Source organism: Streptomyces sp. NPDC060035 (assembly GCF_042736635.1).
Lineage (GTDB): Bacteria > Actinomycetota > Actinomycetes > Streptomycetales > Streptomycetaceae > Streptomyces.
In genome coordinates this window covers 259,283-374,068 of sequence record NZ_JBHWVO010000001.1, presented here as the reverse complement: position 1 = coordinate 374,068, position 114,786 = coordinate 259,283, and the positions used below count along the sequence as shown (strand labels likewise).

The window sequence follows — 114,786 nt, the reverse complement described above, 5'->3', positions numbered from 1 at the left end:
CGGGCGCGCAAGAGCTCCAGCATGCGGTCGGTCATGAGACCGAACCCTAACGATCACCCCGTCGACCCTCGTGTACCGGTGCGCAAGGCGGCAATGAACCAGGAGAAGACCGGTGCCAGGCTCGGCGGCACCGGCCACCGTACGGAGACCTCCCGGTCGAGGACCTTCCTGATGACAGCAAGGTCCGGTCCGAGATCGCGCAGGGTACGCACGAGATCGAGACGGGTTGCCGCTTCGAGGTCGTACAGCCGGTAGCCGGCCGGGACTTCGGCCGGTCGGCGGCACGATGCCCGCGTCGGAGCAGAAGCGAACGGTCTTCACCGTCAGCCCGGTTCGCCGGGCGAGGTCACCGATCGCGTGGAGCGCGTCACCGTTCATGTTCATGTCCTCACCTTGCTGTCTCCCCCCACGGGAGACGCAAGCGGGAATCTCCCGTCCCCGGTTGTTCCGCAACGGCGCGCCCCGGTGGTCCGGACCCCGGCTTCGGGCAGGGTGGCCCCTGTCGCGTTTGGATGCATCTGTCACCATGGGGAGCGGTCATGCAGGAGTGTCGGCCACTGCGCCCGACGCCGAGGTCCGTATCCGGTCGGCTCCGCAGGCGGTCCGCCGGTCCATTGCCGTGGCTGATCACCCTTGCTGTGGTCTTCGTCGTCGTTCAACTGGCCGTTGTCGTACCGGGGTCGGGACTGGCCTGGGACGAGACCGTCTATGTCAGCCAGGTCGGAGGCAACGCTCCTCCTGCGTTCTTCAGCGCGCCCCGTGCGCGCGGGATCTCCTACTTGGTGGCTCCGGCGGCCGCCCTCACCACCTCCACGACCGTGCTGCGGATCTACCTCGCCCTGCTCTCCGCCGCCGCGCTGGTCGTCGCCCTGTGGATCTGGCGGAAGGTGCTTCCCACGCCCGTACTCGTGTGCGCGGGCGCCTTGTTCGCCGGGTTGTGGCCCACTCTGTTCTACGGCTCGATGGCGATGCCGAATCTCTGGTGCGCCCTGGGAGCCCTGGCCGCTGCCGGCTGGGTCGTGAGAGCCGTGCACGGCGCCGGTGGCCGCGCGGAGCTCGTCGGGGCGGGGACCGCCGTAGCTCTGGTCGCGCTGATGCGCCCCGCCGACGGGGTCTGGCTGACGCTGCCGCTGGTCCTTGCGGCGGTGGTGGTGCCCGGTCGGCGGCGGCCCGACATGTGCGCCGCGCTCGTGGTCGGGTTACTGGTGGGCTGCGCACCCTGGGTAGTTGAGGCGTACGCACACTACGGAGGCGTGCGTGCCCGCCTGCACCGGGCCAGCGACATCCAGGGCGGCCTGGGCTGGAACCTGGCCGTCGACGACCAGGTGAGATCCCTGGAGGGGCGCACCCTCTGCCGCCCCTGCGGCATTCCGTTCGCACGCCCGGGAACGGCCGTGTGGTGGGCCGCAGTTCCTGTTCTCACCGTCTGGGGCACGGTGGTCGCTCGCCGCGCGGGCCGGGGCACTGTCGCCCTGGTGGCAACCGCGACCGCGGGGTCGGCGGCCGTGCCGTACCTGTTTCTTATCGAGTACGCCGCACCGCGGTTCCTCCTTCCGGCCTATGCGCTGCTGGCTGTGCCCGTGGCCGAATGCGTCATCCACCTGTTCACACGGGCGCGTGCGCGGGACCCGCGAAGGCGGGTGGGAGTCACGGTGCTGGCCCTGGTCCTCGCCGGTCACCTCGCCGTTCAGCTCCAGGTCCTCAGCAGGGTGGCGGCCAGCAGCCACTCCACGAGCGCCGACTACGCGGCCGTCGCCGGTGCGCTGAACCGGCTGGGGGTCCGTCCGCCGTGCGTGGTCAGCGGGGAACAGGCGGTCCCGATCGCGTACTACGCAGGCTGCTCCTCGCGTCAGACCAGCGGGCACGACGCGAGCATCGCCCCCGGGGCCATCCGGGCCGCCGCCCGCCGGATGCCGGTGGCCGTCCTCGTGACAGGCCGTACCGAGCCACCCGCCTACGCCCGCGGATGGCGCTCCGTCCCCCTGCCGCATACCCGTGGGGCCGGGCCGTACCGGGGCCTCCTGCCGTGGCTGGACACCCCTTCGGATGCGGCCGTCGCGGGGCCGTCGGGCTACGGGGCCGCACCCAGCCTCGACTCGATCCACCTGACCCCGAAGCGCACGACATCGTCGGCTTCGAACAGGTAGCTGCCGGCCGCGCCGACCTGGCCCCGGCGGCCGATCCCGGCGGCCAGCATGTCCTCGATCATGGCCTCGAACGGATCCTGGCCCTCGGACACGACGGAGGAGTAGTCGAAGGCGCCGTGCTCCGAGTCGATGTCGCGGAACCGCCGCCAGACCCGCTGCCCGCCGAAGCGGATGGGCTGCTCGTAGTCCACGAACCGCTTGCCCGGTGCCACGGCGAGCGCCTCGGCATGGTGCAGGAGCGTGAGGGTGTCCAGCGGGGCGCCCAGGAGAAGGACCCGGCCACCCAGGGTGACCAGCTTCGCCAACGGGCTGCCGGGTCCGTGCGGGTCGTCCCAGGGGTGGTCGGCCATCAACGCCGTTGCAGCGGCGCCGAGTGCGGCGAAGCTCGCGTCGGGGTGGCGGCTGCGGACGGCGCCCGGGCGGCGGCGCAGTGCCTCCGGCAGACGGCCGAAGCCGTGGTCCGCCTCGCTCAGTTCGGGGTCGTACGCGGGATGCTCCGCGCGAACCGCGTCCTGCCACGCCTGCGGCCAGTCGGTGAAACCGTAGGGCGGGGCGTCGTTCCAGCCACAGGTCACCATCAGGGTTCCGCGGTCCCCGACGACCTCGCCGAGTGCGTCGATGATCGACTGAGGGCCGCCTGCCACGTATCCGATGGCGGACATCCGCGTATGGAACATCACGATGTCGCCGTCGGTGAGGCCGAGCGCGGTCAGGTCCCCGACGAGCCGACCGCGGGTGACGGGGCCGTGTGTACGCCGGAGTGAGGCCAGGTCGTCCATGGACGCGAAGATATCCGTCGCCCGGGAAGGGCGGGGTGATACGCGCTAGGGTCGGCGTGTGACTGCCGGGTCGGCCATGGGCCATGTACGAGAGAGGCGCCCGGCCTTGGCATGACCGCGTGGCGGGCGCGAGCCCCGCCCCTCCTCCGTGTCGTCCGTCCGGCGCCCGCGCGCCACCGTCCCAACGGAACCGATGACCCGGAGTTGCCGCAGATGCTTAGCCAGCACACACCCGAGCAGGGTGTCACCACCGTCCAGCTGAACCACACCGCCGTGTACGCGACGGACCGGAGCCTGTCGGCCGAGTTCATGGCCGCGATCCTGGGCCTGGAGGTGGGCGCCCCGTTCGGCCCGTTCCTGCCCGTCGATCTCGGCAACGGCGTGACGCTCGACTACTACGAGAAGCGGGACGAGCCGGTCCAGGCACAGCACTATGCCTTCCTCGTGCCCGACGCGCAGTTCGACTCCATGATCGGCCGCCTCCAGACGCTCGACGTCACCTACTACGCGGATCCCAACCACACCGAACCCGGCCATATCAACCGGCTCTTCGGAGGTCGTGGTGCGTACTTCGACGACCCCGACGGCCACAACATGGAGATCATGACCCGGCCCTACGCCCGGCCGTAGGAGACCGCGGGCCATGTTCCGTCGCTCCGACGCAGGGCGGGGCCCGGTCGACCATGAAGCGGACCATCTCGCGTGACTCCCGGCGCAGGGCGGCTGCCCACGCGTCCTGTGCCGGGTGCGGGGCCGGATATGGCCGCCCTCGTGGGCGCGGTCCGCGAAGTCGGCAGATTCCCGGTCCACTTCGATGCCGGCCCTCTCCGCGAGTGCCGGCGCCGTGGCGGCAAAGCCGTCCGACAGGGCGAGCATGACGCCGTGGCTGTTTCTGCGGTGCCATTGCGGCCGGGCGTGGACGAACGCCGCGAAGCCGTCGGGGTCGATCCGGGATTCGTCGGCCTGTACGGCGTCGATGCCGGACGGCAGGTCCAGTTCGGCTTCGTGGACCGCGACATGACGCATGAACAGCCGGGAGGGCCCGTTCGACGGGTTCCACAGAGTCCCGTCGCCCATGTCGTAGGACTGGCTCACTGCGGAGCCTTCCTGCTTCTGCTGGTCCCGTGGACCGTAGTCGGCGGCACAGCGCGGCGAACCGTCAGGGAGTGACGAGCACCTTGAGCGACTCCCGCCGGTCCATGGCGCGGTAACCCTCGGCCACCTGGTCCAGGGACACCGTACGGTCGAAGACCCGCCCGGGGTCCACCGTGCCGTCCAGCACGGCGGGCAGCAGCTCGTCGATGTAGGCGCGCACCGGGGCCGGGCCGCCGGTGAGGGTGACGTTCGGGCCGAACAGGCTGCCGAAGCCGACCGCCGCGTCCTCGTACTGCGGTACGCCGACCCGGCTGATCACGCCGCCCGGCCGGACGGCGCCGACGGCCATGTCATAGGCGGGCATGTGGCCCACAGCCTCCAGCACCGTGTGGGTGCCCTGGCCTCGGGTCAGCTCGCGCACCTTCTCGATGCCCTCCTCACCGCGCTCGGCGACCACGTCCGTGGCGCCGAAGAAGCGGCCGAGGTCGGTGCGGTCCTTGTGCCGGCCCATCAGGATGATCCGCTCGGCACCCAGCTGCTTCGCGGACAGGACGGCCATCAGGCCGACCGCGCCGTCGCCGATCACCGTGACGGTGGTGCGCGGGTTGACGCGGGCCTGCTTGGCGGCGTGGTAGCCGGTGCCGTACACGTCCGCCAGAGTCAGCAGGGACGGCAGGAGCGGGGAGTCCTCGCCGACGGGCAGCCTGACCAGGGTGCCCTGGGCCTGCGGGACACGTACCGCCTCCGCCTGGGCGCCGCCGACGCCACCGGAAGCGAAGAACCCGCCGTGCGGGCAGGAGGTGTGCAGGCCCTCCTGGCACAGGTCACACGTGTTGTCCGCGTAGGCGAACGGTGCCACGACGAGGTCGCCGCGCCGGAGGCCGGAGACGTCCGCGCCCAGGTCCTCCACGACGCCGAGGAACTCGTGGCCCATCGGGGCCGGACCGTCGGAGGCGGTCATGGTGCGGAAGGGGTGCAGGTCGCTGCCGCAGACGCAGGACCGAACGATGCGTACGACCGCGTCGGTCGGCTGCTGGAGGGCCGGGTCCGGCGCGTTCTCCACGCGCACGTCACCGGCGCCGTACAGGAATGTTGCTCGCATGAGGGGGGTCTCTCTTTTCGCGTGATGCTCAAGGGGAGGGCACGAGATCCCGGGACAGGTGCCGGGCGCCGTCCGGTGTCAGCGGTTGCTGGTGCGCGAGCCGCCGTACTGCTCGTCGGTGACCTTCTCCAGCCACGTGGTCTCCGGACGGTCGTCCCCGAGGCCCTCCCACAGCGCCAGGTGCTCCATGAAACGGTCCGGGGTGGAGCCGTGCCAGTGCTCCTCACCGGGCGGGCAGGTCACGGTGTCCCCGGGGTGCGCCTCGATGACCGTGCCGTCCCGGGTACCGATCAGCGCGATCCCCGACACGATGTGCAGGGTCTGGCCGACGGCGTGGTGGTGCCAGGCTGTGTGGGCGCCGGGGGAGAAGCGGACCATGTTGGCACGCATCCGGGAAGGCTCCTGGCCGGTGTGAATGACGTCGAACCACACGTCGCCGGTGAACCATTCGGCCGGGGCCTTTGTGGTGGGCTGCTGCGTCACCATTTCCATGGGTGCCTTCTCCTTCGGAACGAGACTGCCGACCGATGCTGCCGGCCGTTCGACCAAGGTTTGCACGCGGCTGCGCGCTCGCAAAGGGGAGAGTTTCCTCCTGGGAGAGAAACATCCTGGGAAGAAACTCTCCCCCTCTCACAGCGGCCGACCGGTGCCAGACTGGAGCACATGACGTCCGACGCGCATCTGAACGAGCTGGGCGAGTTCCTCAAGGCCCGCCGCAGCGAGCTCAGCCCTCGCACCGTGGGTCTGCCCGAGAGCGGTGGCCCCCGCAGGGTCGCTGGACTGCGCAGGGAGGAGGTCGCCCAGCTGGCCTCGATCTCCACCGACTACTACACCCGTCTGGAGCAGGGGCGCATCCAGGCGTCCACCCCTGTGCTGGGCGCTCTCGCCCAGGCCCTGCATCTCGACGACGACCAGCGCGACTATCTCTTCGGCCTCGCAGGAAAGGAATCCTCGCGGCCGCGACGGCGTGCGCGACAGAAGGTGCAACCGCAACTGCGGCGGCTCCTGGACGACCTCAGTGCCACGCCGGCCATTGTCATGGGACGCCGTATGGACGTCATCGCATGGAATTCACTGGCCGCCACCCTGGTCACGGATTTCGGCAAGGTTCCGGAAAAGCAGCGGAACTACGTCCGGATTCTCTTTACGGATCCCGCCATGCGGACGCTGTACGCCGACTGGGAGACCGTGGCCCGCACCTGCGTCGCCCAGCTGCGTATGGAGGCCGCCAAGTATCCCGACGACCCCCGGCTCACCGCCCTCGTGGGGGAGCTCTCCGTCCAGGATCCGGACTTCCGGCAGTGGTGGGCCGCCCACCAGGTCGCCACCCTCAGCGTGGGCACCAAGGCGTTCCACCACCCGATCGCCGGTGAGCTGTCACTGGACTGGGACACGCTCACCGCCACCACCGACCCCGACCAGCAACTCGTCGTCTGGACCGCGGAGCCCGGCACACCCTCCCACGACGGACTGCGCATCCTCGCCTCCTGGGCCGCCGACCACCGGCCCGCCCCCGACACCGCCGGCTGAGGGCCGAGGCCCGGGAACGTGCCCGACCTCGTTCAAGCCGTCGGACGGGCCCACTGGGAATGCAGCCCGGCGAGGGCAAGATCGTCTCACTCGTCGTACCGGTGCTCTCGGGCCCGGTGAGACGGCGGGCAACATGCTCACCAGCCGGACGTACGGCGGGCTGGCAAAGCTCTTGGAGGCGCTCCGCGCGCACGACACCCGCATCGTCGAGCAGTTGGCGGAGCAGCAGGCCCCAAGCCATCCCCAAGAGCCGCGAGCTTGGAGATGAAGGCGAGGAGCCGGGCGCAGCGTGGGAGGGCGTGAGCGGCGCGGGCAAGGGGCTGCGCTGAAGTTCTCCACGCCCCGCGGCCCGCCGCGCCGACTGGGTTCAACCACCTGCGCGTCCTCAACCCCGAACACGAGCACTGGCGGCGGGGTGTGGAAGCCTCCGTCATCGACAACCGGCTCCACGGCGCCCTGCGGGTGCCGTTCACGTTCCGCGTCCCAGGACCGGGTCGCGGCGGTAGTAGCCGCAACCTGCGCACTGGAAGCGGATGAGGCAGGAGCTGCCGCCTGCTTTGGCGTTGCTGGGTTCGGTGCGGCCGCCGTAGTGAACTGCGACCGAGCACAGTTCGTAAGCGGCGTCGGAGCAGGGGCTGGGCCGGCCGTTGCTGCTCGCGGCGATCTCTCCAGGTGCGGATGGCCTGGGTGGTGGGGCGGAGACACCCGGCAATGCCGGCGGAGGCCACTGATGGGCGGTCTCCGTCGGCTTTCCCGCGTTCTGCCTTCGCCAGCTCGGCCAAACAGGGCCTCGTTGTGGCCGCTCAGGAAGAGTCGCTGGTCCGGTCGAAGCGGCGCGGGCCGCCGGGGCGCGGGTCTTTCCCGCTGGGAACCGGTTCTCAGTAGGCGACGACCGAGTTGTTCGCGACGTCCACCCGGTGGTTACCGCTTGCCAGTTCAGGAATGCTTCCCTCTTCGACTTCTGTCTCGAAGACCGACTGGCCTTCTCCGACTGAGACCACTGCCTTCACATCCTTCGAGGGTCGCGCCACCGCGACTATGCGGCCGATCTCGTCGTGAACGATGGAGACGCTCACCTTGGCCATTTCACCCACCGGCTCTCTTTCTAGAGCGACTCGACCTGTGCGAGGAGATGCACGTTGCAGGAGTTGAACGGCGCGTTGTTCCGCATGTAAACCTTGTAGGCTTTCGTTCCGTCGACATGCTCGAACGACTCGCCCTGCGTGAGAGTCGCATGCCCTACTGGGTAGGGAACTCCCGCTCCGGTCCCTGGAAATACGACGATACTGAACGCAACCGCCTGCTTGCTGTTGAACCCGTGAATGAACCAGTTGAAGGTTCCATTGGACGCTATCGAGGTCCACCCGATGTCAAAAACGGCCATGGCTCGACCTTCCGAAATCTCTCGCACCCGCAGCGGCCCCACCGCCGCACTGAGGTAGCGGTGAACTCGACTTCGTCAGCGAGAGGATGAATGGCTATGCATGCGCTGTAGCGGTGTTTCGGAGCAGACATCCACATGCCCGCATCCGTACCTCTTCACAGCCAGGCACTGTCGTGTTTCATCTCTCATCATCGCTCCCGTATGCGCGGCGCGCCACTGCGAGCGCGGGCTTCCAGTTCCGCCGCGGCCGACCGCGTGGCTGTTCGAAAGACATGCCTCGTCACGCTCATAGGGCCTGGTTCCGATGCCCAGTTGGGCAGCGGGCGGCGGGGCGGCGTGATGTCCAGAGATTGAGCAGCAGGTTGCACCCCGAGCCCCGCCGGAAGCGGGTGAAGCGCGATGGCGTGTTCATTCACAGCGAGATGACGGCACGCAGGCCATCGATGCCCGCTTATGAACGACGACTTCTACCGACGGGACGCCGACTGCGAGTCCTGAGACTGCATCAAACTCCATCCAAAGAGCTCGTGCATGGTTGGCGGTGGCGCGTCGAGTCGTTGATTGTTGATCACGTTCTTTATGGTGGGGGAACCGGGCGCGTGCAGCCATTGTCCGAATCCGGCGGATCACCGGGATGACCTCCGATACGTGATTGCTGAACTCAGCGCAGGGATCGGCCCGTTGTGCCACGAGTGACATCAGGCCGCACTGGCCTCGAGGGCCCCGTCACCGAGCCGCGGGCGCGACGCGAAGCACAAACTGGTCGTCATCGAACGCCTGCGGCAATCTCCGCCACGGCGCAACCCACGACGTGCCGGCCTGCTGGTTCGGCGTAGATCGCTCCACCACCACGCGTGCAATCGGTGAAGTGCGCCCCTGCCGGCGCAGCGGAGCTGCACCGGCGCGGCCGATCTGCGGCTGCGCTCGATCACCGAGATCAACGACCACCTCGGTGCGAGCGGCCGGACCGGGAACATCGACGGCACCGAGATTCGCGTCCGAGGCCCGCCGCCGGGCGGAGGGACCAGGAGAAGTGACTCTCCGGCAAGAACAAGCAGAACACCGTCAAGTCCATGGGTCCTCACGGATACCGAAGGACGTCTGCTGTTCTGCAGCGGGCTGAACCAGCCGGCTGCCGTGTGAACCGCTCCGCATCTCGCAGGTCACGGGGCGCCGGGCCGGGGCCGCCGGAGGGCCTGGGCCGACCGGGTGACTACGCGCTTGTGGTGCCGGGCTCGACGGGTTCGATCACATAGCGTGATCGAGAGTCTTGACCGTACGGCTCGGCCTCGGGGAGCCTGCCGGGCTTTGGAGGAGTGCAATGACCATGGCTGCCGCGCTGTCCGCGCTCACCGGCGGCTTCGCGCTCGAGCCCGATCACCACCGTGCCAGGTCGGTGGCTCCTGAGTGACCAAGGCTGGGTGCCCTTCCACAAGCCGAGGGCAGCCCACCGGGACGGCACGGATCTTCCGCACCCCCGGCCGGCGAACGTGCCGCACGCGGGCATGGAGAACGACCGGGCAGGGCCGTCGTCTAGCCGTGCCTGCTCGGTTCTCGTCTCGGAGTCCGTGCAACGACCGAGAGGAAATGAATGAAGCGAACGGATTCTCCTCGTCGTGAAGAGCGCGCCGAGGTGCAGCCGGTGAGGATCTGGCGAAATGCACTGTCGCGGCAGGACTGCCGCGCCGCCGCCGAGGCCATGGCTCGCTCGACAACCGTTGCAGGCGCTGTGCTACGCCGCAGCAGCGACATGATCGACCCGAGCATGCGCAGATGTTCGGAGCACCAGCTGGCGGCAGATCAGTCGATGCCTGTCATCACCGCCATGCGGACGGTCGCAGGGGAGGCCATTGAGGGTGCGGGATGGAGAGGGGCGGCGCTGGACGGCCCAAAGTTCTGCAGTTACTCCGAACGCGACTTCTTCCGGGCACACCGGGACCGTTCCGATGATCACCTGGATCCGGCTGTGGTGTGCAGTCGACGCCTGTCGATCGTCTGTCTTCTGAATGACGCAACGTCACACGACGGCCTGCCAACCTTCGACGGCGGAGCGCTGGTCATCTACGTTCCGCAGCCCGACGGCACAGTGGCACCCGAGAGCATCCGGCTGGAAGCCGGATCCATCGTCACCTTCCGCTCCGATCTGCTGCACGAGGTGCGCCCGGTACGGGCAGGCGTGCGGTACTCAGCGGTGGCTTGGCTCCATGACGTGGACGACAACGACGACAATGAGGAGCAGCGATGAACACCCTCCACGGTGAGTCGAACGACCGTCTGGAACTGCGTGTCACCACCGATCTTCTCGGCGAGTTCCGGCCGGAGCTGGCGGCGTTCTTCAGGCAGCTCGGCCTCGGTCACCTCCTCGACGAGGTACTGGTCCCGCTCGCGGCCAGGACCCGCATCAGGGCCGGTGTGGCTTTCGACGAGCGTCCGTGGCCGCCGTCCGGCATCGGGTCGCGGGCCCTGCGCGCCGTGGCGGTCGCGGTGGTCGGTGAGGACGGGCAGTCGCTGTTCACCCCGGTGTTCCTGTCCGCACGGCACGCCACCAACGTGGGGTTGGCGGCGGCTATGACAAAGCTCCTCTTCGAGGACCTTGCGGGCGAGGGTGTGGAGTGGGTGTCGTTGTTCGTCAACGAGCGATCGACAGTCGTCTCCGGCGAGCTCGCCGGCGTCGGCTTCGTGCCTCGGCAGGCCCAGGTCCTGACCGATGAGACCGAGTTCCGGGCGTACTCGGCAAGTCCGTCCGCAGCGCTGCAAGGACTCGGGCTGGACAACGTTCGCCTCGGTGACGTGCTGGCCCTCAACCTCGACCGGGCACAGATTTCCCGGCTTACGGGGTTCCATCTCGCGCTCGCCGCGGGGATTGCCGCCCACTGGGCCGGCGACACACGGTGGGCAGACGTATTCCCCGGCTTCGACGAACTCCTGATGATGTCTCCGCCCAGCGGGATCACGGGGACTCCAGGCCCCAGCAAACGCGTTGAAGCCGTGCGCCGACGATGACTCCAACGATCGACATCTTCATCCGGTCCTACCACCGCGATCGGTACTGGCTGGCGCTCGCCCTCCGGTCCATCGCCGTGTTCGCGTCCGGTCATCGCCGGGTCGTCGTGGTCGTTCCCCGATCGAGTCTTGCGCGCATGGAGCGGTCGGCGATCGAGTCGGAAAGAGTCCACCTGTACACCTGCCGCGACTACGCCGACGACTATCTCGGACAGCAGATCACCAAGCTGAACGCAGACCTCTACACGAATGCCGGTTCGATCCTGCACCTCGACTCGGACCATGTCTTCGTCGCGCCGTGCAACCTGAAAGCCCGCCTGTTCGACCAGGGCAGAGCGCGCATGGCACTCGACTCCGGCAGCGACCGGCCGGAAACGGACGGCTGGCGGCAGTGCCCAACCGCCTTCCTGGGGGAGCCGGTCCGGCCGGACCTGACGGCGCCGCCACCCATGCTCGTCCCCCGCCGCGTGTACTCAGGGCTCCGCGCCTTCTGTCGGGACGCGCACCGCATGTCGATCAGCAGTTATGCGTTCGCCGCCGGAGCGGGCCGGTTCTGCGAGTTCGCGCTCCTGCGCGGCTTCGCCCTGACGCGGGAACCGGAACGGTACCTGTGGGTCGATGCCGCTCGGCACCCTCTGCTGCCGGAGTGCCGGAACTTCTGGAGCCGAGCGCAGACACCCACCTCGGTGGCCGGCAGCCTCCCCCCGGAATTGACCGCCCGCGCCTCGCCGGGAACTTCCACACAAGGGCGGTGAGGCAATCGTGCGGACGTCCGCACCCGTCTCCGTCATCGTCTCCACCTTCCAGGAGGGCGGCCTCCTCGCCGAGACGATCGCATCCGTGGAGAGCGCGGCCGTGCTGCCACGCGAGATCGTCGTCGTCGACGACGGCAGCACGGACCGCAGCTGCGAGCGGGAATGGCCGCCGCGGGTCCGCGTCCTGCGTGGGGACCACGTCGGAGTGGCCGCCGCCCGCAACCGAGGAGCGCAGGCGGCGAGCCAACCCATCGTCGTTTTCCTCGATGCTCACTGCACGGTCGACGGCCGGTGGCTGACACCGCTCGTCGATGCGCTCGAACACGTTCCCGACGCGCTGATCGGGCCCGCCGTGCGGGATTCCTCGGACACCCGCTTCGTAGGCTGCGGAGCCGAGATCGTCGACGCCCTGCTGACCTACCGGTGGCGACCGGCGACCGGAGCCGCACTCGACGAGGTCGGCCTTGTGCCAGGCGGATGCCTTGCAGTGGGACGCGACCAGTTCCTGGCATCGGGTGGCTTCGCAGCCTTCACCGGATTCGGACTCGAAGATGTGGAACTGGGACTGCGGTGGTGGCGCGCGGGATACCCCGTACTCGGCGCACCGGACTCCGTCGTCACCCACCGCTTCCGCACGCTCCCGCCCTACCGGCCGGAGGAGCAGGCGTGGCTCCAGAACATCCTCCGCACGGCACTCCTGCACCTTTCCGGCCCACAACTACAGGCTTCTGTCATGGCGTGCTCACGCTTCTCGACCTTCCCCGGTGCGATCTCCACCGTTCTCTCCGAGTCCTGGGTGCCAACCCATCAGCGGCTTCTCGCATCCGAGGTCCGTGCGACCATCGCCTACCTCGACCGGTGGGCACCCAGGGCCTTCGGCTCCTGACGTCCCCGAACCGGTTGGTTTCCGCGAGCACTCCCACCTCGCGGACTCCGGATCGACGCCTTGGGTAGGGGGCGGAGGGGGTCGCAGCAGGTGTGGCGGAGGGCGGCAGCGATGTCGGTCCGACCGTCCTGGCGGTAGACGCTGACGGCAAGGTTGCGCAGGGAAGCCATGGCGCGGGGCAGGGTGCCGGTGCGGACGGCACCGGAGCCCGTCACTCGCGCTGGTTCAAGGACCTGGTCAACAGGCGGTCGGCTTCCCGGGCAGCTTCCGGTTCGGCCTCGCGGACCTGTCTACAGACCGTCAACCAATCCGGCCAGCGCGGCCGCCAAGGCAGTGAGGCCCGGCCCTGCCGGACCACCCGGTTCGGTCATGTACTGGTCGCGGCGGATCTCGATCATGAGCGCGCTGACCCGGCGGTGCCTCCCGTAGTGCTTCAGCGGCACATAGGCACCGGGGAACGGGCTGTCGAGCCCCGTGCCCCCGAATTCGGCGAACGCCGCCTCGGCCCGGGCCAGCAGGTCGGGCGGTGTGTGAAAGCTGTCGGTGCCCAGGCAGATCGGCGGGCGCGGGCCGGTGCCGTGCAGTTCGTACGGGAGAGCGGTGCTCGGGTAGGAGTGGACGTCGATGATGACCGCGCGCCCCGTGGCGGCCAGCCGTTCGTCGACCGCCGCCGTCATCGCTTGTGCGTACGGATGGAAGTAGCGGTCGAGCAGCGGCTGCGGATCCGTGCCGGGCGCGCGGAGCCGTTGGCGGAAGGTGGTGTGGGTGTAGACCGCACCCATGCCGACGGCCAGCATCTCCTCCCGGTCGTCCGGGAACCGCTCGGGGTCGATGACCAGCCGGGACAGACCGTTGACGAACTGCCAGGGTGCCTGGGCGCAGGCGTCGCGGGCCCGGGCGGCGAGCGCGGCGGTGTGCGAGTCCGTGATGTGGTCGAGCTCCCGCTCCAGCGCTCCGTCGTCGAGCACGATTCCGTCGCGTACATGCTCCGGGACGGCACGGGACGAGTGGGGAACGTGCAGCAGCACCGGCGATCCGGCGGTGCCGGGGACGAGCTGGAACGGCTGGGGCTCAGGGCTCACGAGGACGGTCCTTCGGGGTGCATGGGGGACGGGCCTGGCGGGAGGAGGACCAGGCGGGAAGAGGTTCCGGACGAGGGCCACCCTGCGCTGCGCGCGGCCCTCCCCTCACCTGCCCGATTGTCCCCGGTGTCCCCACCGCCCGGATGCGACCACCGGATGGTGGTCGGAAAGGTTCGTGTACGGGTAGTCAGTGCCCCAACTGCTCACCCTCCAGAGCGCGCTGTCCTCCTCCACGACCTCGTTCGTCCACCCGGACGGCTTCCCGTGCTCGGCGTCGGTGCAGGAGGTGACCCGTGGCTACCGGCCTGCGGCTCACCTTCGTTCGCGCCGGAGGGGACTCAGGAACCGCTGCGGGGCCGGCGAGTTGTGGTTCGCTCGGATCGCTGACGCGGCAGACCTGGTTGTCTGTGATTCTGCACGCCCGGTGCTGATCGATGCGGTGAACCAGGTCTACCCGGTCACGGAGACCACAGACTGCATTGAGCCGACGCGGGGCACACATCCGATGGCGGCAGATCTTCCCGACGCTGACCTGGGAGAACTCGGTGAACAGGGCCGGGTGTTCGTCGCCGTGAGGGCCGCAGCTGTTCACGGCAGACGCAGCAGCGCCTGTTCGCTTGGTACATGGGCGTCACGGTGCTGTGTGTGCCTGCTGTACGCAAGGTGGTCGGCGACGCCTTGAGCATTTTCAGCGTTGCCTCTCCAGGGTGAGGACGGCCTTGGCGATTGACGTCATGTGGTTCGGGCTGATCCGGAATCTTCGGAAGATCCGCCAGGCCCTTCAGCAGTGCCATGCCTTGTTCGACGGGTGCGCGGGACGTGGCCAGTGCCCGGTTGGCGGTCCGCTGTGTAGGGGCAACTGCCCGCCGGGCGGCCGTCTGTGCGCGTGGCCCAGGGGTCGGCGTCCTGGTAGGCGCGGTCGGCCAGGACAGGGACACCTTGGCGTTCGCAGATCCGGGTGATCCGGATGATCCGGCCCCATCGGTGGCCACCCTGAAAACGCTCAGTGAAGGAGCCGTTCGAGGACATGACGGCTGGGACGCCGTATGTGTGGCGTCCGATCCCGTGCAGCATTTTGTAGGTTCCGGAGAGAATTGCGATGTTCCCGCCCTCTCGAGAAGCTCAGCTTCGCGTCGCGTACGGCCGACGATCAGAAACACCGCGATCTTCGATCGTCCGCAGAGCGCCACATGCAACGGGGCAGAATGGGTGCGTCGGTCCGCGTAGGTGTGGTCGAAGAGCCGGATTCTCGGGGTCCGCTCAGGTGGTGAGAACGGAGTCGTCCTGAGGACGTGCGCCGGGCAACTGGTGGCGTGCGGCGACAAGAGCTGCATCGATATCGCGTGTGCCGGTGGACACGCAGAGCGTATAGGCGATGTCACCCATCCGTTGCCGGACTTCCTCATTCCCATTTTCTGCGTGCAAAATGCGCAGGGTGTCGTACTGTTCGATGAGGTTCCGCAGCATTGCGGGGTGGGCCATCAGCACAGAAGTCTCCTTCTCACCGTCACTCACGTGAAGCGTTCGCCACCCCGACTACCCCGGACTCTCCTCGCTATTCCACCCGCGCTCCGGAGCGCGGGCAGGCTTGAGTACGGGTTGTCCCGTAAGACGTGCCTCCACCTCGAAGGATTTCAGCAAAGCCGCTCGCTTCGGCTGCGTCGATCTTTTGGCATCGACGAGCTCGGCTCCATGGAACTGGACGTTCAACGGCACGATCGTCGAGACCGGCACCGACTCCTTACCGGCTCGCCTCCATCCGGGCCCGAGCTGAGGAGACCGCCAAGGCCGGGTGACCGCCCGAGGTGCGACTCGACGGCCCTCCTCAGGGCAGCCCCGGAGGCAAATCAGCTGGCCGGGGCCAGCCCTGAGGACCGGTCACTTTCGCCAGAACAGGTGGTGCGCGACCCCGCTCGGGCTGGGAACGACCTCCAGGTGGAACCGGTCGAGCAGCTCATCGGGGGACTCCCAGAGTCGTACTCCGGATCCGAGCTTCACCGGCGAGACCGCCACGTGCATGGTGTCGACGAGGTCGGCGTCGAGGAACTGCCGGATAGTGGTAGCCCCACCGCCGAGTCGGACGTCCTTGCCCTGCGCCGCCTCCCGGGCCTGCTCGAGGACCGTGGCAGGGTCGCCTTTGACGAAATGGAACGTGGTGTCGGAAAGCGTGAGTGAAGGACGCTCGTGGTGGGTCAGGACGAATACCGGGGTGCGGAACGGGGGCTCGTCACCCCACCAGCCCTGCCACTCATGGTCGTGCCAGGGCCCGCGCTGGGGGCCGAACTTGTTGCGCCCCATGATCTCGGCGCCGATGTTGCGGGCGTAGTCCCGCGTGAAGTAGTCGTCCAGGCCCCGGCTTCCCCCGGGGGCGGTGCGCATGGGCCAGCTCGCCGTGGCGCCGGCCCAGGCGAACAGCCTCTCGGGCTCGACATGACCGAATGGCCTCTCGAGGGTCTGGTCCTCACCGGCACCGATCCCGTCACTCGAGACGCTGAAGTTCTGGACTCTCAGTAGCTGAGCCACGTGCTCCTCCTCCTGTGTTGCCGACAACGGTGGTGAGACTTGACGGGCCGCGAAAACTCATCGCTGAGTCCCCGAACGGTCAGAAGCGGGGCTACCGAGCCTTTCGCTGTCCACTCGGTCCTCGAGGAGGCTTGAAGGAGCGGTCACAGACGGCGGGCGGACCATGCAGCGCCGTCATTTCTCGGGTTCTGGCGCAACTCCGTCACGACGTTGCCGTGAGTCACGCTCAGAGGCCGACGGAAGGCGCAACCAGCCGACCAAAACGAAGGTTGGTTCCACGGACGTCAGGAGTAAACGATGGGGCAGCCGCGCCGGACCGAGTGCTGGGAAGCGCGCAGAAACAGTGCGACGTAGAAGGCGGTATCCAGGTCGTCGCTCCACCGTCCCGGTCGTGCAGCGGCCAGTTCCTTCGCTTCTCCGTCCCTGAACCACATGGTCAGGTCGAGGTTGTCACACATCGATGGGGTCTCAGCCGGTAGGTTGATGGCCGCCGCCAATCTCTCTGCGATGGCCAACACTTGAGGGGCGCCGGCGACCATGGTCGACGACTCCGAATAGCTGGTGTCGATGGGCAACCAGATCTCCTCGTCGAGCGACAGCGGCACCAGCACCGTCCAGCCGCAGACAGTCTCCACTTCCTCACGTGACAGGTGTGCCTGACACAGCGCGCCAAAACCGTCCATCGAGGGGACCAGCTTCTCCTCGAAGGCCTGCCCCGAACCGCGAACAAAGTCGGCCTCCTCGGGTACGGACTCGTACGGCGGAACACCTCGCTGCCTCAGCTCTTGGTTCAGCGCTGAGGCGACTTCCCCCCACCCGTCCTCGTCCTCACCGAACCATTCCTCCGCGCCGACACTGACCAGATATACGCCCATGGTCGGAACGTACAGCGCACCACTGACACCCTGGACGCCTGATGGGATTGTCGAACGGGTCGTCGACCTTCGGCTCGGTGACGGGCCGGGCTGCATCCGGCGTGAGGACCCGCAGGCATTCACGGTGGTCTGCGACACAACGCTCGGCGGCCTCGCTCAGGTTGGGCCGGTCCACCCATCACTATTCCGTGACGGCGCTGCCGGAGGGACGGGCTGCGTCCAGCCCGGGTAGCCGCCGGGCCGATCGCAGCACCACGTCACATCCGCCTCAGTGAGGTGTGTGTCCGGTGCGATCTCCGCTCCGACACCCGGCACCGCCGATGTAGTACGCGTTGAGGTAGTTCGGACCTGCACCCGGCAGCTGCGTGCGGCCGGGGCTGACGCAGAGATGGAAGTCGTTCGCGCTGCCGCCCCCTCTGACGTCGACATGGATACGCACCGTCGTCTCTCCGCAGTGGTTGTATGCGGCGAACCGAGACTCTCGGACGCTGTACCGGAAGAAGCCGCACGGTGCGGCAGAGCTCGCACCTGCCTGCCGTGCTTCCGGAGCACCGACGGATTCGGCGGAAGACGGACCCGCGGACATCACCATTGCAGTTGCGATGAGCGCGCTTGACGCTACAGCGAACGCGGCTCGAGGAGAATTGGTCAGGGAGAGCTTCACGAACATTCCTTACGGCGAGCCATAACGATGGACGACCAGCTGATTGACTTCGCCGGCTTCACGACACCGACTGCGCCGCGCCTCGCTGGCAGAAACACCTTAACTCCACGTATGTCCATCGTGGCTTTATGTCACTGAATCGAGTGGTGGGACCGGGTGCCGTGCCCAGGGTTGTCCCGTAACTGCTGTTCACGGTGAGATGATCTTGTGGTGGCCAGAGCAATCACGGCGTCGGAGCCGTCCTGGCAAGCCCCGTTCACCGGACTGAGCCCGCGGCGGTTCGGCAAGCTGATGACAGCGATGCGGCGTGAGGGTGCGGACCTGGTACCAAGGGCCGGTCGTGGAGCCTGACGCTGGAGGGCCGGATCCTGCTGGGCCGTGTCTCCTTGGCGAGTGGACCAGTTGGGGGCTGTCCACTGTGCGGGGCGACTTGATCGAGTCTTGATGCAGCTCATCCAGTTTGTAGCCGGGCTGTTCTCAGCCGAAGGGCGGGGCCACAATGATCACGTGGACGGACAGGACTCGGCTCAGCGGGCGGAAAACGACCGGATCATCGATCCGCTGAAGACGAACATGCCCAAGGCCGGGGACCTCAGCTTCGAGGCGATCCAGCAGCTGGGGAACCCGGTGCCGCTACTGGTGCAAAACGAGGGTAAGGATCATTTGCAGCTGTGGCTCGAGCCGTTCGGGCAGGACTACTGGCTGAAGCCCGGGGAAGCTGTGTACATCACCTCGTACGGGACGTGGAATGACCACCCGTTCGAGACGATCCACGAGACCGACTGTCTCACCGTCTGGGCCACGTCCTGGTTCGCGACGGTCTCTGACTGCGACGGCAACGAATTCCCCCCAGGCCGCAGGGAGCCCGCCTGAGTCGTCAGTGTCGGGTCCAGGCGAGGATCGCGGCAAGGTGGAGCGCGGCCTGGTAGGCGATAGCGTCGGCCCTCGCCGGGAAGGCGGGCAGGGCGCCCAGGGCTTCGGCGTATTCGGGTGGCGTCCGATGTGTGCTCAAGGGGAGGCCGACTTCGGCAGGATCAAGGCGGTTCGCCCAACCGTCATGCCATGGCAGGGAGCGGCTGCGTCCCGCCACGGTGCGAAACCGCCGCCCATCCTCCGCCTCAAGCCTTGCTTTACCTATCGAAAGTCGATAGATTTCCATCGCAACTCGATGGAGGAATGGGTCATGGGAAAGCTGACAGTGCGCGCGCTTCGCGCCGTGCTCGTGGTGGTGCTCGCCGGCACCGTGTTTGTCCAGGCGTTGATGGTGTGGGTGTTGGCCAGCGGGAGCGACCCGGAGGACGGGTCGCTCCCGCTGACCCCGCTGCGCGTGAGCATGATCCTGGGCATGGTGTCGGCCCAGGTCGCGCTGGTCTGCGTATGGCGGCTGGTGACGATGGTGCGACGCGGAACCGTGTTCTCCCACACCGCCTTCCGGCACGTGGACGTCATGATCGGCGCGATCGTGGCGGTTGCCCTCGTGTGGTTCGCGGTCACGGTCCTCAATGCGCCGGGCCAGCGGGCCGACCCGGGCGTCACCGTCATCATGGGCGGGATCGGCGTGGCCATCCTGGGGGTCGCGCTCATCGTGCTCGTGCTGCGGACGCTGCTCGCCCAGGCCGTCGCGCGCGATGTCGAAGCGGCGCGGATGCAGGCCGAGTTGGACGAGGTGATCTGATGCCGATCACCGTCGACATCGACGTGATGCTGGCCAGGCGGAAGATGTCCGTGGGCGAGCTCGCGGACCGTGTAGGGATCACGCCGGCCAACCTGGCGGTACTCAAGAACGGCCGCGCCAAGGCGGTGCGCTTTGCGACGCTTGCCGCGCTCTGCGAGGTGCTCAAGTGCCAGCCGGGCGACCTGCTGCGCTGGGAGGCCGAGGACGCCGCGGACGGATGACGCACACCAGGGCGGGCGTGAAAACGCCTGGTACCACCGGCCCGTGACGCGGCATGTGGACCGCACGGACGTGGATCGCCGATCACCCGCAACCTCGTCCCGACCCCGTTGGGTGGATTCCGGTCGACCTGCACCGCACCGTCCTGGGTGACGATCGCGACCTGCGAACGTGCCCCCACGCCGATCCATCGGCGCCCTTCGCCTCGCCGGGAAGAGCAGCATCGCCGCCGGCCTCCGGCGCAACGCCCGCGACGCCATGCCGACCGCTTGCCCTCCTCGGACTCGCATGATCACGAAGCGGACGTCACGCGGCTACGCCGAAGCCCTGCGGCAGGGCCGACCATCGACTCACGCCGGCCGATGAGTCGCCCTTGCCCGGGCGCTCAGGGGATGACCACAGGTACACACTTCCCCTTCGTGGCCCGGTAGTCCTGGCCCCAGTTCGGGTGGAGACTTTTGCTCTGCGGTCCCAAGGGCGCACCCGGAGCGCTCGCCGCTCCGGTCAGCGGAGGGTCGCGTACACGATGAGGTTGTCCACCGGGTGCCCCTCGGCGTCGAACGTGCCGTCGCACGTGATGAGCCGGAGCACGCGGTCGCTGGTCTCTCCGTAGACCTTCTCGGTGGGGAACGCGTTCTTGCTGACGGTCTCGGTGCCCGTGACCGTGAAGTGGGTCTGTTCACCGAGCCCGTTGAGGACGGCGATGTCCGCACCCTTGGCGATCTTCTTCAGGTCGTGGAAGACAGCCTTGCCGAACCGGGTGTCGTTGTGACCGATGACCACGGCGGCGCCCGGCTCGCCGGGAACGGCCCCGCCCGCGTACCAGCCCGCCGTCATGCCCTTGTCCGCGGGCGGAACCTCCACGGTGCCGTCCGCGTTGAGCCCCAGCCGCATCAGCTGACTCGTCACCCCGATCGAGGGAATGGTGACCTGCGCGGGAGCCGGTGCTTTCGGGGATTGCGTCGTCTTCGGTCGTTCCGCCGCCGCGGAGACCGACGTCGAGTCGGCGGGGGGCTGCGATGCGCCGGAGGACGAGCAGCCGGTGAGCGGGGCCAGGATCAGAACAGCGGCGGCAGAGGGTATGGCGGCTCGCCGGAATGCTTGCGCGGTACGGGACATGGTGGCTCCGGGCGTAGAGGCTCAGGTGGAACAGCGGGTGGCGCCGCCCCGTCACGCGGAGCGGCGCCACCCGGTGGCAGGTCAGCCGTTGCGGTGTGCGGCGGAGCGGCGGCGCAGCACGAACGTGCCGGCGCCGGCCAGCAGGACCGCCCCTGCCGCCGAGCCGTACAGCGCGGTGCTGCCGCCCGTCTCTGTGGCCGTACGCTCACCGGCGGCGACGCCGCCCCGCGGCGCCACCCTGGGTCCGGGCGCCTCGGCCGGAGTCGGCACCTCGGAGGGCTTGGCCTCTTCGGGCGCGGGGCTGGGTGTGGCGGTGCGCTCGGCGGCAGGTGCCACCGGCGTGGGAGTGGCATCGTCCGCGACGGCCACGGCGGACGGGACGATGACCGCGCCTGCCGCGACGGCGGTGAGCACTGCGGTGCGCAGGGTCGAACGAGGGGACATGTGAAGGACTCCGATTCCAGCTCGGCCTTGGTGGGGCCCACGCGCGAATGCGCATCGGGCGCCGGGCATGCCGACAGACTGGAGTGAAGTTATGAGGAAGCTGTCAGGACGCTGTGTTCATCGCATCAGGGCCGCACTCGTCGCATCAGGCCCGCGCTCCTCGCGGGCGACGACGGGCCTCATCGCAGCGCAGCCGATTCCCCTGCGTCGGGGACCGCCGGTGGCAGCCGCAGAGTGAAGACCGATCCCTCACCCACGGTGCTGACCACGTCGGCCGTCCCGCCATGCGCCTCGGCGAGCTTGCGGACGATGGCCAGGCCCAGTCCGCTGCCTCCGGTGCGTCGGCTGCGGGACTTCTCGGCGCGCCAGAAGCGGTCGAAGACGTAACGCAGATCCTCCGGCGGGATACCGCTGCCGGTGTCGGCGACCTCCAGGGCCACCCCTTCCCCGGACCCGGTGGCGTACGCGCGCAGCGTCACATGTCCGCCCGCCGGGGTGTGGCGTACGGCGTTGGAGACCAGGTTGCCCATGGCCTGACGCAGCCGTACCGGATCGGCGTTGAGCGCCGGAACGGGTGCCCCGGCAGCGGAGGCGGCCACCGTCAGGCCGACCTCCGCCGCGTCGGCCTGAGCCTGGTGGGCCGCCGCGACATGGGCGAGCAGTTCGTCGATCCGTACCGGCTCGGGGTGCAGGCGCAGTACCCCCGCATCCGCCGCCGACAGGTCCTGCAGGTCGTCGATGATGTGCTGCAGTTGCACCGCCTCCTCGAGGAGCGAGGAGATGAACGTGGCGTCGGGATCGGCGATCCCGTCCTGTGCGCCCTCCAGCCAGCCGCGGATATTGCTCAACGGGGTGCGCAGCTCGTGGGCGACGTCGCTGACCATCACCTTGCGCTGTTCCTCCAGCCGTGCGCGGTGCGCCGACATGTCGTTGAAGGCGGCGGCCAGCCGGCCGATCTCGTTGTCCGCGGTGACCACCACGGGCGCCGAGTCCTCGCCGTCGCGCATCCGTTGCGCGGCTCCTGTGAGCGCGTGCAGCGGGCGTACCAGCCGGGCCCCGGCGAGCACGGAAGCGCCCACGGTGAGCGCGAGCACGAGTGCGGCGACCCCCGTGATCCTTGCCGTGTTCGCCGGTGACAGGTCGAAACCGGGAACGGCGCCGCCGCCAGGGTCGCTGATGAACAGCAGTGCGGGCGGGGCGACATAGGAGCTGAGCTGTTCCCGGCGGGCGACGGCGACGCACGAGGCGATGGCCCGGTCGTTCTCACTGGTGAGGGCCGTGGGCGAGGGGGACGGAGTCGGAGTCGGAGCCGGCCGGACCTCCTGGGGGATGTGGCTCCGCACCGGCGACGGCTCGGCTGTTTCCGAGGCCGGGACGGGCTCGCCCTCCGTACCCCACGAGAGGTCGAGACCGAGCTGTACGGGCTCACGGCTCTGACGGCTCAGACAGGCGTTGGCCAGCCGGCTCAGAGCGCTGAGCGCCTCCACCTCGGTCGGGGTCGGGCTGTCCAGAGCTTCCGTCGTGCACCGGGTGCCCTGCAGGCGGTCGGGATCGTTGCCCACGACCTGGATACCGGGCCGCCCGCTCGGCCCCTCCACGACGTCCGAGGCGATGCCGGACCGATTGAGGCACCGTGTGATTTCTGCGGCGGTGCGTCGCAGCGACGCACGCTCGGTGTCGGGAAGACGGAACGGTCCCACGGCGCGGGGGTCGACACGGTCGCTGCGGGATCTTGCATCCACGTCGGTCGTCACGGATCCGGCCCCGGACGACAGGCCGGCGTCCACGGACATGGGGTCCACGACCGCCGATGCCTGGGGCGGCAGGGCCGGCGGGGGAGGGGAACCGACTGCGGAGTCGGCGAGGATCCCCCGGCTCTGCGTCGTCAGCGTGATCCGCCGGCCCGACTCGTCGGCCAGCTCGCGCACCGTCGGCCCGACGCCGTCCCAGGTGGGGTGCTCCGCCGCGTAACCGAGCAGGGTGTCGTGGATGCGGGTGTCGGCGGTGAGGTTCTGGCCCTGCTCCTGCTCGATCGCGCCGGATGTGGTCTGCACGGCCAGCCAGGCGGTCGCGGCGACCGAACAGGCCGCGACGAGTGCCGACACGGCCAGCAGGCGGCCCAGCAGGCTCTTGCGGAGCGGCAGCCGGTGCCGGTCGTTCTCACCGGGCCGGCGCACGCGAGGCTTCCTTCGCCGGGTCCGTCAGTTTGTAACCGACACCGAAGACGGTGAGCAGGCGGACCGGCCGCCGGGGTGCATGCTCGATCTTCTTCCGCAGGTTCATGATGTGCACATCGACGGTTCGGCTGCTGATATACCGGTCGAACCCGTGGAGTTCCGCCAGCAGTTGCTCCCGCGTGAAGACGCGGTCCGGTTCCGCGGCCATCGCCGCCAGCAGCCGGAACTCGCCCGGCGTGCACTCGATCTGCACGCCGTCGGCCGCCACTTCGTGACGTACGGGATCGACGGCCAGGGCCCCTACCCGCAGCACCCCGCTCTCGCCCGGACCGCCTCCGCCCGGAACCGCGCCCCGTCGGGTGCGTCGCAGCAGCGTACGCACCCGGGCCATCAACTCGCGCGGACTGTACGGCTTGGTCATGTAGTCGTCCGCGCCCAGGTCGAGCCCGAGCAGCAGATCGTCCTCCGTGGCCCGGGCGGTCAGCATGAGGACCGCCAACTCCCGTTCCTCTGCACGTAGTACGCGTATGACATCCAGTCCGTCGGCCTTCGGCATCATGACGTCGAGGACGAGCAGGTCCGGCGTGCCCTGCCGGACCTGCTCCAGCGCCGCGAGGCCGTCCGCCACCACCGTGACCGCGTGCCCTTCACGTTCGAGGTAGCGGCGTACGAGTTCGGCCTGCTTCGCGTCGTCTTCCGCGACTATCACGTTTGCGCACACGCGGTTGATCGTAGAGGAGCCCGGTATGCCGCTTGCGTTACTTTTCGAGCAGGTCGACGGCCTCCCGGAAATCGGTGAGCGCTTGGCCGTACTGTTTTCCCGCGACGAGCAGGGTCGATCGGTCCGTCAGCGCCCCGGCGAGCGGGGCGCGGCCCTGTTCCTCGTCCACATCGGCCAGTCGGCGGGTGAGGGCCAGCCCTTCGTCGAACAGGGGACGCAGAGGGTCGACGAACACATGGGTGCGTGACTCCCAGTACATGGACGAACGGATCGTCAACCGGCGTTGCATGACGACCAGTTCGGCGAGATGAGCACGGGGGTCGGACTGGGCCGCGGGTGTCAGGGCCGCGATGTCGGCCTCGAGCGCTTCGCGGCCGCCGAGGTAGGCCCGCCTGATGTCGGGCGACCATCTTTCGTTCAGCCCGAACGCCGGGGCGGGCTCACCGGGTACGGGTTCTTCGTCCGTCCGCCCGGACATGGTCAGCAGGACGAGCCACCAGGAGACGATGTTGCTCCAGCTCTGACGTTCTCCGCTCTCCGCCAGCTCGGTCAGGAGGCCGAGAGCCTCCTTCCGCGTGGCACGGGCTTCGCCGCGGCGTCCGTCCGCGTCGAGCATCTGGGCGAGCCGGATCAGCTCCCACGTCACGATGGCGAGGGAGGTGCGGCCCAGGTCCAGCTTTTCGCGGCCTGTCGACACGAGTTCCGTGAAGGCGTCGATGGCCGCGCCGTGCTGCCCCGAAGCGTCCAGTTCGGCCGCCCACGCGACCATCGACCAGAAGGACACGTCGGACGGATCGCCCTCCGCCCGCGAGGCCCCCACCATCTCCCCGTACAGTCGGGCCGATTCGCTGTGGCGTCCCTCCTCGGCCAGAGCGGCGGCCAGCGGACCGTGCGCGTACAGAGGGCTCGCCACATGGCCCGCCTCGAACGCCTCGCGTCCCGCACGTGCCATCTCCTCGCAGACGGCGAAGGCCTCCTTCCGTCGTCCGAGGATGTACAGCTCATGCCGGCATGCCTGCAGTGCACGCGTGAGCAATATGGTCCGATTCGGCTCCGCCCGGTCCATCCCCCGGGCGGCAGCGGCGGCCTCGGTCCCGAGCGCCAGTAGGGCCGCCGGGTCCTGCAGCTCCGGGTAGCCGTACGTCAGCAGTTTCGTGGCGAGGCGCGGCAGATAGACGGCCGGGCTCACCCGGGCGAGTACCCGGTACGCGTCGATCTCCTCGTCGATGTTGATCCTGCCTGATCCGAGCAGCAGCACCCGTGCGCGCAGCACGGCGTCGTGATCGACGTTCTCGGCGTGATTCATGAAGGTGATTCTGGGAGCTGCCCATGGTGCTCAACAAGGTTCCAGGACAGTGCTGTTCGTCCTACGAAAACACGGCCTGACCTGTCATGATGGGTGTGTCATCGCTCCGCGGGCGGCCAATGGCCAGGCAGCGGGACAGGTCGGCTGGACACTCCTTGCACGACGTCACGCAGCCATGGCCACGGAGGCCTTGCCGAGGGTGGCATCGTTCGCTGGGGCCGCGGACTGGGCGAAGACGACGACCCGCAGCAACGCGAACCGTCCGACTCCGGCCAGCGCGGAGGCCGACAGATAGACACCCTGCTCGACCAGCGCCGACGGCGCGGAGTGCACGGCGTGCAGAACGAGCAGCGCCCCTGTCGTGAACGCGTAGCTCACGGCTACCGTCAGCCCGGACTGCAGGTGAACACCCCAGCCCCTGCGGTCGCTCCGGAACGAGACCCGGCTGTGCAGCTCGGTCGCGATCACGGTCGAGACGACGGTGATCAGCGCGTTGGCGACCATCATGGGCATCGGCCCGCTGAGCAGCACGAGCGCCCCGCTGGAGGCGAGCCCCACACCGCCGCCGCAGACGACGAAACGCACGAAGGCCGCGACGAGCGAGCGGGCTGTGCGCGTAGGCCGATCGTCGAGTCGGGGCGAGGGGGCGGTCACGGGGAGCCTCCGGAGGGGTTCTGGGACGGTGTTTCGATTCCACCTCAGAACTTAGGGACAGCGCGTCATCCGAACGACCCGGGCAGTCCCCGACTTCGGTGGGGGGTATCCCCCAGTAGTCCCTGGGAGATACCCCCCAGTGGGTGTCGCGACGGTGGAACCGATCACTGGTCCCACGGTGCGGCGGCGGGGTGGACTTCCGGTCGAAACTCCCTTGTGCCGGGCCCGGTTGAACCACGGGCGGGCCCGGTCCGACAGCAGCTGTCCCGGTGGGGTTACCGATCGCTGTCGGCAGGGTTCGGTACGAGCACAGGGTGGCGGAAACAGTGCGACGGACCAGGCTGTTCCTCATCATCGGGATCCCGATCGCGCTGATCGTCGCACTGGGCGCATGGCTCTGGGGCGGTGTCTTCGGCACCGGCCATCCCCTCGGTGACGACCGTGCGTGCGCGGGCAGCGACGAACCACTCCAGCCGGCGCTCGACCTCCTGGGTCTCACCCTGCCGGAGGGCGCGGACGAGATCCGGTACCTGACCACCGCGCGGCCGGAGCACCCGGAACCACCCCGGCGGTGTCGTTCCGCGGCACCCGTACCAGCATGACCGAGTTCCTGCGCACCTACGGCCTGGTCACCGAGGACCTGGACAAGCTCAACGACGGCCGTTTCGCCATGGGTGACCTTAGCGACCACGACGGCTTCTGCGGCGAGGGACGACGAACCTGCTCAGCCGGTAGGTGGTCGGCTACGTCGAACGCCCGCACAGGGTGTCCACGCGAAGCATCGACAGGCCGCCCGTCCGCCCGTCCCGGACACGGTCAGAGTGTCGCGGGGACTTCACCGGCTGCCGGCAAACCGGCGGTGGGCTCCTCAGACCGTTGCCCCGGCAGCACCACCGGACGAAGCGCACGCGGCCCCGCGATGACGGAGTAGTCCTCGCCCAGGAAGCCCGGGGTCAGATCGCCGGGGTCGTTGCCGAGCGCCAGACTCACCGCCGCCCAGGGTGCGTTCAGGCCGCACTGGGACAGCTGGTGCAGTCCGCCTGCCGGTCGGGTGTTGACGTCCATCAGGACCGGCCGGCCCTCGTACGTCCGGAACTGAATGTTCGTCAGCCAGTGCAGCCCGAACGTCCGGGCGATCAGCCGAGCGGGCTCGATCCACGACGGGCGGAGCGTGAATCCGCGACGGCGCCCGTTCTTCGTACGGCCCACCGCCATCCGCACCCCGCCGTCCGGCCCGGTGAGACAGTCGACGGACACCTCGGGCTCGTCCAGGCGCGGCATGACGAGCCAGTCCACGGATCGCTCGCTGCTGCGCAGGGCGTCGACGATCAGATCCAGCGGTACGTACGGGCTCGGGAATCCGCCGAGGTGGAGCAGGGAGAACGGAGCCCGGGTGACGATACGGAAACCCACCCCGCCCGCACCGGCAGCCGGCTTGAAGCAGGCCTTGCCGCCGTCGGCCTCGATCGCGTCGACGGCCGCGAGAAGTTCTCCCTCGGTACGTACCCGCCACCATGGGGGAACGGGTATTCCGGATGGCGCGACCGTTTCGTACGCGGTCGCCTTGTCCTGGAAGAGAGCGGAGGCCTCGGCGGGCGGGGTGAGAAGCGTCGTGCCGAGTGCGGCGAACTCCGCACGGTGTGCCGCGATCGCCGCCTGGTGCAGGACGGGCACGAAGACGTCGATGGCACGCTTGGCGCACTGGTCCAGGGCGAACTCGACGTAGCCGGCAGGGGAGAGGCCCTCGGGTTCGGGCGCGGCCGTGTCGGCGGCGGCGAGAACCGGTGAGTCGGGATCCCCGTGGGTGGCATGAACCACGACCGGCCGTTCCTCCGGATTATCTCGGAGCTGATCGATGAAGAAGACGTTCTCCGCGTACGTGCGGTTGAGCCAGATACGTACGGGAGAGACCATTCAGGCCGCCTTCCAGGGGTCGCGGGCAGGGCGGCGCGATCGGCCGTACCCGGTCGGGGAGAGGGAGACACACGACACCACGGCTGACGAGGGGAAGTCGTCGGCGGAGGGTGTGTGCTGGGGCGATCATAGGGTGCGCCGACGCTCGCAACTGCTACGCGCGTGTTACGGGTTTACCACCCGGACGACGGCGCCGGTGCCGCCCGCGGCCTCCGCTCCGATCGCTGCCTGAAACGTCCCGGAAATCGCCTGGGATCCGTAGCTTTCTACGCTCGCTCAGAAGTGGTCGGAGCAGAAGGACGTCCGATGAAGGCCGGGACTGTCGGAGCAGAAGACCATCCGTTTGGGAACACCATTGCGTTCGGAACACCGTCCGTTCGGAACACCGTCCGTTCGGAACACCGTCCGATCGGAAGAACCGGAGGCGATCCGTGGCCGGCGCACCCCACCCCGTCCCAGCAACGTCCCTGTCCCCGTCCCGCGCGAACGGTCTGCACCCGGTCGCAGAACAAGGCGAGCACCACGGCCGGCTGCACCACCGCGTGATCCACGGCTACCGTCGCGCGTACCGGATGGCCGGGTCGGGCCCCGCGATCCTGCTCATCCACGGCATCGGCGACTCCTCCGCGACCTGGGCGGACCTGATCCCCGACCTGGCCCGCAACCACACAGTCATCGCCCCGGACCTCCTCGGCCACGGCGCCTCGGACAAGCCCAGGGCCGACTACTCGGTGGCCGCCTACGCGAACGGCATCAGGGACCTGCTGGGCGTCCTCGGCATCGAACGCGCCACCTTGGTCGGCCACTCGCTCGGCGGCGGTGTGGCCATGCAGTTCGCGTACCAGTACCCCGAGCGCACCGATCGCCTGATCCTGGTGAGTGCGGGCGGGGTGGGACGCGAGGTCAACCCGGTCCTGCGGGCGGTGTCCCTGCCGGGCGCCGACCTGATGCTGTCCACGCTGCGCCTGCCCGGCATGCGCAGCCAGGTCGGCCTCTTCACCCGGCTGATCAAACTGCTCGACACCGACCTGGGCCAGGACGCCGGAGAGCTGCTCCACCTCGTGGACGCCCTCCCCGACGCCACGTCCCGCAGCGCGTTCATCAGCACCTTGCGGGCGGTGGTCGACTGGCGGGGCCAGGTGGTCACCATGCTGGACCGCTGCTACCTGACCCAGGGCATGCCCACCCTCCTGCTGTGGGGATCCCGGGACAGCGTGGTCCCTGTCCAGCACGCCTACGGCGCCCATGCGGCCATGCCCGGCAGCCGCCTGGAGATCTTCGAGGGCGCGGGCCACTTCCCCTTCCACGCCGACCCGGTCCGCTTCCGCACCCTGGTCGAGGACTTCATGCGCACCACGGCCCCGGCCGACTGGAGCCAGGAACGCTGGCGCGAACTCCTGCGCAGCGGCCGTCCGGGCAGCCCGGAGGGCGCACCGGACCCGGCGTACGACCGTGCGGTGGACCGCAACCTGCGCGAGGCGAGCGAGCGGAGCGCTACCTGAGGCGGCTGGCGTTCGTGCGACTACCGGGTCGGGCCCGCACCTCCGACCCGGGCTACTGGAGGAAGCGGCGCGGATGGCAGAGGCTCGGATCCCGGAAGCAGCGCCGTACCCGTCCGATGCGGACTACTCGGCGGCCGAGTCGAGGCCTCGGAGATCCCCGACAGGCACAGGTTTGATCGGCAGGTGGGCGGAGAAGCGTCCGCCGAGCCCGATCGGCTGCTCGCGCGCCGATGCAAGGACCGCGCCGATACTGCCCTCGCAGTAGCGTCCCTGGCAGGGGCCCATGCCTGTGCGGCAGGAGAGCTTGACGGCGTTGATGTCGCTGACGAACGGTGACGATTCGAGGAAGTCGTCGATGGTGCCGCGCGTGACCATTTCGCAGCGGCAGATGGTGGTGTCCCGCATCGCGAGGTCGCCGAGTGCCTCGCGGACCGGTTCGAACATGCGTTGCACCACGGTGGAGAATCGTGTCGCGTGACGAATGCCGCGTTCCGCCTCGGCGAACGCCGCGGGGGGCACGGGGCGGCCGAGGTCGGCGGCGATCCCGAGACCCGCGAGCGCGCCCTCGGCGCAGGACCGGTCGGCGCCGGCGACGCCCGTGGGCTCGCCGGCGACGAACACTCCGGGGACGGATGTCTGCCGTCGTTCGTCGTGTGCGACCACCCAGCCGCCCCGTGGCGAGTCGAACGCGAGCTCGCATCCGATCTGGCGGGCGAGCTCCGTCGACGCGGAGAAGCCGTACCCGAGCACGAGATGCGATGCGGCGACCTCGCGGGGTGTGCCCTTCACCTCCCACCGCCGGTCGACCCGGGCGAGCTCGATACGGGAGACGCGTTCCGTGCCGTGGGCGGCCGTCACGATGGTCCGGGAGGAGACTCGGACGCCCTTGCGCACCAGTCGCGCCAGGATCGCGCCCGTCTCTGCGAGCATCCGCAGATGACCGGGTACGGCGCCGAGGGTGCGGAGCATGTCCATCGGCGTCGGGATGCTCTGCGCGAACGCGACCTCACGGACCGGAACGCCGTTGCGGACGAGCAGGTCGGCCACGAGCAGCAGCAGCGGATGCGCCCCGGCCAGCACAACGTCGCCGACGGGTGCGATCCTCTGTGCCTTGACGAGGGTCTGGACACCGCCGGCCGTCATGACGCCGGGCAGCGTCCAGCCGGGGAATGCGACGGGGAGGTCGTAGGCGCCGGTGGCGATCAGCAGCCGCCGCGCGCCGATCACGCGAGTGCCGTGTTCCGGGTGGTTGATCGCCACACACAGATCGCCCGGCTCTGCGTCGTCGTGCAGCACACCGATCGCCGACCAGCCGAACTCCGTCGTCAGTCGCGGGTCTTCCTCGAACCGCTGGATGAGCTCGGTGGCCCAGCCGTAGCCGGCGGTGGGATGCAGGACGCTTCCGGTGAAGGCTTCGGGCGGCTGACGGAAGATCTGCCCGCCCGCTCGCTGCTGCTCGTCGATGACGACGACCGACAGACCTTGATCGGCTGCGGTGAGAGCCGCCGACATGCCCGCCGGACCTGCGCCGATGATCGCGACATCGAACATCACAGCCTCCCTGACGTCTCGATGACCATGCCCTCGCGCGCGGGGACCAGGCAGGTGCGGGTCAGCGGCCGGCCGTCGACGGTGGCGGCACACTCGAAGCACGTCCCCATGTTGCACAGCGGCGCCCTGGGCGCTCCGTTGCGGTCTCGTTCGAACGCGACCCCTTCGGTGAGCATGGCGCCGGCCACCGTCTCGCCCGTACACACGCGAACCGGCTCGCCGTCCACACAGATCGTCACGGCGTCGCCGCGCTCCTGCGTGGTGCGACGCCAGGCGTCGTCCGTGGTCATGAGGTGCTCCCTTCCGCAAAGCGGGCCGGGTCGTATGGTGCGAGGTCGATATCGGGTGAGCGCCCTGCGATGAGGCCGGTCAGTACCCGGGCGAAGCTCGGCCCGAGAGTGAATGCCGATCCGCCGGTGGCGACGAACACCCCGGGCGCACCCTTGACCGCGCCGACGAGCGGAAGCTGGTCGGGTGCCACCGTGGTCGTGCCCACCCAGCTGCGCACGGCGGGGACCCTCTCCAGCGCGGGAACAGTCTTCACGGCCGCCCGCGCGTTGCCGGCGATCGACTGCGGGATCAGCTGGTGCTTGCGGTCGAACGCCGGGGCGCCGTGAGCATCCCTCATCAGTCGTGCCGGCCACCCGCCGCCGATGAGGACCGTGTTGTCGAGCGACTGCTTGAGCGACAGGCGTGCGCCTGTGTGCTGAACGAGATGGGGGATGAACTTGGGAATCTTCGAGGTGACGGTCATCGTGAGAGCGAGGGGGACGGTGGGGAGCTCGGAGTCGAAGACCCGGCCGAGCTCCGTCGTCCACACACCGGCGGCGAGCACGACTGCGGCGGTCCGGACGGTGCGGGCCCGGTCGACTCCCTCGCGGTCCGTCTCCCGGAGGGCGACATCCCATCCGGTCGGAACGCGATGCGCGCCGACCAGTCGGGAGCGTGTGATGACGGTCGCCCCGGCCGCGACGGCCGCGCGGCCGACCGCGGGAGCGGCGATGCGGGCGTCCGCCTTCCCTTCCAGAGGGCTGATGTTGGCTGCGACGATGTCCTGTGAGAGGTACGGTGCGACGCCGTCGAGCTCGGCGCGATCGAGCGTGCGCACATCGAGGCCCCAGGAGCGTTCCAGCTCTGCCTTGAACTCGAGCATCCTGACCTGGTCGGCGTTCTCGGCAACCATGAGCCCGCCTGTCTGGCGCACGCCGAGCGACTCCCCGATCTCGTCCTCCAGGCGCGCCCACATCGCGGCGGCGTCGAGGTGGAGCGGCATCGCCTCCGCGGCGACGCGTGCGGCCTCCACGCCGGCCTCGATCATCCGGTACTCGAGCTGGAAGTGCAGGCTCCCGGCGTTCTGGCCCGAAGCGTGCTGGTTCACCTGATCCTTGTCGACCAGGAGCACCTGCGCACCGTCGCGGGCGGCCATCCATGCCGTGAGGCAGCCGAGCAGCCCGCCGCCTACGACAACGACGTCGTACCGCTCAGTCATCGGCGAGGGGGAGCGTGTCGATGCCGAGCTCGTGCAGGGTCACCTCGACGCGGGCGACCTCGTCCGGTGTGAGCTCGAGCAGCGGCGCCCGCACGAATCCCGCGGGGATGCCACGCAGCCGCAGCGCGGTCTTGACGATCGCCTGCTGGTTGCCGAACTGCACGCCGTAGTCGGGACGGAACCACGCGTCCATGTACACGCGGTCCTTCTTGCCCAGCTGGATCGCGCGCTCCCGGTCCCCGGCGTCGACGGCGTTCAAGAAGTCGGCCTGGTCGCGGCCGAGGATGCCGCCCGTTCCCATCAGGCCGTCGCCGTGGCCGAGTATCGCGAGGTCGACGCCGAGCGCGTTGGTGGGCAGGCCGAAGTACCGCACCTCGCCCTCCAACGCGTACATCCCGGCGAGGAAGCTCGCGAAGTCTCCCGTCGAGTTCTTGATCGCGACGACGTTCTCGATCTGCGCGAGCTCGGTCAGCAGGTCCACGCCCATGTCCACGACGCAGCCGCGCGGCCAGTTGTACACGGTCATCGGGATGTCGGTGGCATCGCTCACCGCCCGGTAGAACGCGACGATCTCCTTCCCGTTGGGCACGATGTAGGGCGGCGGGGTGAGGAGGATGCCGTCGAGGCCCGCCGCCTCCGCCGCGCGGGCGTGGGCGATTGCCTCTCGCGGGGTGAACGCATTGCAGGCGCCGAGGACCGGGAAGGCGCCGCTCCGGTGTTCGGCGCCCGCCGCGAACAGCTCGGCGCGCTCCTTTGCGGACAGGGAGAACCACTCGCCGCTGGTGCCGGCGAGGATCGCGCCCTGGATGCCCTCGTCGACGAGCCAGGCGACCTGCACGTGCAGCGCGTCGATGTCGAGCGAGCCCTCGCGGGTGAACGGTGTGGTGATGGCGGGGATGTAGCCGCGCCACCCGACTGTGTTGCGATCCATGTGTGCTCCAGTGGCCCGTCGTCCGTTGGTGTTCTTGCTGAGGTGTGCTGGTCAGACCGCGGCCGGCGTGGGCTCGGGTCGCTTCAGTTCGACGCCGTCCGGGCCCTCGAAACGGCGGCCCCAACCCGTTGCGGCCGCCACGACCAGGACGACGGTGAGGACGAGTGGGTAGAGCATCGCGACGAAGATCTCCGTCGTGGCCAGGGCGGGAACGCCCTTGATCCCGGTCGTGAGCTGCGCGCCGATGAAGAGATAGGCGCTGAGGACGGGGACGATGGCGGCGATCCCCATCGCGAAGCAGTCCATGACGACCGCTCGGCGGTACGGGTGCAGGCCGACGCGGGCGCCGATCTTGTCGGCGACCGGGCCGAACGTGAGCATCGCGGCGGAGTTCACGCCGCCGAACAGCAGCGTGGTGACCGAGACGCCGATGCCGATCGCGAACTCCGCACCGCGCGGGGTGCGGGACAGGCGGCTGCCGGTGAGGGCGCTCACGAGCGAGTCGAGGATGCCCGCGTCGGTGAGTACGCCCATGATGCCGAACACGGCCACCACCAGAGCGATCACGCTCAGCATGTCGCCGATGCCTGAGACCAGGAATCCGGTCGGGGCCCCGTCGTGGACGCCGATGACGCCCTCAGGGGTCAGCAGACCCGAGGCGAGGCCGGTGACGATCCCGGTCGCCAGCCCGATCGTGACCGCCTTGAAGATGTCGCGGGTGAGCAGCGCCACGGTGAGCATGAGCGCGACGGGGATGAGCATCACGAGGGCGAGCGGGTCGGCGGCCTGTTCCAGCAGCTCCTGCGAGTGCGCAGAATCGCTCGAGTGGCCCGACGACCCCAGCACGAAGAACCCGACGGCCGCGAGCGCCGCAGCGGTGAAGGCGAAGCGAGCGCGGCTCCGTACGACACCGGCGATATCGGCGGTGCCGGCCTTCCGGCGGAACGTCTGCGTCGACGACGAGATGACGGTCGTGTCGGAGATCGGGGCGACGTTGTCTCCGAAGATCGCGCCGGAGATGACCGCGGCGGCGAGGAACGCCGGCTCGGCGCCGAGGAACACGCCGGCCGGGTAGAAGATCGGAAACGCCGTGAACATCGTCCCGATGGACGACGCCGTCGACATCGAGATGATGCACACCGCGACGAACGTGAACAAGGTGAAGGTGCCGCCGTCGACGCCGAGGTTCTCGGCGAGCCACACGAACCCGCCGGAGACGTTGGTCTCCTTGATCAGGGCGGACATCAGCCCCACGCAGAAGAGGATCATCACGATCGTGACCGCGGTGGACGATCCGATCCCCCTGGTCACGGCGGACCAGTACGCCGAATACGGCTTGGCGAACGGCGCGCCGACGAGCAGCGAGACGACACCTCCCGCAGCGAGGGCGGTCATGTCGAACGTCTTGAACACGACAAAGAAGACGACGCAGAACCCGAGGAACACGAGGACCGGCACGAACGCCAGTGCTTTTCCTCCGCGGAAGACCAGATGTCTGTCAGCGCTCATGGCGGTGAACCACTCTCCATAACATTGAGACTAACGCCGATGTGTACTTATTTACACGAGTACACAAAAGTGCACGATGCTGCGACTGTCAACCATTGACTCTTCTGCAGAAACGTGCCGACGCTTCCCAGGACCCGCGCGCCCAGGGTGTACACGAGTGCACAAGGGTGTACGGCTCGGATAGGCTGACCGCCGTGATGGGAGACCAACTACGCACGCTTCGGACGGAGGCGGGGCTCAGCCTGCGCGATCTCGCGGCGCAGACCGGCCTGTCGGCGACCCTGCTCAGCCAGGTGGAGCGGGGCATACGTGAGCCGAGTCTCAAAACGCTCCGGGCCTTGAGTACGGTCTTCGGCCCATCGGCCGCCACGCTGCTCCATGAGCAAGCCCCGCTCACGGCTCACCACAGCCGCCCCGACGAACGTTCCCGCCTGCTCATGCCGAAGGGCCTCGTCCAGTACGAACGCCTGACCCCGAGCAACGGCCAGCTCGAAGTCCTGCTCGGCACGCTCGAGCCGGGCCATGCCTCGAGCCATGAGCCGTGGAGCCATGTGGCGGTCGAGTGTGCCTACGTCATCACCGGCACGGTCACGGTACACGTCGCCGATCAGCGTTTCGAAGTGCAGGCGGGCGAGGCGCTGACCTTCGACGCCACACGGCCCCACCGCTACTCCAACAACGCAAGCGAGGTGGCGACCTACCTTGCGTCGGTGACGCCACCCACGCCCTAGCGAAAGACCGCAACGGCTCCAGGCCACATCGCCCGCCGAACCGGGCATCCGAGCGCCACAACATCAATGCCCGACGGAAGACCGCCTCACATCGACGGGCCAGAGATGCCCACCTGTGCGCACCGGCCTCGTCGTCCCGCACCGAAACGTCGCAGCCGGCCGTTGCTGCCCGGCAAGGAACAGGAATACGCCGCCCATCGCGCAGTCCGCTCACGCGTCGAGCACGCCTTCCGCAGGAACAGCGATCGGGACGCTGCCACTCACCGACAGGGTGTCCACCTCCTGGGTTACGCCTGGACGCACACCTTTCCCTCGGCCCATCAACCCGGGATGATCAAGGAATGGACAGCGAGAGTGCGGCGGACCGGCTGGTTCGGGCAGCAGAGGACGGCGATGCGAGCCAGGTGGCTCGACTCCTGGGCGAGGGTGTTCCGGTGGATGCCGCAAGGAAGGGTGGGCGCGGGCTCACGGCCCTGGACATCGCAGTGCAGCGGGGACACGCGGATGTGGTTCGCGTGCTCGTCGAGGCCGGCGCGGACCTGGGCCAGCCCGTGCACGACTACGGCGAGCACACGCCACTGACCATGGCCGCGTCGAACGGCCGTACGGACATTGTCGCCGCCCTGCTCGATGCCGGCGTCCACCCCGACACGCCGTCGCGGGACGGCAACGCCCTGATGTTCACCGTTACGTCCATCGCGGGCTCGGAGATCGTGGACCTGCTGTTGGACCACGGCGCCGACATCCATCTGCTGACGAAGGACAGGACGCCGCTCGAATGGGCATCTGCAGCCGGACGTCCGCAGATGGTGCAGCACCTGCTCGACCGCGGCGCCGTCCCCACGGCCAAGGCCGTGCGCGTCACGCGTACGTGGGGCAACAACAAGTTCCCTGAAACCTGGCCGGCGTTCGAGAGGGTCATCGAACTCCTGCGTGCAGCAGGCATCGATACCGGTACGGAACCGTAGGGTGCTCCAACGGCCCGCTGTGCAGCATGGAGATGCCGTCGTACGGGCATTGCGTTGTCGGCCGATCAGCCCTTGGCGTGCCGATGCCGACGCCCGGCACGGTGTCGGCGGAAGGTCCGAGCAGCCCATCGGGAGCACTCCGTACCGAGCCCCAGTGCCAGAACTCCCGTGAGTGGCACGGCGACGAGGGTCTGAGCGACGGCCGTCGCCGGCAGTCCGGCCCGGACGGCCCCGTAGCCGGCCCCTGCCAATCCGGCCGGCCCGGCCGTCAGTACCAGCCAGAGCCGAACCCCGGAGCCGGCGACCGGCTTACCGCCGGACGCCCACTGTTTGATGCCTCGCAGGAACCACAACAGGACCAGGGCGGTCACCTCCAGCGCTGTCAACACGACTGCCAGGACAACATCTGCTACCCACGTGAGCATGCCCTCCATGCTGTGCCAAGCCGACCGTCGCGGGCATGAGTACGGCTACTGAGATCCACCTGCCGTGGGCTGCTTCTCCAGGGGCAGGACTGGTGAGGCCTTGGGCGGGCCAGGCCACCGGCCCGTGCCCGTTTCATCGCCCTGAGCCGCAGGATGGGTAGTCGGGGGGAGGGCTACGGGCGACGGCGCCCCCATGCGGAGATCATCGGGGCGGTGGCCAGGTCGAGCCGCCCGGTGGCGACATTCGCCAAATGCCGGCACCGATCCCGATCCGGTCGACGTGCCGGAACGTCACCGGGTCGAACAGCTCTGCGAGGGCGCCGAAGCGGATACCCGCCTCCGTCTGCCTGTTGTCGAGCAGGTAGCCGCGGTCGGTGTCGTCCTCAGCCATCCGGCGATTCGGGCAGACGGGCCAGACCGGGCTCGGTCCGGCCATCGTCCCGGTGATCTCCGCGTGGGACCCACAGCAGGCACCCACCGGCACTCCCATGTCGTCGGCCCACCCGGGGAACAGCACACCGGTCGGGCGTCGGCTCAACTGTCGGCGAACCCGGAGCGGCCATAGACTTGATGGCCTGGTTCGGAGACGCGGGGACCGGGAGCTGGTCCGGGCCGCCGAGAGGATGGCTACCCCAGGAGGACGCGATGTCGCGGTACGCCAGGCCGGCCGGGGAATCAGCGGACTACCTCGCCGCCCGCGAAGACCTGCGCCTTGCCGAGATCGACCTCATGCGCCACGGCGAGAGGGTCGCCGCCCAGCGGCGGGCGCTGCCGCAGGGGCCGCCCGTCGACGACTACGTCTTCATCGAAGGCCCCGCCGACCTCGACGACGGCGACACACCGGTCCGTGAGGTCGCCCTGAGCGAGCTGTTCACCGCCCCCGGCCGCCCGCTGATCGTCTACCACCTCATGTACGGAAAGCTGCAGACCGAGCCCTGCCCCATGTGCACCCTGTGGATCGACGGCTTCAACGGCATTGCCCCACACATCGCCCGTAACGCCGACTTCGTGATTGCCGCAGCCGCCGACCCGCCCGCCCTGCGGCAGCACGCCCGCAACCGCGGCTGGCACCGGCTCCAGCTCCTGAGCTGCGGCGACAGCACGTTCAAGTACGACCTGGGCAGCGAGGACAAGGAAGGCGAACAGGACTCCACCGTCTCCGTGTTCACCCGCGACGGCGACGGCACGGTCCGCCATTTCTACTCCACCCACCCACGCATGGCCGACGATATCGACCAGCGGGGCATCGACCTCCTGGCCCCCGTGTGGCACATCCTCGACCTGACCCCGCAGGGCCGCGACGACTGGTACCCGAGCCTCGACTACTGACCGTTGCCGAAGGCTGAGCGTGAGTGAGTCCTGCTGCCGGGACCCATGCGCGGCCGCGTATGTCCCGGCTCCGTACAGCCGTCGTGCGGTGAGAGCGGCATGAGCGGCCAGTGGGCGTCCGCCTGAGCACCGGAGTGAGCGGAGCCCGTAAGCATCGTCCACTGCGCACGTGCGCTACGAGCTGAGGCGCGGACCGGCCCTGGTGCCGACGATGCACCTGGGCCGGTCACCTTTGTTGCGAGGCAGGAGGTCAGCCTGCCCAGACGTCGGCCTCGTCGGCCGGGACGGTCGTGGCGAGGTTCAGCTCCTTGCGGGCGGCAACCGTCTTGTTCGGGTCGATGCCGGTGAAGGCCGCATCGTAGGCGAGGTAGAAGGTATCGGTGTCGCCGGCCGACGCGGCCTTCTTCCATTGCCCGACGGCCTTCTCCAACTGCGCGCGAAGCTTGCCGGTCTCCGGCTGCTCGATGTCCCGCAGAGCCTCGACGTGAGCGTCGAGAGCGGCGGCAACCGCCTTGGCCTGCGTCTTGTATCCGGGGAGGTCGTCCTCGATCTCGTCCCCCTCGGGCTGGTTCATCCACAGGGCGTCGTAGACGGCGTTCGAACCCTTGAGGTAGGCGAGCTGGTCGGCGTTCAGGGGGGCGCTCTTCAGCGAGCCGGAAAGCTTGCCCGAATCCTTGGTGTAGGCACAGCTCACGGCGCGATCGCCCGTCGCCCAGCTCTCCTTGGTGGGGTGGTAGTAGAAGACGTCGACCCCTTGGGGCAGCGCCCAGTTGTCCGGGGTGAACTTCTGCGCCTCGACCGGGCATCGTTCGTCGGCGATCACGGCGACCGCGTCGTCACCCGGGAAGGCCTTCTCGTCGTCGATCGTGAACTCGCCGACGACCTGGCCCTCGTGCGGCTCCTTGCACGGCACGACCTCGATCGCGAATGCCTCGGTCTCGGTCGCCTTGCTGTTCGGGTTGTAGCAGTCGCCCGGGCTGAGCGAAAAGACCGACCGCTGGCGAGCAACCTTCTTCGCGCCGTCCTTGGCGCTGTCGATGGCATCGGAGCATCCCGTCGCACCGACCGCGAGAAGGGCGACGACAGCAGAAATACCGCGAAGGGAACGGGACGTGGCACCGAAAGACATGACGTGTGCATCCTCAAACGGAGAACTTACGAACAGGTGTGCGTATCGTATGGCACTTCTGTGGCTGACTTGTGCCTGAGGGCTTACCGACAGCTCAGATGATCTTCGGATCCAGGTGGTACGTCGCACCGGCCCGGAAAGCGTTCGTGGACCTGCCCTCGGTCTCCGGTACGTACTGGCCGGGAGCCAACGGCTCGATGCCGGCCCAGGTTATGTCAGCCCCAGCGACGGCCAGGGGTGCGCCCCGGTCGCCGTACCGGACGAAGTCGGGCAGCATCCGGATCGCAGAGGCCTCGTCCAGGTGCACACCCTGAGCTTGCAGGGATCCGTACCCACCGTACGGAGGAAGCGCTTCGCGCAGGGCGACACAGACGAAGTCCTCGAAGACCTTGGTCATGTCGAGGAGGAATCCTTCGATGTGCAGCGCGCCCGCGCTGTGCTCGGCCGAGGATCCCGTCAGGACGGCCCGGGCCAGATGCAAGGCGTGGTGGTAGCGGGAGTTGAGGCGGCTGGGGCGCCAGTCCGCCAGCCGTTGTCCGCGGACCAGAGGGTGACGCCGCCCAGCCGGGTCCGCTGGTGCAGCAGACGGCTGCGTACGCTGCGCGGCGCCCCCGGCAGGCGAAGGACGCGATCGACGGCGGAACGCAGTAGTCGCTTCTCAGCGACGTTCGTCGTGAAGTCGTCGTACGTGATCTCGACGGGCGGCGCGGCGCCGAACCTTCCCTGGCATCAACGGCGATGCCGAATGCGGTTGCCCGGGTGGCCCGGGCGCGGCCAGGAGTATCTGTCCTGCAGCCCGCCGGCGCCGATGTCAGTCACATCCGCTTCAATGCCTCCCATGAGTACCCAGGAAGAACTTCTGGCAGCTGTCCACGATCTGGTCCGGCCTCAGGCAGGTGATCTGCTGTGCGGTGAAGCCGACCACCCGGCAGGACACGTGTGTCTGGCGCCGTCGGACGTGACGGGACTCCGGGAACTCCAGGAAATGCTCAGCGGCAGGTACGGGGAGCCGCGCAACCTCGCCACGGGCGGGTACGCCGATCCGACCGTCACGTCGCGGACAGGGCTGGCGCTCCTGGCCCCGTTCGGCGACCGGGTCCTCGAAATGCGGGCCTGGGCCCAGGGCGGGCGGTGGATCGGCTGCGGCACCGCCCGTTTCGAGGACAGCGCACGACTCGTGGTGCTCGTTGCCGAACGGGAGGTCATGGCCGCCGGCATGTCCGACGGGACCTCCTGGGTGGAGGGAATCGTCGCTGTCACAGGATGGGACACGCCCCGGACGCGCACGGTCGACTGGGGAGGGGTCGAGGGGCTGCTCGGAACGGCGCTGCCCGGCGACTACAAGCAACTGGTCGAGATCTTCGGAGAAGGTGCCTTCGACGGCTACCTCCAGCTTCAGATACCCGGCGCCGCGGCCCGGAGCGGAGATCTCGTCCGGCATGCCGACTGGCTGGCGGAGTGGCAGCGGACGCGTCGCAGCGGACTGTGGGAGCCGTACGAGCTCTACCCCACCCCCGGCGGGCTGCTGCAGTGGGCCGCCACGGAGCAGGCCGACCAGTTCTTCTGGCTCACCGAAGGCTCCGACCCTGACAAGTGGCCCGTCCTCATCACGGAGGACATCCCCGACTCCTGGGTACGGTTCGACGGCACGGCTGCCGAGTTCATCTACCGGATGCTCACCGACCGCCGCCACCCCTTCTCCACCGCCCGTTACTTCGACACCCACTGGTTCCAGAGCTAGCGAGCGAGGACTGAAAGGGGCGTCGGCGCCCAAGGAAGCCAAGCTCAGCGCCCGGACCGCGAAGCGGACAGGCACCACCAAGAGAATCTCTGACCGAGGGAGCATTTCGTGCCCGGTGATCACCCCGTCGCACCCGGCAGGAAGCCGTCGAAGGGTCGTTCGGATCTCGACGACGTCAGGGCCTGGTGGCGAGCCCTCGGGGGTGAGGGTTTCGTGGCGCTTCCGCCGCCGACCCGGAGCCGCTACACGCAGAGCGACGGTCACGAGGACGCCGCTGAGCTGTTCGGGACGCGGGGACTCGGCGCCGGCACCTCCTTCGTCTACTGGCACTGGCAGTCCCAGCAGGCTTTCGACCGTTCCGGTGCCCTCATCGGCGAGTTGATGCTGCACTGGGGTGGTGACCACGCGGTCGTTGCCGCCCGACTGGGGGGCGGACCGACGGGATATCAGGTGATCGACGGCGGGCCGCAGGGTGCCTTCCGCCTCGACCGGGTCACTCAACGGGACAGTACAGGGATGCCAGGTCCCGAGGACCCGGCCGGGATCCGCCAGTTCCTCGAGGAGATCGACACCCCGGTCGGCCGCAGGCGGCTGCCTTACACCTACCGGCCGCTGGCCGGGAGCGAGGCCGGCTGGCTCCATGACCGACTGCGCGCCCCGATGGACCTGACCGCAGCAGGCCGGTTCGTCACATCCCTCGAGCGCCGGGACGCGCTCACGTACGACGAGGCGGTGCGGCTGCTGCCGGCCTGGCGGGAGGGCTACGCCGGGCGGCTCACCAAGTGGGCCGGCTGGTCGGCGCTGCTCCATGCGCTGCTGCGCCATGACCACGAGCAGGTCTGGGAGACGGTCGCCGCCGTCGGGCCCAAGGCGGCCGGCATCCTCGGCGAGGTGCCCTCCGAGCGCGGTCTGACCGTCGTACGCGCTCTGGCGCTCGCCGGTGAGCGCGCAGCGATTCCTGCCTGGCTGACGTTGCACCAGGCGATCCGCGAGCCCGACTGGGTGTCTGCCGCAGGTTCGCTCGCCGCGGAGATGACCGATCATGATGCGCCGGACGCGTCGGTGCGCGCGCTGTTCTCCGCGCTGAGCCGAGCGGTCACGGCTGCGTGGCTGCGGGGCTCGGGGGCGGCCTACCCGGCCGACCTGTCCTGTGCCGCGCTGGCGGCGGTCCGGTTCAGCACCGACGAGCGGCTTCCGCGCCGGCTCCGCGTGGTGGCCGCAGACACCGCGCGTGAGCGCGTCGCGGCACTGCGGGAGGAGGCCACTCGGCTCGGACCGGCGTACGCCGAGCTCACCGGGACCAGCGCGACGGACGCGCTGGCGGCCGCCGACCGGTTCGAGGCCGCCCGCGCCGAACTCCTGGCCGGGACCGGCCCCGACCTGACCGCCTACGAGGGCGCGTTGCGTGACGTCTGGCATCGCTACCGTATGCCGACCGATGTCGACATCGGCTGGCTGCGGGCCCAGGTGGCCGAACCCAGGACCGAGTTGCAAGGGCTCGGGTTCTGCCTCGAACTGCTCTACGCCCACGGAGCGGCTACCGACGCCGAGGTGGACGCGCTCCTGCCGCGATGGAAGAAGGTCCTCACCAAGCAGTACAGGACGACCTACACCGAATGGCGCCACCCGATGGTCACGTGGACGTGCATGGCGCTCGATCTCGGCCATCCGGTCGCTGCCGAGCTGCTGGCCTGGTGGACGAAACCCAAGCCGCTCTGGAAGAACGACCTGAGGCTGCTCACCCACCTCGGCGCACCGGACGAGTCCAAGGCCGTGGAGTTGTGGGAGTTCATCGCCTCGGGCGCCCACGACACGGGGCACCTGATGACCTGGGTGCTGATGCGCGCGCGGCTCGACGGTGTGCCCCCGCTGCAGGTCGCCGATCGACTGCTGTGCGAGTCGGGCCTGAGCGCATACGTGCTCCACCGGGTGCTGATCGGCGTGGCCGACCCGGCACAGCCGCTGTGGCACTACAGCGTGAACGCGCGCAGCTGGGACTGGTGGAGGCGTGCCCAGCAGGTCGCGGACGATGCCTCGTTGTCCGCGTCGGCTCGCGCGATCGGTCTCGATACGGCTCGTGGGCACTACCTGTTCCGCTACCCGGACCAGGTGCGCCCCGCACCCACGAAGGCCGACCTCGCGACGGCGCGGGCCTGGATCGACCAGCACAGCCAGTGACCGGAGTCAGAGGTTGGTCGGAACGATCAGCAAGTGACGAGGCCGAACTTCCCGGTTACCGACCGGGCAGGGGCACCGCGAGAAGTGTGGGCGTCCGAGGGTTGCGTTCTCGATGCGGGATGGCTTCGGCGTGTGCCGGCCGCCCCCTTGCGGGGCCCGCTCGCGTTATCGCCCGCCGCAGCCGCGATCGGCGGGCACGGGCAGTCCGCCGCCGCACAACACCTGTTTGGCTTCGGGCCCATCGCGACTTGCTCAGATCGTCCGCAACATAGTCCTCAGGGCAGCCTCGTCAGGTCGCGGAGGTGGCCGACCAGGGCATTGACGTCACGTTCGGCGGGTGGGCCCGCTGGGACCGCCGGGGCAGTGTTCGTTGAGGGCGTGTGGCAGGGGCGGCACAGGCCGTCGGGGAGCGCTTCGGGCGGTCCGGGGCGGCCGCATTCGGCGCATTCGACCAGCAGGCGGCGTACAGGGCTGCCGGTTGCGGCCGGGGCAGCGGCGCTGGGGAGTTGCGGCGGGAGCTTGTCGGTGAGGCGGCGGCGTACGAGGCCGATAGGGGAGCCGACCTGGGCTGGGAGCCCGGCCGTGAGGGCCTGGATGAGGTAGTCGGCGTCCACGCCGCGTGCGAACCATTCGGCGGCCAGGCTCTCCACGACGGTGCAGTCGGCGGCGGATAGGGCCAAGCGGGGATCCGTGCAACCGAGTTGAGCCAGGGCGAGGTACGCGGGGGAGGGATCGGCCGCGGGCGGTTCCGAGGTGCGTTGCTGGGGCACGGCCGGCACGGGAGCGGCCGGGGTGGGTTGCACTGCGGGTTTGGGTGCGGCGGCCGCCCGGGGCTGCGGTTCGCCGGCGGACACCGGGGGAGCCGGCGTCGACTGCGAGTTGGGGCAGGTGTCCGTGGCGGCCAGGAAGGCGTCCCACCACTCGTTGTCGCGGGCTGTGCGGGACCAGAAGGTGCGGGAGACCCAGCGGACCTGGTCGCCTTCGCCGGCCAGGCAGCGTACGCGCCGCAGGTGACCGGCCACCCCGAGGGCCTTCAGGGCGCTGGAGACGGCCATCTGCCCGTACAGGGGCAAGTGCTTGGCCAGCGACTTGATGTCCATCGCGGCGCCGTCGGGGAGATGGTCGATATAACCGGCGATGTGCCGCTCGCGTTCCGGCAGCAGTGCGAAGTCGTCGGCGCGGTGCTGGTGTTGGTCCGGTGCGGAACGCTTGCCGTAGCCGCGGCGCGCCTTCGGGTACGGGCGCGAGGATGCGGGTGCGCGCAGGGCAGGGCTAAGGTTCTGGATAGCCACGAGATCGGGTCCTAACGATCTTGGGGTGAGACCCCGGCCGGTGCGCTAACACCGCGTCGGGGTCGTTTCGTTGAGGGCACCGTAAGCAGCCGTGACGCCGCGCCGCAAGTCGGTCACGATTAGTCATACTTGCTGGCCGTGACGGGTTAGGGAGGGTGGGGGGTTTTCCCCAATCCCTTTATTTCCCCTACCGGTTGACCAAGAGCGCTCGAATCCCGGGGCTCGCATCCCGACCCCCGGATCCCGAAGCTCAAGCGTCGGGCCCGGCCCCTGATTCGTACCCACGAACGAGTGAACCGACCGGTCCCGGCGCTCGGAGCTCGGCAGTCGAGCCGCGAGCTTCGGGGCGGGCCACCGGCCCGTGCTCGGCTCACAAACCCCTGGCGCCGTCGATCCGTTCGCGGAGGAGGTCGGCGTGTCCGTTGTGCCGGGCGTACTCCTCAATCATGTGGATGAGCACCCAGCGCAGCGACACGGTTCCCCGCCACGCGTCGTCGCCCATGATGTCGAGGTGCGGCGCCTGCCTGGCAAAGCTCTCGGCGAACGCCGCCTCGGCCCGCCAGGCCTCCCACGCCGCCGCGACTGCCGCCGGGTCGGACACCGCGCCGTCGAAGTCCCGGTCGGGGTCGTCCTCCGAGGAGAAGAGGGGCGGAGCGTCCTGCCCGGCCAGCACCCGCCGGAACCAGCGGCGCTCCACATCGGCGAGGTGTCGGACCAGGCCGAGCAAGGAGAGGGTGGACGGCTCCACGGACCGCCGGGACAGTTCAGCTCCCAGGCCGGCGCATTTCAGCTCCAGAGTCGCGCGATGATCTCCGAGGAAGCCGAGGAGCATGCGGCGTTCGTCGCCGGTCGCAGGACCACTGAACCGGCGGTCGGGTACGCCGCCGACGAACACTTCAGCTCTTCTGCTTGAGATGGTCATGCCCGCAATCATTGACCCCGGCTGTGGTGACAGTCCCGCTTTTGCACGTCAGTTGGTGGCCTTGAGGGCTGCGTCCCAGGCGGGGCTGTCGACGTAATGGTTGTCGTACTGCTCGGAAGAGTCCTTGATCTCCTGGAAGCCGGCCTCCCCGCGCATGACCCGGCCAAGAAGGCGAAGGTAGTCGAAGCGGGGCATCCCAGGGGTGAAGACGAACAGGACGTCGGCCTCGGCGCCGGGGGCCGCGGCGAAGGCGTGCGGGGTGTGGGGTGGAACGAGGAGGAAGTCCCCCTTGTCCAGGACCTGGACCGTGTCGTCGACGAGCACCTGAAGTGACCCGTCCAGGACGAAGAACAGCTCCGAGGCCTTCGTGTGGAAGTGGGCGGGGGCACCGACCGCGCCCTTGGTGAAGGACGAGCGGTAGCTGGTGAGCGAGCTCCCGTCGGTTCCGTAATCGGCGAGCAGGGTCATCACGCTGCTCGGGTCGCTGGTGGTTTCGGCGGTTGCGGAACGAGTCAGTACCGGCTTCAGCGCGGCGGTGTTCATCAGGCACTCCCTGCTTGGTGACCGGGTCCCGGGCGTTCGCCCCAACCTCGTGATCTCCACACTAGGCAGCTGAATGACATGGCAACAGGTGCAATCAATCGCTGAAACCATGGGTCAATTTCGCGGCCGACCACCCCTCGGTGCCGGCCGGACAAGGGCCCACAACGACTCGGTCTCGGATCGGTCGGCGGTGGCGTGGAGCGAGCGGTTCCGTACGAAGGTGCGTCCATGACCACGGAGCCGGGTTCCGGCACCCCGATCCTGCCGGGGGTTGCGCACCATCCGTCGAGTTCCCCGGGCCGGGCAGGCGACGGGTTCGAGGGCGGGTGCCTGACTCTGCTGGCCTTGCTCGTCGAGATCTCCGTTGCCTTCCTGGCTGCCCTGTCGTTGGGAATGCGAGGCTGGGCCCAGTCGACGAGTGAGAAGGCGGGACCGTCGGGGCATGCCGGGCCACCCCCGATGGACTGGGTGCCGGTTCTCTGGCTCGGCGGGTTCACACTGGCGGTCCTCGTGGTCGCCGGGCTGTTCCTGCGCTTTGGGCATCCGTTCGCGGGGTCGTTCCAGTTGCTGATCGGAGCTGTCGTGCTGATGGCCACGATCGCCGTGGGGACGACCGAGTACGAGCGGGCCCATCCGGCGCCGCTGCCGCGGTGCCCGACGGCGGCCGGAGTGCCGTGCGCCCCGCAGGATCCCGGCGCCCCTCCTGCGAACGATCGAGGCTCCACGGGGCATCAGTGCCGCAGGGGTGGGAACAGCGACGAATGCGCCGGCAGCGGCCGTTGACCGGACAGCAGACAGCGGACGCGTATTCGTTTACGGCTCCCGATTCCTTCCGCCATTTCTGGCGCTGCCGGGCCTGCTACGGCTGTGTCGCGATCTGGATCAGGTTGCCGCAGGTGTCGTCGAAGACGGCGGTGGTGACAGGGCCCATTTCCAAGGGCTCCTGGGTGAAGTGGACGCCGAGGCCGCGCAGGCGCTCGTACTCCGCGTTCACGTCGTCGACGGCGAACTGGGCAAGCGGGATGCCGTCCTCGGTCAGCGTGTCGCGGTAGGTCTTGACGGCCGGGTGGCCGGCGGGCTCCAGGAGGAGTTCGGTGCCCCCGGGCTCGTCGGGCGAGACGACGGTCAGCCACCGGTCCTTCTCGCCCACCGGGACGTCGTGCTTCTTCACGAAGCCGAGGATCTCGGTGTAGAAGTGCAGGGCCTTGGCCTGGTCGTCGACGAAGACGCTGGTCAGATGGATCTTCATGGGGTGCTCTCCTGTGGTCCGGATGTGTCGGGCACGGGCCATCGCTCGGCGATCTGCCGCAGCGGGGCCGTGTTCAGGTCGTGGAACTTGTAGCGACCCTCGCGCCTGGTCTCGACGAGCCCGGCGGCCTCCAGCACGGCGAGGTGCTGGGAGACGGCCTGGCGCGATATGCCGAGCTGATGCTTCATGCTCAGTCGCGAGCAGATCTCGAACAGTGTCTGTCCGGACTTCTCTGTGAGCTCGTCGAGGATGGTGCGGCGGGTGGGGTCGGCCAAGGCTTTGAAGAGGTCGTCGGCCACGACCCCAGGATAGGCAATCCTTCACTTGCCTATCAAGTCGAGGCCCGCCGCGTCCCGACGCAGCTGGTCGAGGGCCTCGCCGGTCCTTCTGTGCCGTGCGGCATCGGGACCCTTGGAGTTCGGCTCGCCCATGCCCGCCGCCGGAGCCGGCCGGAAGGCCGTTCCGCAGGAGGTCTGCGCAAGGAGCGGGCCGGCCGGATGGGGCCGCTGCCGAGGCCGATCGCTCCCCCCATAGGGTTGCGCGCATGCTGGAGGGGATCGACGACACCGACTGGGCGGCGTTGGAACACGCGTACGGACCGGCGGACGATGTGCCCGGTCTGCTGCGGGCAGCCGGTTCGCAGGACGCGAGGGTTCGGGACGAGGCGTTGGACGAGTTGTTCTCGTCGCTCTGCCATCAGGGGTCGGTCTATTCGGCGACAGCCGCAGCCGTGCCGTTCATCTCCCGGCTCGCCCTGGACGGGCCCGGTGACCGACTGGCGCTGCTGTGGCTGCTGCACGGCGCGGCCAACGGGGCCGGCCCTGAATACCGGCAGGTGCGCCGGGCCGTGGCCGCGGCACTCCCGGACCTGTTGGGCCTGGCGGCGGACGAGGAGCCGGACGTACGGCGCGCGATGGTGTGGATCGTCACCGCCTGCGAAGAAGCCTCCCTGCCGCTGATCCCGCTGCTGCGGGCCCGGTTGGAGACGGAGACCGACGCCGAGGTACGGGCAGATCTCGTCACGGCGCTCGGCCTGCTCGACGTCTCACCGGACATCAGGAGGGCACGCAACCTGGCACTGCTGTCCGCGCCGGAGCCGCTCGTGCGCGGGGCGGCGGCGACGGATCTGCTGCGCACAGCCCCGCTGCCACTGCCTGTCGCGCTGGTGGAGTCGGCACTCGACGCCCGGGGGACGGAGTCCACCGACGACGCGTCACACCTGTGGCCCGTCTCCTACCGGCCACTCACGGACCGGCTGATGGACGACCCGGACGCGGCGTTGCGCGCCGTGGAGCGCGGGCTGCCGCTCGCCTGGGATCTCACCGAGACGTGGCGCGACCGCGAGAGGGACGTCCTGCCGTGGCTCGCGCCGGCAGCCGCGGACGCGGAGGACCTGTGCCGGGTGGCGCGGGTGGGTGCCGCGCTGGAGGGCGGTGCGCCGGCGCCGTGGCTGGCGCCCCACCTCAGATCCGAGGACCCTTCGATACGGGTGGCGGCGACCCATGCCGCGGTGCGCCTGCGCGTGCCTGACGCGCTCGATCTCGTCCTGCGCCTGATGGACGAGTTGCCGGAGGAGGCGGCCTCGCTCCAGCTCACCCCGCTCACCGCTCCCGGAACGATCGTGCCGGTGGTGGCGGAGGTGTTCGGCGCGGCGGCGGAGCCGGTGGCCCGGCGGGTCGCGGCCCGGCCGCGTGCCGAATGGCTGGACGTACTGCTGTACTTCCCCGCGCTCGCAGCCGGATGCGTGGACGCTCTGGTCCGCCTTCTGCCCGCTTCGGCCGGGGTGCTGGCAGCTTTGGGCCGGGCGGCCGGCCCGGCGGCGGTGCGGGCCCTGCGCGTACAGGCAGAGGCCGGGAATCTGACTGCAGCGACGGCACTGGCCCGGCTCACGGGTGAGGCCGAACTTGCTGTGAGCGCGGTGCGGGCACTCCCGGACTCCGTGGCGCGACGTACGGCGGCCGTCGACGTGGCAGGTGAACTCGGCCCGCCTGCGGCTGCGTTGTTGCCCCTGCTGGAGGAGCGGCTCGCCGCGCCGAGCCGAGAGAGCCGGGCGGACGCGGCCGCAGCGATCTGGCGTGTCACGGGCCGCACGCACGACACGGCCCCGGTGATCGCGGACCAGCTGGCGCGCCATGGTGATCTGCACGAGCCGTACCTCGGCGCGCTGCGCGCGCTGACGGCGATGCGCCTGCTTCCGGCGGCTGCCCGCCCCGCGGTCGAGCACATCGCCTCCTCCCCGCGCCGCGTCGTCTCCGGGTTCCTGTGCGACGGAACACCGCACCCGGATCTGGCGGCGAGGAGACTGGCTCGGGAACTGCTGGCGGCAACCGGCTGACCGTGTTGCAACGGCAGTGCTCAGGGGGCGGTATGTCGTAGCGGTGGTCCCTGGACGGCCGCGGTATGTCGTAGCGGTGGTCCCTGGACGGCGAAATCCAGTGGCTCGCATGCAGTGCCCACTGGCAGCCTTCGGCGGCATGGATGCGGACGTGTGGAACGAACAGGTGGCCCAGACCTACGACGAGTCATCGGCGCACATGTACACGCCCGAGGTTCTGGGTCCGACAGTTGACTTTCTCGAGCGCCGAGCCGGTCGTGGGCCGGCGCTGGAGTTCGCGGTGGGGACCGGGCGGGTTGCGCTTCCGTTGAGCGCGCGTGGCATTCGAGTGGCCGGGATCGAGAAGTCGGAGGCCATGGCTCGCGAGCTTGCCAGGAAGCCCGACGGCCGCCATGTGGCCGTGACCGTAGGCGATATGACGTCGTGTCAGGCGCCAGACGCGTTCAGCCTGGTCTACCTCGTCTACAACGCCATCACCTGCCTGCTCTCCCAGGACGAGCAGGTCGCCTGCTTCCGCAATGCCGCGAGGCATCTGGAGCCCGGCGGCCGGCTCGTGATCGAGGTCTTCGTCCCTGACCTCCAGCGTCTGCCGCCGGGCGAGACCGCCCGCCCGTTCCACGTCGGCGAGCATCACGTCGGCTTCGACACGTACGACGTGCTGAACCAGCACGTGGTCTCCCACCACTACACGATCGTCGACGGCCGGGGCTCCACCTTCCTCTCGCCCCACCGCTATGTGTGGCCCTCCGAACTCGACCTGATGGCCGAGCTCGCCGGCCTGGAGCTTTCCGAACGGTGGGCCGACTGGAACGAGGCACCTTTCGCCGCGTCCAGCCGGTCACACGTCTCCATGTGGCGGAAGCCGGGAGACCGTTCTGAATCTCGCTGACCTACGGCTGAGGGCTTGCCCGGCGCGACGGGTCGATGAGGCCCAGGACGGCAGGGTGTCAGGGCTTGCGGGCGAGGCCGCCGTGCTCGCCGATGGATTCCGGGGCGGGGGCGTTGGGATCCGGGCGCCAGAACGGGACCGAGACGACGCCCGGGTCCAGGAGTTCGAGGCCGTCGAAGAACGCCGCGATCTCGTCGACGGGACGCAGGAAGTACGGGACCGCGCCGGTTTCGTTGTAGGCGTCCTGGGCCTGTTCGTAGTCGGCGTCGGTGCCCCGTGAACCGTCGTTGATGGAGAGGTAGCTGCCGGACGGCAGTCCTTCCATCAGCCGGGTGACGACGGCGCGTGCCTGGTCGTAGTCTGCGACGTGGCCCAGGATGTTGCTGAGGATCAGGGCGGTGGGGCGGGTGAGGTCCAGTGTCTCGGCGGCGACCGCGAGGATGCGGTCGGGGTCGGTCAGTTCGGCGTCGATGTAGGCGGTCGCTCCCTCGGGGGTGGAGCTGAGCAGGGCGCGGGCGTGCGTGAGCACCATCGGGTCGTGGTCGACGTAGACGATCCTGGTCTCGGGGGCGAGCCGCTGGGCGACCTCGTGGGTGTTGTCCCCGGTCGGCAGGCCGGTACCGACGTCCAGGAACTGCCGGATGCCCGCCTCGGTGACCACATGGGTGATGTTGCGGCTCAGGAAGGCGCGGCTGCTGCGGGCGATCGTGACGATGCCCGGGAAGACGGCGCTGTACGCGTCACCGGCCGCCTCGTCGACGGGGTAGTTGTCCTTCCCGCCCAGCCAGTAGTTCCAGATCCGGGCCGAGTGCGGGATCGATGTGTCGATCGCCGGATGCGCCGCCGAGCCGGGCGTTGTCGCGTGGTCCGTCATGGGTACCGTCCGTCTTTCAACCGAGGCGTGAACACTTCAGTCAACGTACGCCTCAACCATGGCTATGCGTACACCAGTTCATGTCTTCGACGCTCTTCTGCCTCGCGCTCCGCAGGCCCTTGAGCAGCGCGGCGGACGGTGCGTTCGACGGGTGGGGACAGTGCTCCGGGCAGCCAGTGGGGTGAGGAGCCCGGGATTCGCCGCAGTGTGGGACCAGGGGTGAACGTCAGCCCTCGTTGTCGTGGTCGCCGGCCAAAACCTTCGACACGTACGTGGCGAGCTCCGACCTCATCCGCTCCGCCGTCATGAGCTCCTGGCCCGCCAGGTGTTCGACGAGGTCTGCGCGGGTCGCGGCCAGCAGGGCGTGGGCGGTGAAGTCGCCGGACGGGACCGAGGGGATCTGCCGCAGCGTGTCCTGAAGTGTGCGGTGCCACCATGTGTAGTGCTCCGCCCGGTAGGGACTGCCGCTGCACGCCTCCTCCAGGGCCAGGGCGAGGTGGCGGTTGTCGAGTTTGAAGCGGAGTACGGCGTCGAGCAGGGCCCGTACGCGCTCGTGGGGCGGGGCCGAAGGGCCGAGTGGGGGCGGGCCGGAATCCACGGCGTTGCGCAAGGGCTGGATGCGGGCCTCGTACAGGGCCTGGATGAGGCCCGTCCGATCGCCGAACCGGCGGAACAGCGTGCCCTTCCCGACGCCGGCAGCTGCCGCGACGTCGTCCATGGACACGCTGCGAGGGCGCTGGCTGCGCGCGAAGAGATCGTCGGCTGCGGCAAGGACTGCCTCGCGGTTGCGCAGGGCGTCGGCGCGCTCTTTGCGCTGGGTCATGGCCTCTCCGTTGCTAAACGGACTGGCAGTCCGTATGGTTCGAATCGTTAAGCGGACTCGTAGTCCATATTCTAGGGGTGGCCGTCCAATGAGCGAAGTCATGAGCCCGGAACATCTGTACCGCCACAGCCTGCGGCTTCTGCTGGACAAGGACATCGACGGGTGGGTCGCGCTGTGCGACGACGACGTGGTGGTCGAGTTCCCGTACGCGCCTGAGGGGTTCCCGCCGAGGCTGGAGGGCAAGGAGGCTGTCGCCGCGTACATGCGCGACTATCCCGACGTCATCGACCTGCAGGAGATTCCGCATCTGGAGATCCATCTGCTGCGCGATCCGGACACCCTCGTCGCCGAATGGCGTGGCGTGGGCCGCATGGTCGCCTCCGGCGCTCCGTACGAGATGCCGTACGTCGCCGTCGTCACGGTCAAGGGCGGCCGCATCACCCACTACCGCGACTACTGGAATCCCCTCGCGATCCCCGGCTCCCCGGACCACCTGAAGTTCCCCACGACGGGAGCGGGCGCGTGAGGGAAGAGGAAGAGGAGAAGACAGTGACTACTGGTGCATCAGTTCTGGTGACCGGAGCAACGGGCAATACGGGTAGCCGTGTTGCCGGCCGACTCTCCGGGCTCGGCCATACCGTCACCCTGGCCTCCCGTCGGCCCGCCGGGACGCACGGTGCGCACGACGTCCGGTTCGACTGGTACGACGCCGAGACCTACGGCCCCGCGCTGCGGGGGGTCGACCGCGCCTATCTCGTACCGCCGGTCGGAGATCCGGAGCCCGCCGCCGTCATGCTGCCCTTCCTGGAGCAGGCCCGTGCGGCCGGGGTGCGGCGGGTCGTGCTGCTCAGTTCCTCGGCCATCCCCGTGGGGGGACCCGGTGTCGGGCGGGTACACGGGTGGCTGGCCGACGGGCTGTTCGGTGAGTGGGCCGTGCTGCGGCCCAGTTGGTTCATGCAGAACTTCACCGGCCAGCATGCGCATGCCGAGAGCATCCGCAAGGAAGGTGCTGTGTCGAGTGCGACCGGGGACGGAAGAGTCGGCTTCGTGGATGCCGACGACATCGCGGAGGTTGCCGTGCGGGCCCTCGACGATGTCGTGGCGCCCGATACGGATCTGGTCATCACCGGTCCCGAGGCGCTGAGTTACGGCGAGGTCGCCGCGGTCCTGGCCGAGGTCACCGGGCGGCCCGTTGCGCACCGGCACCTCACGTACGAGCAGATGCGCGACCGCCTGGCGGCCGAGGGCATTCCCGAGGAGTTTGCCGTGATGCTCGCCGGTATGGACCTGGCCATCGCCGACGGCGCGGAGAACCGTGTCACCGGGACCGTCGAGCGGATGACCGGACGGCCTGCCCGCACGTTCCGGGCGCATGTGGAGAGCGTGCTCAGGTCGGAGCCGGTGCGCCGGTCGGTGGCGTAGGGCCGGTGGGGCAGCGGCGGACCGGTCGCCGTCCTGCCCCCGGCTGACCTCGCGGACGTCATTCCCTGGCTGTCGCCACCGTCACGGCCGGAACCCGCAGGGCAACGCGTCCGGGCAGGGCGGTCGCGATGAGCGCGAGCAGCCCGGCTCCGGCGACGACCGTGACGTAGAAGAGAGGGGTGACGGTCGGCGCCGCACGGCCCGTCATGCCGAGGCTGAACGCGGTCAGGACCGCCAGGGCGATGGAGCTGCCGAGTGCGGTGGCCAGGAGAAGGACGGACAGGGCCTCGATACGCAGCATGCGCAGCACCTGACGGCGTGTCGCCCCCACGAGCCGCAGCAGTGCGAACTCCCGGATGCGTTCGGAGACGGACATGGCCAGTGTGTTGACGACGGCGATGGCGGTGAAGGCCAGGACGAGTCCCATGGCGATGAGGTCGACCTCAGATGCGGACTGCCGGCCTTGCGCCCGCAGAGAGTCGGCGGCAGCCGGTGAGAGAGCTGTGAGGCCCGGGAACTGCCGCAGCGTGGACGTGACGTGTGCCTGCGTGCGGTCCGTGCTGACGAGGAGAGAGGCGGAGAGCGGGTTGTCGACGTGGCGTGCCACGAGGTCGTGCGCGAGGGTGAGGTCTCCGAAGCCGAGGCCTCTGGCGTAGACGGCGGCGACGGTGAGCGTGGCGGGCGTGCCGTCCCCGAGTGTGAGCTCCAGGGTGCTTCCCGGCTTCAAGTGGAGCTGCTCGGCCGCCAGTTCACTGACTGCGACGGTGTGCTGGGTGAGCCGCTCGAGAGAGCCGGCGGTGACGTCCGGGTCCCAGGTGCGGGTGAGGCCGGCCGGAGTGACGCCCTGGGCCGTGTACTTGTCCAGGCCGACCCGGACGGTCGTACGGACCACTTCGGTGACGACATCGTGGTGTGTACGCAGCCGGTGTGCCGCCTCGGCCGGAACACCCGGGCCGTGGGACGCGACAACCCAGTCGGCGCGGACGCCCTCGCGGGTCTCGGTGCGGGCGGCATTGCCGAGAGTGGGCTGCACGAAGAGCACCGTGCAGGTCATGCCGACGAGCAGAGTGAGCGGTGTGACGACGGCGGCCATACGGACGGCGTTGCCACGGAGGTTGGCGGTGGCGAGCCTGCCGCCGTGGCCGGTCAGGCGCAGTGGACCGGCGAGGACAAAGGCTGCCGCCCTGACCAGGAGAGGCCCGAGCAGGGCGACAGCGGTGGACAGCACGACGACCGCGAGGAACGTCACCGGCGTCGAGGCGGACTCGGTGTGCAGGATCCCGAGCAGAGCGACGAGAGCGCCGCCGCCGGTGAGCAGCAGAGAGCCGGCGAGGAGGCGGCCCCAGGTGGGCCGGGTGGGTTCGACCTGGGCCTCGGCGAGTGCCTCGGCCGGCCGGATCCGGGAAACCCGACGGGACGCGATCCGTGCGGCGGCCCAGGCACCGAACAGGGTTGTGGCGACGGCGGCGAGTACCGGAAACACACTGACGGTGTGCTCGAGTGTGGCGGGCACGGCGCCCAGGCTGACGAACCTGCTGTGCAGCCAACCGCCGAGGGGAAGTCCCACCACGGCTCCGGCCATGCCCGCGGCCGCTCCGACGATCAGGGCCTCGCGCCCGAGCAGCCTGCGGATCTGCCCGGAAGTGGCGGCGACGGCGCGGAGCAGGGCGAGTTCGCGGTGGCGCTGCTGGACGGTGAGCGCGAAGGTCCCGACGACCACGAGGACCGCCACGAGCAGCGAGGTGCCGGCCATCGCCCCACCCATGCTGACCAGCTTGATGCGCCCGGCCGCGGCATCCAGGAACTCCACCGGCCCCCGCGCGTCGCCGGTGCTGACCTGGGCGCCGGTACCACGCAGCGCCTCGGCCACGGCGCGTCCCAGTGTTCCCATATCGGTAACCGAGTCCGAGTCCGAGTCCGAGTCCGGGAGGATACCGAAGGCGGTGACCTGCCCCGGGCGGTCGGCGAGGCGGCGGGCCTCTTCGGCGGAGAAGAAGAGGGACGTCTGGTGCCGAACAGCCGTGGCGGGGGCGGCTACACCTGATACGCGGTAGGAGCGCGGGGCCCGCGTCGACTGGACGGTGAGGCGGTCCCCGGGTTCCAGGCGGGCGCGCTCGGCGAGGTAGCGGTCGATGACGATGTCGGTGGCGGCCCGGGGGGCGGTGCCCGCGGTGAGCCGGTACGGGGTCAGCTCGGCGGACGCCCAGTCGTGCCCGTATGCGGCTCGGTCGCCGGTGCCGCCCGGGGTAAGTGGCTGGGCCAGGAAGGTGAGTTCGGGGATCACGCGGCCGACGCCGGGGGTGGCGGCGAGGGTACGCCCGATGCCTTCCGGGAGCCAGGCGCGTTCGGCGACGGGTTTGGCCTTGTGCTTGACCTTGGTCTTGCCCTTCTTCTGCTCGACGGTGGTCCGGTGGACGTTCTGGTCGGCGGAGACCACGACCGGAGCGGCGGCATAGCGTTCGGTGCGGATGGAGCCGCGCAGTCCCGTCTCCAGGAGGGTTCCGCACGCGGTGATCATGGCTGCCGCGCACATGAGGGCGACGAAGGCACCGGCGAAGCCTGCCTTGCGCGCACGGACGGTCTTCAGGGCATAGCGCAGCATCATGAGGGGTCCGTGTCTCCGCTGTGGGGTACGTGGGTGTCTTCCGGGCCGGCCCCTGTGGTGCCGCCGTCATCCGTGGGCTCGGGAGCGGGGAAGGCGAGGAACCGGGTGAGCAGGGTGCGTGCGCCGGGCGGCGTCTCGGACTCGGGCCGCTTGTACCGATTGAGGAGAGCGATGTACTCCTCGAAGAACGTGTGGAGTTCGGGCAGCGTGAGCCGGACGGAGCCGCGCGAGTACGGGAACGCGTCCGCCCACGGGCCGTCGTCCGCGTCTCGCTGGAGACGCTCGAAGAGGTCCAGGTCGGCGGCGTACGCATGGTGGTTCAGCTCGTCCATGACGTGCCGCGTCTCAGGACTCTGACGGCTGCGCGGCGGGAAGCGGCGGTCGCCGGGAACCGCCCGCCACCAGCGCTCGCGGCGCCCGGATGCCGTCACCCCCGCCCCGTCCGTGGAGTCCGCCTCCTCGGCGAAGCCGTACCTGGCCAGCTCGCGCAAGTGGTAGCTGGTCGACCCGGTGTTCAGCCCAAGGGCCCGGGCGAGCGTCGCCGACGTGGCGGGACCGTGCAGGGTCAGGTGCTCGAGCACACGCTGACGGCGCGGCTGAGCGAGTGCCTTGAGCGCGGCGAGATCGCCGAGCTCGACAGGCGCTGAGGACGGACGTTCCGGCTCCGCGGGCCGGGGTGCACCGGGTTGCTGTGGCATGCGTACACAGTCGTCTGTGCACAGGTGTCTGTGCATTGCGGCGACCCGGCGTCCTCGGCGGGGGGTTATCCCTACCGGCAGGGCCGGGCGGGAGACGTAGGGCCGATGAGGGAGAGCAGACCGGTCTTCGGGACGAGGCGACGGCGGGACGGTCCGTCATAGCGTCAGGAGCATGAAAATCGCCATCTTAGGAACGGGCCATGTAGGGCGGGCGCTGGCCGTGGGCTGGGCCCGAGCGGGACACGACGTGGTTCTCGGGTCGAGGCGGCCGGACAAGGCGCAACTGGGTGCGGACCCGGCGTCGGAGGTGGGGGACGACATCCCGGTCGCGGACGTGAAGACGGCCGCGACGGGTGCGGAAGTGGTGGTCAACGCGACGCCGGGGACGGCGTCCGTGGCACTGCTCGCGGGAGTCGGCGCGCCGCCTTGGCCGGCAAGGTGCTTATTGATGTCGCGGTCGGATTCGGGGAGGACGGCTCGCTCTCCCACCTCGTGGAGAGCCTGGGCGAGGAGATCCAGCGGACGTGCTCGGGCAACGCGGCCCGGTAGTCGCCGCCGAGCAGCCGGATCGCGGCACGCTGCGTCCGTAGTTCCAGCACCTTCCTGTTCTCGGCACCGAGGGCATGTGCGGCCGGCTCGATGATCTCGCCCAGCACCTCAGCGGCCTGGGTGAACCGCTCCTCCTCCAGCAGCGCGTCGGAGTGCGCGTATGCTTCCGCGATCTCCTCCCTCAGTTGCTCCGGCACGACCACGGGACCCGGAAGCGCGGCGTTCGGATCGACCCTGCCTATGGGGCTGCCGGTCGCGGTCAGCTTGGTGACGTCCGTGCGCAGGATCGCCGCGATACCGAAGTCGAGGACCTTCACTGTCCCGTCCCGCGCGACCAGGATGTTCCCCGGCTTGAGGTCGCGGTGGATGACGGGCACGTCGTGGGCGTACGACAACACGGTGGCGACCTGGGCCGCGACAGCCACGGCCCAGCTGACGGGCAGCGGGCGATCGGGGTGGATGTACGCGGACAGCGGGATCCCGTCGACCAGCTCCATGACGAGAAAAAGCCGTTCGTACGTGGTGTCCGTGTCGTCGAGTACCGCGTCGAACACCTGGGGTACGCCGGGGTGCTGGATGCGCGCGGTGATGCGGGCCTCGCGCTTGAACCGCTTGGCGAACTCCTCGGCCAGCTGCGGTGAGCCGGCAACGGACTGTCGCCGGACCACTTTCACGGCGACGGGCCGGTCCAGCACGGCGTCGTAACCACGCCACACGTCGCCCATGCCACCGCTGTTGAGCTCCTCAACAAGCTCGTACCGTCCGGCGATCGGCTGCTCCGGCACCTTGCCCCCGTGTGTGCGTGTGCTGATGGCCGGCGCGTGTTGGTGCGCGGACCCGACATGGTGGGGCAAGTCTCTCCGGGCGGCGATCTCCCGTCCAGCGAAGCCCTGGGAGGCAGCGAGGGGGCGTCACTTTCCAGTCACCGGAGGAGGAGCGCCTTGTCGCGCGCAGCTTGGCCCAGACGTCGGGTCTTCCCGTTCATTGCGGACACGGCACCGGCAAATGGCTGGCCACGGAATGTGAGTTCGTTGATCGCTGTCTCTTTAAGCCTGTGAATGAGCACGCAACGTCTGATAGGCCAGGGCTGTGGCCGGTGACCCGGTCCGGGCTGGCATGAGCAGAGATTGCAGCCCCCGCCGACGGGGACGGTGATCGCCCCCGCCTTCCAGGAGGGAGAGCTCTTCAGACGCCCGTGCCGACGGGGCGTTCAGTGCCGCGGTGCCGAATTCAGGACATCGCGCTTGGCCAGCGTCTCCGCTCCGGCTCCCGTGAGCGTGACCTTGCCGGAGTGAACGGTGTCCAGTTGCTCCACCTGCCTGCCGTACCACTCAATGGCGGTCAGCGAGAACTCTGGTGTGGCCGTGCCTGGGGAGGCTGCGGAACCCGGGTGCCGGAACACCATGCCCAGCCGTGCGGTCCCCTCAACACAGCGGACGACGCAAACGGCCACGGCGTCCGCCGCGCAGGGAACGCCCGGTGTCACGGACTCGATGGATTCGATGCTCAGGGCTGCCTTCTCCGGCACGTTATCAAGCACGTCGGTGTGCCTCCTCTACGAAGTGCGCGATCTGCTCGGGGGTGAGCTTGGGAACATCGTATTCAAGGAGCGGATCGATGTCCCCGTTGCCGATCTTGCGTGGCACGTGGATGCCCATCTCGGAGAGGATCTCCCGGGCTACCGCCGAGGGCACTTGCACGGATGCGCGCGACGACAGTTCTGCCGGGCTCAGCTCGACCGGCCACTCGGCCTCCCGCGCGATGTACCCCTGGTGGACCGGGACCCCGTCCAGCGCGCCGCGCGGGTAGATCTCGACGATGGCGTCGCCGAACCGCTCGGCCTGCGTTGCGAACACGCTGGCGACGCCGGGATCGGACGAAGTGCCTCAACGACCTCCACATGGCGCCCCTCGACGTCGACGACATCCTCATGATCGGCGGTACAAGTCAGATCCCGAGCGTCCGGGCGGCTGTTGCCGAGGCGCTCCAGATGGAACCTGTGCCCACGGAGCTGTGTGATCCGATGACCGCCGTGGCGCGAGGGGCGTCCGTTGCTGCCGCAGTCCTTGCTGGTGAGACCGAGGGGGTGATCCAGGTCGCCACCAGCCATGCACTCGGCACGGTGGTGAAGGACTCGCAAGGGCGCAAGAAGTTCAGCCAGATCATCCCCAGGAACTCGCCGCTGCCCTGGAAGGAGCGAAAGAGCTACACACCCCAGCGAGACCACGCGCGGAAGCTGTCGGTCGAGATCTGGGAAGGGGACCCGGACAAGGAACTCACGCATCCGGACAACGTGCAGCTCACCGAACTCACCCTGACGTACCCCACCCCGCGTGTTCGTGATGAGTCCAGCTTCGACCTGGAGTACATGTACGACTCGAATGGTCTGTTGCACGTCAAGGCCGTGTTGGAGCATACGGGGGAGGTAGTGGTCGATGAGGAGGTGAAGAGCTTCGGTTCCGGCGGCCCCACGCCGGAGGTACGCAAGGAGCTCGACGACCTGTTGCACGCGAACCCGACTCCTATGGCACCGATGACAACGCCTTCGAGCGCCCGTCCAGTGCCCGCTCCTCCGGGTGGCAAGCCGGCCGTTGGAAAGAGCCCACACACTTTGGTCGTCGACGGTTCCAACCTCGCGTGGATCGGTCGTTCGCCGCGCCGGTCCGGAGTGTACGAGGAGGACGACAGGCCGAGCTTCGGTCAGCTCCAGGCCGCGTGTGCGGCACTGTCCAAGAAGTACCCCGCCGCGGAGATCCACGTCGTCGTCGACGCCAGTCTGCGGCACAAGGTTGCGGAGGGGGAGCGCGAAATGGTGACTGCCGCGATCGCCAAGGGCGACGTCATTCAGCCGCCCGCAGGAACCGAAGGAAAGGGGGACGCCCTCGTTGCAGCCATCGCAGATGAGTCGGACGCGATGATCGTCACCAACGACAACTTCGTCGAATTGCAAGGACGCTATCCCTGGCTCCGCGAAAAGGGACGTGTGCTGGGTGCCACGTACGCGAAGGACGTGTGGATCTTTACTGACCGCACGTGCGTCGCCCCGCGCGCCAGGGTGTAGACGCAGTCACAGGCCGTCGATCTCGCGGAGTGACCGGGTACCCGTGCAGTGGGGCGGCGCGGCCGGCAGGAACCTTCCATATTTTTGCGGTCGTTTCGCGCCCCTGGGGATGGGTGACCGCGGGTCCGACTGCGGTCACCCATCCCGCAACGCGTTTCCGTACTGGTGCCTTTCGGAAATCGGGCGGGTCCGAGGTTTGCGGGGCTGACTACAAACGCCACTCCTTGGCCAGCAGTTCGAGCAGTTCGGCCTGCCGCTTTTCCAGGTGCTCCGGAGTCCAGGTGTCCTGGCCCAACACCTGTGTGGTCAGGGGAAAGGTGACGACGCCCCGCCTTAGGTACCGCTCCTTCTTGTCCGTGAAGTCGAGGTTCTGGACCTGGGAGTTCTTCGTGCGGCTGAGCAGCACCAGATTGGCCAGCCTGTGCGTCCACTCCTTGCGCTCGTCCACCGTGAAATCGGCGCGCCACTGCGACTCGAGCCCCGGATTCTGAGGGAGCACGTGCTCGACGGTGATGCGCGGAGCGTCGTACGTCGTCACGATGTCGTCCTCGGCCACCAACTCGTCCAGCCGTAGGAGGATGTAGCGACGCGTCCTCAGCTCGTAGTACACATCGCCGTCGAGCCGGGTCAGAGTCTCGGTCCGCTCGGATTCGGTCAGCTGGAGGGACGGGGCCTCCAGGCCACGGCCTTTGGTCAGTTCCGTCAGCAGCTCGGCAAAACGGAGCACACGGGGAGTGGTGTAGACGCGCCGGACGAACATGCTTGCCGCGAGGCGCTCCAGCAACCGTAAGAACGAACCCAGCCACACGGGATCGTCGCCATGGGACCGAAGCGCCCACAATGCGGCCGGCCACCAGTCGTTGTTGTCCAGCTGCAGAAGTCTGCGGAACCACAGGTTGACCTGTGCCGACCCGTCTCCGGCCGCGTATGTCTTGTCGCGGATCACCGCGGACGCGTCGGCATAGGGAACAAGTACCTCGTCGACGAACTCCTTGGCCCGTCCTCCCTTGTAGTGAGCCAGGACCTGAGTCTGGAACTCCTTGAGCAGTTCCTGCCGTGCTCGCTCGCCGGAGAAGATCATGCGGATGTGGAGGAAGAGGTCAGAAAAGTCCTCGCGACCGAGGCTCTCCTCCGCGTCTTCCCACCGCCTGGCGTAGGTCTCCGAGACTTCCTCGTCGATCTCTCCGATGATCTGCGCCTTGAAGATGTCGGCAGGCGACAGGTCAAGGCCCCGGGAGTTCATGACGCTGAAGATTCGGTGGGCACTGTCCAGATCAGGGGTGCTTACCGCGACGAGGAAGGTCTGGACACCCATCAGTTTGCACAGAGCGAGACGCTGCTCGTCGCTCCAGGAACCCAGGGTGGTGTGCAGAACCCGCGTGTTGGCCTGGACAGCCCTCTGCGCGTCCGTCCTCAAGTTGTGCGGGTTCAGTTCCAGGAGGGTCCTGATGGAGCCGGAGGTCTGGATGTGCTGATGGAAGAAGTCGGCGTCACGTGGACGCAGGGTGAGCCGGGGTTTGGCTTTCAGCCCCAGAACCGTGTTCCCGGGCTCGGAGATCATCGCCACCAGGTTGGTCACCACATCGGGCTGCTGAGCCAGATCTCGCAGAACGGCGAGCAGGATAGTCAAGGTGGTCAGCCGCTGCTGGCCGTCGATGACGTCGGCCTCGGCGGCGCGACTGTCCTTGACGAGCACCAAGGAGCCGAGAAAGTAGGGCTCCCCGTTGCCCCGTAGGAGCGCTTCCTCAAGGTCGGCGAGGAGTTGCTGGGCCTGTTCGGTCTGCCACGCGTAGGGGCGCTGGTAGTCCGGAATCCGGAAGTCGTAGTCACTGCAGAAGACCTTGTGCAGCGGCACTTCGCGCGCTTCGAGCTGAGCCATAGTCAGCATGATTCCCTATTGGGGACCGACGCCGCAGCGATGTGCGGGGAGGCGATGCCGCGGGTGCCGCGCAGACCAGGGCAGGCGGTGCTGGTGTGCAGGTTGTCGGTCGTGACCGTGAGTTGGGCAGGTTGCCAAGGACTTCGAACTGACCGCGCCCGCGGTGCGGGACTGGGGCAAACAGGCCGAGGTCGACGCGGGTGGGCGTAGTGGGCCGACTGGCAGCAAGCGCGAGGGACTAGCGTATTGCGGCGGGAGGACCGCAGGCTGCGCGAGGACGTCGACATCCTCAAGCGGACCACAGTCTTCTTCGCGAAGAGGCCCGTGACGGTGCACCCGTTCATCGAGTTGGAGAAGGCAGGTCACAGCGTCATACGGGCCCGCGAGCGGATGAAGGTCTCCCGGCCGCCTTCCATGCCCGTCACTCCGGTCTGCCCGATCTCCGTACAGTGCGGGATGCACAGCTGACCCAGCAGGTTATCGAGGTCCAGGCAGAGGCGAAGACTGTGCCTCCGGTGCCCTCAGCGCGGGCGACGACCGGGAAGGGCGGTGCGGGAGTGCCCCGTGGCTTCTGTGGTGGACGTTGTGCAGGCTGCCCATCGTGGGAATCGCCGGTGTCCTCCGTTCCTACGGTTTCGGGTGCGCGTGGTGCGTGCCGCCGGTCTGCGGCGGGCTTCCAAGTGCGGCTGGACGTCCGGGTCAGACGGTGGAACGGATAGCGGCGATGTCGAACTGGAGGCGGAGCCTCTCGCTCACCATGGCCCCGCCCTCGGCCAGCCGGGCGTTGTAGGTCAGCCCCCAGTCGGACCGGTTGATGGTGGTGGTGCCGTCGAAGCCGACACGTTCGTACCCGAACGGGTCGGTGACATGACCGATGTAGGTGAGGTCCAGGACCACGGGGCGCGCAGTTCCCCTGATGTTGAGGTCGCCGGTCATGCGGTAGACATCCTTGCTCGCGAGGTGCACAGCGGTGCTGGTGAAGGTGATTCGCGGGTGCCTCGCGGCGTTCAGGAAGTCACGGCCGACCAGATGGGCGTCGCGTTGCTCCACGCCGGTGTCGACGCTGGCGGTGGCCAGTGCGATCTCTGCCCTGGAACGGGCCGGGTTCCGGCCGTCGAAATAGAGGCGGCTCTCGTACTCCGCGAAGGAGCCGCGCACCGTCGTCACCATCGCGTGCCGCACGGAGAACCCGATCCTGCTGTGCGCGGGGTCGATCATCCACTCTCCGGTGAGAGCCGCCAGGGCCGGATCCGGCACCACCGCAGCCGTGGGGGCCGATGAGGCCGATGGGGCAGCCGGTGCCGCTGTGCGTCGGGATGTGGAACTGCGGCTGAAGAGGTTCATGATCATCTAGTTACTCGGGGGTAAGCAGCACCCGCAAGGCCGGATGAGGAAACCCGACCATTCATGGGCAGACCTTCACACGGTGGAGTTGCGGTCAGCGGCATTCGCCCCACGGCGTACCCGCGTGCCGGTAGGTCATGGATGCCTTCCGGCATGCGAGCGCCGCACGCCGTGCGCGGTAGGCCCGGACCGGGCTCAGGGCGTCGTCGCCGGTTCCTCGCGGAGTGCGTCGACCACTGAGCGCTCCAGGGCCGCGGAGGCGTGAGTGAGGGTGCCGGTACGACCGGTGCGGTGTCCTGGCTTGTCGTACGCGTAGGTCATGGTGCGGTCGTCGACGGTCTCGGATGCTCCCCGCCGGCGACCGCTGGCAGCACCGCCACCGCTGCCAGGGCCCCGGCCGCGCCCGGCTGTCGGCCGATGTCACAAATCGAGTCGTCGGCTCGTCATCCAGGAGAACGGCATCCCACGACGGAGTGCGAGTAATGCCACTCCCTACAGAAACGGAGAAATCGTGTTCGCCGCCTACCTCACGGTCACCATCCTCGGCGCGGTCTTCAACGGCGCCGCCGCAGTCACCTACCTGATCGGCCACGAATACCCCAAGACCCAGGCGGACATGAAGGGCCTGCCCCGGAAGTGGGTACCGGTGCTGGGCATGCTGCTGGCGGCGGGCACCGTGGGGCTGCTGGCCGGGTTCGCCGTGCCGCTTCTGGGAACCCTCGCAGCCTCCGGCCTGGTGCTGTACTTCATCGGCGCAATCATCGCCCACCTGCGGGTGGGCTCCCGCAACGTCGTAGGCGGGATCGTGTTCCTCGCCACCGATGCGGCCGCCCTGGCTCTGGGCCTGCTCTACCACGGCCCTTGGTAACCCGGGGCTGAAAAAAGTCCGCGGCCCGTGACCACGGCGGCCGTCATGGTCCTCCCTGCCCCCGCTGACCCGCCGGATCACGCCCTCGAACTGCCGCCGGCGCGGTGCGGATCACGGGCCCAAGGTGTCGACCGCCAACCGGACCTCCTCCTGGCGTGTGTGAGGTGCCCATCGGAGGGGCACCTACCCGGGCGGTTGAACCGCCTGGCCTTCCGCCAGTACGGCGCCGCGCAGACACTCAACGGCCCGGTGGGTCACACCGAGGGTGCCGTAGATTTCCGCTGCGGCTCGGAAGGAGGTTGCGGCCTCGGCCGTGAAGCCCTGCTCGAGTGATGTGCGCGCCATCCCCCGCAGGTCGTTGGCCTGCCCGAGGCTGTCGCTGATCCGGCTGTGCCGGGCGTGTGCTTCCTCGTAGGCCCTGGCGGCGCCGAGGTAGTTCTCCGTGGAGAGATACACGTCGGCGAGACCCTGCATGGCGTTGGCCATGCCCAACTCATCGCCCAGGCTCGTGTAGAGGTCGAGAGCCTCTCGGTGCAGAGCGGTCGCCACGTCGTACTCCGCCAGGGCGTGATGGACCCACGCTCTGCTGAGCACCGTGTTACTCACCCCGCGGCGGATACCCATGGCGCGATAGGACGTCTCGGCCTCGCGGAAGCAGGCGGCTGCTTCGGTGGTGGAGCCCATGGCCAGGTGCAGGACGCCGAGGCAGCGAACCACGTTGGCCGCGCCCAGCTGGTTGCCCAGGGATGTGTACTCGCTCAGGACCTCGTCGTAGAGTGCCAAAGCTGCGGCGTTCTCACCTCTCAACCGGTGGATGTCGGCCAGACCCTGGTCCGCACGGACACGTCTTCCGTGGTGCGCGGACCGCACACAGAGCTCGCGGACGTCTCGGTACAGGTCGGCGGCCCGGCCGTACTCCCCTCGAGCGAGCAGAACGCCCGCGAGGCCCAGCGAAGCGTCGGCCTGTCCGACGGTCTCGTCCAACGAGGCATAGGTCTGCATGGCTTGCCTGTAGGAGACGACCGCTTCGTCGTAGCGGCCCTGCTGGCGCAGTACCGAGGCGAGACCCGAGATCGCCTGGGCACATCCCTTGCGGTCATCGAGCGCCTCGCCGATGGCACGGGCCCTTTCGTAGGAACCCATGGCTTCCGTGAACCGGCCCTGAAAGCTGAGGACGTCTCCAAGCCCACAGGCCGCCGTCGCATGCTCCGGTGAGTTCACATCGGTGGATTCGAGAGCGAGACGGAGCAGTTGGTCCGCGTCGCCGTATCGGCCGTCAAGGATGTCCCGCGCGGCTACCGCCAGAAGGAATTGTGCTCGTTCGGACCACGCTTCGGGGACTTCACGCGCCGTCGCGTGCAGTTCTTTCATATGGGTGTCGAGCCAGACTCTCGCGTTCTCGTCCGCCGACGCCTCTGCTCCCCCCGGACCGCTGGTGAGCTGTTCCTCAGCCGTCCGGAATCGAGCCAGCAGGTGTGCGCCGAGCCGTACAAGGCTGTGCTCCGCCTCGCCGGGTGAAGCATCGAGCAGCGCGATCTCGCGTGCGTGCTCCAGGCTCACGTCGTGGAATGCGTATCTGCCACCGTGGCGGACCAGGAGCTGTTCGACATCGGTCAGTTGCACTTCCGCCAGAAACGGCGGGATCTCCGCCATGGCGGCCACCGAGTCGGGGCCGAAGTCCGGTCCCGGGTGCCAGGCACAGTGATGGATCAAGGAGCGGAGGGCGGGTTCGAGCGCCCCGTAGGCGCTCATGAAGGCAGCATGTTCGGCTCTTTCGAGCTCGGGGAGGCGATGAGAGGGAGAGGACGCCGCCAAGGACGCGAGCACCGCTGCCGAGGAGGCTCCCCGGAGCAGTCGAGTACCGATGGCGCCCAGAGCCAGCGGGCTGCCGCCGGTGGCCTCTGCGAGGAGCATGAGGCCTTCCGCCTTCTCGGACACACCCATCCGATGCAGTACCTTGACGCAGTCCGCGGCCGGCAGCGGAGCCAGCCCGATGCGGAGGCCCGCCGCGACCCCGGTCAGTTCCTCGCGGCTGGCAACCATGACCGTGCCGACTGCGCCGGCCCCGGGCAGCAGAGGCCTTATCTGGTGGGCATCGCGGACATTGTCGAGAAGTACCAGCAGAGGGTGTTCCTCGAGGAACAAGCGCCACGCCTCCGACCGGGCGGTCGGGTCCTGCGGGATCTCGTCGGGACGGTGGCCCAGATGGCGCAGCTGTTCCTCAAGGACCTCGTACGGTGCACGCGGCTGCTCCCCGGGTGTCCAGCCACGCAGGTCGACCTCCAGGCATCCCGCAGGAAACAGGTGCGCCATCCGGGACGCCGTCGCCCGCAGCAGCTCGGATTTACCCTGGCCGCCCCGGCCGTGGACGATGCAGATGGCCGGCGGTCCGCTCGCCGCCTCGACCAGCGCGGAGATTTCCCCTTCGCGTCCGGTGAAGTAAGGAGTAGGTGCGAAGACGGTGCGGGTGGGACGACGCCTCCCAGGTGCCGTCGGCGCGGCGCCGGTGAACGCCCTGTTCCTGGAGAGCGGAATACGGTGGCCGTTGTCCCGCGTGCTCATACGAGGTTGCGGCACCGGGTACTCGTCCACGACCCGGCCGGCCAGTCGTGCGCGCAGCGCCTCGTACACGTCGGCCATGGTCAGGTCCGGCTGCAGTTCCCCGAGCCTTCCGTCGGGGAGCGGGCCGCTGACTCCTTCTCGCAGAATTCTCGTCAACTCGATGGTGAATACGCTGCCCTCCGGGAGGCAGAGCGAGCGCTGTGTCTCCGCTGCCGAGGTCAGTACGCAGGCACCGGAGACGGAGAAGTCGGCCGGAGCCGGCGAGTCACCCATGTGGAGAGCGCCGCCGCTGAAACAGGAGTCGACGATGACGACCTTGTGTCTGGCCCTGGCACGGGAGACGAGCCTGCGGATGTCGTCGTACGGGACGGAATGGTGGGTTCGCTGCGGATGGGAAGCGCTCGTGCTGAGGTAGAGACCCTCGCTGCGCGGGCCGAGGTGTCCATGGCCCGAGTAATAGAAGAGCAGCAGGTGTTGCGCAGCGTCACATGCCTCGTAGAGGGCGTCCAGCAGCTCCCCGGGACCTGCGTCGTCAGGGACGGTATGGCAGTGGCTTTCGGACAGTCCGCCTGTTCCCGGCGCGGTGAGTGACTCGGCGAGTGCGGGGACGTTGTGACGCACGCCGTCGAGCGCGCTGAAATGGGTGTACCGATGTACGCCGAAGAGGACCGCCCGGGACGCCTTCGCCTCGTCGGGCGTCACGTCCCCGGCTCTTCGTCGCTCGGCCCGTCCGATTCGAGACGGCGCAGGACGGCGGACAGTTCGGCGGGAGACAGATTGCCGATATCGACGGTCGTCGAGCCGTGGGTCAGGAGTCGAGCTCCGCCCACCGCTCGGTCGGGCTCTGTCGCCTTCCGCGTGGCTCGCCAGGTGGCGTAGGCGATGGCGAAGCTCGCCAGGTCTGTTCCATGCCCCAGAATGATGTCCAGGGCATCGAGGGTGCCCATGGCTCGAGCGGAACCACGGGCATCGTGGCAGATCGGCTCGGTCGGCAGGTCCGTCGTTCCAGGGTCCCGCCGCAACCAGCTGTGCAGATCCGCGACCGCGAAGTCGTCACCCTCGCCAAGAATTCGGATGCGCAATGTCCCACCGTCCTCTGCCTCAGCAACAGGATCTCAGCTTAAGCCAGTTGATCGGCGTGCCGACGGTTCAGGGACGGAGTGGTCCACCAGCACGGCGGGGGCGCTGTGCCCCCGCCGTGCCCTCAGGCTGTCGTCGTCGGTTCCTCGCGGAGTGCGTCGACCACGGCCCGCTCCAGGACCGCGGAGACATGGATCAGGGTGCCCTTCCTGCCCCGTTCCGTGTCCCTGGTGAGGTAGCTGCGCTCGCCCAGATACACCAGAGTGTTCCGGTCGAAGATCCAGGCGGTGCGCTCGTGCCGGGTGTTCTCACGTGCGACACCGATGCCACGGCGGCCGGCCGCGTCCACCGCTTCGGGGTCCTCGGTCACACCGGGGATACGGGCCGCGGCCTTGTAGAGGGCCGCAGCCGTCTTCGGCGGCATGACCGTCTCCCTGAGCAGCTCGCCGACACGGTCGAAGACGTCCTGGTCGGCGTTCCGGTCCTCCGGCGGGGTGTTGCTGATGTCCTGCGAGCGGGTGGTCTCGGTGCGGAGCCGGTCCAGCAGGACGTCGGGGTCGGTGGGCAGCGAGGCCAGCCAGGCGTACGTGGGCCGGTCCAGGCCCGCCGGGATGCCGACGGGGGATTCGCCGTCCGGTACTCCGACCTCGATCGGCCAGTACTGCGCGTTCTCGTGGATCAGGCCGACGTCGAGCACCGGGCCCGGCTTCTGCGTCATCCAGACCTTGCGTACGTGGGGCGGGCTCAGCTTCACCGGTCCGCCGAGCCCGCCATCGTTCTGCGTCTGCTTGCTCTTGACGTAGACGAACTGGTCTCCGGCAACCGGCAGTTCATCGCTCCTCGCGGCGACCGAGGCGATCCGGTCGAGCAGGACGGCCGCGTCGCGCGATGTCCCGGCCTCGGTGCGGGGGGCGGTGGCGGACGGTGCCTGCGCGCTGTCGCGGTCCGTCACGGCGAGGGTGGTGACCAGGATTCCGGTCAGGGCCATCGCGGCGGCGGGGAGCAGGACGGCGGGGCGCAGCAGTCGTTGGCGGGGGGCGGCGCGGCCGGTGTCCTGGTCGATCAGATGCATCAGGGTGTCCTTGTGGTGGAGATGGCGCCCCGGCGGCAGGTCCCGTTCCACCGGGACCGGCAGGAGCCGGGCCAGTTCCTCGCGCTCGGCCCGCTCGGGACCGGAAGGCGTGGGGTTCATCGGGCTTCCTCCTGGATGGGCAGGGCCACGAATGCGGCCTCGCTCTTTACCTCTCCGCGACCGGACAGCGGTTCCCGTCGCAACGTGCCCGGCCGTGCACCGAGTTGCTCGTCGGTGAGGCGGCGCAGTCGCGTACGGGCACGGGACAGGCGCGAACGTACGGTGCCGACCGGAACACCCAGGGCCTGCGCCGCCTGTACGTAGTCCAGCCCGGACCAGACGCAGAGTGCGAGCACCTCACGCTCCTGGCGGCGCAGCCGGCCCAGTGCCTGCTGTACGGCGGCGAGCTGCCGCGCGTCGTCGATGCGGCCGGCCGCCGTGTCGGCGAAGTCCGTCACCGGTTCGGGGTCCGGGCGCCGGGCCAGGAAGGCAAGCCGCCGACCGGTACCGCGGTTGGCGTTGCGCGCCTTGTTCGTGGCGATGCCGAGCAGCCACGGTCTCAGCGAGTCACCCTCGGGCTCCACGCTCTGTCCGGTGCGCCAGGCCGCCAGGAAGGTCTCGGACATCACTTCCTCGGCCGTCGACCAGTCACCCGTCAGCCGGTAGGCGTGGTTGTAGACCGTCCGCGCATGTTCCTCGTAGAGCTCGGCGAAGGCTTCGCGGTCGCCCGCTCTGATCCGTGCCCGTTGTTGTGCGCGCATGCGCTCCCGATCTCCCTGTCCGTTACACCTCACACCACCTACCTCTCCGGACGACGTTGTGGGTTCCCGTGAGCCGTGTCATATCTGCTGCCGGGGAGGGGTCTGTCCGCTTTCGACGGCACGGTCGCCCTCGTCCTGCCAGGCGCAGCCTGATCGCCGGCAGCGCGTCATATCCGGTGCCCGTCATCCGACTCGCGTGAAACGGCGGCGAAGACAGCCTCGTTCGGGCTGGTCCAGGACGGCGCCCCGGTGATCTAATCAGCGGCGACTTTGCCGGGTCGAACATACGTCCCCCTGATGGCCGGGGGTGCGACATCTTCGGGACGGCGGAGCGAAGTGCGCCCGTGTGGGGCACGGACGCACTCTCTCGTCCAGTGAACAAGGGGGATGAACAGCCGAATGAAGAGACGTTCTGGAATAGTAAGCGCCGCTGTCGTGTGCGCCCTGCTCGGTCTGCAGGCCGGTGCCGGCAGTGCGAGCGCCGTGGTGAACGGTGAGCAGCCGGTGGCTGTCGCGTCCACCGCCGACGCCGGTGGCACGACTGAGTTGCCCGACGTCAGCGCCGTCTCCGCCACCTCCGACGTCGGGACGCGGACAGCTGCCGTACGGGCCAGTGGCACCGCCCCCCGCCACGACTACAACGGCGACGGCCGCAGTGACATGGTCGCCTGGTACGACTACAGCGACGGCCACGACGCCATGCGCACCTTCCTCGCAGGTGCGGACGGCAAGTTCCCTGCCCCCGGCGTGGGCTGGGAAACGGCCGGCGACACCTTCTCGGCCGACCGTATGAAGCGTGTCACCGGTGATTTCAACGGTGACGGGACGGGTGACGTCGCCGCCTTCATCGGCTACGACGACGGACGGGTCACCCTCTTCACCTGGCTCGGAACAGGCAGCGGTACGTTCGCCGCTCCCTTCTCCTCCTGGACCGCGGCCCCCGGTAACTGGACCTTCGATGCCATGACCGCCCAGGCCGGTGACTTCGACGGCGACGGCCGCGACGACGTCGCTGTCTGGTACGACTACGGCAACGGCGACGACAAGCTCTTCACACTCCTTGCCGATGTCAACGGCGGTTTCGCCGGACACTTCTCGTCCTTCGCCCGCGTCGACGCAGACGGGTGGCACGTCGAGCGCATGAAGTTCGTCACCGGCGACTTCAACGGTGACGGTCGCGACGACCTCGGTGCCCTGTACGGCTACGACTCCGGCACCGTGACGCTGATGTCCTTCGCCGCCAAGCCCGACGGCGGATTCAACGAGCCCGTCCACGGCTGGGAGTCCACCGGCTGGCAGTTCGGCCGGGCGAGCGTGCATTCCGGTGACTTCGACGGCGACGGCCGCGACGAATTCGCCGCGTGGTACGACTACGGCGACGGTCACGACGCCCTGATCAGCTTCGACCTCGACGCCGAAGGCAAGTTCGGCAACCGTCGCGAGATACTGAACATCGTGGCGGGCTCGTACGACCGGAACCAGATGCACATCGTCACCGGCGACTACAACGGTGACGGTCGCGACGACCTCGCCACCCTCTACGGATACAGTGACGGACGGGTGAAGACCATTACCTTCACCGCCAAGGACGACGGCAACCTCAACGCTTCTCTGCACAGTTGGGAGGCTGCCACCGGCTGGACCTTCGACAGAGTCCACATGATCGAACGCTACAACAGCCACCCGCCATTGCCCATCTGCCCGACGGTCTACGGGCACGGCGGCTACCCCACCGACGCGAACCCTTGGGAACGGGACCAGGTTCGTCAGCCGAACCACCCGAAGGGTCTCGCGCAGCAGAAGAGCTGGGGAGCGGGCGGTGTGGAGGCCGACCTCCAGCTCACCAAGGACGGCACCAAGGGTGTGATGTGGCATAACAGCACGACCAGAGGCCTGACGGGCACAAGCGCCGATATTTCGGAACTCTGGTGGGCTACCGGCGCCGACCAGCTCAAGGGCCGCACGATCGACCGCGGTCCGTACACCGGTGAGACCGTGTACACCTTCCGCGAATGGCTCGACAGTGCCAAGAGCCAGCAGATGGCTGCTCTGGTGGAGCTCAAGGGCGCGAGCAGGCAGTCGCTGCTCAGCAGCAACTCGGCTATCCGCGACGCCGGGTGGAACGAAGTCATCGCGCCCATCTCGGAACGTGCCTCCGCGCAGAAGATCATGATCTACACGGGTGACACCGAGTTGAGACCCGAGCTCGAGAGGCGCATCGAGGCAGCAGGTCTCGGCGCCACGCTCACGGGTCACCCCAACTGGGTCGACACGGTCGACTGGGAGGAGCCTGCTCCGGCGGCCTCCGGCAACTACACCTCGTGGCAGGACAAATTGACCCGGTACGGCTCCCCGGTCACCTCGGTGCCGCTGGCCACCACATGGACGAAGGAGTTCGCGTCCTGGCTGAACGGAAAGTGCCTCTGACGCTCGGAGCGAGCGTGGGGGACGGCAGCGCTGCCGTCCCCCACGCGTCGGTGACGGCCGGGAAGCTGTCCGTTTCGAACATTCAGGGAAGAGCCTGGGAAGCCTGTGATCGTCAAAGGTCGAAGATCGGCGCGATTGACGCCCACCGCTTCACCCAACCTCCTTATAGTGGTCCCGCGTTGATCGTATGGCCGCAACGCGCGAAGCCGTCTCCCAGGAGTCCGTACGATGACGACCCCTCCTCAGTCCGCCGCGCCCGCATCCGGCGGTGGCTGCCCCGCGCACGCCGCCACCGCCCCCGTACCGCTCAGCGGGCCGGAGTTCCACACCGCGCCGCAGGCCCTCTACCGGACCATGCGGCACGAGTACGGGCCCGTGGTGCCGGTCGAGCTCCCCGGCGGCTTCCCGGCCTGGCTGATCGTCGGCTACCGGGAGCTCCACCAGGTCACCAGCGACGGTGAGTTGTTCCCGAGGGATGTCGGGCTGTGGAACCAGTGGGAGCACATTCCCGAGGACTGGCCGCTGCTTCCGATGGTCGGGCGGCCCATGCCGTCCATCTACTTCACCGCGGGCGCCGAACACCGGCGGCATGCCGAGATGGTGGTGCCCGCCCTCGAGAGCGCCGATCCGTTCGAGATCCGGGGGCACTGCGAACAGCTCGCCGACCGGCTCGTCGACGGCATCTGCAGCCGGGGAACGGCCGATCTCGTGGCCGAATTCGCCGAACCGCTGCCCGTTCTCGTCCTGGCCCGGCTCGTCGGCTTCCCCGACGCCGAAGGGGCGGACATCGCCCGGGTCCTGAAGGACCTGGCCGACGGGGGACCGGGCGCGCAGGAGGCGTACGGCCGGTTCGCCGAGCACATGCAGCGGCTCGTGGCGGCCAAGCGGGACGCGCCCGGGGACGACGTCACGTCCCGGATGCTCGCCGACCCCGAGCCCTTCACCGATCAGGAGTACGCGCTCGACCTCATGGCCATCACGGCCGCAGGCCACCTGACCACCGCCGACTGGATCAGCAACTCCCTGCGGCTGATGCTCACCGAGGACCAGTTCGCCGACTCGCTCTCCGGCGGCCGGCGCAGCGTCGGCGACGCCATGAACGAGGTCCTCTGGGAGGAGAGCCCGACCCAGATCCTCGCCGGCCGCTGGGCCGTCCGCGACACCCGGCTCGGCGGACGGACGATCCGGGCCGGGGACATGCTGCTGCTCGGGCTGGGGGCCGCCAATACCGACCCTCTCGTACGCCAGGACCTGGGGTCCGACGGCGGCGCGAGGCACAGCAGCAACAGCGCGCATCTGGCGTTCAGCCATGGTGAGTACCGCTGCCCCTTCCCCGCGCAGGAGATTGCCGAGACCATCGCCCGTACCGCCATCGAGGTCATCCTCGACCGGCTGCCCGATCTCGAACTCGCCGTCCCCGCAGAGGATCTCGTCCGGCGGCCGTCCGCCTTCCTGCGCGGGATGAACGCGCTCCCCGTCCGCTTCGCTCCCGTACGTTCACGTTCGACAGGAGACCTGCTGTGAACTGCCCTCACGCGACCGTGGTCATCGATCCCATGGTCCAGAACCTCGACGGTGAGACCGAGCAGCTGCGCCAAGCGGGCCCGCTCGCACGCATCGAGCTGCTGGGGGTCCCGGCGTGGACCGTCACCCGGCACGCCGAGGCGCGTCACCTGCTCGTCGATCCACGGCTGGTGAAGGACCTGGACGCCTGGGGGCTGTGGCGGAGCGGGGAGGTCACCCATGCCTGGCCGCTCATCGGAATGATCGATGCCGGGCGCTCGATGTTCACGGTCGACGGCGGGGAGCACCGGAGGCTGCGGACCAAGACCTCCCAGGCGCTCACCCCGCGCAGGCTCGAGGCGATCCGCCCCGCCATCGAGAAGTTCACCGAGGAGCTGCTGGACGCGCTCGCCGAGCAGGGCAAGGACGGTGTCGTCGACCTCAAGGCCGTCTTCGCCCAGCCGCTGCCGATGCGGGTCGTCGGACTGCTGATGGGGGTGGACGAGGCGCAGTTCCCCATGCTGACGAAGCAGTACAAGGCCTTCTTCTCCATGCTCACCCCGCAGGAGGAGCGCCTGGCACTGCTGCAGGAGCTGGACGTCTTCTACACCGACCTCGTACGGGAGAAGACGGCGCGGCCCACCGACGACCTCACCAGCGCCCTGATCCTGGCCGACGAGGGCGGCGAGCCGCTCACGGAGGAGGAGGTCGTCGGCAACCTCAAGGCCATGGTGGCCGCCGGGCACGAGACCACGATCGGGCTCATCCTCAACGCCGTACGCGCTCTGCTCGCCCACCCCGACCAGCTGAAGAGGGTGCTCGACGGAGAGATCCCGTGGGAGACGGTGGTCGAGGAGACGCTGCGCTGGGACACGCCCACCACGCATCTGCTGATGCGCTTCGCCACGGAGGACATCCAGGTCGGCGACCAGGTGATCGCCGAGGGGGAGGGCGTGGTCATCTCCTACCGGGTCATCGGACGCGATGCCGAACAGCACGGCGAGGACGCCGACTCCTTCGACATCACCCGCGCGACACCGATCCGGCACATGACCTTCGGTCACGGCCCCCACATCTGCCCCGGTGCCGCGCTGTCACGCGTGGAGGCAGCCATCGCTCTCCCCGCCCTCTTCGCGCGGTTCCCCGCGCTCAAGCCGGCGATACCGGACAGCGAGATCCGCAAGCTGCCGGTGATGACGCAGAACGACATGGAGGCCTTCCCCGTCCTGCTGCACGGCTGAGGCGAATTCGACGAGGAGAACGTGTGCAAGGGCGTGGATGCGTACGGGCGTTGCGTCACGCCCGTACGCGCGAGGGCGGCGTACGCAAGCCCGGACGCCGTCTCGGCTCCTGTTAGGCTTTTGATGGGTCATGAGTTCCAGTGGAAAGCCCCGGCTCGCTGGACGGCACCCCGCTCCGCTGCGGGTGCTCCGGGTGACGACCCGCCCCGCGCGGCATCGTGCGGGGAACAGCGGACCACCGGGGTCGGGCCCCCGGGGTCCAGGACCCCGGAAGGCGACAACGGCCATGCTCCCTCACCTCATTCACAGCGACGCCTGCGCGCGGTACGCGCCCGGCCACCACGTGCACTGGATCCACGCCAAGAAGTGCGTACAGGAACCCGGCCAGGCTGTGGAACTGCTCCTGACTGCGGGCGATGTCCGCGACGACGGCTGGCTGGTGCTGCGCGCCGCCTTCGAGCACCCCGGTGGCCTGCCCGAGGTGTGGATGCATGCCCCCGCCGATCTGCGGGAGTTGCTCACGGATCACCGCGGGCGCGTCTACTGGCTCCCGCGCTGGCACGCGCTGCGGTTCGTGGGCCTCGGCGGTGAGGCGACCGGGCTGGTGAATGTCGGAACCGAGGGCGGTCCGCTGTGTGAATCCGCCGCACCCGATCGGCAGCAGACCGGTCGCGGGAACTTCACCTACGGGCTGTAGCCAACTGGTCCACGGAATAGTCGCGTTCGGCCGGTTCCACCCCGATATGGGTGGGCCGGCCCGTTCGTGATCCCGGACACGGTCCGGGTTTTCGTTGAATGCGCGCTCAATCCGTTGACGCAAGACGTGTTCGATTCTACGGTCCCGTCCGGGCCGGCCGTCCGAAGTGACGAGCACCATTCGACCGGTCGAACAAATCGATGTCATGCACATGGCAACCTCTCCGTCCTCGTTGACGACTGCCGGGTACCTCCGACACGACCGAAGAAGGTCTCCTGATGAGCCGCATCCCGAGAAGAATTCCGCGAAGGACCCTCGCCGCCCTGCCCGCCGCACTTCTGCTGGCGCTCGTGCCGACGAGCGCGTCCGCGTACCCCAACCCCGGTGCCGTCAACGGCGACATCGTCGTCCATGACCCCACCATGATCCGGAGCACGTCCGGCCAGTACCTGCTCTACTCCACCGGCGAAGGCCTCCAGCTCCGCACCTCCACCGACCGCACCTCCTTCGGGCGATCGGGCAACGCCTTCACGACGAAGCCGAGCTGGTGGAAGAACTACTCCTCCGCGTCCGACCCCTGGGCCCCGGACATCTCCTACCGCGGCGGCACGTACCTGATGTACTACGCCGTTTCGTCCTTCGGGTCGAACACGTCGGCGATCGGCCTCGCGGCCTCCACCACCGGCCAGGCGGGCAGCTGGAGCGACTACGGGATCGTCTACACCTCGAACTCGTCGAGCGACTACAACGCCATCGACCCCAACCTCTTCGTGGACGACGACGGCAAGTGGTGGATGTCCTTCGGGTCCTGGTGGACCGGCATCAAGATGATCCGCATCGACCCGTCGACCGGAAAGCAGTACGCCGGAGACACCGCGCGCCACTCGCTCGCCTCCCGCCCCACCGGGACCAAGGCCGTCGAGGCGCCCTCGATCGTGAAGCGCAACGGCTACTACTACCTCTTCGCCTCGTACGACACCTGCTGTGCGGGCACCAGCTCCACGTACAAGATCAAGGTGGGCAGGGCGACCGGTGTCACCGGGCCCTACAAGGACCGCAACGGCGTCAGCATGCTCAGCAACGGCGGCACCCCCGTCATGGAGTCCCACGGCCGCTACATCGGCCCCGGCGGCCAGTCGATCCTCGCCGACTCCGACGGCGACCTGCTCGTCTACCACTACTACGACGGCCAGGACAACGGCACTCCGAAGCTCGGCGTCAACCTACTGAACTGGAGCAGCGGATGGCCCGTCGCCTACTGACCCTGCTGAGCACCCTCCTGCTGGCGCTCGCGCTGGGGCAGCCGGCCTCCGTACAGGCCGAGCCGGCCCGGTCGCCGTCCGCGCGGGCCGCCGAGGGGCGTCCGTACACCAACCCGATCAAGGCGCAGAAGGGAGCCGACCCCTGGATCTCGTACCACGACGGCAACTACTACCTGGTGTCGACCAGTTGGACCGACGTCATCACCATGCGCAAGTCACCGACCCTGGTTGGGCTCGCGACGGCGCCGAGCGTGCAGGTCTGGCAGGGCGACGCCACCTCGCGCTGCTGCAACATCTGGGCACCCGAGCTGCACTACTCGGGCGGCCGCTGGTACCTCTACTTCGTCGCCGGGCAGAACATCGCCGACTACAACCCCACGCAGCGGGTGCATGTGCTGGAGAGCGCGGGTACGGACCCGACGGGCCCCTACACGTACAGGAACCAGCTCGGCAGCACCTGGATGCTGGACCCGAGCGTGCTCACCCTCAACGGCTCGATGTACCTGCTGGGCAGTGCGAGCGGCGGCGGTACACAGAACCTGGTGATCGCGCCGATGTCGAACCCGTACACACTCAGTGGATCGTTCTCGACGATCTCCACGCCGACGTACGACTGGGAGAAGTCGGGCGGCACGGTGAACGAAGGTGCCGAGGTGCTGCAGCGGGGCGGCAAGACGTTCATCGTCTACTCCGCCAGCGGCTGCTGGACCCCCGACTACAAGCTGGGGCAGCTCACCCTGACCGGTTCCAACCCGCTGTCCGCTTCCTCCTGGACGAAGAAGTCCACCCCTGTCTTCCAGCGGAACAACGCGGCAGGGGTGTACGGGCCGGGGCACAACGGCTTCTTCACCTCGCCCGACGGCACGGAGAGCTGGATCGTCTACCACGCCAACGACTCGGCGTCCGACGGCTGCGACAACGGGCGTACGACGCGGGCACAGAAGTTCACCTGGAACAGTGACGGGACACCGAACCTCGGCACGCCCGTCGCCCTCGGCACGACACTGGCCGGGCCCTCCGGCGAGAGCTCGGCCACGCCGTCCGCGTACACGGTGGTCAACAGGGCCACCGGGAAGTGCCTGGACGTGAACGGTTCGTCGACGGCCGACGGAGCGAATGTCCAGCAGTGGACGTGCAACGGCGGCGCACAGCAGAAATGGCGCATCGAGGACCAGGGCGACGACACGAGCCGCCTGGTGAACGTGGCTTCGGGCAAGGTGCTCGACACGGCGGACTGTTCCGCTGCCGATGGCGCCGACCTGCGGCAGTGGTCCTGGCTGAACAACACCTGCCAGCGCTTCGGCCTCGTCACCACCGCGGCCGGCGGCTGGGTGCGCATCGTCAACCGGGCGAGCGGGAAGGTCGCCGATGTGGCCGACTGCTCGGCCGCCGACGGTGCGGACGTACGTCAGTGGTCCTGGCTGAACAACACCTGCCAGCAGTGGAAGCTCACCCCGGCAGCCTGAGGGGGACGGGTCCGGGCCCCGGCCCGGACCCCTAGGCTGCGGTCGTATGGCCCCTCTCCTGACGCTCGCCCCGCACCGTTCCACCACGGCCGGGCTCCTGGCAGGGGCGGCGCGCGACCGCGGGCTGGAGGTCGTGATCCTGTCCCGAGCCGGGATCCCGGACCGGCTGCGGGGGAGCGGAGGAGCGCACTACTACGGCGGCCCGCACTTCGCCTCGGATGTTGCCGGCCCCTTGGGGGTGGCACTGCTGGAGCCGGCCGAGGGCTGGCTGGACGCTCTGCCGTACGCATGCACCGGGCGCGAGATCAAGCGCGTCCGGCTGTCGGAGGCCCGCCGCGAAAAAGGCCCCGTCTTCGTGAAGCCGCCCACCGACAAGTCCTTTCCGGCCGCGGTGTACGAGGACGGCAGCGCACTCCTGGTGCCCTCGCTGCAGAAGGACCCCCTGGTACAGGTCAGCGACGTGGTGACCTGGGCGACGGAGTTCAGGCTCTTTCTGCTCGACGGGGAGGTACGGACCGGCTCCCAGTACGCCACCTTCGGCCGGCTGGATGCCGCGCCGCTCGAGGGGCACCAGGACGAGGCCGGGGTCCGGGACTTCGCGCGACGGCTGACCGAGGCATGCGGGGCCACGTTGCCCAGCGGGGTGGTGGTCGACGTCGGGCGGATGTGGGGGCCGGGGGGCCGGGACACCGAGCGGTGGGCGGTGGTCGAGGCCAATATGGCCTGGTTCAGCAACGTGTACGCGGCCGATCCGGTCGGGGCGCTCGATGTGGTGCTCCGGGCCGCGGGGCCCCGTGGGCAGGTCCGGGCACAGGACGCGAGGTTCTGCAGGCCATGAGGCAGGGCGCCGGCCGCGGAGTCCGGTACCGCCACGAGTCCTGGGGTCGCGGCAACCTTTCGGGTCGCGGCGGCGACTACCTCCCGGAACCCTCACCTCTTCCCCACTGAACGGATCAGGCCATGGCAGCGAATCGACATGCCGTGCCCCGCCGAGGACGGCGCAGCGTACTCGTGGCAGCGGCAGCGGCGACAGCGCTGGCGGCAGTCGTCCCCGTGCAGGCGTACGGAGCGGCGTCCGGCGCGGCAGCGGCGCCCGGTGCTGTTGCGGCGACCACCCTCACCGTCGCCAAGGACGGCACCGGCCGGTACACCACCGTGCAGGCCGCCGTGAACGCGATACCGGCGGGCAACACCGCACGTGTGATCGTCTCCATCAAGCCCGGCACCTACCGTGAGACGGTGAAGATCCCCGCCACCAAGCAGAACGTCACGCTTCAGGGCAGCGGATCCGGCCGCGGCGACACCGTGATCGTCTACAACAACGCCTCGGGCACCCGGAAGCCCGACGGCTCGGGCACCTACGGGACGAGCGGCAGTGCCACCGTCGCCGCCGAGGGAAACGGCTTCCAGGCCCGTAACCTCACCGTCTCCAACGACTTCGACGAGGCCGCGCACCAGGACATGAGCGCACGTCAGGCCGTCGCCCTGCGTACCGCCGCCGACAAGGTCGTCCTCGACTCCGTCGTCGTCACCGGGGACCAGGACACCCTGTTGCTCGACACCGCGGCAAAGGCCGAGCTCGGCCGCGTGTACATGGCCAACTCCTCGGTCATCGGCAACGTCGACTTCATCTTCGGGCGCGCCAGCGCGGTGATCGACAGGTCGGTGATCACGCTGAGGAAGAGGTGGGACGGCAGCTCCGCCGGTTACATCGCCGCGCCCAGCACGGCCGCCGGCCGCAAGGGCTTCCTGATCACCGATTCGACCGTCGAGGGCGATGTCTCCGCATCGACCTTCCATCTCGGACGACCGTGGCATGCGGGCGGTGATGCCTCACTCGATCCCATGGCCACCTTCCGTGACACCGCACTCGGCGCAGCGATCAAGCCCGCCCCCTGGACCGATATGAGTGGCTTCTCGTGGAAGGACGACCGCTTCGCCGAGTACCGCAACACCGGGCCGGGCGCAGGAGCGGCGAGCAGCGACCGGCCGCAGCTTTCGGACTCCGGTGCCGCGGAGCAGGAGACCGCCGACTGGCTGGCCGGGTGGACACCGTCGGCATCCTGAGCCACGGTGTGCTGGACGAAGCTGGCGGATCCGGGTGATCGAAGCGCTTCGATTCCACTCTGGACAGTGCCTGTGAGCGAGTCTAGGCTCCACGGTGTCTATGCATGTCAGAGCGTAAAGGGGACAACGAGTAGGCGCTGTCGAAGCGCTTCACCGGTCTTCTTTCGGTCCTCATTTGTGATGGAGAGCTGAATGGTCACGCTTGCTGAGGTCGCCCAGCACGCCGGAGTCTCCGCGAGCACGGTGAGCTACGTCCTCAGTGGGAAGCGATCCATCTCCGCCTCCACCCGGGAGCGGGTGGAGCACAGCATCCAGCAGCTCGGCTACCACCCCAACGCGGGGGCGCGGGCCCTTGCCAGCAGCCGGTCCAACATCATCGCGCTCATGGTGCCGCTGCGCACCGACATGTATGTGCCGGTGATGATGGAAATCGCCATCGCGGTCGCCACGAGCGCACGGACCCACGGCTACGACGTCCTCCTCCTCACGGGGGAGGAAGGGCCCGCCGCCGTCCGGCGGATCGCTGGGAGTTCCCTCGCGGACGCGATGATTCTGATGGACGTCGAGCTCCACGACGAGCGGCTCCCGCTGCTGCGCGAGTCCGGGCGGACCGCAGTCCTCATCGGCCTGCCCGCCGACACCGCCGGGCTGACCTGTGTGGACCTCGACTTCGAGGCCACCGGGGCGCTGTGTGTGGAGCATCTCGCCGGTCTCGGGCACCGCGAGATCGCGGTGATCGGCGAAGCCGCCGCCGTCTACGAGCGGCACACCGGTTTCGCCGAGCGGACGGTGGACGGGATACGGGCCAAGGCGCAGAAGTCCGGGGCCAGGGTCCTGCACCGGCCCTGCGAGGGCGGGTACGCGGCGATGGCCGGCACGCTGTCCCGGATCTTCGACGAGCGGCCGGGCACGACAGGGTTCATCGTGCAGAACGAGGCCGCCGTCGAGCCGCTGCTCAACCTGCTCCAGCAGCAGGGCCGCGCCGTGCCGGAGGACGTGTCCGTCGTGGCCATCTGCCCGGAGCAGGTGGCCACGCAGGCCTCCGTGCGTCTCACCTCCGTCGCCATTCCCGCGCAGGAGATGGGGCGCCGTGCGGTGGAGCAGGTGGTGGCCAAGCTTGCTGGGCGCGGTACGGACGAAGTGGAGCTACTGGTACCGGAGTTGACGGTCCGGGCGAGTACCGGGCCGGCCCCGGCCTGAGCGGCGCCGGGCCGCCTCACCCCTTCGGGTGGGCGGTCTCCCGGTGCTCTGCGGTACGCACGGGGCCTGCGGCGGAATGGAGGCCGACGGTGCTGGGAAGGAACCTGGTTGCTCAAGATTCGACGTGATAGCTTCGCGATCAGTTGTGGATGATGATCCGGCTCGGCGGGGGATGGTCGGTGATGGCACACGTGCCGCAGAGGCCGGGGGAGGCCGATGCGTTTCTGATCAGGGCCCTGGTCGAGCAGTTATGTGAGCTGGACTTTGTGCGCGACCCTGACCAGTGCGTACTTTTCGTCGCCTATGTGAGTAAGCAACTCGGCGTGGAGATCACCTACCTGCGGAGGAACCCGCGGGTGGAAATGCTGTCCCTCGTCATGAATGTGGTGAAGCGCGTCAGAGGCCTCGACGCGCTCGTCGACGGAGTGAGCGTCATCGCCGGCCGCGACTACTCGACCGGTCTGGCCAGGCTGGTGGAAAGCGGCTTGCCGGACGGAGCGGTGGCGGACGCGTCGGCGGAGTTCGACGACATCGCGGTGGAGCGGATCCGGCGACTGCTCGCCGAGGTGCGGAGTACCGACGAGAGCCGCCTGCACGCAATCCTCGTCCACGAACTGGGCATCGTCGAACTTCCCTACGGGCAGTCCCCCTCCCAGCGTTTCGACTACCTGTGCGAGAGGAACGCCCAGGCCGACGGATTACCCCCGGCCTTGGTGCTGGTCGAGATCACGGCGCTGCAGGTGCAGCCCGCACTCCGCGAACAGCTCAGGGAGTGGTCGGACCGATGGGCCCGGGAGGCAGGCCCGGAGGTGGTGAACGCCTTGGCCGACCGCAGGCGCGCGATCGCGGCTCTGCCGGTGTCCGATCCGGATGTGGCACGTTGTCTCGTCGTGATGGTGGAGCCCGCCGACGACAGTTCGGCCGACATCTTCGTACGCCATTGGGTCAATCCGGCCCCGGGTTACTGGGAGCCTGTGGCCGGGCGCATCGAACGAGCGACCCTCGACACCCTGGCGCCCGCTGTCGGACGAGCGATCGGCCGCGGTGGCTCACACTGGGCGGGCCTCGCGGAGGACGAGAACAATCCTCCCGTGCAGGTCGAGTTCGTGCTGCCCTTCCAGTTCCTCAATCACGACATGGCGCGGCTCGAACTGGGTACGCGGACTCGTGTCCCGCTGCCGATCGGTCTTCGCTACCATATTCATCTTCGGAGCCTCGAACGTATGAGGGACCGTAACACCGAGGAGCACGGGCGCTGGCGGGCTCGTTGGAAGCAGCTCAAAGAGGCCGGTGTGGCCGAGGCTCACCGCTGGCACGGGGAGCAGGGCGGCCGCCTCGACATCTGGCGTGCCGACCTCGAGGCGAACCCAAGTCTGACCGCGGTCATACTCGACGTTCCCGCACTGCCCGACCGCGGTCTGGACGCACTCATCACGGCCATCGAACTGGGAGTGGGCCTTGCAGCCTGGGACCGCAGGCTTGAGAGCCCCGAGCTGTCGGGCGAGGTGCTGACTCTGCTGCTTGCCCACCCTCCGTCGCAACTGTCCGCGAAAATAAGTCAGTTGCGTAAAGACGCCGAGCGGCTGGGTCGCGACAGCCTGTCGCTGGGTAAGCACATTGCGTTCTTCTGGGACGACCCCAACCGCCTGGTCGACTGTGAGGAGTTGACAGCATGACCGAGCAGGACACGGCAGCGCAGGCTGTGACGCCGCCTTCCTGGAGGGTGTTCCACGCAACGGGGCAACCCCCTGCGGGGGAGCTGCCCGAGCTTCCGGCGCCGCCCCCCTGGAGAGTGTTCTCCGGAAGCCCGCTGCAGGGCGCACCGCCCGACGACGCCCAGTCGGCGCTGCGTCGGCTGGGTATCGTGCAGGAGGGTCCTCAGCTGCGCGACGAGGCGATCGACGCGGTCAACGCCGCGCTCCTGCTGCGACGTCCCCTGCTGATCACCGGACCGCCCGGTGTCGGCAAGTCGACCCTCGCCTATCTCATCGCACGGGAACTGGGCCTCGGCCGGGTGCTGCCGTGGAGCATCGTGAGCCGGTCGACCCTTCGCGGCGGCCTGTACGAGTACGACGCCATCGGACGGGCCCAGGCCATTGCCGCCTGGCGGGCGGGCGGCGACGGCGCGCCGGGCGAGGCGGGCAGCGCTCCCGACCTGGGGGACTTCCTGACGCTCGGCCCTCTGGGAACGGCGCTCCTCGCGTACGAACGGCCGCGCGTCCTGCTCGTCGACGAGCTGGACAAGAGTGATATCGACCTGCCCAACGACCTGCTCCACGTGCTGGAGAACGGCAGCTACGAGATCCCGGAACTGGTGCGCGCCGGTGCGGCCGACGTGTCCGTCTTCACCGACGATCCCCGCAGCCGGGCCGTCATCGAGTCCGGCCGCGTCGAGTGCTCCGAGTTCCCCGTCGTCGTGATCACGAGCAATGGCGAACGCGAGTTCCCGGCCGCTTTCCGGCGCCGCTGCCTGCCCCTGGAGATGCGCCCGCCCAGCCGCGAGCAGCTCGTCTCCATCGTCGTCAGCCATCTGCGCAGGCGGCCCGAAGACATCGAGGCGCTCGTGGACGACTTCGTCAGGCGTCTGGACGGCGGCGGCACCCAGTCGGTCGATCAGCTGCTCAACGCCGTGCAACTCACCACCGCTCACGGATTCCGGGCCGACAGCGACGGGCGTAAGCTCATTGAGATGCTTCTCCGCGACCTCTCGAAAGGCCGCTGATGCACGGCTCGCCACGGGAACGCGCCCCGGACTCGACGGCCACGTCGAGCGGTACCGCCACCCATGACACGGACGGCGACTCGAGTTGGCGGGACCTCGCAGACGGTGTCTGGCTGGCGGCTGCGTGGCGCAGGGCGGGCCGGGTCTCCCACGGGGATGCGGAGACCACCCCGGAGGGCTTATCCGCCGAGCCGGAATCGCTCACCGATGTCGATGCCCCTCCTTCGGACACCGGTATGCCGGAAGTCGTGCCTGCCGGGGCCACCGATGTCGACGCCCGTGACCTGGAGCTGCGCACCATCGAGGAGACCAGGGCCGGCCGGCCGGAGGGGCTGCTTCCGAAGTCCCCGCGGCCCGCACGGCGTGCGGTGCCACTCCGTCTGGCCAAGGCCCTGCGCGGGCTCGGCCGGCGTGTGCCGTCGCGTCACCTGAACCGGCTCGACGAGGCACGCACCGCCGAGAACGGTCTGGCCGACGGTCTGTGGATCCCCTATCTCGAACCGGTTCAGGAGCGCGCCTTCGACCTGATGCTCCTCGTGGATCGCGCGCCCACCATGCCCGTCTGGGGCGGCACCGTACGCCAGTTGGCCCAGGAGGCCGTGCACAGCGGCGCCTTCCGGGACGTCCGTACGGTCGAGGTGTCCCTGTCCGGCGGGGGAGCGCCCGTACTGCGCTGGCCGGGCAACCGGCACGCCGACCCCGCGGAGCTGCTCGACGGCCGCGGGGCGCGGCTCTTCCTCGTCATCACCGACGGGCTGGCGCCGGGCTGGGCGGAGCGTGGGGCCGACGAACTCATGGGAAGGCTCTCCGCGGCCGGCCCCACGGCGCTCGTCCATCTGCTGCCCCCCTATCTGCGGCACCGGTCCTCGGTCTACCCCTTCCGGGCGCGACTCGACGCCGCAGGATTCGGCGCGCTCAACCGGCACTTCCTCTGCCACCCTCCGCACGGCGGGCCCGAACAGAGCCGCGTCCTGCCCGAGACGGGCGACGGATCCGTAGCCGTACCCGTTCTGAGCCTCCGTCCCGGTTCGTTCCGGGCCTGGGCCGACCTCGTCACCGGCGAGCGCGGGGTGCGGCGGGCCCTGCCGGTGGTCCTGGCCGGTGCGATGGCCAAGGGCGTGTCCGCGCCCGGTCTGCGGACCCCCAGAATCGACGGCCCGCGCGCGGCGGCGGACGCCGTACGGAGATTCATCTCGCTGGCCAGTCCGCTCGCACAGCAGCTCGCCGTCCTGCTGGCCGTGGCACCGATGCGCTTCGACGTCATCGAGGAGCTGCGCGACCGGGCCTTCCCCGAGTCCGGCCCCGACCACCTGGCCGAGATCATGATGGGCGGCCTGATCGACTGGGACCGGGACGACGAGGACGGCCCCGACTTCGCCGACGGAGTACGCGAAGCACTGCTGGCCACCAGCAACCGAACCCAACTGGCCCGCGCCGTCGGCCTGCTGGCGGAGTCCCGGGCCAGTCAGGCGCAGGGCATCCGGCTCCGGGCGGCGCTGCGCGACCCCGCGCAGGCGGCGCTCCCGGACCGCGAAGGCGGTCAGGCATGGCTGCGCATCGAACTGGCCGTCCTGCGCGCTCTTGGAGGCCTGCCCTACCGGCGCCGGGCAGCGCGTCTGAACGTCGAGCTGCTGCACGGCGCGGGACCGGCAACGGAGGCGACGAGAGATGATAAAGAGGCATTTGATGTGAATGACAATGCCCCCGCCCCCCGGTCGCGTCCGACCGTTCCACCAGGAGGATCCGTGTCGCCCCAGACACCAGTAACCGTTGAAGAGGATGCCCGGAGGGCCGAGCAGGGTGGGGGAGCCTCGGCACCGGAGCTGCGCTTCGTGCGCACCGGCCAGCCCAAGATCATGGGCAATGTGCCGCCGAAGAACCCCAACTTCACCGGCCGCGAAAGTCTTTTGGCGGCAGTCGAAAGGCAGTTGCAGGAGGACGAGACCACTGCCGTTCTCCCGCACGCGCTGCACGGCACGGGCGGCGTCGGGAAGTCGCAGATCGCCGTGGAGTACGTGTACCGGCACAGCGGCGAGTTCAACGTCATCTGGTGGATCCCCGCGGAGCAGGAGAACCTGATCCTCGGCGCTCTGGCCGACCTGGCGCGCAGCCTCGGCCTGGAGGTGGGCCCGCAGGCCAACGCCGCGGTGCCCGCCGTGCGTGAGGCGCTCCGTACGGGTAAACCCTTCGACAACTGGCTGCTGGTCTTCGACAACGCCGAGAACATCGAGACGGTGCGGTCCTACTTCCCCAACGGCGGCCCGGGGAAGATCATCGTCACCTCGCGCAACCGCGAGTGGGAACGCGTCGCCACACCCCTCAGCGTCGACGTCTTCGACCGGGCCGAAAGCGTCGCACTCCTCCAGCGCCGCGCGCGCGGCATGAGTGCCGATGACGCGGGCACGCTCGCCGAGGCGCTGGGTGACCTGCCGCTCGCCGTCGAGCAGGCAGGCGCCTGGCACGCCGCGACCGGTATGCCGGTGGACGAGTACATCCGCCTGCTGGAGGAGCGCCGGCCCGAGATCCTCGAACTCGACCCCTCCCCCGACTATCCGCTGCCGGTCGCGGCCGTCTGGGACATCTCTCTGGGGCGCCTCTCGCAGGACAACCCTGCGGCACGCCAGATCCTGGAGATCTGCGCATGCATGGCACCGGAGCCCATCCCGCTCAATCTGTTCAGGGGCGGCCGCAACGTCCAGATCACTCCGGAGCTCGACCCGGTACTGCGCGACCCGCTGCTGCTCGCCCGTGCCACGCGTGACCTCAGCAAGCTGTCCCTGGTCAGGCTGGACCACAAGACCGCCAGCCTGCAGATGCACCGGCTGATGCAGAACGTGATCGTGGCCAGGATGGATCCGGAGGAGCGGGCCAGGATGACGCGGGCGGCCCACCTGCTGCTCACGACGGCCAAGCCCGGGGCGCCCGCCTCCCCCGACCAGTGGCCCGCCTATCAGGCGATCCTGCCGCACGTGATCGCCTCCGGAGCGGTGACGAGTTCCGATGCCTGGGTCCGTGACCTGGTGTACGACATGGTGTTCTTCCTCTACTACTGGGGCGCGCACGAGTCGGGCGCGGCCCAGGCCCGGCTGGCGTGGTCCGCCTGGCGCGCCGAATCCGGGGACGAGGATCTGCACGTCATCAGGATCACCAAGCTCCTCGGCTTCTACCTGAGGCTCCTCGGACGGCCCGACGAGGCGGTCGTGCACAACGAGCGGGCTCTGGCGATCTCGCGCGGTGCGCAGATCCCGGACGAGGAACTCATCGACTCCATGTGGCAGATGGCGGGCGCGCTACGACACCGGGGGGAGTTCGGGCAGGCGAGTGAGCTTGCGGAGGAGGCGTTCACCCGGGCCAGCGATCTGTTCGGCCCCGAGGACCCCACCACCTTGAGCGCGGCGCACGACTACTGCATCGCGCTGCGGTTGAACGGCCGGTTCGCCGGTGCGCGGGAGATCGACGAGGAGACGGTACGCCAGCGCGAGCTGCTGTACGGCCCGGCGAGCGGGCTCACTCTCAATACCTTGAACGGGCTGGCCATCGACGTACGCGAGGCCGGTGACTATCTGGGTGCGCGTGCGCTGCAGGAGTCCACCTACCTCTCCTATGTGACTCACTTCGGCGAGACGAATGCCGCCACCCTCCGTGCCTCTCTCAACCTTGCCGTGTGCCGGCGCAGGGCCGGTGTGGTCGAGGGGGGCTCCGCGCTCGCGGAGCAGATCCTCGAGCGGTTCACCACCCGCTACGGTCTCAACAACACGGATGCCATGGGCGCCGCTGTCCACGCCTTGGTGGAACGGCGACTGAACGCTGACCTCGCGGGCTCCCGCGACCTCGGTGAGCAGGCGCTCGCCGCCTATCGCAAGGTGCTCGGGGAGCAGCACCCCTACACACAGTTCGTCAAGGTGAATCTGGCGGCGACGCTGCGGGCGCAGGGGGACGTCGACAGGGCCGAAGCTCTGGATGTCCAGGCGGTGCAGTTCCTGGAGAGCACACTCGGCAGGACCCACGTCAGCACACTCACGGCCGCTTTGTGCCGGGCCAACAACCACTATGCCCGGCTCGACTTCGCGCAGGCCAAGGCCGCCGACCAGGACGTTCTCCCGACGCTCACCGAGGCCGCGGGCGCCGACCACCCGCTGACTCTCGCCTGCACGGCCAATCTCGCACTGGACCACCGCGGGCTCGGGGAGTCGGCGGAAGCCGACCGGCTCAACTCGGCAGCGATCGCAGGCCTTTCGCGGGCTCTCGGGGACAACCACCCCTGGCACACGGCCGCCAGGCTGCACCAGCGCATCGAATGCGACATCACGCCGCTGCCGATGTGAGGCAGCGCGGCTGAGAGAAGGCCGTCGGTCCGGACCACCGCCCAGGCGGTGGCGGGCCGGGCCGACGGCAACACGGCAACGGGGGCGGACACATGACCACGGTGGTCTTCACTCACGGCACAGGTGTGCGTGAACCACACCTCACCACCCTGCTCGCACAGGTCACGTCGGGGATGGCGGCAACAGCCCCCGATGCGCGCCTGATCGCCTACCGCTGGGGTGAGCGGCACGGCGCCCGGCTCGCCGCGGGCGGCGCGAGCATCCCGGAAGGCCCCGGCAGCGGGACGGGCCGGAGCGCCGAGTACCCCGACGAGCAGGGTGACGAGGTGGAGGAGTGGGCCCGGCTGTACGACGACCCGACGGCCGAACTCGCCACGGCAGCAGCCGGAGCCACCGCGCGCGTCACACCGCCCGGCGCGGCCTTTCCGGACGAGCGGCCCAGAGCCTTTCTGCTCGACCTGGCAGCGCACGGCGAGCCCTGGGCCGGCCTGCTCGGTCCAGGACTCCCGCAGGCGGCGGCCCGGCTTGCGCGCGACCCCCTGCTGGCGCCCGCGGCCGAGGCGCTGGACCCGGAGACGCTGGCGTGGGTGCTGGCGCGTGCGCTGGTCGCCGCAGTCATCGCCGGGGCTGTCGAGGACGACAGCCCCGTGCAGGGCGGCGGTGATGCCCGGGACGCTGCCGTCGCGGCAGTCGCCGAGCGCCTCGGTGCGGCTCCGGCAGGCACCGGCCGCGGCCCGCTGCTGCGTATGGCCGGGAAGCCGCTCGTACGTTTCGGCTCCCGCTACGCGGTGCGGCGCCGCCGCGCTCTCACGGACGCGGCGCACCCGGCCGCCGGTGACATTCTCAAATACCTGGCCCGTGGCGAGGACATGCGCCGAGGGCTGCGCGAGCTCGTCGCCCCGCTGGAGCCCCCCGTGGTCCTGCTCGGCCACAGTCTCGGCGGCATCATCTGTCTCGACACCCTGATAGCGGGCCCGCTACCCGGCGTCGAACTTCTGGTCACCGTCGGCTCGCAGGGTCCTTTCCTGTACGAGACGGGTGCGCTTCCCGCGCTCGCCCACCCGGATCCGCTCCCCGGCCATGTCCCGCCGTGGCTGAATCTCTACGACCGGCGCGATCTGCTCGGGTACGCGGCGGAACCGCTCTTCGCCGGCCGCGCCCACGACATCGCCACCGACAGCCGCCAGCCCTTTCCCGTGGCGCACAGTGCCTACTGGACCGATCCGGCCGTCTACCGCGCCATCGGGGAGCGCCTGCCGTGACACGGAGGCATGTGGAACCGGAGCGTGTCGTCGCCCTGGTCATCGGAATCGAACAGTATGGGGCCGGTGAGGACTGGAACCTCCCCGGACCGGTACGAGACGCGCTGCGGTTCCGCGACTGGCTGCTGGCCCGCGGTGTTCCCGACGCCAACATCCTGCTCCATCTCGCGCCGCTGCCCGGCACCGAGCCGGGAGTCCCGTACCGGCCGGCCGACCACGACACCCTGCGACGCGCGTTCGTCACCGATGTCCCTGCCCGCAGCGGTGACGCGCTGTGGGTGTGGTGGGGCGGACACGGAGTCCTGGACACGGACGAGCACCTGCGCCTCTACTGCGCCGACGCCACCGTTGCCGACCGGCGCAACATCGATGTCGAGTCCGCCCGCGGTGTGCTCAGGAGCGACGCGGTGACGGGTTTCGGACGCCAGATGTGGGTGATCGACGCATGCCGGACCTTTGACGAACGGCACAACTTCCCTCAGTCGCTGCCCGGTGAGCGGCTGCCCACCGGCCGGCGGGTCGAGGCGCACGAGCAGATCCTGATGTTCGCGGCCGGCCGCGGGCAGCGGGCGGCCAACGATCCGGAGCTCCGCCTCGGCGTGTTCTCGGACATCGTTCTGGACGCTCTGCGCACCGATCCGCTGCCCGATCCCGACGCTCTTTTCGAGGCCGTACGGGCGAGGATGAACGCGCTCCGGGCCGCAGGACGCACCGAACAGCTCCCCAGCCTGCTCCTGATCAGTCCGGAACGGACCGAGAGCATGCCGTCGGCCCCACCGGCCGTGTCCGGACCCGGTGCCACAACGGCAGGCCGGCTGCTGGCCCGGCTCATCGATGCCCTGCTGGCGTATCCGCTGATGAGCGACCGTGACGAACGCCAGGCGCTGGTCAACGAGTTGCCCGCGAAGGTTGTGGCACGGATGCCGAGGCACACGATGCCACGTACGGATGTGATCGGGATCGTCCGCACACTCAGAGCGCAGCCGGACAGACTGTGGGAGCTGTACGACGCGGTGACCCTGCTCGACGAGGAACCCGGCCGGGCAGCCGAACTGAAGTCGGCCGTGCAGGACTTCGTGGCGGGACCCGGGCCCGGAATGTGATCGGCTGGCGTGATCACGCGGGTTTCGGGAAGGGGTCTCAATCGTCATGATGGAGTAAACGGTGGCATCCTGTGCCACCGCTCGCGAAGGGGGAGCGCGCCTTGTACCAGCCGGTACCCGCCGACGGCACACCCGATCACCTCGAGTCGGACCTCATGGATCTGGCCTCCGTGCGCGTCGCCGATCTGCGACTGGTCCCGGACCCCGCGATGGGGCCACGACTGCTCGCAGAAATCCGCCGCGCGCGCAGCAACGCGATGGGCGGATCGGAACCAGGGCGGGCCGAATAGAGCCCTGCCGAGCACCATCCGTCCACGACAGGGAGCGATGTGTACGCCCCGATCCGTATGCCGGGCCCGTTGTTCGACGAGATCGCCGCAGGCGGCGGCTCGCCGGAGGCCGTCGCGTTCCTGGTCCAGGGCGAACGGACCCGCCGTCTTCTGCTGCTGCGTGAGCTCCTCGACCTGTTCGACGCGGACCCCGGCATCCTCGGCCCGCTGGACGCAGGGGCCGTCTGGCCCACCCTGGAGGCCGCCGCCGCGCTGGCACCCGATCCCGTCGAGGAGCTGCTGCTGAGCCCTCAGGTCGGCAGCTGGCTCGCCCACACGCTGCGCCGACTGCACGGAACGGCATCCGGGCCTCCGCTGTGGGCCGACGCCGGGCAGATCGCGGTGGTGGCCGCGACAGCGGCCGTTCACGCGGGCACGGACACCGAGCTGCTCCTGCCCGCCCGGGGGCGGGCCGTCAGCCTGCCCGCACTGGGCCTGATACGCCTGCCGGGCCCGGACCGCGACGATTTCCACGCGGTACGGACCGTGGTGTCCGGCGGGTCGCTCACGGTCGCCACCGATCACGGGCCGGACGTCGTCGTACACCCGCTCACGGATCCGGAATCGGCGCAGTGGCTGCCGGTGCACAGACTGGCCGCCGGTCCCGGAGCGCGTGCCGTACAGCTCGACGACCTCGACCCGTACCGCGATCTGGACGAGCCGATCGCCCCCGGCCGTCTCGACCCCGCAGAACTACGTGCCTGGCAGGGCCTGTTCCACGATGCCGTATCGATCCTGCGCCGGGGCGGCCGAGGTCCCGGCGGTCTGCGGCCCGAGGAGATCAGCCGGATCGTCCCCTGGCGTGCCAAGGACGGCGCTGCCGGGCTCCCGGTGCCGGCCGCCGGGCTCAGCGCCTCCACCGGTGACGCCTTCGCCTCCATGGTGATGGCCCGCCCCCAGGACGGCCTCTCCCTCGCGGAAACCCTCGTCCACGAGTTCCAGCACAGCAAACTCGGCGCGCTGCTCCATCTCTTCCCGCTGATGGAGGACGACCGGTCGGAGCTCTACTACGCGCCCTGGCGCGCCGATCCACGCCACCTGCCCGGCCTCCTCCACGGTGCCTACGCCTTCGTCGGCGTCACCGGTTTCTGGCGCGACCGGATCGGGGACACGACTGCCGACCCGGACGGACGGGCACCCTTCCTGTTCGCGCTGCGCCGCCTCCAGACCCGTATGGTGCTCCGCACCCTGGCCACGCGCGGACAGCTCACGGGCCCCGGACGGCGCCTCGTCACCAGGCTGTCCGAGACCGTCGACGGCTGGCTGAGAGACCCGCTGGAGCCCTCGACCGAGGACAGGGCCCGGGCCTCGGCGGTCAGCCACCGGGTGGAGTGGCGGCTGCGCAACCTGCGCTGCGGCGACGGCGAGCGGGACACCCTCGTCAAGGCGCTGCGCTCGGGTGCCGATCCGGCGCCGGGTGGTGAGCCGCTGGTCGCCCCGGACGCGGGTGGTGGGTACTGGCAGGACGACCGGGGCCGGCTGTACATGCGGCGGGAGCCCGGTTACGGGCCCACGCCGACGGCCGACGAGCTGCTGACCGCGGGAGACGCCGAGGCGGCCGGCGCGGCGTACACCCGACAGCTGTCCGGCCCCGGCCCGCTGGACCGGCACGCCCTGGCGGGCTGGCTGCTCGCGCACACCGAACTGCACCCGCGGGACAGACGCCTGCTCGCCCGCCCCGAGCGGTTCGCGGCGGTGCTGGAGGCCGGCCGGCCCGAACGCTGGGCGGACACCGCCCGATGGCTGGCGCGCACGGGGCAGGCACCGGCCTGATCCCGCTGAGCGCACCGGCGAGCCGGCCCCCCGCCAGGGGGACCGGCTCCTTGCCTCGGTGGATCAGCTGGAGGAGACGCCGAATCCATTGGTCACGAAGTCGAGACCGCCCGGCGACGACGTGATCTCGTAACCGAACTGGACGTCGCCGATGGTTTCGTTGCCCCACCAGCCCTTGGTGTCCTTGATCCACTTCAGGATCGGCAGGATGTTCACGGTTCCGGAGGCGGAGTCCGAGGTCCGCAGGAACGAGAAGACCTGGTTGGCGCCGTTGTCGCCCTTGTAGACGGCCCAGGTGTGGCCGCCCAGGGTCACGTTCCCCTGCGAGGTGCCGAGCGGGCCGACGGCACCGTTGTAGTTGACCCAGAGCATCACTTCGTAGTCGTAGTCGGTGTCCCAGATGTCGTACGACGTGTTGTAGGCGCCGGAGGACGGGACGGTGACGTTGTAGCTGCTGGTCAGCGACGAGAGTGAAGTGATCGACTTGTTCACGATCTTCTTGGCGTTGGGGTACGACTTGATGCCGCCGGTGTTCGGATGGTCGGCCCAGACACCCCAGTTGCTGGAGGAGTTGGCCCAGACCGTCTGCGCGCCCGCTCCGGAGCCCCAGATGTTGTTGTAGAGGATGTAGCCGTCGGACGTGGTGTAGTTGCCCCACTGGTCCGACGAGGACCAGATCGCGGCGTGGGCGGGTGCGGCGGCAAAGCCGATCAGGGCGGCCACCGCTGTCGCGGGGGCCAGCAGAAGCCTGGTGAGGGTGCGTCGTTGTGCCATGGTGTCCCTTCCATGGGTGGGGGGAATCGCTACCGCCTCCTCAGGGTGAGGACGCGGTCCACGCCGGCCGTCAGGTCCAGCGGAGCCTCGGGGTCGTCGGAGAAGGTTTCGGTGAGTACGAGCCCATGTCCCGGGCGTACGTCGACACGGGCGTCGCGGGTCGGGTGCAGGACCGCCGTCGCACCCAGGGCGGACCAGCTGAGGTCCAGCCCCGCTCCGAACCGGGTCCGGATGCCGCGGAGTTCGCCGGCCGGACAGGTCTCGGGAAGAGCGGGAAGAAGGACCAGGCGGCCGGGCGCCGACTGGACGAGCGACTCGATGACGGCAGCCGGCAGGGCATGCGCCGCATCCGCGTTGTAGACGTTGCGCGCCGGATAGTGCGCGCTCATCAGCGAGTCGTGGAAGAAGTCGCCCGCCAGCACCGCGTCCAGAGCGGCGGACACCCGGGACGGGTCCCGGAGCCGGGCCGCGATCAGCGCATGGTGCAGATGGCCGTGGGCGGAGTCGTTCTCCGAGCCCCGCAGTTCCAGGGCGCGGTGCGCGGCCGCTGCCTGTTGCGGGGTGTCGTACGGGTTGATCTCGTCCAGCGGCCACACCGGGTAGAGATGGCTGAGGTGACGGTGGTCGTACGTCTCCTCCAGACCCGGCCACGCCCACTCGGCGAGTGCCCCGTCCTCGTTCACCAGGTAGCCGGGGAGACGGGCGGCGAGCTCCCGCCAGCGGCCGGCGGAGGGGTGGTCGCAGGCGCGGTCGGCGGCCGTGGTCAGGGCGTGGCGGGCCGCGGCGATGTCCATGGTGGCGTTGACGGTGCCCCAACTCGCGTTCGCCGGGCGGTTCTCCGGGGAGTAGGACGGAACGATCGCGATGCTGCCGTCCGCGTCCTCGCGGGTCAGGAAGTCCTCGTAGAACAGCGCCGCTTCGACGAGAGCGGCGGTCAGACGGGGGTCCGTCGTGCCGGTCGTCACCTCGGCGTGTTCGAGCAGAGGCTGCAGCAGCCAGTCCGCTCCCGCCGTCCACAGATGCAGCGGATAGGCGCGCTGGAAGTGACGGGCGTGGCCCGACTCGCCGTCCGTATGGGACGGCGCGACGATGCCCCGGGCGCCGAAGATCGCACGCGCGTTGTCCTGCCAGTGGGCCAACTGTCCGTGAACCAGGGCGGCATGGGCCTCGGTGACCTCGGGCAGGGCGGCCGTGGCAGCCGAGGAGACCTGGAGGTTGAGGTTGGCGTTCGTGGTGAACGCCCCGGACCACGCGGTGTCCCAGTCGCCGGTCCACAGTCCGGTCAGGCGGGGCGGCAGCAGGCCCGAGGAGGAGAGCAGGTGGTAACGGCCCGCCGCGAAGAGGCGCTCCAGGAGCGCCGGACTCCTCGGGCTGCGGAGCAACTCGCTGCCGGGCAGCTCCCGGTCCTGAACCGCGTCCCGCAGCGAGAAGGACGTGCGTCCGAACGCCTCACGGTGCAACGGCTGATGACGGGCGAGCAGGGTGGCGTAGTCCTCGTGCGGCAGGGCCGCCCACAGGGCGCAGAGTTCCAGGTGGCCGACCCCGCGCCGGACCCGGGTCGTCAGCGTGAGGCTCCGCGCCCCCTCGACCCGGATGCCCTCGCCCGCGACGGACACCTTGCCGCCGTCCACCGTGGCCATGGTCACCCCCGTGAAGGTGACGTCGCTGCCCGGATAACCCACCCGCAACGCCAGCTTGGCGCCGTCCCCGGTCAGCACGGTCGAGCGGCCGACCGCCAGGTGCGCCGGAGCGCCCGGCAGGCCGTGGTCCAGGACGAGGTCGGCAGTCAGCCCGAGATCGGTGATGTGCTGGACGATCACGTCGTCGGCCCTCGACACGAAGACCCGGCTGCGCCAGGCCTCGTACGAAGCGGTGGCCTCACCCGTCGTGAAGTCGACCTCGCGCCGGTAGCCGGCGACGGCCTCGTGCAAGCCCCGGCTTCGGCGGACGCGGGTCTGGAACGCGGGATGGAAGGGCTGCACCCACACCAGCGGACGCCCCGCGCCGAACTCCTCGGCCGCCGCGGTGTCCCCGGAGAGCAGCGCGTCCTGGAGGCGGCCGAGCCGGTCCGCGAGCTCGGGCGGCCGTGCGTCCTCGCTGCCGTTGGGCCGGACCAGGGTGTGGTGGTTGACGATCACCCGGTCGTCCGCCGGATCGCCGTACACCATGGCCCCGTGATGCCCGTTGCCGCTGAGGAAGGCGTCCTCCCAGCGCGTGGCGGGGCTGGGCTCCCACGTACCGTCGATCATGCCGAGGCTTCTCTGAGGACGGCCACGCCGTAACGGCCCAGTTCCACCTTGCCATCGGTCTCTGCACCCGTGAGGAGATCGGTGTGCCGGCCGGGAACCATGACCGTCACCGCGGACCGCCCGTGGTGGAGCAGGAAGAGCAGGGAGCCGCGGCGCACCGCCTCCACCCCCGCAGGCAGCCCCTCCAGCACGGGGCGTGCGCCCGACTTCGCCGCCACCCGGCCCAGCAGTTCGCGCAGGGCCTCCGGCTCGGGCAGTGTCGACACGTACCAGGCCGTGCCCTTGCGGAGCACCGCGGGCAACCCGTCCAGTTCGCCGCCCCGGTAGGCGGAGACCGTCTCCGCCCTGCTGTCGGGCTCCAGCTCCTCCGACCACAGGCTGCCGCGGAAGCCGTCGCACTCCACCGATGCGCCCGCATCCAGCGGCCACCACTCGTGCACCGTGCGGATCCCGAGCAGCTCGCGCAGCCGGCTGTCCATGCCGCCCGGCCTGATCCGGTCGTCGGTGTCCGCGATTCCGGTGAAGAACCCGCAGACCAAGGTGCCGCCACCGCGCACGTACGAGACGAGGTTGTCGATCGCCGCATCGCTCAGCAGGTAGAGCTGCGGGACGACGACCATGCGGTAGGCGGTCAGGTTCGCCTCGGGGCGGGCGAACTCCGTCCTGGTCCCGTTCTCCCACAGTCCCCGGTGCCAGGCCTGCACCACATCCGGGTACGCCACGAGCGAGGACGGCCGGCCCTCCTGGGCGCTCGCCCACCACGCGTCCCAGTCGTGCAGGACCGCCACCTCGGCCGCCACGGGTTCGCTGCTCACCTCGGCACCGATCAGGGCCAGTTCGGCGCCGAGCTGCTTGATCTCCCGGAACACCCGCCCGTGTTCGCCCGCGTGGGTGAGCATCCCGGAGTGGAACTTCTCCGATCCCTGCCGGGACTGCCGCCACTGGAAGTAGCAGACGGCATCCGCGCCCCGGGCCACCGCCTGCAGCGACCAGAGCCGGTTGAGACCGGCCGGCTTGGGGTGGTTGACCCCGCGCCAGTTGACCGGGCCTGCCGCCTGCTCCATCAGCATCCACGGGCCCGCGGCCTGGGAGCGCGTCATGTCGGCGAGCATGGCGTTGTACTGGCCGCCCTGCGGGTCCTGGGGGTCCGGATAGATGTCCACGGAGACGACGTCTTCCTGCTCCGCCCACGCCCAGCCGTCCTGGCCCGACCACAGCGGCATGAAGTTGGTCGTCACCGGGATGTGCGGGCTGTGCCGGGCGACGATGTCCCGCTCGGCGATGTAACACTCCATCAGGGCGTCGGAGGTGAACCGTTTGAAGTCCAGAACCTGCGCCGGGTTCTTCATGTACTGGGCCCGGCGGGGCGGCAGGATCTCCGCCCAGCTGTCGTAGCGCTGGCTCCAGAAGGCCGTCCCCCACGCCTCGTTGAGCGCGTCGAGGTCGCTGTGGCGGGCGGACAGCCAGCGGCGGAAATGGGCAGCCGTCCCGTCGCACCAGCAGTGCGTGCAGTATTCGTTGTTGATGTGCCACACGGTGAGCGCCGGGTGATCCGCGTACCGTGCCGCGAGGTCCTCGGTGATCGCGGCGGCGTAGCGGCGGTAGACCGGCGAGCTGGGGCAGAAGTGCTGCCGCGAGCCGTACGAGACCAGCGTGCCGTCCTCGGCGCGCGGCAGCGTCTCCGGGTGCAGTGCGCCCATCCACGGCGGCGGCGACGCCGTCGGGGTGGCGAGCACGACACCGATGCCGTGCGCGTGCATCAGGTCCATCAGCCGGTCCAGCCAGCCGAACTCCCGTGCACCGGGGCGCGGTTCGATCTTCGCCCAGGAGAACACGCCGAGGGTGACGGAGTTGACCCCGGCCTCCTTCATCAGCCGGGCGTCGTCGGCCCACACCTCCTCGGGCCACTGCTCGGGGTTGTAGTCGCCTCCGAAGAGGATGCGGCCACGGGTGGCGTCGTGCAGGGACGGCATGGACTTCTCGTTCCTCATTCGGGGTCTGCGTACTGGATGCCGCGGCCGTTGGTGCCCAGGTAGACGCGGCCGTGGATGCGGGGATCACCGGTGATGACCTCGCCGGTCCACCCCCACTGGTGCGAGTCGTCGTTGATGCGGACCCAGGTCCTGCCCGCGTCGTCCGAGCGGAGCACCGCGACGCCGTCGTGCGTGGCGGACACCCGGCCGGTCTGGAAGACGGCGGGGTAAGGGGAACGGTGGCCCCGTCGCTTCGCGCCGGCGGCGGCCTTGCCGAAGCCGAGGGCGTGCGAGGCCTGGCAGCCGGCCACCGCGGTGAACGTCCACCCGCCGTCGGTCGAGCGCAGCAGCCCGTTGTCCTTGGCCGACAGCCACAGGTCGCCGGAGCGGCCGGGCGCGGCGGCGATACGGAACTGCACATCGCCCGAAGGGAGACCGGAAGCACCCTGGGTGAAGGTGACGCCCTTGTCCGTGGAGACGAACACGGCCCCGGTGTCCGTGTCGTAGACATAGAAGCGGGTGGGGTCGAGAGGGTCGGCGACCGGGGTGCCGCCCTTGGGGAACGTGGAGATCTCGGCCCAGGTCGTGCCACCGTCCGTGGAGCGGTGCGCGGCGTATTTCGTGCCGTCCCAGTGGACGAAGGACCACAGCAGTGTCGCCCCGTCGGCGGATACCGCCACCGGTCCGGGAGCGGACGCCGCGATCGCCGGCTGGGAGGCGAACGGCTGCCAGCTCGCGCCACCGTCGTGCGAGTACGCTCCTGCGGCGTCCGAGCCGGACGGCCAGCCCGTCCGTACGACGTACGAGGGATTGAGCGCGGCCAGGGCGAGGCCCGTCGCCGTCCCGAAGACCGGGTTCGACGCCATACCGCGCGACGGGGACGCGTTGAGGGAGTCGTGGTACATCACACCGATGTCACCGAGCCCGCTGAGCAGCCGGGCGCCCGACGGAGGCGCGATCAGCTGCCGCACCGCCGACTCCTCCAGACCTCGGATCTCCGGCGCCCAGTGCACCAGGTCGCGCGTCCCGAAGATCGTCGCGCCGGTGCCGTACACCAGGTGCTCCGAGTCGTACGGGTCGACGGCCACGGCCTGGATCCACCAGCCGAATTTCGGAGTCTCACCGCCCCACTTCAGATACGGCGTCTCCGACGCGTCGAGGACCGCCGTGTCCTTGAGCGAGGTCCAGCTCTCCCCGCCGTCCGTGGAGCGGAACAGGGTGTCCACCGGTCCCCAGCGGTTGTTCGTGGAGACGACGACCGTGCCGGGGCGGGTGGCGTCGACCGCGACCCCGCCGTAGCCGAACGCGTCTCCGGTGGCCGGCGCGACCGGGGTGACGTCCGTCCAGGCGCCGGTGACCGTGTCGAGCCGATGGACCGAGCCATCGGCCTGGTTGTTGGGGCCGGGTCCGTTCGCGTAACTCACGTACAGGGCCCGGGTGCCGGCGTCGTACGCGGCACGGATCGGTACCTTCGACGCGGCCGTATCGGCGGACGGCTGACCGGGGACGGGCTCCCAGCTGCCAGAGGCGTCCGTACGGTACAGAGCGGTGCCGCCGTCACCCCAGCCCGCGTACACCGTGCGGCCCGCCGCCACCAGCAGCGTGACGCCCTGGCCGCTCGCCGACGCGGTCGCCGGGAACGAGGTGTCGGCGGCCCAGGTCGCCCCGCGGTCCGTGGAGCGCAGCAGACCGTCGTGCCGTGTGCCGAGCCAGAGCGTCTCGCTGTCGCGCGGGTCGACCAGGAGCCGTTCACCCGCGCCCCGGCCGTCCTCGTTGGCGCCCAGCCGTACCGTGAGGTCCGTACGCGCCCAGCTGGCACCCCGGTTCTCGGATCTGAGCACCGCGCCCGGACCGGCCCACGACTGTGCGTACGTACCGAGTGCCAGATACAGCCGGTCCGGGTGGGCCGGGTCGACGGCCAGGGCCTCGACGCCCAGCAGATTCCAGTCGTCCCAGCCGAGGTGGTCCGTCAGAGCCGTCCAGCGCGCCCGGTCGTCGTCCCACCGGTAGGCGCCCCCGATGTCCGTACGGGCGTAGGCCAGGCCCCGGACGGCCGGGTGGAACAGGATGCCCGTCACGAAACCGGTCCCGCCGATCGCCGCCGTCCGCCAGCGGTGCGGCTGGGTCTTCCCGGGCCGCGCGACCGCCGCGGCCGGGGCGGCCAGGGGCAGCACGGCGGCGGTGGCGGCCACCGCGGCCGCACCGGCGAGCACGGTGCGGCGCCGGGGCGCGTTCTGTTGTGCGGGTTCGGGCTGCGGGACGGACGAAGCGCGCATGACGAACACACCTTCGGGTGGGTAGCAGGGGTGGGAGTGGTGGCGATCAGCCCTTGACGGCGCCGGTGAGCATGCCCTTCTGGAAGTGCTTCTGGACGAACGGCGACAGCACGGCCACCGGAATCAGCGCAAGGACCATCACCGCCATCTGCACCGCCAGGCTGTTGATCTGCCCGCTGCTCACCGCCGCGCCCATGGCGCCGGGCGGCACCTGGTGCTGGAGGACCAGTTGGCGCAAAATCATCTGCAGCGGGTACTTGTCGCTGTCCTGGATGTAGAGCATCGCGTTGAACCACTGGCTCCAGTAGCCCACCGCGTAGAACAGCGAGATCACCGCGATCACCGCACGGGACAGCGGCATGATGATCTGAAGCAGGATCCGCCACTCACCCGCGCCGTCGATGCGTGCCGCGTCGATCAGTTCGGGCGCGGTGTCCATGAAGAAGCCGCGCAGGACCAGGATGTTGAAGACGCTGATGGCGCTCGGCAGGATCATCGACCAGTAGCTGTTGCTGAGGCCGATTCCCGTGACCAGCAGATAGGTCGGGATGAGGCCCGCGCCGAAGAACATCGTCGCCATCATGGTCATCAACAGCGGCCGATGCGCGAAGGAGTCCTTGCGGCTCAGCCCGTAGGCGCACAGCACCGAGATCACCATGCTGAACACCGTGCCGACGACGGTCAGGCCGATACTCACCAGCGCGGCCCGAGTGACGGCGCCGCCGCTGAGAAGTTCCTTGTACGCGACGAACGTGACGCTCTGCGGCCAGACGACCAGTCCGCCCGCGTCGTTGATCGCCTTGGTGTCGGAGAGGCTGGTGACCACCACGACCCAGATGGGTATGAGGATCACCGCACAGATCGCGAAGAGTCCGACGCCCTTGAAGGCGAGGCCCGCCTTGGTGGGCTCCTCCTCCCACACCGGGCGCGGTTCGATGCGAAGGGCGCGCTGGAGCGGGGTCTCCACGGGTCCAGCTGCGGGCCGCGCCGGCGGGTTGCCGTTCTTTTCCATGTCCAGGAGAGTCGTCATTTCTTGGAGTACACCCCCTGCTCGCCCATCATGTGGGCGACCTTGTTGGCTCCCAGCACCATGGCGACGCTGAACAGTCCCTTGAAGATTCCGGCGGCGGCCGCATAGCCGAAGTCGCCGGTTTTGATGCCCGTCCACCAGATGTAGGTGTCGAGGATCTCGGACGCGCCCGCGCCCACCTGGTCGCGCTGGAGCAGGATCTGCTCGAAGTCGAGGTTCAGCGCACTACCGACCCGCAGCACGAGCAGCAGGGCGATGACCGGGCGCAGCGCGGGCAGGGTGATGTGCCACATGCGGCGCCAGCGGCCCGCACCGTCGACGGCCGCGGCCTCGTACAGGTCGGTGTTGACGGCGGCGAGCGCGGCGAGAAAGACGATCACACCCCAGCCCGCGTCCTTCCACACGGCCTGCGCGGTCACCAGGAACTTGAAGAAGCCCGGGTTGGTCATCAGGTCGAAGCCCTCGTGACCGTGTTCGCGCGCCCACTGCGCGACCAGCCCGGCCCCGCCGAACATCTGCTGGAAGACGGTGACGACCAGGACCCAGGAGAAGAAGTGCGGCAGATAGACGATCGCCTGGACCCAGGCCCGCAACCGGGTGCTCATGATCGTGTTGAGCAGCAGGGCGATGGCGATCGGGATGGGAAAGAAGAGGAGCAGCTGGGTCAGAAAGATGACCAGTGTGTTCAGCAGGACTTCCCAGAAGCGGTAGTCCTCGAAGATCCGGGTGAAGTTGTCGAAGCCGACGAAGGGGCTGCCGGTGATGCCCAGGTCGTACACGTCGTAGTCCTGGAAGGCCACGACGTTCCCGAACAGCGGGATGTAGTTGAAGATCAGCAGCAGCACCATGGCCGGCACCGTCATCAGGATCAGCGTGCGGTCCCGGCGGAAGCGCAGGCGCCAGGTGATGCCTCCCGGCGCGGCCGGTGCCTTCGTCTTCTGCCGTCCCTGCTTCGATGGCCGGGCGGGCGGCCCGCCCGCCCGCGACCGGCCGCGCGCGCCGTCGTTGTCGCCGTTGTCCTCGCCGGAGAGGGCGGTCGCCCGCCCCGCCGTGCGGTCCGCGTCGGTCGCCACCGTGGCCCGAGGCTTCACCCTGTGCTCCCCATGTCGTGCTCTCCACCCCGGCCGCCGGGCTCCTCGCGCCCGGCGGCCTGCTGTTCTGTCGTTGTGCGTACGTGCAGGTGTGGCGTACGCGTCAGACGCCGGAGCCGTTCTTGTCGAGAATGTCCTGGTACCAGTCGCGGAGCTTGTCGCCGCCGCTGTTCTTCCAGGTGGTCACCGCGGCGTCGATGTCGCTGACCTTCTTGCGGCCGCGCCGGATGTCCTTCTGCAGGTCGTCGAAGGGGGTGTACAGGGAGGCGTAGCGCTGCGGCTCGACGATCTGCATACCGAAGAAGAGCGGCTTCTTGACGTGCGGGGCCTGCCGGGCCATCCAGCCGGCGTAGTCCTGCACCAGCTGCGGCTCGTCGGGGAAGGCGACGGTGTGCGGCGGCGAGGCGAGGAAGAGGAAGGTGGAGGGCTGCGCCTCCTCGATGCCCTGCGGGGTGAAGGTCGGCACCCCGCCCTCGACCTTGTAGTGGGTGCCCTCGACACCGTAGTTCGTCAGCATGAACTCCTTGGTGCCGTACGGCGCCGCGGCGAAGTCGGCGATGCCGAGGAACTCCTCGATCTTCGCCTTGGGCAGGTCCTTGCTGAGGAAGGTGTAGATCGACGCCGGGTCGTCCTGCCACAGGACCGGCTTGCTGCCGTCCTCGCTGAAGAAGTCCAGTGCCTGCATGTCGAACTTCGGGTTGGCGGCGGCCTGCTCGGTGACCATGCCCTTCCAGCCGCCCGTGCCGTCGTTGTACATGAGGATGTGGCCGCTGGTGAAGCGGATCTTGGCGTCGGCGTCCTTGTTGGCCTCGGCGTCCGGGTGGACGTAACCGCCGTCGTGCAGCTTGCGGGCGAAGGCGAGTGCCTCGCGGTACTCCTGCGTCTCGATCTTGTGGACGAGCTTGCCGCCCTCCAGCTGCCAGTAGTGCGGGGCGTCGGGCAGCACGCCGAAGATCTTCTGGATGCAGGTCCAGAGGTCGTCGAACGCCCACACCTTGCTCTTGGGGGCGGTGTGCTCCTTGCCGAAGGCCAGCAGGTCGTCCGCGCTGGCCGGCACGGCGCCGGAGCCGATCAGGTCCTTGCGGTAGAAGATCGCGTTGCCGAGGATCGGGGAGGGCATCGGCAAGCCGCGGAGCTTGCCGCCGAAGACGGAGTACTGCCACGCGCCGGTCGGGATGTTGGCCAGGTTCGGGTACTTCTTGACGGCGTCGCCCGCCAGGTAGGGCCCCAGGTCGGCGAACTTCGCGGTGATCGCGTTCCGGATCTGCCCCTGCATGTTCCAGCCGGGGATGGTCATGACCTCCGGGATCTCGGAGCCGGCGAGGACCGCGCCGATCTTGTCCTGGTAGGTGTTGCCGTCCTGCGGGTCGAAGCTGAGCTTCGCGCCGACCGCCTTGTTCACCGCCGTGTAGTAGGGGTTGTCCTTCTTCGGGACGGTGCCCCACAGCGGGGTCATGATCCGGAACGACGACCCCTTGCCCGGAACGGACTTCACCGAGGCGGCCAGCGGGTCGGGCAGCTTGGTGAACCCCGGGCTGGAGCCGTTGACGCTCGCCACGTCGGGCTGGACCAGATTCGACGGGGCGTAGCTCGGCAGAACCTTCTTCAGTGCCTTGCCCGTCGTCGTGCCCTCCTTGCTCCCGGAACCGGAACCGCTGCCGCCGCACGCGGCGAGCAGTGGCGCTCCGCCGGCCACGGCCACTGCGGCGAAGGCACCCGATGCGAGGAAGCTTCTCCGGCTCGGGGCGGTGGAGGAGGGAGAGGAATTCGGCGTCATTGCGTCAACCCTTCGTGGTGCACCAGGACGATCCGGCGGTGGCGAGTGCCGTCCGGCTCCTGTGTCTGAGGTAGCGGGCGTTACCGGCCGAGCCGGCAGCACTGCACCGGCTGAGCGAAGCGGGTCAACCCAATGTGTCGTCGAAGCGCTTCGATGTTGCAGCGAGATTAAGTGAAGCCAACCGGCCGCACAAGAGTCGGATTCCAGATTCCTCGGACCTGTTTCCTAACTGTTTCCTGGTGGAACAGGGCCCGCGTACCCGTGGAGGTCGGGTTGCACCCTTGACACCTGCGGATTGTGCGCAGAGCATCGAAGCGCTTCGAAGATCCTTCGATACGCGCCTGCCCCACATACCTCCCACCTTTCCAAGGGGACCCGCACGTGACGGACCATCCGCTTCCCTTCCGCGACCCGCAGCTGACCTTCGCCCGGCGCACCGCCGATCTCCTCGGGCGGCTCACGCTCGACGAGCGGATCGCGATGCTGCACCAGTTCGCGCCCGCGGTGGAGCGCCTGGGTCTCGGGCCGTTCCGTACCGGACAAGAGGCTCTGCACGGAGTCGCCTGGATGGGCCCCGCCACGGTCTTCCCACAGGCCGTCGGGCTCGGCGCGACCTGGAACGACGAGCTGGTCCGGCGGGTCGGCGAGGCCGTCGGCAACGAGGTGCGGGCCAAGCGCGCCGAGGACGACCGGGTCGGGCTCAACGTCTGGGCCCCGACAGTGAATCTGCTGCGCCACCCGCTGTGGGGCCGCGGTGAGGAGGGATACGCCGAGGACCCGGCCCTCACCTCCGCGATCGCCGTCGCCTACACCCGGGGGCTGCGCGGCGACGATCCCCGCTACTGGCGCACGGCCCCCGTTCTGAAGCACTGGCTCGCGCACAACAACGAGACCGACCGCGACACCGCCTCCTCGTCGGTCAGGCCGCGCGTCCTGCACGAATACGATCTGCGGGCCTTCCGCGGTGCGGTCCGGGCCGGTGCGGTGGCCGGTGTCATGCCCGCCTACAACCTGGTCAACGGCCGCCCCAACCACGTCTCCCCGCTCCTCTCCCAGGAGCTGCGCAGCTGGACCGAACAGCCGCTCGTCGTCTGCTCGGACGCCGGAGCGCCCTCCAACCTGGTCGACTCCGAGCACTACTTCGACACGCACGAGGAAGCCACCGCTGCCTCCTTGAAGGCCGGCGTCGACAGTTTCACCGACCACGGCCAGGACTCCACCGTCATGACCGGACGCATCCGCGATGCCCTCGCCAAGGGCCTGCTCGACGAGGCGGACATCGACAACGCGGTCCGCCGGATGCTCGAACTGCGCTTCAGGCTCGGCGAGTTCGATCCCGAGCTCGATCCTTATGCGGACGTCACCGACTTCGACACGGCCGAGCACCGGGCGCTCGCCCTGGAGGCCGCGGAACAATCCGTCGTCCTGCTCCAGAACGACGGACTGCTGCCGCTCGAACCGCGTGACGGCCGGACCGTCGCCGTCGTCGGTCTGCTCGCGGACGCCTGCAAGCTCGACTGGTACAGCGGCACGCTCCTGCACCGCTCCACCCCGCTCGACGCACTCCGTGAGCGGTACGGCGCCGAGAACGTCCTCTTCGCCGAAGGCGCGGACCGGGTGCGGCTGAAGTGCGCAGAGGGCTGGCTGCAGGTGCCCGAGGCCGGTGCGACGACGGACGGCGAGGCCCGTGGCGCGGAGGGCGCCCTCGACCCCGCGCTCCTCGCCGGCCGTACCGACCTTCCCCCGCTGACCTGCGGCGGGACGGCCACCGAGCTCAACCTCGTGGACTGGGGCGACGGGGTCCTCACCCTCCGTACCGACGAAGGCCTGTATCTCTCCGTCGCGGACGACGGCTGCGTACGGGCATCCGCGGACGAGCCGGGAGGCTGGGTCGTCCAGGAGACGTTCCGCCTGGAAGCGGTGGAGGGGCATGACGGCGGACACCGCCTTCTGCACATCGGGACCGGTGGGTACGTCACTGTCGCCGCCGACGGCGCAAAGGTTGCCGAGTCCGGCGAAAAGATTTCCGCGGCCCGCGCCACGGTCTTCGAGACCGAGACCGTCGAACGCGGTGAGGACGCCGTGGCCCGTGTCGCCGCAGCCGCCGACACGGTGATCGTCATTGCCGGCAACGACCCCCACATCAACGGCCGCGAGACCGAGGACCGTACGACGCTCGCCCTCCCCGCCCAGCAGGACCGGCTGTGGCGCACGGCGCACGCCGCCAACCCGCGCACCGTCCTCGTCCTCACCTCCGCCTACCCGTACGCGGTCACCGAGGCGGCGGCCGAGCTTCCCGCCGTGCTCTGGACCGCGCACGGCGGCCAGGCCGCAGGCACCGCGCTCGCCCGGATCCTCGCCGGTGACGTGTCCCCGGCCGGACGGCTTCCGCAGACCTGGTACGCCGGTGACGCCGATCTCCCCGGTCTGCTCGACTACGACATCATCGGCTCGCGACAGACGTACCTCTACTTCGACGGCACCCCGCTCTACGCGTTCGGACACGGGCTCGCCTACACGGACTTCACCTACTCCGCCCTGAAGGCGGCGGTGCAGGGGGAGGACCTGCGGGTGTCGCTGACCGTCACCAACGACGGCGCCGTCGCCTCCGACGAGGTGGCCCAGCTCTACGTCCGGGCGGCGGGCTCCTCGGCGGACCTGCCGCTGCGCAAGCTGGTGGGCCACCGCCGGGTGCACCTCGCGCCGGCTGCTGCCGAACACGTCGAATTCCTCGTCCCCGTCGCGGAGCTGGGCCACTGGAGCGTGGCGCACGGCCGCTGGACCGTCGAGCCGGGCGCGTACGAGATCCTGGCCGGGGCGTCCAGCACCGACATCCGGCTCACCGCCACCGCGGTCGTCGACGGCGAGGCGTCCGGCCCGCGCCCCGTCGTGGAACGCGGACTGGAGGCCGCCGACTACGACGAGCAGCAGGGTACGGAGATCCTCGACCGTACGAAGGCGGCGGGCGACACCGTTGCGGCCGTCGAAGGCATCGGCCAACTCCTCTTCCGGGCCTGTGACTTCGGCGAAGGCGTGCGTGGGGTCACCGCGTCCGCCTCGGGTGCCGGATCCGTCACGGTGACGGCGGACGGGCGGACGGCGGAGATCGTGGTCCCCGCCACCACGGGACCGTACGACTACCGCACGGTCGAGGCCGCGCTCGACGTCCATGGAGTGCACGACGTGCGCGTCACCCTGCAGGGGTCCGTACGCCTCGCCGCCATCGGGTTCACCGCGTGACGCCCGTGCCGCACGCCCCCGTCCCCCGACCGTTTCCCTTTGCCACCGGCAAGGAGTCCTCATGAAGTTCACCGACGGCTTCTGGCTCATGCGTGAGGGCGTCCGCGCCTCCTACGCGACCGAGATCCGCGATCTGCGCGTCGAAGCCGACCAGTTCACCGCGTACGCCGCGGTCAAGCGGGTTGCCGCACGCGGCGACACGCTCAACACCCCGTTGATCACCGTCGACTGCTTCTCCCCGGCCGAGGGCGTCATCGGTGTTCGGATCACGCACCACGCCGGAAAGGCCCGGCGCGGGCCCGATTTCACCCTCCTGCCCGGCGACAGCACAGCGCCGGCCGCCCGCACCCGCCGGGACGGTGCGGTCACCGAACTCACCAGCGGACCACTGACGTTGCGCATGGACGGCGACGGTCCCTGGGGCATGACCTTCCTCGACGCCGAAGGGCGGCGCCTCACGGGCGTGGATCCCAAGGGCACGGCGTTCGCCACGACACCCGACGGTACCCACCACATGATCGCCCAACTCGCGCTGAGCGTCGGCGAGAACGTCTACGGTCTCGGCGAGCGCTTCACGCCGTACGTGAAGAACGGCCAGACCGTCGACATCTGGCAGGCCGACGGCGGCACCAGCAGCGATCTCGCGTACAAGAACATTCCGTTCTACCTCTCCTCGCGCGGCTACGGCGTCTTCGTCAACCACCCCGGCAAGGTCTCCTTCGAGATCGGCTCGGAGTCCGTCGGCCAGGTGCAGTTCAGCGTCGAGGACCAGTCGCTGGAGTACTACATCGTCGCGGGGCCGACCCCGAAGGAGGTCCTGGCCCGCTACACGGCGCTGACCGGCCGGCCCGCGCTGCCGCCGGCCTGGTCGTTCGGTCTCTGGCTCACGACCTCGTTCTGCACGTCGTACGACGAGGAGACCGTCACCTCCTTCGTCGACGGGATGGCCGAGCGCGACATCCCGCTCAGCGTCTTCCACTTCGACTGCTTCTGGATGCGCGAGTACCAGTGGTCGGACTTTCTGTGGGACCCCGAGGTCTTCCCCGACCCGGAGGGCATGCTGGCCCGGCTCAAGGAGCGCGGACTGCGGATCAGCATGTGGATCAACCCGTACATCGCCCAGAAGTCCGTGCTGTTCGCGGAGGGCGCCGAGCTCGGGTACCTCGTGCGGCGGGAGAACGGCGACATCTGGCAGTGGGACCTGTGGCAGCCCGGCATGGCGCTGGTCGACTTCACCGACCCCGCAGCCCGCGAGTGGTACAACAGCAAGCTGCGCGCGCTGCTCGACCAGGGTGTCGACTGCTTCAAGACGGACTTCGGCGAGCGCATACCGACCGACGTGGTCTGGCACGACGGCTCCGACCCCGAGCGGATGCACAACTACTACGCGCAGCTCTACAACCGCACCGTCTTCGAGCTCCTGGAGAAGGAGCGCGGAACGGGCGAGGCGGTGCTCTTCGCCCGCTCCGCGACGGCGGGCGGGCAGCAGTTCCCGGTGCACTGGGGCGGCGACTGCTTCGCCTCGTTCACCGCGATGGCCGAGTCGCTGCGGGGCGGTCTCTCGCTGAGCCTGTCCGGCTTCGGCTTCTGGAGCCATGACATCGGCGGCTTCGAGGGCACCCCCGACCCGGCGGTCTTCAAACGCTGGCTCGCCTTCGGCCTGTTGTCCTCGCACAGCCGTCTGCACGGCAACGTCTCCTACCGGGTGCCGTGGGCGTTCGGCGAGGAAGCGGTCGACGTGGCCCGGCAGTTCACTCTGCTCAAGCACCGCCTGATGCCCTACCTGTACGGCGTGGCGGCGGAGGCCCACCGTACGGGCATCCCGATGATGCGCCCCATGCTGGTGGAATTCCCGGGCGACCCGGCCTCCCGCACCCTGGACCGGCAGTACATGCTCGGCTCCGACCTGCTGGTCGCGCCCGTCTTCACCGAGGACGGGGAGGTCGAGTACTACGTCCCCGAGGGCACCTGGACGTCGCTGCTCACCGGTGAGCGGATCACCGGCCCTGCCTGGCGCCACGAGACCCACGGCTTCGACAGCCTGCCGCTGCTCGTCAGGGACGGCGCCGTGCTGCCCTGGGGCGCCGACGACCAGCGGCCGGACGGCGACTGGCTGGACGGCCTCACCCTGCGGGTGTTCGGTTCCGGCAGCGGCGAGAGCGAGGTCACGGTCCCGGACCTGTCCGGCGGCCGCGCGGCAGCCTTCCGCGTCGTACGGGACGGAGCCGCCGTGCATGTCGTGGCGGAGGGCACCGACCGTCCGTTCCGCGTGAGCGTGGAGGAATCCGGAGCCACGGGGGAGGGGGCCGGGGCCGTGTCGGTCACCTGATCCGCCGCTCACCCGCACGACGGCCCGCCGTCGGCCCCAGCCAGGGGCCGACGGCGGGCCCTTCTGCGTTACCAGGGGTACGGCAGTGAGTCATGTCACCCAGGGTGAACTTCTCGGCATACATTCCGCCGGACCGGACAGGTGTCCAGGCCGCTGGTGTGCCCCAACCGGGCCCACCGGCGCGGAACAGTGCTCGGCCGGACCGGTGCGGAGCAAGTCAGGCACGGAAGGCAGACCACTACATGGCGGCGCTCGAGACCATTCACATCGACGGAACCTGGCGGGCCGCCGGATCGGGCGCGACGCGCGAGATCCTCGACCCCGCCGACGCCACCGTGCTCGCGCTCGTCGCCGAGGCCGGCATCGAGGACACCGACGCGGCGATAGCCGCCGCGCGCCGTGCCTTCGACGACGGCCCCTGGCCGCACAGGCCCGTCGCCGAGCGCGCCGGGCTGCTGCGCAGGGTCGCGGACCTCCTCCAGCGGGACCGCGAGGAGATCGCGATCACCGAGAGCCGCGACACCGGCAAGACCCTGGAGGAGGGACGCGTCGACGTCGACGACGTGACCAACGCCTTCCGCTACTTCGCCGACCTCGTCATGAACGAGAGCGGCGGCCGGGTCGTCGACGCAGGCGACCCCGATGTGCACAGCATCGTCGTGCACGAGCCTGTCGGTGTCTGCGCCCTGATCGCCCCGTGGAACTACCCGCTGCTCCAGGCCAGCTGGAAGATCGCCCCGGCGCTCGCCGCCGGCAACACCTTCGTACTCAAGCCCAGCGAGGTCACCCCGCTCTCCACGGTCCACCTGATCCGGCTGCTCTCCGAGGCCGGGCTCCCCGACGGCGCCGCCAACCTCGTCACCGGCGCGGGCGACCCCGTCGGCGCCCGGCTCTCCGAGCACCCGGACGTCGATCTGGTCTCCTTCACCGGCGGTCTCGCCAGCGGTACGAAGGTCGCCCGGGCCGCAGCCCCCACGGTCAAGAAGGTCGCCCTGGAACTCGGCGGCAAGAACCCCAACGTCGTCTTCGCCGACGCGTGCGCCACCGACGAGGACTTCGACACCGCTGTCGACCAGGCGCTGAACGCCGCGTTCTTCCACAGCGGCCAGGTCTGCTCCGCCGGGGCCCGGCTCGTCATCGAGGAGTCCGTCCGCGAGCGCTTCGTCACCGAACTCGCCCGCCGCGCCGACGCAATCCGGCTCGGCCGGGGCACCGTCGACGGCGTCGAATGCGGCCCGCTCGTCTCTGCCCAGCAGCTCGCCAAGGTCGAGGCGTTCGTCGCCTCGGCCCGCGAGGAGGGCGCGATCGTCCGCTCGGGCGGTGCCCGCCCCGAACCCTCGGACATACGGCCCGCGAGCGGCTACTTCTACCGGCCGACCGTCCTGGACGGATGCCACCGGGAGATGCGGGTGGTCCGCGAGGAGACCTTCGGGCCGATCCTGACCGTCGAGACCTTCCGTACCGAGGAAGAGGCCATCCGGCTCGCCAACGACACGGACTACGGGCTCGCGGGCGCCGTCTGGACCACCGACGCGGGCCGTGCCCGGCGCGTCGCCGGACGGCTGCGGCACGGCACCGTCTGGATCAACGACTACCACCCGTACCTCCCGCAGGCGGAGTGGGGCGGCTTCGGCAAGTCCGGTACGGGCCGCGAGCTCGGCCCCACCGGGCTCGCGGAGTACCGCGAGTCCAAGCACATCTACCAGAACCTCAACCCGCGCCCGCAGCGCTGGTTCGCCGGCTGACCGGAGCCGCTGCCCCGGAGCGGCCGACCGGCGCGGCTCACCCGCTCCGCCGTCCCCCGCCCCGCTGTTCGCAGCAACACGCACACGCAAGCACCTTGCAGAAGGAGCAGTGACCGATGCCCCCGTCCCCCAGCACCGCACTCCCCGAACCTGTCGACTACGTGATCGTCGGAGGCGGCACCGCCGGCTCGGTCATCGCCTCCCGCCTCACCGAGGACCCCGACGTCACCGTCACGGTCATCGAGGGCGGCCCCACCGACATCGACCGCGACGACGTCCTCACCCTGCGCCGCTGGCTCGGACTCCTCGGTGGCGACCTCGACTACGACTACCCCACGACCGAACAGCCGCGCGGCAACTCCCACATCCGGCACAGCCGGGCCCGGGTCCTCGGCGGCTGCTCCTCGCACAACACGCTGATCAGCTTCAAGCCGCTGCCCGGCGACTGGGACGAGTGGGCCGAGGCGGGCGCCGAGGGCTGGGACGCGGCCTCCATGGACCCGTACTTCGCCCGGCTGCGCAACAACATCGTGCCCGTGGACGAGAAGGACCGTAACGCCATCGCCCGCGACTTCGTCGACGCGGCGCAGGCGGCGGCCGGGGTCCCGCGCCTCGAGAGCTTCAACAGGAAGCCGTTCCACGAAGGCGCCGGGTTCTTCGACCTCGCCTACCACCCGGAGAACAACAAGCGCTCCTCCGCCTCCGTCGCCTACCTCCACCCGCACATCGAGGCCGGTGACCGCCCCAACCTCGAGATCCTGCTGGAGACCTGGGCGTACAGGCTGGAGTTCGAGGGCAACCGCGCCACCGGCGTACACGTCCGCACCGAGGGCGGCGAGGAACTGCTGCTGCGCGCGGCCCGTGAAGTCATCGTCTGCGCGGGTGCGGTGGACACCCCGCGGCTGCTGATGCACTCCGGGATCGGTTCGGCGAAGGACCTGACGGCGCTCGGTATCCCCGTCGTCCACGACGCACCGGGAGTCGGCGAGAACCTGCTCGACCACCCCGAGTCCGTCATCGTCTGGGAGACCGACGGGCCCATCCCCGAGAACTCCGCCATGGACTCCGACGCGGGCCTCTTCGTACGCAGGGATCCCGGATCCCGGGGCCCCGACCTGATGTTCCACTTCTACCAGATCCCCTTCACCGACAACCCGGAACGCCTCGGCTACGAGAAGCCCGCGCACGGGGTGTCGATGACCCCGAACATCCCCAAGCCGCGCAGCCGAGGCCGCCTGTACCTCACCAGCGCCGACCCCGCGGTCAAACCCGCCCTGGACTTCCGCTACTTCACGGACGAGGACGACTACGACGGCCGCACCCTGGTCGACGGGATCAAGCTCGCCCGCGAGATAGCGAAGACCGAACCGCTGGCCCACTGGCTCACGCGCGAGGTGTGCCCCGGCCCCGATGTCACCTCCGACGAGGACATCAGCGAGTACGCCCGCAAGGTCGCGCACACCGTCTACCACCCGGCCGGCACCTGCCGGATGGGCGCCCCGGGCGACCCGGCGGCCGTCGTCGACCCGCAGCTGCGTATCCAGGGCCTGGACGGCATCCGCATCGCCGATGCGTCCGTCTTCCCGACCATGCCCGCCGTCAACCCCATGATCGGGGTCCTGATGGTGGGCGAGAAGTGCGCCGAGCTTCTCCGAGCGACCCCGACCACCGGAGGCGACGTCCGATGAGCGAATCCACCACACCTGTCTTCTCCGTCCGTGACCTCTGGAAGGTCTTCGGCCCCAAGGCCGACCGCATTCCGGGCAGTGAGTACGCAGATCTGCCCGCCGCCGAACTGCGCGAACGCACCGGCTGCACCGCCGCCGTACGCAACGTCTCCTTCGACGTCAACAAGGGCGAAGTCTTCGTCGTCATGGGCCTGTCGGGCTCAGGCAAGTCCACCCTCGTACGCTGTCTGACCCGGCTGATCGAGCCCACCAGCGGCACCGTCGCCATCGACGGCGAGGACGTCCTGGCCATGGACCGCACCCGGCTGCGTGAACTGCGCCGCCACCGAGCCGCCATGGTCTTCCAGCACTTCGGACTGCTGCCGCACCGCACCGTCCTGGACAACGTCGCCTACGGCCTGGAGATCCAGGGCCTCGGCAAGGCCGAACGACGGGCCAAGGCGGCCGAACTGGTGGACAAGGTCGGCCTGACAGGTCTTGAGGGCCGTCGCCCCGCCCAGCTCTCCGGCGGCCAGCAGCAGCGCGTCGGACTGGCCCGCGCGCTCGCCGTCGACCCGTCCGTCCTCCTGTTCGACGAACCGTTCAGCGCACTCGACCCGCTGATCCGCAGGGAGATGCAGGACGAAGTCGTCCGGCTGCACAAGGAGGAGGGCCGCACCATGGTCTTCATCACCCACGACCTGAGCGAGGCCCTGCGCCTGGGCACCCGCATCGCCCTGATGCGCGACGGCGGCATCGTGCAGCTCGGCACCCCCGAGGAGATCGTCGGGTCGCCCGCCGACGACTACGTCCGCGAGTTCGTGCGCGACGTACCGCGCGAGCAGGTCCTCACCGTCTCGACCGCCATGCGGCCCCCGGCCGCCGGAGAGGGC

Annotated in this window: 99 protein-coding genes, 6 pseudogenes and 1 riboswitch (2 of these 106 only partly in view); of the genes and pseudogenes, 48 read left to right on the top strand and 57 right to left on the bottom strand. The window is 69.3% G+C overall.

The genetic code is table 11. The features are described from left to right. Together ACFWBQ_RS01745 and ACFWBQ_RS01740 are read right to left on the bottom strand one after the other, a co-directional pair. Positions 1–35 carry the 5' portion of a hypothetical protein gene (locus ACFWBQ_RS01745; protein ID WP_385482802.1) on the bottom strand. Its footprint begins 1,432 nt before the window's first position, so only the first 35 of its 1,467 coding nucleotides appear in the window; it begins with the start codon at positions 33–35; its stop codon lies beyond the left edge, outside the window. A gap of 105 nt (positions 36–140) precedes the next feature. Continuing rightward, positions 141–378: pseudogene (locus ACFWBQ_RS01740) on the bottom strand (MerR family transcriptional regulator); the annotation flags it as partial. 161 nt (positions 379–539) lie between these two features. On the opposite strand from ACFWBQ_RS01740, the gene ACFWBQ_RS01735 reads away from it, so the two are divergent. After that, complete coding sequence (locus ACFWBQ_RS01735; protein WP_385482800.1) at positions 540–2,147, top strand: hypothetical protein; 1,608 nt, start codon at positions 540–542, stop codon at positions 2,145–2,147. Here the strand turns inward: ACFWBQ_RS01735 and aac(3) are convergent. Further along, positions 2,072–2,926, bottom strand: coding sequence for an aminoglycoside 3-N-acetyltransferase (aac(3), locus tag ACFWBQ_RS01730; protein WP_385482799.1), 855 nt, complete (start codon positions 2,924–2,926; stop codon positions 2,072–2,074). The two genes, ACFWBQ_RS01735 and aac(3), sit on opposite strands and share 76 nt — an antisense overlap. A 213-nt stretch (positions 2,927–3,139) precedes the next feature. On the opposite strand from aac(3), the gene ACFWBQ_RS01725 reads away from it, so the two are divergent. Further along, positions 3,140–3,556 carry a VOC family protein gene (locus tag ACFWBQ_RS01725; RefSeq protein WP_385482797.1) on the top strand — a complete coding sequence of 139 codons (417 nt, stop codon included), beginning with the start codon at positions 3,140–3,142 and terminating at the stop codon, positions 3,554–3,556. 207 nt (positions 3,557–3,763) lie between these two features. Here the strand turns inward: ACFWBQ_RS01725 and ACFWBQ_RS01720 are convergent. The 3 genes and pseudogenes from ACFWBQ_RS01720 to ACFWBQ_RS01710 all read right to left on the bottom strand — a co-directional run. After that, a pseudogene (locus tag ACFWBQ_RS01720) lies at positions 3,764–4,003 on the bottom strand (DUF6086 family protein); the annotation flags it as partial. Positions 4,004–4,085: 82 nt separating this feature from the next. Further along, positions 4,086–5,123 (bottom strand): alcohol dehydrogenase catalytic domain-containing protein, encoded by a 1,038-nt coding sequence (locus ACFWBQ_RS01715; protein WP_385482795.1) that lies wholly within the window; start codon positions 5,121–5,123, stop codon positions 4,086–4,088. A 78-nt stretch (positions 5,124–5,201) separates the two neighbouring features. Further along, positions 5,202–5,615, bottom strand: coding sequence for a cupin domain-containing protein (locus ACFWBQ_RS01710; protein WP_385482794.1), 414 nt, complete (start codon positions 5,613–5,615; stop codon positions 5,202–5,204). Between the two features lie 171 nt (positions 5,616–5,786). Between ACFWBQ_RS01710 and ACFWBQ_RS01705 the strand changes: the two genes are divergently transcribed. Then, positions 5,787–6,653, top strand: a complete 867-nt coding sequence (locus ACFWBQ_RS01705; RefSeq protein WP_385482792.1) for a helix-turn-helix domain-containing protein — start codon at positions 5,787–5,789, stop codon at positions 6,651–6,653. An 878-nt stretch (positions 6,654–7,531) separates the two neighbouring features. Here the strand turns inward: ACFWBQ_RS01705 and ACFWBQ_RS01700 are convergent. Continuing rightward, on the bottom strand, positions 7,532–7,747 hold the full coding sequence (locus ACFWBQ_RS01700; RefSeq protein WP_385482790.1) for a hypothetical protein: 216 nt from the start codon (positions 7,745–7,747) through the stop codon (positions 7,532–7,534). An 11-nt stretch (positions 7,748–7,758) separates the two neighbouring features. Then, positions 7,759–8,037: a hypothetical protein gene (locus tag ACFWBQ_RS01695; protein WP_385482788.1), complete on the bottom strand. Its 279-nt coding sequence runs from the start codon at positions 8,035–8,037 to the stop codon at positions 7,759–7,761. 1,591 nt (positions 8,038–9,628) lie between these two features. On the opposite strand from ACFWBQ_RS01695, the gene ACFWBQ_RS01690 reads away from it, so the two are divergent. From ACFWBQ_RS01690 to ACFWBQ_RS01675, 4 genes are read left to right on the top strand one after another with little or no spacing between them, the layout of a single operon-like run. After that, on the top strand, positions 9,629–10,282 hold the full coding sequence (locus ACFWBQ_RS01690) for a 2OG-Fe(II) oxygenase (protein WP_385482786.1): 654 nt from the start codon (positions 9,629–9,631) through the stop codon (positions 10,280–10,282). Next, a complete protein-coding gene (locus tag ACFWBQ_RS01685) occupies positions 10,279–11,040 on the top strand; it encodes a hypothetical protein (protein WP_385482784.1) in 762 nt (253 codons plus the stop codon). The genes ACFWBQ_RS01690 and ACFWBQ_RS01685 overlap by 4 nt, the downstream gene beginning before the upstream one ends. Continuing rightward, the gene (locus ACFWBQ_RS01680) at positions 11,037–11,795 is read left to right on the top strand and encodes a hypothetical protein (protein WP_385482782.1); all 759 of its coding nucleotides are present in this window, start codon (positions 11,037–11,039) and stop codon (positions 11,793–11,795) included. The genes ACFWBQ_RS01685 and ACFWBQ_RS01680 overlap by 4 nt, the downstream gene beginning before the upstream one ends. 7 nt (positions 11,796–11,802) lie before the next feature. Continuing rightward, positions 11,803–12,681 (top strand): glycosyltransferase family 2 protein, encoded by an 879-nt coding sequence (locus ACFWBQ_RS01675; protein WP_385482780.1) that lies wholly within the window; start codon positions 11,803–11,805, stop codon positions 12,679–12,681. Positions 12,682–12,971: 290 nt separating this feature from the next. Here the strand turns inward: ACFWBQ_RS01675 and ACFWBQ_RS01670 are convergent, their stop codons facing one another. The 6 genes and pseudogenes from ACFWBQ_RS01670 to ACFWBQ_RS01645 all read right to left on the bottom strand — a co-directional run bounded on the left by ACFWBQ_RS01670 (position 12,972) and on the right by ACFWBQ_RS01645 (position 17,747). Beyond that, positions 12,972–13,763: an N-formylglutamate amidohydrolase gene (locus ACFWBQ_RS01670; RefSeq protein ID WP_385482778.1), complete on the bottom strand. Its 792-nt coding sequence runs from the start codon at positions 13,761–13,763 to the stop codon at positions 12,972–12,974. Between the two features lie 688 nt (positions 13,764–14,451). Beyond that, positions 14,452–14,738 (bottom strand): annotated as a pseudogene (locus ACFWBQ_RS01665) (transposase family protein); the annotation flags it as partial. Between the two features lie 285 nt (positions 14,739–15,023). Then, complete coding sequence (locus ACFWBQ_RS01660) at positions 15,024–15,251, bottom strand: DUF5133 domain-containing protein (RefSeq protein WP_385482776.1); 228 nt, start codon at positions 15,249–15,251, stop codon at positions 15,024–15,026. A gap of 390 nt (positions 15,252–15,641) precedes the next feature. Next, a complete protein-coding gene (locus tag ACFWBQ_RS01655) occupies positions 15,642–16,286 on the bottom strand; it encodes a dihydrofolate reductase family protein (RefSeq protein WP_385482774.1) in 645 nt (214 codons plus the stop codon). Positions 16,287–16,570: 284 nt separating this feature from the next. Next, positions 16,571–17,161 (bottom strand): hypothetical protein, encoded by a 591-nt coding sequence (locus tag ACFWBQ_RS01650; protein ID WP_385482772.1) that lies wholly within the window; start codon positions 17,159–17,161, stop codon positions 16,571–16,573. A 268-nt stretch (positions 17,162–17,429) separates the two neighbouring features. Beyond that, positions 17,430–17,747 (bottom strand): DUF6355 family natural product biosynthesis protein, encoded by a 318-nt coding sequence (locus ACFWBQ_RS01645; RefSeq protein ID WP_385483146.1) that lies wholly within the window; start codon positions 17,745–17,747, stop codon positions 17,430–17,432. A 288-nt stretch (positions 17,748–18,035) separates the two neighbouring features. On the opposite strand from ACFWBQ_RS01645, the pseudogene ACFWBQ_RS01640 reads away from it, so the two are divergent. After that, positions 18,036–18,199 (top strand): annotated as a pseudogene (locus ACFWBQ_RS01640) (IS5/IS1182 family transposase); the annotation flags it as partial. 70 nt (positions 18,200–18,269) lie between these two features. Continuing rightward, the gene (locus tag ACFWBQ_RS01635; protein WP_385482770.1) at positions 18,270–18,698 is read left to right on the top strand and encodes a hypothetical protein; all 429 of its coding nucleotides are present in this window, start codon (positions 18,270–18,272) and stop codon (positions 18,696–18,698) included. A gap of 4 nt (positions 18,699–18,702) precedes the next feature. On the opposite strand, the gene ACFWBQ_RS01630 is transcribed toward ACFWBQ_RS01635, so the two are convergent. Continuing rightward, positions 18,703–18,837, bottom strand: coding sequence for a hypothetical protein (locus ACFWBQ_RS01630; protein WP_385482768.1), 135 nt, complete (start codon positions 18,835–18,837; stop codon positions 18,703–18,705). Positions 18,838–19,008: 171 nt separating this feature from the next. Between ACFWBQ_RS01630 and ACFWBQ_RS01625 the strand changes: the two genes are divergently transcribed. After that, positions 19,009–19,500, top strand: a complete 492-nt coding sequence (locus ACFWBQ_RS01625; RefSeq protein WP_385483144.1) for a DUF2975 domain-containing protein — start codon at positions 19,009–19,011, stop codon at positions 19,498–19,500. Further along, entirely contained in the window at positions 19,500–19,721 is a 222-nt protein-coding gene (locus tag ACFWBQ_RS01620; RefSeq protein ID WP_385482767.1) for a helix-turn-helix domain-containing protein, read from the top strand. The genes ACFWBQ_RS01625 and ACFWBQ_RS01620 overlap by 1 nt, the downstream gene beginning before the upstream one ends. A gap of 502 nt (positions 19,722–20,223) precedes the next feature. Here the strand turns inward: ACFWBQ_RS01620 and ACFWBQ_RS01615 are convergent. The 6 genes from ACFWBQ_RS01615 to ACFWBQ_RS01590 form a co-directional block, all read right to left on the bottom strand. Beyond that, positions 20,224–20,838, bottom strand: a complete 615-nt coding sequence (locus tag ACFWBQ_RS01615; protein WP_385482765.1) for a class F sortase — start codon at positions 20,836–20,838, stop codon at positions 20,224–20,226. A gap of 81 nt (positions 20,839–20,919) precedes the next feature. Beyond that, positions 20,920–21,282: an LPXTG cell wall anchor domain-containing protein gene (locus ACFWBQ_RS01610; RefSeq protein ID WP_385482763.1), complete on the bottom strand. Its 363-nt coding sequence runs from the start codon at positions 21,280–21,282 to the stop codon at positions 20,920–20,922. Positions 21,283–21,461: 179 nt separating this feature from the next. After that, complete coding sequence (locus tag ACFWBQ_RS01605) at positions 21,462–23,459, bottom strand: sensor histidine kinase (RefSeq protein ID WP_385482761.1); 1,998 nt, start codon at positions 23,457–23,459, stop codon at positions 21,462–21,464. After that, entirely contained in the window at positions 23,443–24,168 is a 726-nt protein-coding gene (locus ACFWBQ_RS01600) for a response regulator transcription factor (RefSeq protein WP_385483142.1), read from the bottom strand. Before ACFWBQ_RS01600 ends, ACFWBQ_RS01605 begins: the two co-directional genes overlap by 17 nt. Positions 24,169–24,217: 49 nt before the next feature. Further along, positions 24,218–25,486: a hypothetical protein gene (locus ACFWBQ_RS01595; protein ID WP_385482759.1), complete on the bottom strand. Its 1,269-nt coding sequence runs from the start codon at positions 25,484–25,486 to the stop codon at positions 24,218–24,220. A 165-nt stretch (positions 25,487–25,651) separates the two neighbouring features. Then, positions 25,652–26,140 carry a hypothetical protein gene (locus ACFWBQ_RS01590; RefSeq protein WP_385482757.1) on the bottom strand — a complete coding sequence of 163 codons (489 nt, stop codon included), beginning with the start codon at positions 26,138–26,140 and terminating at the stop codon, positions 25,652–25,654. 314 nt (positions 26,141–26,454) lie between these two features. Between ACFWBQ_RS01590 and ACFWBQ_RS01585 the strand changes: the two genes are divergently transcribed. Next, the gene (locus tag ACFWBQ_RS01585) at positions 26,455–26,742 is read left to right on the top strand and encodes a hypothetical protein (protein ID WP_385482755.1); all 288 of its coding nucleotides are present in this window, start codon (positions 26,455–26,457) and stop codon (positions 26,740–26,742) included. Between the two features lie 214 nt (positions 26,743–26,956). On the opposite strand, the gene ACFWBQ_RS01580 is transcribed toward ACFWBQ_RS01585, so the two are convergent. After that, on the bottom strand, positions 26,957–28,054 hold the full coding sequence (locus tag ACFWBQ_RS01580) for an ATP-grasp domain-containing protein (RefSeq protein ID WP_385482753.1): 1,098 nt from the start codon (positions 28,052–28,054) through the stop codon (positions 26,957–26,959). A 491-nt stretch (positions 28,055–28,545) separates the two neighbouring features. On the opposite strand from ACFWBQ_RS01580, the gene ACFWBQ_RS01575 reads away from it, so the two are divergent. Beyond that, positions 28,546–29,556 (top strand): alpha/beta fold hydrolase, encoded by a 1,011-nt coding sequence (locus ACFWBQ_RS01575; protein ID WP_385483140.1) that lies wholly within the window; start codon positions 28,546–28,548, stop codon positions 29,554–29,556. 123 nt (positions 29,557–29,679) lie between these two features. On the opposite strand, the gene ACFWBQ_RS01570 is transcribed toward ACFWBQ_RS01575, so the two are convergent. Genes ACFWBQ_RS01570 through ACFWBQ_RS01550 form a run of 5 tightly spaced genes read right to left on the bottom strand, consistent with a single transcriptional unit; the run spans position 29,680 to position 35,036 of the window. Next, the gene (locus ACFWBQ_RS01570; protein ID WP_385482751.1) at positions 29,680–31,107 is read right to left on the bottom strand and encodes an FAD-dependent oxidoreductase; all 1,428 of its coding nucleotides are present in this window, start codon (positions 31,105–31,107) and stop codon (positions 29,680–29,682) included. Then, on the bottom strand, positions 31,107–31,397 hold the full coding sequence (locus ACFWBQ_RS01565; RefSeq protein WP_385482749.1) for a (2Fe-2S)-binding protein: 291 nt from the start codon (positions 31,395–31,397) through the stop codon (positions 31,107–31,109). Before ACFWBQ_RS01565 ends, ACFWBQ_RS01570 begins: the two co-directional genes overlap by 1 nt. Next, positions 31,394–32,596, bottom strand: coding sequence for an NAD(P)/FAD-dependent oxidoreductase (locus ACFWBQ_RS01560; protein ID WP_385482748.1), 1,203 nt, complete (start codon positions 32,594–32,596; stop codon positions 31,394–31,396). Before ACFWBQ_RS01560 ends, ACFWBQ_RS01565 begins: the two co-directional genes overlap by 4 nt. Next, positions 32,589–33,527 (bottom strand): dihydrodipicolinate synthase family protein, encoded by a 939-nt coding sequence (locus ACFWBQ_RS01555; RefSeq protein WP_385482746.1) that lies wholly within the window; start codon positions 33,525–33,527, stop codon positions 32,589–32,591. The genes ACFWBQ_RS01560 and ACFWBQ_RS01555 overlap by 8 nt, the downstream gene beginning before the upstream one ends. Before the next feature lie 51 nt (positions 33,528–33,578). Continuing rightward, a complete protein-coding gene (locus ACFWBQ_RS01550) occupies positions 33,579–35,036 on the bottom strand; it encodes a Na+/H+ antiporter NhaC family protein (protein ID WP_385482744.1) in 1,458 nt (485 codons plus the stop codon). 197 nt (positions 35,037–35,233) lie between these two features. Here ACFWBQ_RS01550 and ACFWBQ_RS01545 point away from each other — a divergent pair, with 197 nt between their 5' ends. Both ACFWBQ_RS01545 and ACFWBQ_RS01540 read left to right on the top strand, forming a co-directional pair. Further along, on the top strand, positions 35,234–35,767 hold the full coding sequence (locus tag ACFWBQ_RS01545; protein ID WP_385483138.1) for a helix-turn-helix domain-containing protein: 534 nt from the start codon (positions 35,234–35,236) through the stop codon (positions 35,765–35,767). 341 nt (positions 35,768–36,108) lie between these two features. Next, the gene (locus ACFWBQ_RS01540) at positions 36,109–36,735 is read left to right on the top strand and encodes an ankyrin repeat domain-containing protein (RefSeq protein ID WP_385482742.1); all 627 of its coding nucleotides are present in this window, start codon (positions 36,109–36,111) and stop codon (positions 36,733–36,735) included. Between the two features lie 65 nt (positions 36,736–36,800). Here the strand turns inward: ACFWBQ_RS01540 and ACFWBQ_RS01535 are convergent, their stop codons facing one another. Then, entirely contained in the window at positions 36,801–37,160 is a 360-nt protein-coding gene (locus ACFWBQ_RS01535) for a DUF6234 family protein (RefSeq protein ID WP_385482740.1), read from the bottom strand. 173 nt (positions 37,161–37,333) lie between these two features. Next, positions 37,334–37,432: pseudogene (locus tag ACFWBQ_RS01530) on the bottom strand (SAM-dependent methyltransferase); the annotation flags it as partial. Positions 37,433–37,805: 373 nt separating this feature from the next. Here ACFWBQ_RS01530 and ACFWBQ_RS01525 point away from each other — a divergent pair. Next, positions 37,806–38,489, top strand: a complete 684-nt coding sequence (locus tag ACFWBQ_RS01525) for a DUF899 family protein (protein WP_385482738.1) — start codon at positions 37,806–37,808, stop codon at positions 38,487–38,489. 250 nt (positions 38,490–38,739) lie between these two features. Here ACFWBQ_RS01525 and ACFWBQ_RS01520 read toward each other — a convergent pair whose 3' ends face one another. Both ACFWBQ_RS01520 and ACFWBQ_RS01515 read right to left on the bottom strand, forming a co-directional pair. Beyond that, positions 38,740–39,618, bottom strand: coding sequence for a septum formation family protein (locus ACFWBQ_RS01520; RefSeq protein ID WP_385482736.1), 879 nt, complete (start codon positions 39,616–39,618; stop codon positions 38,740–38,742). A 94-nt stretch (positions 39,619–39,712) separates the two neighbouring features. Then, complete coding sequence (locus ACFWBQ_RS01515) at positions 39,713–40,099, bottom strand: hypothetical protein (RefSeq protein ID WP_385482734.1); 387 nt, start codon at positions 40,097–40,099, stop codon at positions 39,713–39,715. Between the two features lie 357 nt (positions 40,100–40,456). Here ACFWBQ_RS01515 and ACFWBQ_RS01510 point away from each other — a divergent pair, with 357 nt between their 5' ends. Next, positions 40,457–41,359 carry a hypothetical protein gene (locus ACFWBQ_RS01510; RefSeq protein WP_385482733.1) on the top strand — a complete coding sequence of 301 codons (903 nt, stop codon included), beginning with the start codon at positions 40,457–40,459 and terminating at the stop codon, positions 41,357–41,359. A gap of 108 nt (positions 41,360–41,467) precedes the next feature. Continuing rightward, positions 41,468–43,537 (top strand): hypothetical protein, encoded by a 2,070-nt coding sequence (locus ACFWBQ_RS01505; RefSeq protein WP_385482731.1) that lies wholly within the window; start codon positions 41,468–41,470, stop codon positions 43,535–43,537. Between the two features lie 275 nt (positions 43,538–43,812). On the opposite strand, the gene ACFWBQ_RS01500 is transcribed toward ACFWBQ_RS01505, so the two are convergent. The 3 genes from ACFWBQ_RS01500 to ACFWBQ_RS01490 form a co-directional block, all read right to left on the bottom strand. After that, positions 43,813–44,829 (bottom strand): MarR family transcriptional regulator, encoded by a 1,017-nt coding sequence (locus tag ACFWBQ_RS01500; RefSeq protein WP_385482729.1) that lies wholly within the window; start codon positions 44,827–44,829, stop codon positions 43,813–43,815. Between the two features lie 370 nt (positions 44,830–45,199). Beyond that, on the bottom strand, positions 45,200–45,751 hold the full coding sequence (locus tag ACFWBQ_RS01495; RefSeq protein ID WP_385482728.1) for a DinB family protein: 552 nt from the start codon (positions 45,749–45,751) through the stop codon (positions 45,200–45,202). A 48-nt stretch (positions 45,752–45,799) separates the two neighbouring features. Then, on the bottom strand, positions 45,800–46,294 hold the full coding sequence (locus tag ACFWBQ_RS01490; RefSeq protein ID WP_385482726.1) for a cupin domain-containing protein: 495 nt from the start codon (positions 46,292–46,294) through the stop codon (positions 45,800–45,802). 228 nt (positions 46,295–46,522) lie between these two features. Between ACFWBQ_RS01490 and ACFWBQ_RS01485 the strand changes: the two genes are divergently transcribed. Further along, positions 46,523–47,077: a DUF6234 family protein gene (locus tag ACFWBQ_RS01485; protein ID WP_385482724.1), complete on the top strand. Its 555-nt coding sequence runs from the start codon at positions 46,523–46,525 to the stop codon at positions 47,075–47,077. A gap of 76 nt (positions 47,078–47,153) precedes the next feature. Here the strand turns inward: ACFWBQ_RS01485 and ACFWBQ_RS01480 are convergent, their stop codons facing one another. Further along, positions 47,154–47,543, bottom strand: a complete 390-nt coding sequence (locus tag ACFWBQ_RS01480) for a VOC family protein (protein WP_385482722.1) — start codon at positions 47,541–47,543, stop codon at positions 47,154–47,156. Continuing rightward, a complete protein-coding gene (locus ACFWBQ_RS01475; RefSeq protein WP_385482721.1) occupies positions 47,540–47,842 on the bottom strand; it encodes an ArsR/SmtB family transcription factor in 303 nt (100 codons plus the stop codon). The genes ACFWBQ_RS01480 and ACFWBQ_RS01475 overlap by 4 nt, the downstream gene beginning before the upstream one ends. Positions 47,843–48,087: 245 nt before the next feature. On the opposite strand from ACFWBQ_RS01475, the gene ACFWBQ_RS01470 reads away from it, so the two are divergent. Beyond that, positions 48,088–49,878, top strand: coding sequence for a hypothetical protein (locus tag ACFWBQ_RS01470; protein WP_385482719.1), 1,791 nt, complete (start codon positions 48,088–48,090; stop codon positions 49,876–49,878). Positions 49,879–49,987: 109 nt separating this feature from the next. Next, the gene (locus ACFWBQ_RS01465) at positions 49,988–50,767 is read left to right on the top strand and encodes a class I SAM-dependent DNA methyltransferase (RefSeq protein WP_385482717.1); all 780 of its coding nucleotides are present in this window, start codon (positions 49,988–49,990) and stop codon (positions 50,765–50,767) included. Between the two features lie 58 nt (positions 50,768–50,825). Here ACFWBQ_RS01465 and ACFWBQ_RS01460 read toward each other — a convergent pair whose 3' ends face one another. Continuing rightward, positions 50,826–51,641, bottom strand: coding sequence for an SAM-dependent methyltransferase (locus ACFWBQ_RS01460; RefSeq protein WP_385482716.1), 816 nt, complete (start codon positions 51,639–51,641; stop codon positions 50,826–50,828). A gap of 226 nt (positions 51,642–51,867) precedes the next feature. Continuing rightward, a complete protein-coding gene (locus tag ACFWBQ_RS01455; protein WP_385482714.1) occupies positions 51,868–52,464 on the bottom strand; it encodes a TetR/AcrR family transcriptional regulator in 597 nt (198 codons plus the stop codon). A gap of 88 nt (positions 52,465–52,552) precedes the next feature. Here ACFWBQ_RS01455 and ACFWBQ_RS01450 point away from each other — a divergent pair, with 88 nt between their 5' ends. After that, positions 52,553–52,990 (top strand): nuclear transport factor 2 family protein, encoded by a 438-nt coding sequence (locus ACFWBQ_RS01450; protein WP_385482712.1) that lies wholly within the window; start codon positions 52,553–52,555, stop codon positions 52,988–52,990. A gap of 23 nt (positions 52,991–53,013) precedes the next feature. Next, entirely contained in the window at positions 53,014–53,886 is an 873-nt protein-coding gene (locus ACFWBQ_RS01445; protein ID WP_385482711.1) for an NAD(P)H-binding protein, read from the top strand. 58 nt (positions 53,887–53,944) lie between these two features. Here ACFWBQ_RS01445 and ACFWBQ_RS01440 read toward each other — a convergent pair whose 3' ends face one another. Continuing rightward, positions 53,945–56,491 carry an FtsX-like permease family protein gene (locus ACFWBQ_RS01440; RefSeq protein WP_385482709.1) on the bottom strand — a complete coding sequence of 849 codons (2,547 nt, stop codon included), beginning with the start codon at positions 56,489–56,491 and terminating at the stop codon, positions 53,945–53,947. After that, positions 56,488–57,189: an ArsR/SmtB family transcription factor gene (locus ACFWBQ_RS01435; protein WP_385482708.1), complete on the bottom strand. Its 702-nt coding sequence runs from the start codon at positions 57,187–57,189 to the stop codon at positions 56,488–56,490. The genes ACFWBQ_RS01440 and ACFWBQ_RS01435 overlap by 4 nt, the downstream gene beginning before the upstream one ends. Positions 57,190–57,361: 172 nt before the next feature. Here ACFWBQ_RS01435 and ACFWBQ_RS01430 point away from each other — a divergent pair. Then, a pseudogene (locus ACFWBQ_RS01430) lies at positions 57,362–57,544 on the top strand (NAD(P)-binding domain-containing protein); the annotation flags it as partial. Between the two features lie 13 nt (positions 57,545–57,557). Here the strand turns inward: ACFWBQ_RS01430 and ACFWBQ_RS01425 are convergent. The 3 genes from ACFWBQ_RS01425 to ACFWBQ_RS01415 all read right to left on the bottom strand — a co-directional run bounded on the left by ACFWBQ_RS01425 (position 57,558) and on the right by ACFWBQ_RS01415 (position 59,594). Continuing rightward, positions 57,558–58,523, bottom strand: a complete 966-nt coding sequence (locus ACFWBQ_RS01425; protein WP_385482706.1) for a serine/threonine-protein kinase — start codon at positions 58,521–58,523, stop codon at positions 57,558–57,560. 425 nt (positions 58,524–58,948) lie between these two features. Next, a complete protein-coding gene (locus ACFWBQ_RS01420; protein WP_385482705.1) occupies positions 58,949–59,278 on the bottom strand; it encodes a hypothetical protein in 330 nt (109 codons plus the stop codon). Then, entirely contained in the window at positions 59,271–59,594 is a 324-nt protein-coding gene (locus tag ACFWBQ_RS01415; RefSeq protein ID WP_385482703.1) for a hypothetical protein, read from the bottom strand. Before ACFWBQ_RS01415 ends, ACFWBQ_RS01420 begins: the two co-directional genes overlap by 8 nt. A 44-nt stretch (positions 59,595–59,638) precedes the next feature. Here ACFWBQ_RS01415 and ACFWBQ_RS01410 point away from each other — a divergent pair, with 44 nt between their 5' ends. Continuing rightward, positions 59,639–60,799 carry an Hsp70 family protein gene (locus ACFWBQ_RS01410; protein WP_385482701.1) on the top strand — a complete coding sequence of 387 codons (1,161 nt, stop codon included), beginning with the start codon at positions 59,639–59,641 and terminating at the stop codon, positions 60,797–60,799. A gap of 208 nt (positions 60,800–61,007) precedes the next feature. On the opposite strand, the gene ACFWBQ_RS01405 is transcribed toward ACFWBQ_RS01410, so the two are convergent. Further along, positions 61,008–62,678: a DUF262 domain-containing protein gene (locus ACFWBQ_RS01405; RefSeq protein ID WP_385482699.1), complete on the bottom strand. Its 1,671-nt coding sequence runs from the start codon at positions 62,676–62,678 to the stop codon at positions 61,008–61,010. A 246-nt stretch (positions 62,679–62,924) separates the two neighbouring features. On the opposite strand from ACFWBQ_RS01405, the gene ACFWBQ_RS01400 reads away from it, so the two are divergent. Then, on the top strand, positions 62,925–63,146 hold the full coding sequence (locus tag ACFWBQ_RS01400; protein WP_385482698.1) for a hypothetical protein: 222 nt from the start codon (positions 62,925–62,927) through the stop codon (positions 63,144–63,146). A gap of 231 nt (positions 63,147–63,377) precedes the next feature. Here the strand turns inward: ACFWBQ_RS01400 and ACFWBQ_RS01395 are convergent, their stop codons facing one another. Continuing rightward, positions 63,378–64,022 carry a YceI family protein gene (locus ACFWBQ_RS01395; protein ID WP_385482697.1) on the bottom strand — a complete coding sequence of 215 codons (645 nt, stop codon included), beginning with the start codon at positions 64,020–64,022 and terminating at the stop codon, positions 63,378–63,380. 195 nt (positions 64,023–64,217) lie between these two features. After that, positions 64,218–64,343, bottom strand: a complete 126-nt coding sequence (locus ACFWBQ_RS01390; RefSeq protein WP_385482695.1) for a hypothetical protein — start codon at positions 64,341–64,343, stop codon at positions 64,218–64,220. Between the two features lie 190 nt (positions 64,344–64,533). On the opposite strand from ACFWBQ_RS01390, the gene ACFWBQ_RS01385 reads away from it, so the two are divergent. Further along, the gene (locus tag ACFWBQ_RS01385; RefSeq protein ID WP_385482694.1) at positions 64,534–64,890 is read left to right on the top strand and encodes a DoxX family protein; all 357 of its coding nucleotides are present in this window, start codon (positions 64,534–64,536) and stop codon (positions 64,888–64,890) included. Between the two features lie 183 nt (positions 64,891–65,073). On the opposite strand, the gene ACFWBQ_RS01380 is transcribed toward ACFWBQ_RS01385, so the two are convergent. The 4 genes from ACFWBQ_RS01380 to ACFWBQ_RS01365 form a co-directional block, all read right to left on the bottom strand. Continuing rightward, a complete protein-coding gene (locus ACFWBQ_RS01380; RefSeq protein ID WP_385482692.1) occupies positions 65,074–68,154 on the bottom strand; it encodes a tetratricopeptide repeat protein in 3,081 nt (1,026 codons plus the stop codon). After that, complete coding sequence (locus tag ACFWBQ_RS01375) at positions 68,151–68,534, bottom strand: hypothetical protein (RefSeq protein WP_385482690.1); 384 nt, start codon at positions 68,532–68,534, stop codon at positions 68,151–68,153. Before ACFWBQ_RS01375 ends, ACFWBQ_RS01380 begins: the two co-directional genes overlap by 4 nt. A gap of 122 nt (positions 68,535–68,656) precedes the next feature. Then, the gene (locus tag ACFWBQ_RS01370; RefSeq protein ID WP_385482688.1) at positions 68,657–69,724 is read right to left on the bottom strand and encodes a CU044_5270 family protein; all 1,068 of its coding nucleotides are present in this window, start codon (positions 69,722–69,724) and stop codon (positions 68,657–68,659) included. Next, positions 69,721–70,365, bottom strand: coding sequence for an RNA polymerase sigma factor (locus tag ACFWBQ_RS01365; RefSeq protein WP_385482686.1), 645 nt, complete (start codon positions 70,363–70,365; stop codon positions 69,721–69,723). The genes ACFWBQ_RS01370 and ACFWBQ_RS01365 overlap by 4 nt, the downstream gene beginning before the upstream one ends. Positions 70,366–70,764: 399 nt before the next feature. Between ACFWBQ_RS01365 and ACFWBQ_RS01360 the strand changes: the two genes are divergently transcribed. From ACFWBQ_RS01360 to ACFWBQ_RS01285, 16 genes are all read left to right on the top strand, one after another. Then, positions 70,765–72,792 (top strand): FG-GAP-like repeat-containing protein, encoded by a 2,028-nt coding sequence (locus tag ACFWBQ_RS01360; protein ID WP_385482684.1) that lies wholly within the window; start codon positions 70,765–70,767, stop codon positions 72,790–72,792. 228 nt (positions 72,793–73,020) lie between these two features. Then, a complete protein-coding gene (locus tag ACFWBQ_RS01355; protein WP_385482682.1) occupies positions 73,021–74,316 on the top strand; it encodes a cytochrome P450 in 1,296 nt (431 codons plus the stop codon). Further along, a complete protein-coding gene (locus tag ACFWBQ_RS01350; RefSeq protein WP_385482680.1) occupies positions 74,313–75,536 on the top strand; it encodes a cytochrome P450 in 1,224 nt (407 codons plus the stop codon). The genes ACFWBQ_RS01355 and ACFWBQ_RS01350 overlap by 4 nt, the downstream gene beginning before the upstream one ends. A 126-nt stretch (positions 75,537–75,662) precedes the next feature. After that, positions 75,663–75,773: riboswitch (SAM riboswitch) on the top strand. Between the two features lie 49 nt (positions 75,774–75,822). Beyond that, entirely contained in the window at positions 75,823–76,233 is a 411-nt protein-coding gene (locus ACFWBQ_RS01345) for a hypothetical protein (RefSeq protein WP_385482678.1), read from the top strand. 278 nt (positions 76,234–76,511) lie between these two features. Continuing rightward, a complete protein-coding gene (locus ACFWBQ_RS01340) occupies positions 76,512–77,495 on the top strand; it encodes an arabinan endo-1,5-alpha-L-arabinosidase (RefSeq protein WP_385482677.1) in 984 nt (327 codons plus the stop codon). Continuing rightward, entirely contained in the window at positions 77,477–78,961 is a 1,485-nt protein-coding gene (locus tag ACFWBQ_RS01335; protein WP_385482675.1) for a family 43 glycosylhydrolase, read from the top strand. Before ACFWBQ_RS01340 ends, ACFWBQ_RS01335 begins: the two co-directional genes overlap by 19 nt. 46 nt (positions 78,962–79,007) lie before the next feature. Then, positions 79,008–79,799, top strand: a complete 792-nt coding sequence (locus ACFWBQ_RS01330) for an ATP-grasp domain-containing protein (RefSeq protein WP_385482673.1) — start codon at positions 79,008–79,010, stop codon at positions 79,797–79,799. Positions 79,800–79,921: 122 nt separating this feature from the next. Next, on the top strand, positions 79,922–81,028 hold the full coding sequence (locus ACFWBQ_RS01325; RefSeq protein ID WP_385482671.1) for a pectinesterase family protein: 1,107 nt from the start codon (positions 79,922–79,924) through the stop codon (positions 81,026–81,028). 192 nt (positions 81,029–81,220) lie between these two features. Then, complete coding sequence (locus ACFWBQ_RS01320) at positions 81,221–82,228, top strand: LacI family DNA-binding transcriptional regulator (RefSeq protein WP_385482670.1); 1,008 nt, start codon at positions 81,221–81,223, stop codon at positions 82,226–82,228. A 149-nt stretch (positions 82,229–82,377) separates the two neighbouring features. Further along, on the top strand, positions 82,378–83,904 hold the full coding sequence (locus tag ACFWBQ_RS01315; RefSeq protein WP_385482668.1) for a hypothetical protein: 1,527 nt from the start codon (positions 82,378–82,380) through the stop codon (positions 83,902–83,904). Continuing rightward, positions 83,901–84,950, top strand: coding sequence for an AAA family ATPase (locus ACFWBQ_RS01310; RefSeq protein WP_385482666.1), 1,050 nt, complete (start codon positions 83,901–83,903; stop codon positions 84,948–84,950). The genes ACFWBQ_RS01315 and ACFWBQ_RS01310 overlap by 4 nt, the downstream gene beginning before the upstream one ends. Then, entirely contained in the window at positions 84,950–89,275 is a 4,326-nt protein-coding gene (gene fxsT, locus ACFWBQ_RS01305; RefSeq protein WP_385482664.1) for an FxSxx-COOH system tetratricopeptide repeat protein, read from the top strand. The genes ACFWBQ_RS01310 and fxsT overlap by 1 nt, the downstream gene beginning before the upstream one ends. Before the next feature lie 92 nt (positions 89,276–89,367). Further along, positions 89,368–90,537: a hypothetical protein gene (locus ACFWBQ_RS01300; RefSeq protein WP_385482663.1), complete on the top strand. Its 1,170-nt coding sequence runs from the start codon at positions 89,368–89,370 to the stop codon at positions 90,535–90,537. Next, the gene (locus ACFWBQ_RS01295) at positions 90,534–91,640 is read left to right on the top strand and encodes a caspase family protein (protein WP_385482661.1); all 1,107 of its coding nucleotides are present in this window, start codon (positions 90,534–90,536) and stop codon (positions 91,638–91,640) included. The genes ACFWBQ_RS01300 and ACFWBQ_RS01295 overlap by 4 nt, the downstream gene beginning before the upstream one ends. A 101-nt stretch (positions 91,641–91,741) precedes the next feature. Then, positions 91,742–91,930, top strand: coding sequence for an aldo/keto reductase (locus ACFWBQ_RS01290; RefSeq protein ID WP_385482660.1), 189 nt, complete (start codon positions 91,742–91,744; stop codon positions 91,928–91,930). A 39-nt stretch (positions 91,931–91,969) separates the two neighbouring features. Further along, a complete protein-coding gene (locus tag ACFWBQ_RS01285) occupies positions 91,970–93,742 on the top strand; it encodes an HEXXH motif domain-containing protein (RefSeq protein WP_385482658.1) in 1,773 nt (590 codons plus the stop codon). A 63-nt stretch (positions 93,743–93,805) separates the two neighbouring features. On the opposite strand, the gene ACFWBQ_RS01280 is transcribed toward ACFWBQ_RS01285, so the two are convergent. The 7 genes from ACFWBQ_RS01280 to ACFWBQ_RS01250 all read right to left on the bottom strand — a co-directional run bounded on the left by ACFWBQ_RS01280 (position 93,806) and on the right by ACFWBQ_RS01250 (position 104,912). Further along, positions 93,806–94,516 carry a hypothetical protein gene (locus tag ACFWBQ_RS01280; protein ID WP_385482656.1) on the bottom strand — a complete coding sequence of 237 codons (711 nt, stop codon included), beginning with the start codon at positions 94,514–94,516 and terminating at the stop codon, positions 93,806–93,808. A 29-nt stretch (positions 94,517–94,545) separates the two neighbouring features. Continuing rightward, the gene (locus tag ACFWBQ_RS01275) at positions 94,546–96,765 is read right to left on the bottom strand and encodes a glycoside hydrolase N-terminal domain-containing protein (protein ID WP_385482654.1); all 2,220 of its coding nucleotides are present in this window, start codon (positions 96,763–96,765) and stop codon (positions 94,546–94,548) included. Next, positions 96,762–98,738, bottom strand: coding sequence for a beta-galactosidase (locus ACFWBQ_RS01270; protein ID WP_385483136.1), 1,977 nt, complete (start codon positions 98,736–98,738; stop codon positions 96,762–96,764). Before ACFWBQ_RS01270 ends, ACFWBQ_RS01275 begins: the two co-directional genes overlap by 4 nt. A 14-nt stretch (positions 98,739–98,752) precedes the next feature. Further along, positions 98,753–101,014: a 1,4-beta-glucanase gene (locus tag ACFWBQ_RS01265; protein WP_385482652.1), complete on the bottom strand. Its 2,262-nt coding sequence runs from the start codon at positions 101,012–101,014 to the stop codon at positions 98,753–98,755. Positions 101,015–101,060: 46 nt separating this feature from the next. Beyond that, positions 101,061–102,044, bottom strand: coding sequence for a carbohydrate ABC transporter permease (locus tag ACFWBQ_RS01260; protein ID WP_385482650.1), 984 nt, complete (start codon positions 102,042–102,044; stop codon positions 101,061–101,063). Then, on the bottom strand, positions 102,041–103,135 hold the full coding sequence (locus ACFWBQ_RS01255; RefSeq protein WP_385482648.1) for an ABC transporter permease: 1,095 nt from the start codon (positions 103,133–103,135) through the stop codon (positions 102,041–102,043). The genes ACFWBQ_RS01260 and ACFWBQ_RS01255 overlap by 4 nt, the downstream gene beginning before the upstream one ends. Before the next feature lie 103 nt (positions 103,136–103,238). Further along, complete coding sequence (locus ACFWBQ_RS01250) at positions 103,239–104,912, bottom strand: extracellular solute-binding protein (protein ID WP_385482647.1); 1,674 nt, start codon at positions 104,910–104,912, stop codon at positions 103,239–103,241. Between the two features lie 381 nt (positions 104,913–105,293). Here ACFWBQ_RS01250 and ACFWBQ_RS01245 point away from each other — a divergent pair, with 381 nt between their 5' ends. The 5 genes from ACFWBQ_RS01245 to ACFWBQ_RS01225 all read left to right on the top strand — a co-directional run. Further along, positions 105,294–108,152 (top strand): glycoside hydrolase family 3 C-terminal domain-containing protein, encoded by a 2,859-nt coding sequence (locus ACFWBQ_RS01245; protein WP_385482645.1) that lies wholly within the window; start codon positions 105,294–105,296, stop codon positions 108,150–108,152. A 61-nt stretch (positions 108,153–108,213) separates the two neighbouring features. Next, the gene (gene yicI / locus ACFWBQ_RS01240; RefSeq protein WP_385482643.1) at positions 108,214–110,481 is read left to right on the top strand and encodes an alpha-xylosidase; all 2,268 of its coding nucleotides are present in this window, start codon (positions 108,214–108,216) and stop codon (positions 110,479–110,481) included. 242 nt (positions 110,482–110,723) lie between these two features. Next, positions 110,724–112,226, top strand: a complete 1,503-nt coding sequence (locus ACFWBQ_RS01235) for an aldehyde dehydrogenase family protein (protein WP_385482641.1) — start codon at positions 110,724–110,726, stop codon at positions 112,224–112,226. Positions 112,227–112,342: 116 nt separating this feature from the next. Then, on the top strand, positions 112,343–113,914 hold the full coding sequence (locus ACFWBQ_RS01230; protein WP_385482639.1) for a GMC family oxidoreductase: 1,572 nt from the start codon (positions 112,343–112,345) through the stop codon (positions 113,912–113,914). Continuing rightward, positions 113,911–114,786, top strand: the 5' portion of a protein-coding gene (locus ACFWBQ_RS01225; protein WP_385482637.1) for a glycine betaine/L-proline ABC transporter ATP-binding protein. 177 nt of this gene lie beyond the right edge of the window; 876 of the gene's 1,053 nt are visible here — the first part of the coding sequence; it begins with the start codon at positions 113,911–113,913; its stop codon lies beyond the right edge, outside the window. The genes ACFWBQ_RS01230 and ACFWBQ_RS01225 overlap by 4 nt, the downstream gene beginning before the upstream one ends.

Coding starts and splice junctions, on each gene's coding strand:
- ACFWBQ_RS01735 (WP_385482800.1), top strand. CDS start 540: ATGCAGGAGTGTCGGCCACTGCGCCCGACGCCGAGGTCCGTATCCGGT.
- ACFWBQ_RS01725 (WP_385482797.1), top strand. CDS start 3,140: ATGCTTAGCCAGCACACACCCGAGCAGGGTGTCACCACCGTCCAGCTG.
- ACFWBQ_RS01715 (WP_385482795.1), bottom strand. CDS start 5,123: ATGCGAGCAACATTCCTGTACGGCGCCGGTGACGTGCGCGTGGAGAAC.
- ACFWBQ_RS01710 (WP_385482794.1), bottom strand. CDS start 5,615: ATGGAAATGGTGACGCAGCAGCCCACCACAAAGGCCCCGGCCGAATGG.
- ACFWBQ_RS01705 (WP_385482792.1), top strand. CDS start 5,787: ATGACGTCCGACGCGCATCTGAACGAGCTGGGCGAGTTCCTCAAGGCC.
- ACFWBQ_RS01695 (WP_385482788.1), bottom strand. CDS start 8,037: ATGGCCGTTTTTGACATCGGGTGGACCTCGATAGCGTCCAATGGAACC.
- ACFWBQ_RS01690 (WP_385482786.1), top strand. CDS start 9,629: ATGAAGCGAACGGATTCTCCTCGTCGTGAAGAGCGCGCCGAGGTGCAG.
- ACFWBQ_RS01685 (WP_385482784.1), top strand. CDS start 10,279: ATGAACACCCTCCACGGTGAGTCGAACGACCGTCTGGAACTGCGTGTC.
- ACFWBQ_RS01680 (WP_385482782.1), top strand. CDS start 11,037: ATGACTCCAACGATCGACATCTTCATCCGGTCCTACCACCGCGATCGG.
- ACFWBQ_RS01650 (WP_385482772.1), bottom strand. CDS start 17,161: ATGGGCGTATATCTGGTCAGTGTCGGCGCGGAGGAATGGTTCGGTGAG.
- ACFWBQ_RS01645 (WP_385483146.1), bottom strand. CDS start 17,747: ATGTCCGCGGGTCCGTCTTCCGCCGAATCCGTCGGTGCTCCGGAAGCA.
- ACFWBQ_RS01635 (WP_385482770.1), top strand. CDS start 18,270: ATGCAGCTCATCCAGTTTGTAGCCGGGCTGTTCTCAGCCGAAGGGCGG.
- ACFWBQ_RS01625 (WP_385483144.1), top strand. CDS start 19,009: ATGGGAAAGCTGACAGTGCGCGCGCTTCGCGCCGTGCTCGTGGTGGTG.
- ACFWBQ_RS01620 (WP_385482767.1), top strand. CDS start 19,500: ATGCCGATCACCGTCGACATCGACGTGATGCTGGCCAGGCGGAAGATG.
- ACFWBQ_RS01615 (WP_385482765.1), bottom strand. CDS start 20,838: ATGTCCCGTACCGCGCAAGCATTCCGGCGAGCCGCCATACCCTCTGCC.
- ACFWBQ_RS01610 (WP_385482763.1), bottom strand. CDS start 21,282: ATGTCCCCTCGTTCGACCCTGCGCACCGCAGTGCTCACCGCCGTCGCG.
- ACFWBQ_RS01595 (WP_385482759.1), bottom strand. CDS start 25,486: ATGAATCACGCCGAGAACGTCGATCACGACGCCGTGCTGCGCGCACGG.
- ACFWBQ_RS01580 (WP_385482753.1), bottom strand. CDS start 28,054: ATGGTCTCTCCCGTACGTATCTGGCTCAACCGCACGTACGCGGAGAAC.
- ACFWBQ_RS01570 (WP_385482751.1), bottom strand. CDS start 31,107: ATGTTCGATGTCGCGATCATCGGCGCAGGTCCGGCGGGCATGTCGGCG.
- ACFWBQ_RS01565 (WP_385482749.1), bottom strand. CDS start 31,397: ATGACCACGGACGACGCCTGGCGTCGCACCACGCAGGAGCGCGGCGAC.
- ACFWBQ_RS01560 (WP_385482748.1), bottom strand. CDS start 32,596: ATGACTGAGCGGTACGACGTCGTTGTCGTAGGCGGCGGGCTGCTCGGC.
- ACFWBQ_RS01555 (WP_385482746.1), bottom strand. CDS start 33,527: ATGGATCGCAACACAGTCGGGTGGCGCGGCTACATCCCCGCCATCACC.
- ACFWBQ_RS01550 (WP_385482744.1), bottom strand. CDS start 35,036: ATGAGCGCTGACAGACATCTGGTCTTCCGCGGAGGAAAAGCACTGGCG.
- ACFWBQ_RS01545 (WP_385483138.1), top strand. CDS start 35,234: ATGGGAGACCAACTACGCACGCTTCGGACGGAGGCGGGGCTCAGCCTG.
- ACFWBQ_RS01540 (WP_385482742.1), top strand. CDS start 36,109: ATGGACAGCGAGAGTGCGGCGGACCGGCTGGTTCGGGCAGCAGAGGAC.
- ACFWBQ_RS01535 (WP_385482740.1), bottom strand. CDS start 37,160: ATGCTCACGTGGGTAGCAGATGTTGTCCTGGCAGTCGTGTTGACAGCG.
- ACFWBQ_RS01525 (WP_385482738.1), top strand. CDS start 37,806: ATGTCGCGGTACGCCAGGCCGGCCGGGGAATCAGCGGACTACCTCGCC.
- ACFWBQ_RS01520 (WP_385482736.1), bottom strand. CDS start 39,618: ATGTCTTTCGGTGCCACGTCCCGTTCCCTTCGCGGTATTTCTGCTGTC.
- ACFWBQ_RS01510 (WP_385482733.1), top strand. CDS start 40,457: ATGAGTACCCAGGAAGAACTTCTGGCAGCTGTCCACGATCTGGTCCGG.
- ACFWBQ_RS01495 (WP_385482728.1), bottom strand. CDS start 45,751: ATGACCATCTCAAGCAGAAGAGCTGAAGTGTTCGTCGGCGGCGTACCC.
- ACFWBQ_RS01490 (WP_385482726.1), bottom strand. CDS start 46,294: ATGAACACCGCCGCGCTGAAGCCGGTACTGACTCGTTCCGCAACCGCC.
- ACFWBQ_RS01485 (WP_385482724.1), top strand. CDS start 46,523: ATGACCACGGAGCCGGGTTCCGGCACCCCGATCCTGCCGGGGGTTGCG.
- ACFWBQ_RS01480 (WP_385482722.1), bottom strand. CDS start 47,543: ATGAAGATCCATCTGACCAGCGTCTTCGTCGACGACCAGGCCAAGGCC.
- ACFWBQ_RS01470 (WP_385482719.1), top strand. CDS start 48,088: ATGCTGGAGGGGATCGACGACACCGACTGGGCGGCGTTGGAACACGCG.
- ACFWBQ_RS01465 (WP_385482717.1), top strand. CDS start 49,988: ATGCAGTGCCCACTGGCAGCCTTCGGCGGCATGGATGCGGACGTGTGG.
- ACFWBQ_RS01460 (WP_385482716.1), bottom strand. CDS start 51,641: ATGACGGACCACGCGACAACGCCCGGCTCGGCGGCGCATCCGGCGATC.
- ACFWBQ_RS01455 (WP_385482714.1), bottom strand. CDS start 52,464: ATGACCCAGCGCAAAGAGCGCGCCGACGCCCTGCGCAACCGCGAGGCA.
- ACFWBQ_RS01450 (WP_385482712.1), top strand. CDS start 52,553: ATGAGCGAAGTCATGAGCCCGGAACATCTGTACCGCCACAGCCTGCGG.
- ACFWBQ_RS01440 (WP_385482709.1), bottom strand. CDS start 56,491: ATGATGCTGCGCTATGCCCTGAAGACCGTCCGTGCGCGCAAGGCAGGC.
- ACFWBQ_RS01435 (WP_385482708.1), bottom strand. CDS start 57,189: ATGCCACAGCAACCCGGTGCACCCCGGCCCGCGGAGCCGGAACGTCCG.
- ACFWBQ_RS01410 (WP_385482701.1), top strand. CDS start 59,639: ATGGCGCCCCTCGACGTCGACGACATCCTCATGATCGGCGGTACAAGT.
- ACFWBQ_RS01405 (WP_385482699.1), bottom strand. CDS start 62,678: ATGGCTCAGCTCGAAGCGCGCGAAGTGCCGCTGCACAAGGTCTTCTGC.
- ACFWBQ_RS01395 (WP_385482697.1), bottom strand. CDS start 64,022: ATGAACCTCTTCAGCCGCAGTTCCACATCCCGACGCACAGCGGCACCG.
- ACFWBQ_RS01390 (WP_385482695.1), bottom strand. CDS start 64,343: ATGACCTACGCGTACGACAAGCCAGGACACCGCACCGGTCGTACCGGC.
- ACFWBQ_RS01370 (WP_385482688.1), bottom strand. CDS start 69,724: ATGAACCCCACGCCTTCCGGTCCCGAGCGGGCCGAGCGCGAGGAACTG.
- ACFWBQ_RS01365 (WP_385482686.1), bottom strand. CDS start 70,365: ATGCGCGCACAACAACGGGCACGGATCAGAGCGGGCGACCGCGAAGCC.
- ACFWBQ_RS01360 (WP_385482684.1), top strand. CDS start 70,765: ATGAAGAGACGTTCTGGAATAGTAAGCGCCGCTGTCGTGTGCGCCCTG.
- ACFWBQ_RS01355 (WP_385482682.1), top strand. CDS start 73,021: ATGACGACCCCTCCTCAGTCCGCCGCGCCCGCATCCGGCGGTGGCTGC.
- ACFWBQ_RS01345 (WP_385482678.1), top strand. CDS start 75,823: ATGCTCCCTCACCTCATTCACAGCGACGCCTGCGCGCGGTACGCGCCC.
- ACFWBQ_RS01340 (WP_385482677.1), top strand. CDS start 76,512: ATGAGCCGCATCCCGAGAAGAATTCCGCGAAGGACCCTCGCCGCCCTG.
- ACFWBQ_RS01335 (WP_385482675.1), top strand. CDS start 77,477: ATGGCCCGTCGCCTACTGACCCTGCTGAGCACCCTCCTGCTGGCGCTC.
- ACFWBQ_RS01330 (WP_385482673.1), top strand. CDS start 79,008: ATGGCCCCTCTCCTGACGCTCGCCCCGCACCGTTCCACCACGGCCGGG.
- ACFWBQ_RS01325 (WP_385482671.1), top strand. CDS start 79,922: ATGGCAGCGAATCGACATGCCGTGCCCCGCCGAGGACGGCGCAGCGTA.
- ACFWBQ_RS01320 (WP_385482670.1), top strand. CDS start 81,221: ATGGTCACGCTTGCTGAGGTCGCCCAGCACGCCGGAGTCTCCGCGAGC.
- ACFWBQ_RS01315 (WP_385482668.1), top strand. CDS start 82,378: ATGATGATCCGGCTCGGCGGGGGATGGTCGGTGATGGCACACGTGCCG.
- ACFWBQ_RS01310 (WP_385482666.1), top strand. CDS start 83,901: ATGACCGAGCAGGACACGGCAGCGCAGGCTGTGACGCCGCCTTCCTGG.
- fxsT (WP_385482664.1), top strand. CDS start 84,950: ATGCACGGCTCGCCACGGGAACGCGCCCCGGACTCGACGGCCACGTCG.
- ACFWBQ_RS01300 (WP_385482663.1), top strand. CDS start 89,368: ATGACCACGGTGGTCTTCACTCACGGCACAGGTGTGCGTGAACCACAC.
- ACFWBQ_RS01280 (WP_385482656.1), bottom strand. CDS start 94,516: ATGGCACAACGACGCACCCTCACCAGGCTTCTGCTGGCCCCCGCGACA.
- ACFWBQ_RS01275 (WP_385482654.1), bottom strand. CDS start 96,765: ATGATCGACGGTACGTGGGAGCCCAGCCCCGCCACGCGCTGGGAGGAC.
- ACFWBQ_RS01270 (WP_385483136.1), bottom strand. CDS start 98,738: ATGCCGTCCCTGCACGACGCCACCCGTGGCCGCATCCTCTTCGGAGGC.
- ACFWBQ_RS01265 (WP_385482652.1), bottom strand. CDS start 101,014: ATGCGCGCTTCGTCCGTCCCGCAGCCCGAACCCGCACAACAGAACGCG.
- ACFWBQ_RS01260 (WP_385482650.1), bottom strand. CDS start 102,044: ATGACGACTCTCCTGGACATGGAAAAGAACGGCAACCCGCCGGCGCGG.
- ACFWBQ_RS01250 (WP_385482647.1), bottom strand. CDS start 104,912: ATGACGCCGAATTCCTCTCCCTCCTCCACCGCCCCGAGCCGGAGAAGC.
- yicI (WP_385482643.1), top strand. CDS start 108,214: ATGAAGTTCACCGACGGCTTCTGGCTCATGCGTGAGGGCGTCCGCGCC.
- ACFWBQ_RS01235 (WP_385482641.1), top strand. CDS start 110,724: ATGGCGGCGCTCGAGACCATTCACATCGACGGAACCTGGCGGGCCGCC.
- ACFWBQ_RS01230 (WP_385482639.1), top strand. CDS start 112,343: ATGCCCCCGTCCCCCAGCACCGCACTCCCCGAACCTGTCGACTACGTG.